Annotated in this window: 99 protein-coding genes, 3 tRNA genes, 1 other RNA gene and 1 riboswitch (2 of these 104 cut by a window edge); of the genes, 49 read left to right on the top strand and 54 right to left on the bottom strand. The window is 63.1% G+C overall.

All coding sequences use genetic code 11. The features are described 5' to 3' along the window. Positions 1-2,839: the 5' portion of a DNA polymerase III subunit gamma and tau gene (locus QRN42_RS10780; RefSeq protein ID WP_284979174.1), read on the bottom strand. The gene continues 161 nt to the left of window position 1, outside the view; 2,839 of the gene's 3,000 nt are visible here — the first part of the coding sequence; it begins with the start codon at positions 2,837-2,839; its stop codon lies beyond the left edge, outside the window. A 34-nt stretch (positions 2,840-2,873) separates the two neighbouring features. Then, positions 2,874-2,970, bottom strand: an RNA gene (ffs, locus tag QRN42_RS10775) — signal recognition particle sRNA small type. A gap of 349 nt (positions 2,971-3,319) precedes the next feature. Between ffs and QRN42_RS10770 the strand changes: the two genes are divergently transcribed. Beyond that, a tRNA-Ser gene (locus QRN42_RS10770) sits at positions 3,320-3,404 on the top strand. 127 nt (positions 3,405-3,531) lie between these two features. Here the strand turns inward: QRN42_RS10770 and QRN42_RS10765 are convergent. Both QRN42_RS10765 and QRN42_RS10760 read right to left on the bottom strand, forming a co-directional pair. Then, positions 3,532-3,972, bottom strand: a complete 441-nt coding sequence (locus tag QRN42_RS10765; protein WP_284979173.1) for a VOC family protein — start codon at positions 3,970-3,972, stop codon at positions 3,532-3,534. 28 nt (positions 3,973-4,000) lie between these two features. Continuing rightward, positions 4,001-4,915, bottom strand: coding sequence for a LysR substrate-binding domain-containing protein (locus QRN42_RS10760; RefSeq protein ID WP_284979446.1), 915 nt, complete (start codon positions 4,913-4,915; stop codon positions 4,001-4,003). A 123-nt stretch (positions 4,916-5,038) separates the two neighbouring features. Between QRN42_RS10760 and QRN42_RS10755 the strand changes: the two genes are divergently transcribed. Continuing rightward, positions 5,039-8,512, top strand: a complete 3,474-nt coding sequence (locus QRN42_RS10755; protein ID WP_284979172.1) for a bifunctional proline dehydrogenase/L-glutamate gamma-semialdehyde dehydrogenase — start codon at positions 5,039-5,041, stop codon at positions 8,510-8,512. A 92-nt stretch (positions 8,513-8,604) separates the two neighbouring features. Here QRN42_RS10755 and QRN42_RS10750 read toward each other — a convergent pair whose 3' ends face one another. Further along, positions 8,605-9,528, bottom strand: coding sequence for an oxygenase MpaB family protein (locus tag QRN42_RS10750; RefSeq protein ID WP_284979171.1), 924 nt, complete (start codon positions 9,526-9,528; stop codon positions 8,605-8,607). A 185-nt stretch (positions 9,529-9,713) separates the two neighbouring features. Here QRN42_RS10750 and QRN42_RS10745 point away from each other — a divergent pair, with 185 nt between their 5' ends. Beyond that, entirely contained in the window at positions 9,714-11,189 is a 1,476-nt protein-coding gene (locus QRN42_RS10745) for a M23 family metallopeptidase (RefSeq protein WP_284979170.1), read from the top strand. Between the two features lie 151 nt (positions 11,190-11,340). After that, a complete protein-coding gene (locus tag QRN42_RS10740; protein ID WP_284979169.1) occupies positions 11,341-12,270 on the top strand; it encodes a phosphodiesterase in 930 nt (309 codons plus the stop codon). Here QRN42_RS10740 and QRN42_RS10735 read toward each other — a convergent pair. Together QRN42_RS10735 and QRN42_RS10730 are read right to left on the bottom strand one after the other, a co-directional pair. Continuing rightward, positions 12,248-13,882: a stealth family protein gene (locus QRN42_RS10735; protein ID WP_284979168.1), complete on the bottom strand. Its 1,635-nt coding sequence runs from the start codon at positions 13,880-13,882 to the stop codon at positions 12,248-12,250. The genes QRN42_RS10740 and QRN42_RS10735 overlap by 23 nt on opposite strands. Positions 13,883-13,897: 15 nt before the next feature. Then, on the bottom strand, positions 13,898-14,818 hold the full coding sequence (locus tag QRN42_RS10730) for a Cof-type HAD-IIB family hydrolase (protein ID WP_284979167.1): 921 nt from the start codon (positions 14,816-14,818) through the stop codon (positions 13,898-13,900). Positions 14,819-14,953: 135 nt separating this feature from the next. On the opposite strand from QRN42_RS10730, the gene QRN42_RS10725 reads away from it, so the two are divergent. Both QRN42_RS10725 and QRN42_RS10720 read left to right on the top strand, forming a co-directional pair. Next, positions 14,954-15,253, top strand: coding sequence for a type II toxin-antitoxin system VapB family antitoxin (locus tag QRN42_RS10725; protein WP_144661451.1), 300 nt, complete (start codon positions 14,954-14,956; stop codon positions 15,251-15,253). After that, on the top strand, positions 15,246-15,914 hold the full coding sequence (locus tag QRN42_RS10720; protein ID WP_284979166.1) for a LytR C-terminal domain-containing protein: 669 nt from the start codon (positions 15,246-15,248) through the stop codon (positions 15,912-15,914). The genes QRN42_RS10725 and QRN42_RS10720 overlap by 8 nt, the downstream gene beginning before the upstream one ends. On the opposite strand, the gene QRN42_RS10715 is transcribed toward QRN42_RS10720, so the two are convergent. After that, positions 15,874-16,599 (bottom strand): TetR/AcrR family transcriptional regulator, encoded by a 726-nt coding sequence (locus tag QRN42_RS10715; protein WP_284979165.1) that lies wholly within the window; start codon positions 16,597-16,599, stop codon positions 15,874-15,876. The two genes, QRN42_RS10720 and QRN42_RS10715, sit on opposite strands and share 41 nt — an antisense overlap. A 125-nt stretch (positions 16,600-16,724) precedes the next feature. Between QRN42_RS10715 and QRN42_RS10710 the strand changes: the two genes are divergently transcribed. From QRN42_RS10710 to arfA, 5 genes are all read left to right on the top strand, one after another. After that, complete coding sequence (locus QRN42_RS10710) at positions 16,725-17,726, top strand: LacI family DNA-binding transcriptional regulator (RefSeq protein ID WP_284979164.1); 1,002 nt, start codon at positions 16,725-16,727, stop codon at positions 17,724-17,726. A 236-nt stretch (positions 17,727-17,962) separates the two neighbouring features. Continuing rightward, positions 17,963-19,297, top strand: a complete 1,335-nt coding sequence (locus tag QRN42_RS10705; RefSeq protein WP_284979163.1) for an extracellular solute-binding protein — start codon at positions 17,963-17,965, stop codon at positions 19,295-19,297. 34 nt (positions 19,298-19,331) lie between these two features. Next, complete coding sequence (locus QRN42_RS10700) at positions 19,332-20,234, top strand: carbohydrate ABC transporter permease (RefSeq protein WP_284979162.1); 903 nt, start codon at positions 19,332-19,334, stop codon at positions 20,232-20,234. Between the two features lie 2 nt (positions 20,235-20,236). Beyond that, entirely contained in the window at positions 20,237-21,142 is a 906-nt protein-coding gene (locus tag QRN42_RS10695; protein WP_284979161.1) for a carbohydrate ABC transporter permease, read from the top strand. A 54-nt stretch (positions 21,143-21,196) separates the two neighbouring features. Further along, complete coding sequence (gene arfA / locus QRN42_RS10690; protein WP_284979160.1) at positions 21,197-22,735, top strand: arabinosylfuranosidase ArfA; 1,539 nt, start codon at positions 21,197-21,199, stop codon at positions 22,733-22,735. Between the two features lie 84 nt (positions 22,736-22,819). On the opposite strand, the gene QRN42_RS10685 is transcribed toward arfA, so the two are convergent. Next, positions 22,820-23,518 (bottom strand): DsbA family oxidoreductase, encoded by a 699-nt coding sequence (locus QRN42_RS10685; RefSeq protein WP_284979159.1) that lies wholly within the window; start codon positions 23,516-23,518, stop codon positions 22,820-22,822. Positions 23,519-23,700: 182 nt separating this feature from the next. Here QRN42_RS10685 and QRN42_RS10680 point away from each other — a divergent pair, with 182 nt between their 5' ends. Continuing rightward, positions 23,701-25,863, top strand: a complete 2,163-nt coding sequence (locus tag QRN42_RS10680) for an amylo-alpha-1,6-glucosidase (RefSeq protein ID WP_284979158.1) — start codon at positions 23,701-23,703, stop codon at positions 25,861-25,863. Here the strand turns inward: QRN42_RS10680 and QRN42_RS10675 are convergent. Further along, positions 25,807-26,337 carry a GNAT family N-acetyltransferase gene (locus QRN42_RS10675; RefSeq protein ID WP_284979157.1) on the bottom strand — a complete coding sequence of 177 codons (531 nt, stop codon included), beginning with the start codon at positions 26,335-26,337 and terminating at the stop codon, positions 25,807-25,809. The two genes, QRN42_RS10680 and QRN42_RS10675, sit on opposite strands and share 57 nt — an antisense overlap. Positions 26,338-26,481: 144 nt before the next feature. On the opposite strand from QRN42_RS10675, the gene QRN42_RS10670 reads away from it, so the two are divergent. After that, complete coding sequence (locus tag QRN42_RS10670) at positions 26,482-27,639, top strand: hypothetical protein (protein ID WP_284979156.1); 1,158 nt, start codon at positions 26,482-26,484, stop codon at positions 27,637-27,639. A 38-nt stretch (positions 27,640-27,677) separates the two neighbouring features. Here the strand turns inward: QRN42_RS10670 and QRN42_RS10665 are convergent, their stop codons facing one another. From QRN42_RS10665 to QRN42_RS10630, 8 genes are read right to left on the bottom strand one after another with little or no spacing between them, the layout of a single operon-like run. After that, positions 27,678-28,646: a magnesium transporter CorA family protein gene (locus tag QRN42_RS10665; RefSeq protein WP_284979155.1), complete on the bottom strand. Its 969-nt coding sequence runs from the start codon at positions 28,644-28,646 to the stop codon at positions 27,678-27,680. A 53-nt stretch (positions 28,647-28,699) separates the two neighbouring features. Further along, positions 28,700-29,287, bottom strand: a complete 588-nt coding sequence (locus QRN42_RS10660) for a TMEM175 family protein (RefSeq protein WP_284979154.1) — start codon at positions 29,285-29,287, stop codon at positions 28,700-28,702. Continuing rightward, entirely contained in the window at positions 29,284-30,294 is a 1,011-nt protein-coding gene (locus tag QRN42_RS10655) for a Gfo/Idh/MocA family protein (protein WP_284979153.1), read from the bottom strand. The genes QRN42_RS10660 and QRN42_RS10655 overlap by 4 nt, the downstream gene beginning before the upstream one ends. Before the next feature lie 28 nt (positions 30,295-30,322). Then, a complete protein-coding gene (locus QRN42_RS10650) occupies positions 30,323-31,195 on the bottom strand; it encodes a TolB family protein (protein WP_284979152.1) in 873 nt (290 codons plus the stop codon). A 7-nt stretch (positions 31,196-31,202) separates the two neighbouring features. Continuing rightward, a complete protein-coding gene (locus QRN42_RS10645; protein ID WP_284979151.1) occupies positions 31,203-32,204 on the bottom strand; it encodes a sugar phosphate isomerase/epimerase family protein in 1,002 nt (333 codons plus the stop codon). 1 nt (position 32,205) lies between these two features. Next, a complete protein-coding gene (locus QRN42_RS10640; protein WP_284979150.1) occupies positions 32,206-33,432 on the bottom strand; it encodes a Gfo/Idh/MocA family protein in 1,227 nt (408 codons plus the stop codon). Between the two features lie 10 nt (positions 33,433-33,442). Beyond that, the gene (locus QRN42_RS10635; protein WP_284979149.1) at positions 33,443-34,564 is read right to left on the bottom strand and encodes a Gfo/Idh/MocA family protein; all 1,122 of its coding nucleotides are present in this window, start codon (positions 34,562-34,564) and stop codon (positions 33,443-33,445) included. Beyond that, positions 34,564-35,295 carry a sugar phosphate isomerase/epimerase family protein gene (locus QRN42_RS10630; RefSeq protein WP_284979148.1) on the bottom strand — a complete coding sequence of 244 codons (732 nt, stop codon included), beginning with the start codon at positions 35,293-35,295 and terminating at the stop codon, positions 34,564-34,566. Before QRN42_RS10630 ends, QRN42_RS10635 begins: the two co-directional genes overlap by 1 nt. 196 nt (positions 35,296-35,491) lie before the next feature. On the opposite strand from QRN42_RS10630, the gene QRN42_RS10625 reads away from it, so the two are divergent. From QRN42_RS10625 to QRN42_RS10605, 5 genes are all read left to right on the top strand, one after another. Then, complete coding sequence (locus QRN42_RS10625; protein WP_284979147.1) at positions 35,492-36,727, top strand: ROK family transcriptional regulator; 1,236 nt, start codon at positions 35,492-35,494, stop codon at positions 36,725-36,727. 205 nt (positions 36,728-36,932) lie between these two features. After that, positions 36,933-38,264, top strand: a complete 1,332-nt coding sequence (locus QRN42_RS10620) for an ABC transporter substrate-binding protein (protein ID WP_284979146.1) — start codon at positions 36,933-36,935, stop codon at positions 38,262-38,264. A gap of 73 nt (positions 38,265-38,337) precedes the next feature. After that, entirely contained in the window at positions 38,338-39,312 is a 975-nt protein-coding gene (locus tag QRN42_RS10615; RefSeq protein ID WP_284975697.1) for a carbohydrate ABC transporter permease, read from the top strand. After that, entirely contained in the window at positions 39,305-40,144 is an 840-nt protein-coding gene (locus QRN42_RS10610) for a carbohydrate ABC transporter permease (RefSeq protein WP_284975696.1), read from the top strand. The genes QRN42_RS10615 and QRN42_RS10610 overlap by 8 nt, the downstream gene beginning before the upstream one ends. A 132-nt stretch (positions 40,145-40,276) precedes the next feature. Next, entirely contained in the window at positions 40,277-41,473 is a 1,197-nt protein-coding gene (locus QRN42_RS10605; RefSeq protein WP_284979445.1) for an MFS transporter, read from the top strand. Between the two features lie 147 nt (positions 41,474-41,620). Here the strand turns inward: QRN42_RS10605 and QRN42_RS10600 are convergent, their stop codons facing one another. The 3 genes from QRN42_RS10600 to aceA all read right to left on the bottom strand — a co-directional run bounded on the left by QRN42_RS10600 (position 41,621) and on the right by aceA (position 46,103). Continuing rightward, entirely contained in the window at positions 41,621-42,934 is a 1,314-nt protein-coding gene (locus tag QRN42_RS10600; RefSeq protein WP_284979444.1) for an ATP-binding protein, read from the bottom strand. Between the two features lie 138 nt (positions 42,935-43,072). Further along, on the bottom strand, positions 43,073-44,734 hold the full coding sequence (aceB, locus tag QRN42_RS10595; RefSeq protein WP_284979145.1) for a malate synthase A: 1,662 nt from the start codon (positions 44,732-44,734) through the stop codon (positions 43,073-43,075). 22 nt (positions 44,735-44,756) lie between these two features. Beyond that, the gene (aceA, locus tag QRN42_RS10590) at positions 44,757-46,103 is read right to left on the bottom strand and encodes an isocitrate lyase (RefSeq protein ID WP_284979144.1); all 1,347 of its coding nucleotides are present in this window, start codon (positions 46,101-46,103) and stop codon (positions 44,757-44,759) included. Between the two features lie 154 nt (positions 46,104-46,257). On the opposite strand from aceA, the gene QRN42_RS10585 reads away from it, so the two are divergent. After that, positions 46,258-47,766 (top strand): XRE family transcriptional regulator, encoded by a 1,509-nt coding sequence (locus QRN42_RS10585; protein WP_284979143.1) that lies wholly within the window; start codon positions 46,258-46,260, stop codon positions 47,764-47,766. A 42-nt stretch (positions 47,767-47,808) separates the two neighbouring features. On the opposite strand, the gene QRN42_RS10580 is transcribed toward QRN42_RS10585, so the two are convergent. After that, positions 47,809-48,426 carry a TetR/AcrR family transcriptional regulator gene (locus QRN42_RS10580; protein ID WP_284979142.1) on the bottom strand — a complete coding sequence of 206 codons (618 nt, stop codon included), beginning with the start codon at positions 48,424-48,426 and terminating at the stop codon, positions 47,809-47,811. Positions 48,427-48,728: 302 nt separating this feature from the next. Here QRN42_RS10580 and QRN42_RS10575 point away from each other — a divergent pair, with 302 nt between their 5' ends. Continuing rightward, positions 48,729-49,658: a cytochrome b/b6 domain-containing protein gene (locus tag QRN42_RS10575; protein WP_284979141.1), complete on the top strand. Its 930-nt coding sequence runs from the start codon at positions 48,729-48,731 to the stop codon at positions 49,656-49,658. Positions 49,659-49,850: 192 nt separating this feature from the next. After that, the gene (locus QRN42_RS10570) at positions 49,851-50,561 is read left to right on the top strand and encodes a queuosine precursor transporter (protein WP_284975691.1); all 711 of its coding nucleotides are present in this window, start codon (positions 49,851-49,853) and stop codon (positions 50,559-50,561) included. Position 50,562: 1 nt separating this feature from the next. On the opposite strand, the gene tgt is transcribed toward QRN42_RS10570, so the two are convergent. The 5 genes from tgt to QRN42_RS10545 all read right to left on the bottom strand — a co-directional run bounded on the left by tgt (position 50,563) and on the right by QRN42_RS10545 (position 55,133). Further along, on the bottom strand, positions 50,563-51,792 hold the full coding sequence (tgt, locus tag QRN42_RS10565; protein ID WP_350224879.1) for a tRNA guanosine(34) transglycosylase Tgt: 1,230 nt from the start codon (positions 51,790-51,792) through the stop codon (positions 50,563-50,565). 237 nt (positions 51,793-52,029) lie between these two features. Then, the gene (locus QRN42_RS10560) at positions 52,030-52,740 is read right to left on the bottom strand and encodes an SRPBCC family protein (RefSeq protein ID WP_284979139.1); all 711 of its coding nucleotides are present in this window, start codon (positions 52,738-52,740) and stop codon (positions 52,030-52,032) included. Positions 52,741-52,817: 77 nt separating this feature from the next. Next, positions 52,818-53,762 carry a DUF6707 family protein gene (locus tag QRN42_RS10555; protein WP_284979138.1) on the bottom strand — a complete coding sequence of 315 codons (945 nt, stop codon included), beginning with the start codon at positions 53,760-53,762 and terminating at the stop codon, positions 52,818-52,820. Positions 53,763-53,835: 73 nt separating this feature from the next. Continuing rightward, a complete protein-coding gene (locus QRN42_RS10550) occupies positions 53,836-54,375 on the bottom strand; it encodes an NUDIX hydrolase family protein (RefSeq protein WP_284975688.1) in 540 nt (179 codons plus the stop codon). Positions 54,376-54,452: 77 nt separating this feature from the next. Beyond that, positions 54,453-55,133 (bottom strand): hypothetical protein, encoded by a 681-nt coding sequence (locus QRN42_RS10545; protein ID WP_350224874.1) that lies wholly within the window; start codon positions 55,131-55,133, stop codon positions 54,453-54,455. Between the two features lie 170 nt (positions 55,134-55,303). On the opposite strand from QRN42_RS10545, the gene QRN42_RS10540 reads away from it, so the two are divergent. Further along, positions 55,304-55,900, top strand: coding sequence for a YdeI/OmpD-associated family protein (locus QRN42_RS10540; RefSeq protein ID WP_284979136.1), 597 nt, complete (start codon positions 55,304-55,306; stop codon positions 55,898-55,900). Between the two features lie 33 nt (positions 55,901-55,933). Here QRN42_RS10540 and QRN42_RS10535 read toward each other — a convergent pair whose 3' ends face one another. Further along, the gene (locus QRN42_RS10535) at positions 55,934-57,109 is read right to left on the bottom strand and encodes a glycoside hydrolase family 76 protein (protein ID WP_284979135.1); all 1,176 of its coding nucleotides are present in this window, start codon (positions 57,107-57,109) and stop codon (positions 55,934-55,936) included. Positions 57,110-57,201: 92 nt separating this feature from the next. Here QRN42_RS10535 and QRN42_RS10530 point away from each other — a divergent pair, with 92 nt between their 5' ends. Continuing rightward, on the top strand, positions 57,202-58,014 hold the full coding sequence (locus tag QRN42_RS10530) for an SDR family NAD(P)-dependent oxidoreductase (protein WP_284979134.1): 813 nt from the start codon (positions 57,202-57,204) through the stop codon (positions 58,012-58,014). Further along, a complete protein-coding gene (locus tag QRN42_RS10525) occupies positions 58,014-59,282 on the top strand; it encodes an acyl-CoA dehydrogenase family protein (protein ID WP_284979440.1) in 1,269 nt (422 codons plus the stop codon). Before QRN42_RS10530 ends, QRN42_RS10525 begins: the two co-directional genes overlap by 1 nt. A gap of 18 nt (positions 59,283-59,300) precedes the next feature. On the opposite strand, the gene QRN42_RS10520 is transcribed toward QRN42_RS10525, so the two are convergent. The 3 genes from QRN42_RS10520 to QRN42_RS10510 all read right to left on the bottom strand — a co-directional run bounded on the left by QRN42_RS10520 (position 59,301) and on the right by QRN42_RS10510 (position 62,394). Next, positions 59,301-60,128 carry a DUF1684 domain-containing protein gene (locus tag QRN42_RS10520; RefSeq protein WP_284979132.1) on the bottom strand — a complete coding sequence of 276 codons (828 nt, stop codon included), beginning with the start codon at positions 60,126-60,128 and terminating at the stop codon, positions 59,301-59,303. 268 nt (positions 60,129-60,396) lie between these two features. Next, positions 60,397-61,683 carry an Ig-like domain-containing protein gene (locus QRN42_RS10515; protein ID WP_284979131.1) on the bottom strand — a complete coding sequence of 429 codons (1,287 nt, stop codon included), beginning with the start codon at positions 61,681-61,683 and terminating at the stop codon, positions 60,397-60,399. Between the two features lie 93 nt (positions 61,684-61,776). Next, positions 61,777-62,394 (bottom strand): hypothetical protein, encoded by a 618-nt coding sequence (locus QRN42_RS10510; RefSeq protein WP_284979130.1) that lies wholly within the window; start codon positions 62,392-62,394, stop codon positions 61,777-61,779. A 318-nt stretch (positions 62,395-62,712) separates the two neighbouring features. Here QRN42_RS10510 and QRN42_RS10505 point away from each other — a divergent pair, with 318 nt between their 5' ends. From QRN42_RS10505 to QRN42_RS10490, 4 genes are all read left to right on the top strand, one after another. Next, entirely contained in the window at positions 62,713-64,284 is a 1,572-nt protein-coding gene (locus QRN42_RS10505) for a sigma-70 family RNA polymerase sigma factor (protein ID WP_284979129.1), read from the top strand. A gap of 138 nt (positions 64,285-64,422) precedes the next feature. Next, a complete protein-coding gene (locus QRN42_RS10500) occupies positions 64,423-65,355 on the top strand; it encodes an ATP-grasp domain-containing protein (RefSeq protein WP_284979128.1) in 933 nt (310 codons plus the stop codon). A 136-nt stretch (positions 65,356-65,491) separates the two neighbouring features. Then, positions 65,492-68,290, top strand: a complete 2,799-nt coding sequence (ppc, locus tag QRN42_RS10495) for a phosphoenolpyruvate carboxylase (RefSeq protein ID WP_284979127.1) — start codon at positions 65,492-65,494, stop codon at positions 68,288-68,290. A 17-nt stretch (positions 68,291-68,307) separates the two neighbouring features. After that, a complete protein-coding gene (locus QRN42_RS10490; RefSeq protein WP_284975677.1) occupies positions 68,308-68,613 on the top strand; it encodes a hypothetical protein in 306 nt (101 codons plus the stop codon). A 26-nt stretch (positions 68,614-68,639) separates the two neighbouring features. On the opposite strand, the gene QRN42_RS10485 is transcribed toward QRN42_RS10490, so the two are convergent. Next, positions 68,640-69,272, bottom strand: a complete 633-nt coding sequence (locus tag QRN42_RS10485; RefSeq protein ID WP_284979126.1) for a DedA family protein — start codon at positions 69,270-69,272, stop codon at positions 68,640-68,642. 53 nt (positions 69,273-69,325) lie between these two features. On the opposite strand from QRN42_RS10485, the gene QRN42_RS10480 reads away from it, so the two are divergent. After that, the gene (locus QRN42_RS10480; RefSeq protein WP_284979125.1) at positions 69,326-69,868 is read left to right on the top strand and encodes an O-acetyl-ADP-ribose deacetylase; all 543 of its coding nucleotides are present in this window, start codon (positions 69,326-69,328) and stop codon (positions 69,866-69,868) included. Here the strand turns inward: QRN42_RS10480 and QRN42_RS10475 are convergent. Beyond that, complete coding sequence (locus QRN42_RS10475; protein ID WP_284979439.1) at positions 69,865-70,791, bottom strand: RluA family pseudouridine synthase; 927 nt, start codon at positions 70,789-70,791, stop codon at positions 69,865-69,867. The two genes, QRN42_RS10480 and QRN42_RS10475, sit on opposite strands and share 4 nt — an antisense overlap. 149 nt (positions 70,792-70,940) lie before the next feature. Between QRN42_RS10475 and QRN42_RS10470 the strand changes: the two genes are divergently transcribed. Both QRN42_RS10470 and QRN42_RS10465 read left to right on the top strand, forming a co-directional pair. Next, positions 70,941-71,543: an ArsR/SmtB family transcription factor gene (locus tag QRN42_RS10470; protein ID WP_284979124.1), complete on the top strand. Its 603-nt coding sequence runs from the start codon at positions 70,941-70,943 to the stop codon at positions 71,541-71,543. Positions 71,544-71,585: 42 nt separating this feature from the next. Further along, positions 71,586-72,278 (top strand): SRPBCC family protein, encoded by a 693-nt coding sequence (locus QRN42_RS10465; RefSeq protein ID WP_284979123.1) that lies wholly within the window; start codon positions 71,586-71,588, stop codon positions 72,276-72,278. 12 nt (positions 72,279-72,290) lie between these two features. Here the strand turns inward: QRN42_RS10465 and QRN42_RS10460 are convergent, their stop codons facing one another. After that, positions 72,291-72,866: a TetR-like C-terminal domain-containing protein gene (locus QRN42_RS10460; RefSeq protein WP_284979122.1), complete on the bottom strand. Its 576-nt coding sequence runs from the start codon at positions 72,864-72,866 to the stop codon at positions 72,291-72,293. Positions 72,867-72,947: 81 nt separating this feature from the next. On the opposite strand from QRN42_RS10460, the gene QRN42_RS10455 reads away from it, so the two are divergent. After that, on the top strand, positions 72,948-73,454 hold the full coding sequence (locus tag QRN42_RS10455) for a DUF4188 domain-containing protein (protein WP_284979121.1): 507 nt from the start codon (positions 72,948-72,950) through the stop codon (positions 73,452-73,454). A 17-nt stretch (positions 73,455-73,471) separates the two neighbouring features. Here the strand turns inward: QRN42_RS10455 and yczR are convergent, their stop codons facing one another. After that, positions 73,472-74,935, bottom strand: coding sequence for a MocR-like transcription factor YczR (gene yczR / locus QRN42_RS10450; protein ID WP_284979120.1), 1,464 nt, complete (start codon positions 74,933-74,935; stop codon positions 73,472-73,474). A 59-nt stretch (positions 74,936-74,994) separates the two neighbouring features. Here yczR and yczE point away from each other — a divergent pair, with 59 nt between their 5' ends. Continuing rightward, entirely contained in the window at positions 74,995-75,609 is a 615-nt protein-coding gene (yczE, locus tag QRN42_RS10445) for a membrane protein YczE (RefSeq protein WP_284979119.1), read from the top strand. Here the strand turns inward: yczE and QRN42_RS10440 are convergent. The 4 genes from QRN42_RS10440 to QRN42_RS10425 form a co-directional block, all read right to left on the bottom strand. Next, positions 75,606-76,436: a DNA-formamidopyrimidine glycosylase family protein gene (locus tag QRN42_RS10440; RefSeq protein WP_284979117.1), complete on the bottom strand. Its 831-nt coding sequence runs from the start codon at positions 76,434-76,436 to the stop codon at positions 75,606-75,608. The two genes, yczE and QRN42_RS10440, sit on opposite strands and share 4 nt — an antisense overlap. Beyond that, entirely contained in the window at positions 76,429-81,309 is a 4,881-nt protein-coding gene (locus tag QRN42_RS10435) for an ATP-dependent helicase (RefSeq protein WP_284979116.1), read from the bottom strand. The genes QRN42_RS10440 and QRN42_RS10435 overlap by 8 nt, the downstream gene beginning before the upstream one ends. A 57-nt stretch (positions 81,310-81,366) precedes the next feature. Further along, positions 81,367-81,846: a DUF4232 domain-containing protein gene (locus QRN42_RS10430; RefSeq protein WP_350224873.1), complete on the bottom strand. Its 480-nt coding sequence runs from the start codon at positions 81,844-81,846 to the stop codon at positions 81,367-81,369. 236 nt (positions 81,847-82,082) lie between these two features. Then, on the bottom strand, positions 82,083-83,237 hold the full coding sequence (locus QRN42_RS10425) for a cation:proton antiporter (RefSeq protein WP_284979114.1): 1,155 nt from the start codon (positions 83,235-83,237) through the stop codon (positions 82,083-82,085). Positions 83,238-83,347: 110 nt separating this feature from the next. Here QRN42_RS10425 and QRN42_RS10420 point away from each other — a divergent pair, with 110 nt between their 5' ends. The 3 genes from QRN42_RS10420 to QRN42_RS10410 all read left to right on the top strand — a co-directional run bounded on the left by QRN42_RS10420 (position 83,348) and on the right by QRN42_RS10410 (position 85,017). Beyond that, positions 83,348-84,127 carry a hypothetical protein gene (locus tag QRN42_RS10420; protein ID WP_284979113.1) on the top strand — a complete coding sequence of 260 codons (780 nt, stop codon included), beginning with the start codon at positions 83,348-83,350 and terminating at the stop codon, positions 84,125-84,127. 171 nt (positions 84,128-84,298) lie between these two features. Continuing rightward, on the top strand, positions 84,299-84,478 hold the full coding sequence (locus tag QRN42_RS10415) for a helix-turn-helix transcriptional regulator (RefSeq protein ID WP_350224872.1): 180 nt from the start codon (positions 84,299-84,301) through the stop codon (positions 84,476-84,478). 200 nt (positions 84,479-84,678) lie between these two features. Beyond that, positions 84,679-85,017, top strand: a complete 339-nt coding sequence (locus tag QRN42_RS10410; protein ID WP_284979111.1) for a hypothetical protein — start codon at positions 84,679-84,681, stop codon at positions 85,015-85,017. Positions 85,018-85,843: 826 nt separating this feature from the next. On the opposite strand, the gene QRN42_RS10405 is transcribed toward QRN42_RS10410, so the two are convergent. Beyond that, positions 85,844-85,933: transfer RNA gene (locus QRN42_RS10405), tRNA-Ser, on the bottom strand. A 107-nt stretch (positions 85,934-86,040) separates the two neighbouring features. Here QRN42_RS10405 and QRN42_RS10400 point away from each other — a divergent pair. The 4 genes from QRN42_RS10400 to QRN42_RS10385 are packed head-to-tail and all read left to right on the top strand — an operon-like array spanning position 86,041 to position 89,755. After that, positions 86,041-87,087 carry a zinc-dependent alcohol dehydrogenase gene (locus tag QRN42_RS10400; RefSeq protein WP_284979110.1) on the top strand — a complete coding sequence of 349 codons (1,047 nt, stop codon included), beginning with the start codon at positions 86,041-86,043 and terminating at the stop codon, positions 87,085-87,087. Between the two features lie 3 nt (positions 87,088-87,090). Beyond that, complete coding sequence (locus tag QRN42_RS10395) at positions 87,091-87,489, top strand: 6-pyruvoyl trahydropterin synthase family protein (protein WP_284979108.1); 399 nt, start codon at positions 87,091-87,093, stop codon at positions 87,487-87,489. Further along, complete coding sequence (locus QRN42_RS10390) at positions 87,490-88,494, top strand: glycosyltransferase family 4 protein (protein WP_284979107.1); 1,005 nt, start codon at positions 87,490-87,492, stop codon at positions 88,492-88,494. A 40-nt stretch (positions 88,495-88,534) separates the two neighbouring features. Beyond that, positions 88,535-89,755: a DNA glycosylase AlkZ-like family protein gene (locus QRN42_RS10385; protein WP_284979106.1), complete on the top strand. Its 1,221-nt coding sequence runs from the start codon at positions 88,535-88,537 to the stop codon at positions 89,753-89,755. Here the strand turns inward: QRN42_RS10385 and QRN42_RS10380 are convergent. After that, positions 89,702-90,250, bottom strand: a complete 549-nt coding sequence (locus QRN42_RS10380) for a nucleoside deaminase (protein ID WP_284979105.1) — start codon at positions 90,248-90,250, stop codon at positions 89,702-89,704. The two genes, QRN42_RS10385 and QRN42_RS10380, sit on opposite strands and share 54 nt — an antisense overlap. Positions 90,251-90,272: 22 nt before the next feature. Between QRN42_RS10380 and upp the strand changes: the two genes are divergently transcribed. The 3 genes from upp to QRN42_RS10365 are packed head-to-tail and all read left to right on the top strand — an operon-like array spanning position 90,273 to position 92,083. Then, positions 90,273-90,908 (top strand): uracil phosphoribosyltransferase, encoded by a 636-nt coding sequence (gene upp, locus QRN42_RS10375; RefSeq protein WP_284975656.1) that lies wholly within the window; start codon positions 90,273-90,275, stop codon positions 90,906-90,908. A 60-nt stretch (positions 90,909-90,968) separates the two neighbouring features. Then, positions 90,969-91,346 (top strand): glyoxalase superfamily protein, encoded by a 378-nt coding sequence (locus tag QRN42_RS10370; protein ID WP_284979104.1) that lies wholly within the window; start codon positions 90,969-90,971, stop codon positions 91,344-91,346. 41 nt (positions 91,347-91,387) lie between these two features. Continuing rightward, a complete protein-coding gene (locus tag QRN42_RS10365) occupies positions 91,388-92,083 on the top strand; it encodes an HAD-IA family hydrolase (protein ID WP_284979103.1) in 696 nt (231 codons plus the stop codon). Positions 92,084-92,100: 17 nt separating this feature from the next. Here QRN42_RS10365 and QRN42_RS10360 read toward each other — a convergent pair whose 3' ends face one another. The 6 genes from QRN42_RS10360 to QRN42_RS10335 form a co-directional block, all read right to left on the bottom strand. Next, complete coding sequence (locus QRN42_RS10360) at positions 92,101-94,110, bottom strand: ArnT family glycosyltransferase (protein WP_284979102.1); 2,010 nt, start codon at positions 94,108-94,110, stop codon at positions 92,101-92,103. A gap of 2 nt (positions 94,111-94,112) precedes the next feature. After that, positions 94,113-96,143, bottom strand: coding sequence for a glycosyltransferase family 39 protein (locus tag QRN42_RS10355; protein WP_284979101.1), 2,031 nt, complete (start codon positions 96,141-96,143; stop codon positions 94,113-94,115). After that, on the bottom strand, positions 96,140-97,468 hold the full coding sequence (locus tag QRN42_RS10350; protein ID WP_284979100.1) for a glycosyltransferase: 1,329 nt from the start codon (positions 97,466-97,468) through the stop codon (positions 96,140-96,142). The genes QRN42_RS10355 and QRN42_RS10350 overlap by 4 nt, the downstream gene beginning before the upstream one ends. Before the next feature lie 171 nt (positions 97,469-97,639). Next, positions 97,640-98,518 carry an aggregation-promoting factor C-terminal-like domain-containing protein gene (locus QRN42_RS10345; RefSeq protein ID WP_284979099.1) on the bottom strand — a complete coding sequence of 293 codons (879 nt, stop codon included), beginning with the start codon at positions 98,516-98,518 and terminating at the stop codon, positions 97,640-97,642. Between the two features lie 6 nt (positions 98,519-98,524). Then, positions 98,525-98,682: riboswitch (cyclic di-AMP (ydaO/yuaA leader) on the bottom strand. A gap of 99 nt (positions 98,683-98,781) precedes the next feature. Next, positions 98,782-100,308, bottom strand: coding sequence for a sensor histidine kinase (locus tag QRN42_RS10340; RefSeq protein WP_284979098.1), 1,527 nt, complete (start codon positions 100,306-100,308; stop codon positions 98,782-98,784). Between the two features lie 3 nt (positions 100,309-100,311). Next, positions 100,312-101,052: a response regulator transcription factor gene (locus QRN42_RS10335; RefSeq protein WP_284975648.1), complete on the bottom strand. Its 741-nt coding sequence runs from the start codon at positions 101,050-101,052 to the stop codon at positions 100,312-100,314. Positions 101,053-101,253: 201 nt separating this feature from the next. On the opposite strand from QRN42_RS10335, the gene QRN42_RS10330 reads away from it, so the two are divergent. From QRN42_RS10330 to QRN42_RS10320, 3 genes are all read left to right on the top strand, one after another. Then, on the top strand, positions 101,254-102,177 hold the full coding sequence (locus tag QRN42_RS10330; protein ID WP_284979097.1) for a hypothetical protein: 924 nt from the start codon (positions 101,254-101,256) through the stop codon (positions 102,175-102,177). 613 nt (positions 102,178-102,790) lie between these two features. After that, complete coding sequence (locus tag QRN42_RS10325) at positions 102,791-103,657, top strand: winged helix-turn-helix domain-containing protein (RefSeq protein ID WP_284979096.1); 867 nt, start codon at positions 102,791-102,793, stop codon at positions 103,655-103,657. Positions 103,658-103,738: 81 nt separating this feature from the next. Further along, positions 103,739-104,263, top strand: coding sequence for a SixA phosphatase family protein (locus tag QRN42_RS10320; RefSeq protein ID WP_284975645.1), 525 nt, complete (start codon positions 103,739-103,741; stop codon positions 104,261-104,263). Here QRN42_RS10320 and QRN42_RS10315 read toward each other — a convergent pair. Then, positions 104,260-105,147 carry a LysR family transcriptional regulator gene (locus QRN42_RS10315; protein ID WP_284979095.1) on the bottom strand — a complete coding sequence of 296 codons (888 nt, stop codon included), beginning with the start codon at positions 105,145-105,147 and terminating at the stop codon, positions 104,260-104,262. The genes QRN42_RS10320 and QRN42_RS10315 overlap by 4 nt on opposite strands. A 72-nt stretch (positions 105,148-105,219) precedes the next feature. Here QRN42_RS10315 and QRN42_RS10310 point away from each other — a divergent pair, with 72 nt between their 5' ends. After that, positions 105,220-106,131 carry an EamA family transporter gene (locus tag QRN42_RS10310; RefSeq protein ID WP_284979094.1) on the top strand — a complete coding sequence of 304 codons (912 nt, stop codon included), beginning with the start codon at positions 105,220-105,222 and terminating at the stop codon, positions 106,129-106,131. Positions 106,132-106,181: 50 nt separating this feature from the next. Here QRN42_RS10310 and QRN42_RS10305 read toward each other — a convergent pair whose 3' ends face one another. From QRN42_RS10305 to QRN42_RS10285, 5 genes are all read right to left on the bottom strand, one after another. Further along, a complete protein-coding gene (locus tag QRN42_RS10305) occupies positions 106,182-106,757 on the bottom strand; it encodes a hypothetical protein (RefSeq protein ID WP_284979093.1) in 576 nt (191 codons plus the stop codon). Positions 106,758-106,904: 147 nt separating this feature from the next. Further along, entirely contained in the window at positions 106,905-107,567 is a 663-nt protein-coding gene (locus QRN42_RS10300; protein ID WP_284979092.1) for a TetR/AcrR family transcriptional regulator, read from the bottom strand. Further along, positions 107,564-109,600, bottom strand: a complete 2,037-nt coding sequence (locus QRN42_RS10295; RefSeq protein ID WP_284979091.1) for a YhgE/Pip domain-containing protein — start codon at positions 109,598-109,600, stop codon at positions 107,564-107,566. The genes QRN42_RS10300 and QRN42_RS10295 overlap by 4 nt, the downstream gene beginning before the upstream one ends. Then, positions 109,597-110,328 carry an ABC transporter ATP-binding protein gene (locus QRN42_RS10290; protein ID WP_284979090.1) on the bottom strand — a complete coding sequence of 244 codons (732 nt, stop codon included), beginning with the start codon at positions 110,326-110,328 and terminating at the stop codon, positions 109,597-109,599. Before QRN42_RS10290 ends, QRN42_RS10295 begins: the two co-directional genes overlap by 4 nt. 91 nt (positions 110,329-110,419) lie before the next feature. Next, a complete protein-coding gene (locus tag QRN42_RS10285) occupies positions 110,420-111,877 on the bottom strand; it encodes a dihydrolipoyl dehydrogenase family protein (RefSeq protein ID WP_284979089.1) in 1,458 nt (485 codons plus the stop codon). A gap of 405 nt (positions 111,878-112,282) precedes the next feature. Between QRN42_RS10285 and QRN42_RS10280 the strand changes: the two genes are divergently transcribed. Then, the gene (locus tag QRN42_RS10280) at positions 112,283-113,011 is read left to right on the top strand and encodes a FadR/GntR family transcriptional regulator (protein ID WP_284979088.1); all 729 of its coding nucleotides are present in this window, start codon (positions 112,283-112,285) and stop codon (positions 113,009-113,011) included. 218 nt (positions 113,012-113,229) lie between these two features. Here the strand turns inward: QRN42_RS10280 and QRN42_RS10275 are convergent. Next, a tRNA-Arg gene (locus tag QRN42_RS10275) sits at positions 113,230-113,303 on the bottom strand. 283 nt (positions 113,304-113,586) lie between these two features. Here QRN42_RS10275 and QRN42_RS10270 point away from each other — a divergent pair. Next, positions 113,587-115,058, top strand: partial view of a phosphoenolpyruvate carboxykinase (GTP) gene (locus tag QRN42_RS10270; protein ID WP_284979087.1) — the 5' portion only. Its footprint extends 355 nt past the window's final position; 1,472 of the gene's 1,827 nt are visible here — the first part of the coding sequence; the start codon lies at positions 113,587-113,589; its stop codon lies off the right edge, out of view.

Below are 115,058 nucleotides of genomic sequence, written 5' to 3'. Positions count from 1 at the left end.
TCCGCACGGGAGCTTGAACCCTGCCAGCTTGCGCCTCAGGGCTGTTGGTCAGCCGTTGGTACAGGCTTTGGCGGCCTGAAGGAACGCTCGACGGCGGTCCCTCCTCCAGAGTTGCGACCGAACCCCGTACTTCCTCGGGCTGCCCAGCCAGGGACGGCCATTGTGCCGGTGCTGCGGCCGGTGCTGCGGCTGGTGCTTGGGCGGCGGCTGGCTCATAAGCGGCGGCGGCATCGCTGCTGCCGGGGTTTTCGGCTTCGCCGGGGTTCCCGTTTGAGGTGAGGTTCTCCGCCGACGCTCCGGCTCCTTCAGAGAGGCGGCTAGCTGCCTGTCCTACATTGGAATCCGTGCCAACCACCCACGTGCCCGGTGCCTGCTCAACTGCCCGCGACCAAGGATCCTCGGAAGTACCGGGTGCTGCCGAAGAGGTTGTACTGCTCGCGGCAATCTGAGGGTTGTCCCCGGGGATTGCAGCGGGCGCGGGGTATGTCTTTGGGGCGTCCGTGGCACCTCGGAAAGCACCCGCAGGCGGCGCCGCCTCCATTGGGGGCTCCCAATCTGCAGGAGGCTCCTCGTCCATGGGTGGGGCATCTTCGTCGCGGGGAGGGCCCCAATCGTCGTCAGGCTGCGAATAGTCGCCATCAGCGTGCCGGGCGGACTGTGCCGCCTTCGATGAGGCTTCCACCCCGGGCGGGATAGGAGCGTTCGCCGCCGGAACGGCCGTGGTCCCTCGAGGCGTGGACTCTTGAGGCGCGGCCTGTGCTGGCAAGGGAGTAACGTCACGAGGTGCAGGGTCGGTAGCTTGGGCCGGAACAGATGGTGCCGCGGGAGCGGTTGGTGCAGCCGGGGCAAGGCCCCACGCTGAGTCCACTGCCGAGACTGGCTGCGTGGCCGAGGGTATCGGCGCCGGTGCTTCGGGGCCCGCTGCCGTCGGCCGGCTAGTAGGCGCTTTTGGGTTTGGCTCAGAGCTCGCTGAGCTGTTGCCGCCGGCCACTGCCACAATTTGGCAGTCGATACCGATGGTTTTGTGGATCGCTTGGCGAAGATTCTCGGAATGGTCAGCGCGTCCGAAAGCGCCGGCCAAGCCACTCGTCGTGAAGGCCAAGGTCAAAACCTGGCCATCAAACTGGGCCACCTGGGCGTTCGGTTCCACCAATGCCCACGTGCTTCGTTTGATCTTGCTCAATGTCTGGAGGACGTCCGGCCACGCGCGACGCAGAACTTCGACGTCGCCACCAGCACTACCAGCCCCTGCAGTGCTTCGAGCTCCTTCAGCTCCGCTAGCCGCCGGGGCGGTTGCGGGCTGCGGGGCGGGTGCGGTGGTAGCCGTGGGAGTGCTTGCGGGTGCTGCTGGCTGCGGTTGCCGTGCCTCGGGCTCGGCCACGTGTTCGGGCGCGGTTGGGGCGGGCGACGGCTGGGAAGGTGCCGCCTGCACCGGCCGGCTCGGAGCCGGGCGGTCGTCCACGGGCCAATCGCTGGTGGACACCCGGGGTGCGGTGAGGGCGGGTTGTGCTTGTGCGGGTGACGGCTCGGCAGCTGGTTGCGGAGTGGATGCTGGTGCCGCAACGGGAGCCGGTGCCGAAGCTGTAGGCGCGCCTGCTTGTGCGCCAGTGGGCGAGCCAGCCACCGCGCCAGGCGCGGATGAAGCAACAGCAGGCGTACCGGCGTCGTCCGCGTAGTTCAGACGACGTTCCACGCGATCGATGCGGGCGGCGATACCGCGTTCCGTTTGCTCAGCACTCGGGAGCAGGATGCGGGCGCAGAGGAGTTCAAGGTGCAAACGCGGTGAGGTGGCGCCCGTCATTTCCGTGAGTGCTGTGTTGGTGACATCGGCGGCCCTCGAGAGCTCGGCCGCACCCAGGTTGGTAGCTTGGTTGCGCATGCGGGCGATCTGGTCCGCGGGCATCCCGCGGAGGATGGCTTGGGCGCTTTCAGGCATGGCTTGCACGATGATGAGGTCGCGGAAACGTTCCAGCAAGTCTTCGACGAATCGCCGGGGATCGTGTCCCGTTTGGATGACGCGATCCACCGCCTTGAATACCGTGGGTGCATCTGCCGCGGCTATGGCGTCGACGACGTCGTCCAGCAGGGAAGCGTCCGTGTATCCGAGAAGCGCGACGGCGAGCTCGTAGGCCAGCCCGTTTGGTCCCGCACCTGCCATGAGCTGATCGAGGACCGAAAGGGTGTCTCGGACTGAGCCACCGCCCGCGCGAATCACGAGGGACAGCACGCCGGGAGCGACGGGAACGTTCTCCTGCTGGCAGAGGACTTCCAAGTACTTCAAGAGCGGTTCGGGCGGCACCAGCCTGAAGGGATAGTGGTGGGTGCGGGAGCGGATGGTGCCGATGACCTTGTCCGGCTCCGTGGTGGCGAAAATGAACTTGATGTGTTCCGGCGGCTCTTCAACGATCTTCAGGAGGGCGTTGAAACCTGCCGACGTGACCATGTGGGCCTCGTCGATGATGAAGATCTTGTAGCGGTCCCGGATGGGGGCAAACGTTGCGCGCTCGCGGAGATCACGGGCGTCGTCCACGCCACCGTGACTCGCGGCGTCGATCTCGATAACGTCCAGTGAGCCGGAGCCGCCGCGGGCCAACTCGATGCAGCTGGGGCATTTTCCACAAGGCGTGTCTGTAGGTCCCTCGGCGCAGTTGAGGCACCGGGCCAGGATGCGGGCCGAGGTGGTCTTGCCACAGCCGCGGGGACCGGAAAACAGGTAGGCGTGGTTGACGCGGTTCTTCCGGAGCGCCGTCATCAGCGGTTCCGTGACGTGTTCCTGCCCGATAACGTCCGCGAAAGAGTCGGGTCGGTACCTTCGATACAGGGCAGTTGTAACAGTCACAGGGGAAACCTACCTATAGGGACTGACATTTAAATATAGTGACCCCTCATGCACCCGCCAGAGCCCATCTACCCTTGCTACCTTCCGGTCCTGGGGGAGTTCAACAGGATGACGCCACATGAGGGGCCGTCGACAAGCTTACCCGAACTTACTTCGGGGTTCGAATCGGGTCCGCGGACGTGTGGATAAGGCTCGACGACGGCTACAAACCGGTCTCGACCATTGCATATCGGGCAACCGCGGCGGACCATGTGTAGGTACGCCGATTGGGGCAATCTCAAGATTGTGAGGTGCGGGGCCTGGGGGCGAGGGGCCGGACCCAGCAGCTCAACGGCGCACCGCGAGAATGGGCGCGTTGGGGGCGCCCATTTTTCCGTTAAGCGGTGTTCCCGGAACAAGTACGACGGCGTCTCTCCTCAGGCGATTACACGATGTAAAAATTCTCAGGTACAGTAGTATCTGCTTTCGATTCGGAAGCAAGGAGAATTCGCCTAGCGGCCTATGGCGCACGCCTGGAACGCGTGTTGGGTTAACGCCCTCGGGGGTTCAAATCCCCCATTCTCCGCGTTTGTGATGAGTCGGGACATCCTTCACGGATGAGTCGATTCATCGGTTACACCCCGGTCTTCGGACCGGGGTGTTTTTCTTTGTCCGGATTCTCTGGGTTGGTAGCCGCGGGCTGCGTTCCGGAACTAACGTCGACGCTCGGCCAAGGACACGATGATCCCGTCCGGCCCTCGGACGTAAGCCATGCGCCATACGCCTTCGTATTCTCCGACGCCGCCAACCAGCCCGTAGCCGTCCCGCGAAAGCCGGGCGAGGGCGCCGTCGAGGTCGTCCACCTCGAAGGTGACGTTCCGCAATCCCGGTTCAGTCGACATCGCTTGGGGCGAGCCGGGGCCATGGGGCGGATAGGTGAAGCTGGACAGCTCGACGGCGGTCCCGCCGTCGGGCGTTCGCAGCGTGGCAATCTCACTCCGGGAGCCTGGAATTCCGATCACAGTGTCCACGAATTCGCCTTCCATGAACATCCGTCCCTCCACCTCCAGCCCCAGGGTGGTGAAAAAGGCCAGCGCGGCCTCAAGGTTGGTTACCGTGATTCCGACGTGATCGAACCGGCGAACAAATGACATGGCGACTCTCCTGTCCTCTCAGCGCAGCCTAACCGGCAGTATCCTCCTGCTGGGCCGCCGCGACGCGTTCGAGGACTTCGCGGCAGGCGAGGATGGCGGGGTGGACGCGGCCAGCGGTTCGGGTGGACGTAAAAACTGTGCGGTTGGGTAGACCCGGCAGGTCTATGAGTTTGACCGGGCGGGTTCGGCCGGTCCATACGAGATCCGGCATGAGGGCTACCGCATTTCCGGATTCGATGAGGCGGATCTGGGCTTGGAGGTCCGCGGTTTCGTAACGGACATCGGGTTCAAACCCTGCCGACCGGCAGGCCTGCTCAGCCCAATGGCGTGACGCTGCACCACGGGGTTCCATGACCCATGGCATGGTGGCCGTGTCCGCCAAGGAAGATACCGACTCGCCACCGAGGCCAACCGGGGGAGTGGCTAAGCGGATAGCGTCACTAGTGAGGATCGCCCGATCGAGGCCGCTGTGATGGGGTGCTGCGTGGCCGGGGTATTGCTCCGCTACCACCAGGTCAAAGTCGCGCGCCCAGGTTTCATACAGAGCGGTCTCGGGTTCACGCTGGGTCATCTCCACGCGCACCTCCGGGTACTCGTGACGCATGATACTGAGAAAGTCCGGCAGCAGTGCCAACGCGGCGGATTGGAAGACGGCCAAGCGAACCGTTCCTGTCACCATGGACAGTGATGCCGCCAGCTCGGTCTCGGCCCGTTCGAGGGTTTCCAGGAGCGCAGCTGTATGGGCCACGAGGATCTCGGCTTGCGGGGTCAGTTGTACACGCCTGCCGGCTTTGCGGAGCAATTCCACCCCGGCTTCCTTCTCCAGGAGTGTCAATTGCTGGGAGACCGACGAGGGGCTGTACTGCATCGCGTCGGCCACCTCGGCCAGCGTTCCGCGGATCTTCAATTCGTGCAGTAAACGCAGCCTGCGGACATCCAGCAACGCAGCCTCCAAAGGATCGGATTGGATAATGAATATTCGTCAGAAAAGATCGCTTTTCCTAATGGAATTGTAGATCCATACTGATGGAAACAAACAAACTTCTCCGCCCCAGAAGGAGCCTCCATGACCAGCACCCTCCCGGATGCCAGCACCCCGAGCACCGAGGATTCAGGCCAATTTGATGCCTTGGCCCAAGAAGCCATCGCGTTGGTTCGTCACTGGTTGACCGAAGCCAGCAAGATCCCTGTGGATGTGTCCGCCCAGCGCCTCGCAGGTGTCCTCAAGGATCCGAACGGCTTGGAGTTCACCGTTGGGTTCGTCGACGGCGTCATCCGCCCGGAGGATCTGTCCGTCGCCGGCCGCAAACTCGCCGAGCTTGCACCGAAGGTGCCCAAGTTCCTTCCTTGGTACATGCGCAGCGCTGTCCGCGTGGGCGGTGTCATGGCGCCGATCATGCCGCAGGTGGTTATCCCGATCGCCCGCCGCGTGCTCCGCGAAATGGTGGGCCACCTGATCGTTGACGCCACCGATGCCAAGCTTGGTCCCGCAATCGCGAAGATCCGGCAGGACGGCGTACACCTGAACGTGAACCTCCTCGGCGAAGCCGTCCTCGGTGAGCACGAGGCGCAGCGCCGCCTGGAAGGCACCCTGAAGTTGCTGGCCCGCGAGGACGTGGACTACGTGTCCATCAAGGAATCCTCCACCGTGGCTCCGCACTCCCCATGGGCTTTCGACGAAGCGGTCGATCACGTGGTGGAGAAGCTCACCCCGCTTTACCGCCTCTCAGCGTCCTTCCCCAAGCCCAAGTTCATCAACCTGGACATGGAGGAGTACAAGGACCTCAGCATGACCATCGCGGTGTTCAAGCGCATCCTGGATATGCCCGAGTTCAAGAACCTGGAAGCCGGGATCGTCCTCCAGGCCTACCTCCCGGACGCCCTCGGCGCCATGCAGGAATTGCAGGAGTGGGCCGCTGCACGCCGGGCCAAGGGTGGGGCTCCCATCAAGGTCCGCGTGGTCAAGGGCGCCAACCTTCCCATGGAACAGGTTGAAGCTTCCCTGCACGATTGGCCGCTGGCCACTTGGGGCTCCAAGCAGGACTCGGACACCAGCTACAAGAACGTCATCAACTACGCCCTCACCCCGGAGCGCATTGACGCGGTCCGCATCGGCGTCGCGGGCCACAACCTCTTCGACGTCGCGTTTGCCTGGCTTCTGGCCAAGCAGCGCGGGATTGCCGGGCAGGGACAGAAAGCGATCGAGTTCGAAATGCTCCTGGGCATGGCAACGGGCCAAGCCACCGCTGTCCGCAAGGATGTCGGCAGCCTCCTCCTCTACACGCCCGTGGTCCACCCGGGTGAGTTCGATGTCGCCATCGCCTACCTGATCCGTCGCCTCGAAGAGGGTGCCAGCCAGGAAAACTTCATGTCGGCCGTGTTTGAGCTCAGCGAAAACGAGGGCCTCTTTAAGCGCGAACAGGAGCGCTTCCTCGCTTCCTTGGCCAATATGAAGGACGAGGTCCCGGGCCCGAACCGCAAGCAGGACCGCCGCCTCCCGGCCGAGCCCGCCCCGCTCGAAGGCTTCCGCAACACCCCTGACACCGACCCGGCCCTCCCGGCGAACCGTGCCTGGGGCCGCGACATCCTGGCCCGCATCCCCGGTTCCACGGCCGGCAACAAGATCGTGGAATCCACCAAGGTTTCCGACGCCGCGGAGCTGGACCGCATCATCGCCACCGCCGTGGTCCACGGCAAGGCCTGGGGTGCCCGCCCCGCAGCCGAACGCGCAGCCATCCTGCACCGTGCCGGCGAAGTCCTCGAGTCCCGCCGCGCCGAACTCCTTGAGGTCATGGCTTCCGAAACCGGCAAGACCATCGACCAAGGCGACCCCGAGGTCAGTGAAGCGATCGACTTCGCGCACTACTACGCCGAGCGCGCCAAGGACCTGGAAACGGTCGACGGCGCCACGTTCGTCCCGGCGAACCTCACCGTGGTGACCCCGCCGTGGAACTTCCCGGTTGCGATTCCTGCGGGCTCCACGCTCGCAGCGTTGGCGTCAGGTTCCGCCGTCGTGATCAAGCCCGCAAAGCAGGCCCGCCGCTCCGGTTCGGTGATGGTCGACGCCCTCTGGGAAGCCGGTGTGCCCCGCGAAGTGTTGGCACTGGTTCAGCTTGAAGAGCGCGAGCTGGGCACCCACCTCGTTTCGCACCCGAGTGTGGACCGCGTCATCCTCACTGGTGGCTACGAAACTGCCGAGCTGTTCCGTTCGTTCCGCCAAGACCTGCCGCTGCTCGCGGAAACGTCGGGTAAGAACGCCATCATCGTCACCCCGAGTGCCGACCTGGACCTCGCTGCCAAGGACGTCGTGCACTCGGCGTTCGGACATGCTGGCCAGAAGTGCTCTGCCGCATCACTGGTGATCCTGGTGGGCTCGGTGGCAAAGAGCGCGCGCTTCCACAACCAGCTGATCGATGCTGCCCGATCCCTGACGGTCGGCTACCCGGATAACGCCACGTCCCAGATGGGGCCGATCATCGAACCGGCCAACGGCAAGCTCCTCAACGCCCTCACCACACTGGGCGACGGCGAAACGTGGGCCATCAAGCCCGAGCGCCTCGACGAGACCGGCCGTTTGTGGTCCCCGGGCATCCGTTCGGGTGTGAAGCGCGGTTCGTACTTCCACCTGACGGAGTTCTTTGGCCCCGTGCTCGGCGTCATGACCGCTGACACCCTTGAAGAAGCCATCGCCATCCAGAACGAGATCGAGTACGGCCTCACGGCAGGGCTTCACTCCCTGGATTCCGCTGAGATGGGTGTCTGGCTGGAGAACATCCAGGCCGGAAACCTTTACGTCAACCGCGGCATCACCGGTGCGATCGTCCAGCGCCAGCCCTTCGGTGGCTGGAAGAAGTCCGCGGTTGGGGCCGGAACCAAGGCCGGTGGCCCGAACTACCTCATCGGTTTGGGCTCCTGGCTTCCCGCAGAAGCCAAGCCCAAGCGCGGCACCGTCCTTCAAGGTGCGGCTGCCCGGCTGCTCGCTGCTGCTAAGTCCGCCGGCGTCTCCGCTGAGGAAATCCAGACCCTCCAGCAGGCCCTCTTCAGCGATGCCACAGCATGGGAAACCGAGTTCGGCACGGTCAAGGACGTGTCCGCGCTGACTGCAGAACGCAACGTCTTCCGCTATCGCTCACTGCCTGTCACCATCCGCCTCTCCGAAGGGGAGACACTCGCTGAACTGATCCGCGTAGTAGCAGCCGGTGCAGTGGCCGGTTCGGCGCTCAAGGTCAGCTCCGCCGTCGTACTTCCTGACGCTGTGGTATCCGTGTTCGCGGACCTGGGCGTCAGCGTTCGGATCGAGGACGACGCCGCGTGGCTGGCCCGTGCAGCGAACTTCGACGCCGGCCGCATCCGCCTCATCGGTGGCGACTTCGCCGCGCTGAGCGCAGCCATGGGTGGCCGTCCCGACGTCGCGGTTTACCACGGCGCTGTGACCCAAGCCGGCCGCATCGAGATGCTGCCGTTCCTCCGCGAGCAGGCTGTCTCCATCACGGCGCACCGGTTCGGCACCCCGAACCACTTGTCCGACCACCTGATCTAGGCAGTACGCCAGGAATGACGCCGAGGGGTTAGCTTTTGGGGCTTTGGAAACATCAAAGCCGCGAGAGCTAACCCCTCGTCAGTGCGGGGGTGTCACACCTGCGCGTAGCCAAGCCGCTGCAACCTGCGGCGGGCAGCGAGCTCACTTGGACCATGCGATCCCAGTGCCAAGCGAACCATTCCCAGCACGGCCCTCGCTGCGGTGATGACGGGCAGCGGGATGGGGCCAAGCCGGGCAGGGCCGATCCCCAGTATGGCGCGGTACTTTGGTTCCAAGCTTGCGACGGCGGCCGCGAACAGGATGCGGTATCCGGGCCTGAGGAGCGGGCTGAGCGGCGGCGTTCGTATGAAGGATACTGTCTCGGCGAGGCGTTCATCTGCACGCAGCACCCCGGAGGAATACCACCCCTCCAATTCCTCACGGACCTGTGCATAGGTGACGGGTGGGTCCTGCACTCCCATCAGTTGGCCCGCCACCGCCCACTCACGGACGTAGGCATCCGGGCCACCTGGGATGGCCTGCCCCCAGATGCGGTTGGCCGTAATAAACGAGTCGGCATAGGTGACGTGGACCCAGCGAAGGAGTTCGGGATCGTTGGCGGCGTAATCACGCCGGGCGCCCATGCCATCCACATAGGTGCCACGGACGCGCTCGTGGATCTTTCGTACGCGGAGAGTGGCTGCTTCCGCCGCGTCCTTGGAACCGTAGGTCACCGTGAAGATCCAGCGGATGGTGTTGGCCAGGCGGCCGAGGGGATCCTTTTGGAAGCCGGAGTGCTCGTAGACGCCGGCAAGTGCGCCAGGGTGCAGCGCCTGCATCAACAACACCCTGATGCCGGCAATGATGGTGGCCACTTGGCCGTGAACTGCCCAGACGGCTGAGCCGGGCAGGTAATAACCGGCGTCGTTCCCTTCCGCGAGGCGCGGCACCCACTCCGGTGGCGTGCCTGAGGTTCCCGTGAAGGTGCGCTGCAGTTCGTGCCTGTACTCAGTGAGGTAATTCCTCATGTAGTCCATTCGACCGCGCTTTGCCTGAGCTGTACAGACAAGCGCCGGAGAACCTCAGGACGTCTTGAGCAAAAACTGAGCGAACCTTTCCAGTACCTGCCATGGGGAGCCCTTTATTTCTGGTGTGATTGCGGCCACAATGGGGATTGCACGCCAGGCTGGGGTTTGGTGCCGCTGGCTTTGGGGAGTGTTTTGTGGGCAAGCATCATGATTCAAGCAAGGTCCTCCAGCTCGTGCGTATGGGCCGCTTCGGGCGAGTCGCGCTGGCGTGTTTCATTGCCGTCTCCGCGTTCTTCGCTTTCGGTTTCCAGCCACTGAACTCCGTGACGGTTGGTTCGGCCGATGGACCCTCGACGCAGGCCTTGGCAGGAGCTCTGGCCCTGGGGACCCTCGTGCCCCCGGACGCGCAGACCGCCGTGATCGATCCCAATCCTGACCCTCCGGCACAAATGCCTGGGACGCCGATGCTCTCCTTCGACCGTGCCGTGGTCCGCGCTGTGGGCAAGGACGGATCCGGTGCGCTGAATGTTGCTTCCGCCGGCTTGGCGAGGCCTCCGGCCGGAAGCCTGTACGCGCCCCTGGAGGTCCTGAATCCGAGTTCGCCCTACGGGTGGCGCATCAGTCCGATCACCGGCCTGCCCAATGATTTCCACTGGGGCCAAGATTATGCCGCAGCCTGCGGTACCCGGGTTTACGCCGCCGACGCCGGGGTGGTCCGAGCAGTAGGGTGGCACCCTTGGGGCGGCGGAAACCGTGTGGAAATTGATCATGGAAACGGCCTTGTCACCACGTACAACCACCTGCAGGGCATTGGCGTGACTCTGGGGCAGTCGATTCAGGTGGGCCAAGTCATCGCCGAGGTGGGAACGACGGGATGGTCCACCGGTTGCCACCTCCACTTCGAGACGATTGTCAACGGTCTCCACACCAACCCCAACGGCTGGATCTACCTGCCTACCCGCCAAGTGGATCAGCTGCAGAACATCACCATGGTGAGTTATGAACCAGGCGTAGGCACGGGAGTATCCACCGCACCGCAGTGGGCCGTCCCGATCGCCGACGCCAGCAACCGCGCGGTCATTGGCGGCGACCAGGAAGTGGCCGTGGCACCCCCAGTGGTCACTGCGCCAGCGGCTGGCCAGCCCGCCGTCGCGGCACCTAATCCATCCGTCGCTGCTCCGCCGTCAACTGTTCCGCCCGCATCCTCGGGATCGACCACACCCACCCAGGCCACCACGCCTGCCCCAGCTGTTACGCCGACGCCGACGGCGACTGCCACACCGACGCCGACGCCGACGCCGACTGCCACCCCGACGGCGACTGCCACACCGACGCCAGCTGCGACGCCAATCCAGACGCCGGCGTCGACTCCGACAGCTGTCGTCACCCCCACCCCCGCCCCCGTGCCCAAAGCTCCGGCTCCGGTCCCGTCCTCCAAGGCGCCGGCCGTGACACCTCCGCTGCTGACCCCGACAGTGCTGCCGCCCGCAGTGACCCCCACAGCCCCGCCGGTTCAAGCACCATCGCCCACCTCTCCCGTGGCGATCATCCCCGGCACGCTCACCGCGGTGGTCCTGCCGCCCGGTTATGTCTTGGTCGCACCGGGCCTCGTGCGACGCCCTGATGGCGTGATCGCGCAGCTTTCCTCACTGCTGGTCCCAACCCCCTAGACCCTGTTCCTACGCCGCGGACCCTGTTGCAAGAAAGCAATTTTCCAACATTCCGCCCCGAATTAGCTTGTTGTTGGCTTTCTGTCTGGTTGGATTAAGGCAACTGGATTGACACGGGAGACGCCGTCTCCCACCAAACGCTAAGGCAGCTATGGAGCTCATCGAGGCCGAACACCCCAAACCAGGTCATGTGCTTTTGCACTTGAGCGATCTTCACTTGGTGGGGGGACCGAACGAGCTTCATGGCTCGGTGGACAGCGCAGCCAGGCTTCAGGAGATCTGCGATCAGATCGTGGCCTCCCGTATCAGGCCCGAGGCCATCGTCTTTACCGGGGATTTGGCGGACAAGGGTGAAACCGAGGCGTACCTGCGCTTGCGCACCATGATCGAGCCTGTGTGCCGCTCATTGGGTGCCCGGGCCATCTGGGCCATGGGCAACCATGACAACAGGGCCAATTTCCGGGCAGCTTTCCACGACGCTTCCGAAGCCAGCCGGCCCCAGGATCCGGTGGACCGCAGCTACTTTGTGAACGGCCTACGCATCATCACTCTGGACACCACAGTTCCGGGCTACCACTACGGGCAGTTGTCCGAGTCGCAGCTGGACTGGCTGGCTTCGGAATTGGCCACACCAGCGCCGGACGGCACGATCCTGGCGATGCATCACCCGCCTGTGCCCTGCGTCCAGGATATGGCCGTTTTGGTGGAGCTTCGCGGCCAAGCCGACCTGGCCGCCGTCGTCCGGGGTACGGACGTCCGCGCCATCCTCGGCGGCCACCTGCATTACTCGACGACGGCGGACTTCGCCGGCATTCCGGTATCGGTCGCCTCTGCCACGTGCTACACGCAGGACCTGGGCGTGCGCGCAGGCGGCCAGCGCGGTCGCGACGGTGCCCAGTCCTACAACATGGTCCACGTTTACGAGCACACGATTGTGCACTCGGTGGTCCCGATGTCCGGCGGAGAGACAGTGGGCGAACCCTTGGACGCCGCTGAGGTGCAGCGGAGGCTCGCCGAAGCCGGTGTCCGGATTCCCAAGCACTCGCGCCGCGGAACCCTTATTTCTCCCAGGGTGCCTTGACGGGGAAGTACTTCTCCAGGAAGTCCGTCACCACTTCGGCACGCTCATCGGCCTCGACCTCAGGAAAGCTGCCGTCGTTGAGGCAGAAAAAGTCCATGTGACGCTTGGCCAGAAGCTTCGGCAGATAATGGAGTCCGGCCCACATGGTGGTATCCACATACCGGACTTTCGCAGCGGTCTGGGTGACCGCGCGGCCCGTCAGCAGGGCGTAGTAGTGGTAGAAGGAATTGGTCACTGAGATGTTGTCGGCCGCCCTGAAACGGCTGGCCGCGGTCTTGGTGAATTCCGCAGGGAACTCCTTCTCCATCTTGGCCACCACGCTGCGGCGTAGCGGTGCAGCGGTGTGCTCGAGGTGGCGGGTGGTGATCCGGCCGAACCTTTCCCACAGCAGTTTGCGGTTAACCCGCGCTGCGTTCTCGAAACCGCTGCGTTCGGCATCGTTCTCACCGAGGCCGATCCGGGTGTCGGCCTCGATGAACTTGGTGATGCCGCCCGGTGTGAAGAACATGTCCGGTCCCACCGGGCGGCCAAAGAACATGTCGTCGTTGGAGTAGAGGAAATGCTCTGACAATCCCTCAATGTGGTGCAGCTGGCATTCCACTGCTTGGGAATTGTGCGTGGGCAGCACCGACGGGTCGGCAAAGAATTCCTCGCTGCGGACGATCGTGACAGATGGGTGGTCCGCGAGCCATTTCGGCGCCGGGGAATCGGTGGCGATGAAGATCCGGCGGATCCACGGTGCGAACATGTGCACGGACCGGAGCGCGTATTTGAGCTCATCGATCTGCCGGAAGCGTGCCTCATGGTCGTCGCCTTCACCGAGGACCGCTCCGGCCTGCTGGGCGCGTCGTGCTGCAATGTAGGCCGGGTCGCTGCCGTCCACCCAGGAAAAGACGATGTCGATATCGAAGTCGATGTCGCTGGCGTGGTCGGCAAACATGTTCTCGATGGTGGGCCACGCCAGGCCGTGCCGTTGGACTGTGCCGCGCACCGCGTCCTGCCGGAGCATTGTGCGGCGGGTCAAGGAATTCTCCACGGGAAGCTCCAGATGGTCGCCCTCGAACCTCCACAACTCAAGCTGCACGCCCAAAGCCGGTCCGTACCAGAGGCCACCGCCCGGTTCCACCCTGGGCCGGTACAACCGGAAGATCCTCGCTTTGCGGTTTGCGGACAACTCACCGTCAGCAACCAGGACCGAGGCTTTCCGTTTGGCGTCAACGGTCATGGAATAAAACGGCTCGTCATGGAATGCCCGGACCAGTGCCTCCCGGACCTCTCGGCGGGCCTCCCAGTCCACGGCAATGACCGGACGTTCGTCGTTGCCCCTGACCAGGATGAAGTCGACGTCGGCTGCTTCCAAGGCTGCCCTGACCGCCAGAAGATCGGACACCATGGCCTGCTGCGGGGTCAGGTCGCTGATGACCATGGCGTACCGCCCGCGGTGGCGGACGACGTCGGACCTGTGCTTGAGGTGCGCGACGACGGCAGGGGAGACTGCCTCGGCAACGGCCTCCTCTTCCACGGTGGGGCTGCCATGGTAAATCGGATCAACTGGTGCTTGCGTGATGGCGTTTTTCTCCGGAATCTGTGGGGCGGGTAGCTTTGGGGGCATCTGCGGGGTGTCGGCCTAGATGGACAGCGCTTCACGCCAACCGCGAAGGAAGGCAGCGCCGGCGTCATCATGGATGACGTCCTCCGCGAGGCCCAGGTCAGTTGCCGTGAGGATGGGGTAGGGCTTCACCGGTACACCGTCGGCGGGTCTCACGTCCACATGCTTGACGTCATGGTCATTGTGGTGAAGCCAGTCTGCCATGGCGTAGTCCGTACGGGAATCACCTACCGTCCGCCACGAGAGGGGTGTGATGCCGTGTGCCGCCAAGAGCTCCACGGCCCTACTGGCTCCCAGGTCCTTGCCGAGCCGAACCGATTCAATGTCCGTGGAGATGATGGTGGGGTCCAGCCTGTAGTCCGCGGCGTCGTCGGATTCGGGAGCGTGGTGGTCCAGGATCGCGGCGTCGAGGCCGTGCCGGCCCATGAGGTCCAAGGCGTCGGAGTCGAAGAGCTTCTGCTCCGCCAGGTAATCCTCGTTGGCGACGTCCAGGCGCTGCTCCACCGAGACCATGGCACGCTTGGTCTCGTCGAAGAACATATGCGTCGAGTAGTCCTCGGCCACGAGCCTGCGAACGTCGTCTCCATACGCCGTCGGAACAGCCAGCCCGTTATCCACATGGATGGGGCCTGCCCCTTGGGCGGTGTAGCTGAACCACACCGCGCCTTTTTCGCAAACAGCGTGGATCACCGTGTCGGTGGGTATTCCGGCAGCGATCATGGGCCCCATGACCTGCTCACGGATGAACGTATCTGAGCGGCCGGTATTGAAGATAACGGGGATGCCCGCCGAGGCAAGCGCCACAAGATCGGTGATGATGTCCGGCTTGACGTCACGCGTCACGGGACTGGCGATGGGGCCGTCGACGTCGAGCAGCAACGCCAGCGGGGGCGTGGTGCGGGCAGCGGTCCGGCCAGTACCTTGGAACGGTTGGGTCATGTCCCTATTCTGTCAGTCCCAAGGCGGCAGATCCCAGCTATGACGCCCCACCACGATAATCACCTTTTGGCTACAACCTGTCCGTGCCCGGGGTCAAAAGTTCCGTTACGGCCTCTTCTTCCCTAGGCTTGCAGGGTGATCTTCAAAGCTGTGGGCGAGGGACGCCCGTACCCTGACCATGGATACACCGCGCCACGCGACTGGGCGGCCCTGCCTCCGCGGCCAGTCCGCCTCGATGACTTGGTGACCACTAAGAGGACCCTGGACTTGGAGGCCTTGTTGGCCGAAGATTCCACGTTCTTCGGTGACCTTTTCCCGCACGTCGTCCAGTACCAAGGCGTCATGTACCTCGAAGATGGCCTCCACAGGGCCGTGCGCACCGCGCTGCATCAACGCACTGCCATCCATGCCCGTGTGTTGGTGATCGATGGCTAGGCGTCCTCGGGACGTCACCCAGCTTCACGGGCACAGGGTTGTGTCCGGCCAGGAGCTCCGGGCAACTTTTGCCGAGGATGAGGAGGCGCGGCGCGGTAGTTTTGGCCGCCGGCTCCTGCACGGCATTGTCCTGGTCCTTTTGGTTGGCGTGATCTGCGCCGGAGCTGTAGGGGCTTGGGCCGTCATGAACGGAGTGATCAAGGTGCCCTCCGCGGTGGCCAGCAAAGCGCCCACCAGCCTGTGCCCCACCACCACCTTTGACTACGTCCCCAACGCAACGGTGAACCTGAATGTCTTCAACGCCACCACCCGGGGCGGATTGGCGAAGACCGTGGCCGATCTGTTTGTGGCCCGCGGCTACAAAGTGGGCGAAGTAAGTAACAGCAGCACCGCCTACACAGGTATTGGCGTGGTGGTCTCTGGCGTCAAGGGGCAGGCGGCAGCCTTCAACATCCAACGGAATCTTGCCGGCACCGATTATTTCCAGGACAACCGCGCTGACGGTTCCGTGGATGTAATCCTCACAGCCGGCTACGAGCGTTTGGTGGAGCCTCAACTCGTGGACCAGAGTCCCGGCAAACTGCAATGCCCGCGGGAGGACCTGCGGATCGCGGACAACGCTAAATGGCCGGTGGTCCCGACACTCCCGGCGGGACACTAGCGCCCGCGGAACAAAGAAGCCGCGCTTCGTCCAGGCGTACGGCATGTCCGGCTGCATCGAACCGTGCGCCGGCCCCCAATTGGATGAAGCGCACCGTCTGGGCGGTATATGTCTCGAGCGGTGTTGGGGATTCGATGGCTGCGTTTGATTCCTCCGCCGGCCGATTGCGGCGGGCGGCACTGGCCGACAATGTCCCGTGAATGAGCCGGGCCAGTTGGGCAATATCAATGTCCGGGAGATAGCCCTGCTGCACACCATCACGGAGGATGTCCTGGAGGAGGACGTTGAGATCTCCCACATGGTTCGCGAGCTTGGCGAACGAGCCAGGGGACAGGACGGCGGCCATCGCGGGCCCGGGCGGCAGGTGGCGGCGGCTGAGGTCCTCCACTTGGGCACGAACGTACAGGGCAAGTCTGTCTACGGGGTTATCGAGCGCCTCAAGCGATTCCCTGAGATCCACGATGAACCGCTCCGTCTCATCCAAGGCGTACGCAATGAGCAACTGCTCCATGTCGGCGTAGTAGTTGTAGACGGCGGTACGCCCCACCTCGGCGTGGCGGGCGACGTCGGTCATGGTCAAGCCGGGCAGTCCATGGGTGAAGAGAAGTTCGCCGAAAGCCTTCAAGATGCGGCGTTGGGTCGCGGCGCGTTGGGCTGCATTGGTGGCGGCCGTGATCCTAGGCATGTAGACACTTTACCGTTATCTGTCACTAAGAGTCGTCATGTTCCTGCTGCCGCTTTCCGGGCGCGGACCTGCCCGAATTCGCGTACCATCAGGGGAATCGGACAATAACTTCACGAGGGGAACTGTTGCGGGCAACGGTTAAGGATGTGGCCCTGCGGGCAGGGGTGTCACCAAAAACGGTCTCGAACGTGATGAATGGAATCGTGCCGGTCAGTGGCCCAACGCGTCAGCGGGTTGAGCAGGCCATGCAGGAGCTCGATTACGTGCCCAACCTCTCTGCCCGCGGCCTTCGCAATGGCAGGTCGGGAGTCATAGCGTTGGCCCTTCCGGATCTCGCTACCCCGTTCTCCGCCGAGATCGCCCACCACATTGTTGAGGTTGCGCACCAGCAAGGCTGGAGTGTCCAGATAGAGGAAACCGGCTCGGACCCGCACCGCGAGGAGGAGCTGCTGACCCGGGCCCGCTCCAACCTCATCGATGGGCTCATACTGAACCCGGTTGTCCTTGATGAGAGCGCAGTGCGGGTGGGCGTGGCGTTGCCGCCGGTGGTCTTGCTGGGGGAAGTGACGCAGCAATTGGCTGACAGGGTGTTCGTGGACAGTTTTGCCGCGGCCAGGGACATGACCTTGGCCCTTGCCAAGCCGGGGCGGCGGCGCATTGCGGTCCTGGGTGTGAACCGCGGGCGGAACTCAGCCACCGCCGTCCAGCGAAGGGCCGGTTACGAGGCCGCGCTTGAATCCTTGGGGATATCTCAGGACGAGTCGCTGACGATTTCGTGCGAGAGTTGGCATCCTTGGGCTGCTGCCGAGGCCTTGAGCCAATACCTGGAGGGTCATCCGGTTCCCGAAGCGCTCTTCTGCTTCACGGACTCCATGGCGATCGGCGCCCTGAGTGTTCTGTGGAAGCGTGGTGTGCGCGTTCCGGAAGACATTGCGGTTGCCGGCTTCGATGACATTGCCGATGGCCGCTACGCGGTCCCTTCGCTGACCACGGTCTCCTTCGATAAGCGGAGGATCGCAACGGAAGCCCTACGGCTGCTCACGGAGCGCATGGCGGACAGGAGCCATGCCCAACGCGTAGTCACGGTGGACTTCTCCATTGTGGAGAGGGAAAGCAGCCGGGCCTGAGGCCAGCCAACTCGCTAAATTCATCATGTTTGCGCTAACAATTTCTCTTGCCCTGCCGATTACATCGATGTAATGTGAGTGCTGCGTCACCCGTCGGGCCACCTTCCTCCGAACGCAGGCGCACCGGAACCGGACTATGCACTGAGATTTCGCAATGAGCTTTCGCAGTGAATTTCGCACTGAGTTCACGCAAGGAAGCTGGACCTTTTCAGCGGACCCATCCAAAGGAGTGACGGGTGAAGCAGTATGAATCCCTTGCCGGGAAACAGTTGTCGCGGAGACAGTTATTGACAGGATCAGCAGCCCTCGGAGGGCTGGCACTCGCCGGTAGCCTGACCGGTTGCGGTGGACCAGCCCAAGCTTCGGCGGTCCAAAACATCGATTTTTGGCATCTGCTCTCCGGCGGAGACGGCATCAAGATGCAAGGCATGATCGACAAAGCCAACCAAGCTAACCCTGGCTTCAAGGTCCATCCCACTGTGCTTGCATGGGGGCCGCCGTATTACACGAAGCTGGCTATGGCTTCGGCAGGCGGGCGGCCACCCGAGGTGGCTATCATGCACGCCAGCCGGGTCCCCGGGTACGCGCCGGGTGGGCTGATCGAGCCATGGGACCTAGGCCTTCTTGAAGAACACGGTGTCACAAGCGCAGATTTCGCGCCGCGGATATGGGAGAAGAGCCAGCAAAACGGCAAGGTCTTCTCCCTTGCCCTTGATTCGCATCCGTTCGTGATGTTTTACAACACCGACATCGCCGGAAAAGCAGGGCTTCTTGGCAGTAACGGCCAGCTCCAGGCGGTCAACTCGCCCCAGGAGTTCGTCGCCATGGCCAAGGAGATGCAGAAAGTGACCAAGGCGCACGGCTTGTCCTTTGGATACCTGGCGCTTGGATCCCAAATGTGGCGGTTGTTCTACACCCTCTACAAGCAACATGGAGCGGACATCGAATTGACGCCCGGCCAGCCCATGAAGGTTGACCGGGATGCGGCGGTTGAGTCCTTGGAGTTCATGGCATTGCTCCTGGATGACACCATTGCCGCCAGCAGCGGTGACATCAATACCGCCATCGCCGAGTTCGCGCGGGGGGACTCGGGCATGCTGTTCAGCGGAGTCTGGGAAATCCCCACCATGAAGAAGGCCGGCTTGCCCTTTGACGCGGCTACCATTCCCACTCTCTACGGAACTCCGGCTTCCTACGCGGACTCCCATTCGTTTGTGCTGCCACGCCAGCTCACGGTCAATGACGAGAAGCGTCGGGACGTCTACAAGTTCGTCACCGATGTCCTCAAGGGTTCCCTGTCCTGGGCGGAAGCAGGGCACATTCCTGCCTTCCAGCCCGTGGTCAAGACCCCCGAATACCGGAAACTGACCCCGCAAATCCATTACGCCAACGCAGCGGACATCATCGCCTATGATCCCGAGTCCTGGTTCAGTGGCTCCGGCTCGGACTGGCAGACGTACTTCGGGGAGAACATCCAGAACGTGCTGTTGGGGCGGGACAAGGCCTCCGTGGGCTGGGATGCCTTCGAACGCAGGACCAATACCCTTCTTTCCCGTCCCAACCCGGTCTGACCGGCTCACATACCGAGCGACAAAGGAGTCCTTCATGAGTTCAACTACCCTGTCCCGCCGGAGATCCGTGAGCAGGACGCAAAGCAACATCAGTGGTTGGGGTTTCGCCGCCCCGTTCCTGCTCTTCTTCCTGGTTTTTCTGGTCTGGCCCATTCTTTACGGCTTCTACATGAGCCTCACCGGCAAGTCGTTGACCGGAGCCAACAACGGGCTTATCGGCTTTTCGAACTACACCGAAGCGTTCGGCGACGCCGACATGTGGCATTCGCTGGGCAACACGCTCTACTTCACCGTGATCAGCACAGTTCCGCTGGTCCTCGTGGCGCTGGTGATGGCCGCGCTGCTCAACATCGGGCTTCCGGCCCAGTGGCTGTGGCGCCTGTCCTACTTTGCGCCGTACCTCTTGGCATCCACGGTGGTGTCCCTGTTTTTTACATGGATGTACAACCCCCAACTCGGGCTCTTCAATGACATGCTCTCCAAGGTCGGTCTACCCAAAGTTGCGTGGCTCAACGATCCCAACGTGGCCATGTGGGCAATCGTCATCGCCACCCTTTGGTGGACTGTGGGTTTCAATTTCCTGCTCTATCTGGCGGCCATGCAGAACATTCCGGCCCAGCATTATGAAGCGGCTTCCTTGGACGGCGCGGGTGCTTGGCGACAGCTCTTTTCCATCACGTTGCCCCAGCTGGCACCCACTACGGTCATGATCGTGCTCCTCCAGATCCTGGCATCGCTCAAGATCTTTGATCAGGTCTACCAAATGACGGCGGGCGGTCCCGCGGGATCAACCCGGCCCGTAGTGCAGTACATCTTTGAGACCGGCTTCACCGGTTACCGGCTGGGTTACTCCGCAGCCATTTCCTACATCTTCTTCGGACTGATCCTGGTGGTCTCCATCATGCAGTTCGTCATCACCCGCCGCAGGAGTGCGTAATCATGGCCACACCTACACTCACCCGCACGGCCGCCGGCTCCGCGCAGAGCCTTGGCAACCACAAGCTCCGTCCCGTCCGCAAGAAACCCACCATCGGCCGGATAGCCGCCGTCGCCCTGGCCGCAGTGATCGCCGTCCTGTGGCTGATCCCTTTCGCCTGGGCCACCGTCACCGCGTTCAAGAGCGAGACGGATGCGGCGGCTTCAAAGATCAGCTGGGTTCCGCCGTCGGGCTTTACCTTCGACGCGTTCGCCAAAGTTTTCCAGGACGGCAACATTCCTCTCTGGACCTGGAACTCGCTCTATACCTCGGCGGCCATCACGGCGATAACGCTGGTGATCTCGGCGCTGGTTGCCTACGCGCTGTCAAGGATCGACTTCAAAGGTAAGAGGGTGCTGATGACGGTCATCATTGCCTCCATCATCGTCCCGCCGCCCGTGCTGATCATCCCGCTCTTCTACCAGATGTTGTCGCTGAACCTGATCGATACATCCTGGGCCATCATCCTGCCGCAGGTCATCCACCCGGCCATGGTGTTCGTGCTGAAGAGGTTCTTCGACCAGATCCCGCGCGAACTCGAGGAAGCTGCAGTCATGGACGGTGCAAGCCGCTTGCGGATCTTCACCCAGATCATCCTGCCGTTATCCCGGCCCATCCTGGCCGCCGTCGCAATCTTTGTTTTCATCGGCGCGTGGAACAACTTCCTGTGGCCGTTCATCGCGACCAACGACAGCAACCTGCTCACGCTCCCCGTTGGCCTGCAAACCATCAAGAGCGCCTACGGCATCCAGTACGCGCAAAACATGGCGTCCGCGTTATTGGCGGCGCTGCCCCTGATCGTGGTCTTCCTGTTCTTTCAACGCCAGATCATCAAAGGCATTGCGACGACGGGACTCGCCGGAACCTGACCGGCACCACACGCTTACCACCAGTTTCAGAACACAACCAAGGAGATACTGCACATGTCACGCGCACGGATCACCCTCGATCGCGACTTCACGATCGGCGAAGTACCCCGCCGCCTTTTCGGCTCCTTCGTGGAGCACATGGGCCGCTGTGTCTATACCGGCATTTACGAACCCGGACATCCTGAAGCCGATGAGAACGGCTTCCGCCAAGATGTCCTCAAGCTCGTCAAGGAACTGGGGGCCACCGTTATCCGGTACCCCGGCGGTAATTTTGTTTCCGGTTACAACTGGGAAGACGGCATCGGACCGCGCGAGAACAGGCCGCGGCGGCTGGATGGTGCCTGGCACACCGTGGAGACCAACGCCTTCGGTTTGCACGAGTTCGTGGACTGGTCCAAACAAGCCGGCACCGAAATCATGGAGGCCATCAACCTGGGCACCAGGGGAGTGGAGGCCGCCCGTGAAATCGTGGAGTATGCCAACCATCCCGGCGGGAGCTATTGGTCAGACCTTCGCGCAAAGAACGGCCACAAGGACCCCTTCGGCATCAAGCTATGGTGCTTGGGCAATGAAATGGACGGGCCATGGCAGATCGGCCACAAGACCGCTGAGGAATACGGCCGCCTCGCCCAGGAAGCCGCCAAGGCCATGCGGTTCGTGGACCCGGACATCGAGCTGGTGGCTTGCGGCAGCTCCAATTCACGGATGCCCACCTTTGGCGCTTGGGAGCAGACCGTGCTCACGCAAGCATATGAAGAGGTCGATTACGTTTCCCTCCACGCGTACTACTTCGAGGAAGAAGGCGACGTCGGCAGTTTCCTCGCGTCCGCCGTCGACACCGATTACTTCATCGAGTCCGTCGTCGCAACGGCAGACGCGGTGCGCGCGAAGGGAAAGCACAAGAAGCACATCAACCTGTCCTTCGATGAGTGGAACGTCTGGTACCAGCGCGGTTTGGACACCGAGGACCAGCCGCACAACGTGATCAAGGCCGGATGGCGCGAGCACCCCCGGATCATCGAGGACAAGTACAACGTCACGGACGCCGTCGTGGTGGGAACGTTGCTCAACTCGCTGCTCCGCCATGGGGACCGGGTCAAGATCGCCAACCAGGCGCAGCTGGTCAACGTGATCGCGCCCATCCTGTCCGAGGAAAACGGGCCGGCGTGGAAGCAGACCATTTTCCACCCCTTCGCACGGATGGCAGAGCTCGCCAAAGGCCAGATCCTGCGGCTCTCCGTGGACTCGGACAAGTACTCCAACACCCGCTTCGGTGACACGGACCTGGTGGACGTCAGCGCGACGTGGAACGAGGAAACGGGGCGGGTGGCTTTGTTCTTCGCCAACCGCGGGTTGGAAGAAGCCGCCGACGTCGAGGTGGCGCTTCGCGGTTTCGACGCCCAGCAGGTGGTACGCGCCGAGGTCCTCGAGATTCCCGATGGCGGCGACCGCTTCACGACCAACGCCCAGGACCAGCCGGGCCGGGTGGGCCTGACGGCACTGGAAGGCGTGAAGGCGCACGGTTCAGAGCTGCGCCTGACGCTGCCCGCCCTGTCCTGGGCCGTCGTCGAGCTTCATGTGGTGAAAGGCTAGCCTCGCACCCAACCAGGGGACAGCAAACGTCGCAATGAACGCTTGCTGTCCCCTAGTTGGGTAAAGCACGACGGCGTGGGCTACTTAGATGCTGCAGCCGTCAGGGCCGCAGGCCTCGCCGTCCGAAGCGCCCACCGGGATCAACGGGTTGGCTTCCTGCCACGCCTGGTTCAAGGCTTGGGCGAAGAGTTCAGCGGGCTGGGCGCCGGAAATGCCGTACTTGCGGTCGATCACGAAGAACGGGACGCCCGTGACGCCGATGGCCCGGGCCTCATTGATGTCCTCGTTGACGGCGTCGGTGAACTTGTCCGTGGTGAACAGTTCCGCAACCTCGTCGGCGGGCAGTTCCAAAACCGCACCAAGCGCAGTGAGGTACTCCTCGCTGCCGATGTCCTTGCCGTGCTCGAAGTGGTCACTGAGCAGGCGTTCCTTGGCAGCGTCCTGGCGGCCATGGGAGGCAGCGAGATGGATGAGGCGGTGGGCCGTGAAGCTGTTGGCAACCACAACAGTGTCAAAACGGTAGTCCAAGCCCTCACCCTTGGCGGTCTCCGTGACGTGGCCAAACATCTGCTTGACTTGCTCAGGGGCCATGCCTTTGCGCTTGCTCAGATAGTCCAGCTCGGTGCCGTCGTAATGCTCCGGGACTGATGGGTCCAGTTGGTAGCTCCTCCACTGAACTTCCACGGAATCGCGGTGCGGGAACCGGGCCAATGCGGTCTCAAAGCGACGCTTGCCGATGTAGCACCACGGGCACGCGACGTCTGACCAGATCTCAATCTTCATGGCAGCTACAACCCGTCCAGCCGGTACAGCATTCCCAGGGTGGGTGTTATTTTCCTCACCGGCACGGCAAAGTGGAAGGGCGCAACCCGTTGGAATCAGACCAGGATCAGACCAGGACCAGACCAGGACCAGATTTGGACCAGACCATGGGCCCGCCCCACTGCGAAGGAGACCCACCCGCCATGACAGCTTGGAACGAAGACCCGGTGGCCCAGGCCTCCGTGCCCGGTGCCGTAACCGTCGTCGAGGGTACTTCCTTCTGTATCTCGGGGCCTTCCGGTGACATCCACGGAGGCGGTGCGCAAGGTGCCTACTATCAGGACACGCGGGTCGTGTCGCGCTGGGTCCTGACCGTGAACGGCGCGCCCCGTGAACCATTAAACGGGCGAAACCAGGCTGCCTACCACGCGGAGTTTATCGGGCGGGGCCGGTCAGCCGATGGGAAATTCGATACCCCCTTGGTGGTTCAGCATGAACGGCATGTGGGGCCAGGACTTCGAGACGACATCGTCATCAGGAACTACTCGGCGCAGCCTGCCACCTGCCGCATCGACCTAGCGCTCGACGCCGATCTGGAGGACCTCTTCGACATCAAGGGCGGGAACACGGGCAAATCCGAACCGCCGAGGCGCAGCATTGGCCATGAGGTACTGAGTTTCACCTCTGAAGATGCCGACGGGCAACGGCGCGGAGTGACCTTCAAAGCGGCGGGCAGCACCCCAACCGATGAGGGCCTCACGTTCCACGTCAGCATCCCGGCCCGCGGTACCTGGACCACCAGCGTCATCGCAACACCCCTTACCAACGGCGAAACCCCGGAGGAGCCGTTTTCCGCAACAGCACCGCCGGATGGCAGCGTGGGAGTCCGCAGACATCGCGCCTGGGAAGAGCATGTGCCGCGGATATCCGTGACGGATGCCAATGTTCAACAGACTTTGGTCCACAGCCAACAGGATCTCGGCTCACTCCGTATCTTCGACCCCCACCACATCGGCCGCGTGGCCGTCGCAGCCGGGGCGCCCTGGTTCATGGCGCTGTTTGGACGCGATTCCCTCTTGGCGTCCTACATGTCCCTCATGGTGGACCCCGGGCTGGCGGCGGGAACACTCCAAACCCTGGCCGGACTCCAAGGCAGCAAGGTCGATACTGACTCCGAAGAAGAACCCGGCCGAATTCCCCATGAGGTCCGCCTTGGCACCACCGCTGGGCAGTCGCTCGGCGGGACCGCATACTACGGAACAGCCGATGCCACCCCGCTCTTCGTGGTCCTGTTACGCGAGCTGAGCCGGTGGGGAGCGGATCCGGAGGTCGTTAATTCGTTGCTGCCCCATGCGGACCGCGCCATTGAGTGGATGGAGAAGTACGGGGATCGCGACGGCGACGGGTTCATCGAGTACCAACGGCCAAACGAACACGGCTTGGTCAACCAAGGGTGGAAAGACTCCCCGGACGGGATCAACTTCGCTGACGGCCGGATGGCTGAGGCCCCCATTGACCTGGCGGAAGTACAGGCCTACGCCTACGCGGCTTACGTGGCACGCTCATTGCTCGCGAGGGAAGCGGGGGACGCCGCCGTCGAGCGCCGCTGTGCCGAGCGGGCAGCGGCACTGAAGCAAGCCTTCAACGAAAAGTTCTGGCTGTCGGAAAAGGGCTATTTCGCGCTCGCACTGGACAAGAACAAGCAGCCCGTGGATTCCTGTACTTCCAACATGGGGCACTGCCTGTGGGCCGGGATCGTCGATGAGGACAAGGCTTCCCTTGTTGCCGAGCGGCTGATGTCCGCCGAAATGTTCACTGGCTGGGGGATCCGCACCCTCGCCTCGGACATGGGCGCTTATAACCCCGTCAGCTACCACAATGGCTCGGTATGGCCGCACGATACTGCGCTCGCGGCCACCGGCCTGATGCGCTACGGCTTCGTGAAGGAGGCCGGCCAGCTGGCGCTCGGATTGTTCGACGCCGCCAAGCACTTCGGCGGTCAGCTTCCCGAGCTGTTTTGCGGCTTTGGCCGTGACGACTTCTCGGAGCCCGTTCCGTACCCGACGGCGTGTTCCCCACAGGCATGGTCAGCGGCCACGCCGATCCAGCTGGCCCGGGTCCTGCTTCGACTGGACCCGGATTTCACCCGAAACGTCCTCCACCTGGCTCCGATCCTGCCCGAGGAAGTTGGCGAGTTCCAAGCTGATAACGTGCTGCTCGGATCGTCCCGAATCAGCGTCCGGGCGTCGGGTGTGAACGGCACCGTCGCAGGGCTTCCGAATGGCCTGGATCTGCGCACGGAACCTTGGCTAGAGCTCGTGCTCCATGACGAAGTCGTGCTCCACGGTATTTCCGAGCCTGAATGACTTGGTCCCTACCTTCCGGAAGCCGCTCTTCTCGTAAAACCGGATGGCCTTGGCGTTCTCGCTGTTCACTCCGAGCCACACCACGGAGGCGCCCTTGTCTGCAGCATTAGCCAAGGACGCCCGCATGAGCCGTGCCGCAGCCCCTTTACCGTGATGGTCGGGGTGGACGTAGCATTTGCTCAGTTCCGTAGCGGGGTGTGCCGTGAGGACCGACGCGACGTCGTGGTCGCTGGTCCGTTTGGCTACGAGCATGGTGTAACCCCGGAAGTCTCCGGCGTCGTCGAGTACCAGGACGGTGATGTTCGCGTCGGCGAGGTACTCCTTGAAGTTGCCTTCGCTGAGGTTCCCCTCGACGTGGGCCTCGATGTCCTCCGGCGACGCACCGGGCGGGCACGCCAGCGGAAAGGTGATGGCTGCCAACTCAGCCAGCTTCCCGGCGTCGTGCGCCGTTGCGGTGCGGACGGTTTCAGCCATGTGGTTCCCCCTTGGAGTGTTTCTGCGGGCAATGCGCCTCACCGCATCCTAAGGGAAGTGGCTGTGCGCTGACCCCTATGTTGCTGTGAGGTCTAGCATGCTTGTAGGCAGCAACGCTTATCACGCACGGGTTAGGAATCTTGGGTGGCCGTAGTAGTTGGGTGGATCAGCTTCCCGGTTGGGTTGCTCCTGTTGATTTGGACGTGGACAAGCGTGATCGGCGCTTTGATCGTGCCCCGTCAGCACAAACACAAACTCTCGGCCGCAGCGGCCGTTATCGCCGAGGCAATTTTTTCTGTTGCCCGCAGGCCCATCAAAACGTACAGGAAGCTGGACAGGCTTCTGGCATGGCAAGCGCCGATGCAGTTGTTCATCAGGCTGGGCATGTGGATGATGTTGTTGTATCTTTCCTTCGCGCTGATGCTACTGCCGTTTGTCCAGACCGATCCGTACCGGGCCTTCAGCGAGGCCGGTTCGGCATTGTTTACCCTCGGCTACGCAGCGCCGGACCAACTGGGCAACACAGCATTGGTGTACTCCGGGGCTTTTACCGGTTTGGTGGTCATCGCACTCCAGGTCGGCTACCTCCCCACCCTTTACTCGGCATTCAACCGCCGTGAATCTGAAGTCTCCCTTTTGCTATCACGCGCTGGTTCTCCGGCATGGGGGCCGGAGTTGCTGATCCGGACCAGGTTCGGGCTTTCAACCGTGGACAGCACAGCGGAACTGGGCACGCTCTACGGGACGTGGGAGCGATGGGCCGCGGATGTCGCTGAGTCCCACACCACGTACCTGACCCTTTGCATGCTCCGTTCGCCGCTGCCCGAGTCGAACTGGTTGACCGCCTTGCTCAGTGTCATGGACAGCGCTGCCCTCCAACTCTCCTTGAGCCCGGGTACCGCACCAACACTGCGGGCACGATTGATGCTGCGCATGGGCTTTTCGTGCCTGAACCAGATCGCCGGAGCCCTGTCCATCCCTGTAGTGGAGGACGTGAACCCGGACGACGATACCGAGCTGACGTTCGAGGAGTTCAGCGACGCGGTTCAGATGCTCCGCGACGTCGGCTACCCAGTGGAACACAGTACGGAACGGGCCTGGCCACATTTTCGTGGGTGGCGGTTGAACTATGAATCCGTCGCCTACCGGCTCGCCTATGCCATCGACGCTCCGCCGGCCCTCTGGAGCGGGCCCCGAAGGCTGGCGACCGCCCAGATACCGCCGAAGCGCCCCGCCAACCGGATAGCCAGCGATGCCCGGCCGGAGGATCCTCAGCGGGACCTTCGCGGCCCCATCACCTGACCTTCACCATCGTCGGGCTGCTCGCCTGCGTCACTTGGTCAGATCCATTCCTTGCGCTTGAAGGTCATGTAGAGCGCGGCCGAAGCAAGAACAATGAGGGTCAGTGACAGCCCCAGGCCAAGGGGGGACTGGAAGCCAAGGAACGGGACGTTTTGCCCGAAGAAACCGGTGACGGCGGTGGGGACGGCGATGATTGCGGCCCAGCTGGTGACCTTTTTCATGACAAGGTTCATCTTGTTGCCCTGAATGCTGATGTGGGTCTCAAGGATTGTGGTCACCAGGTCCCGCAGGGACTCTGTCCACTCCGAGACCCTGAGGACGTGGTCGTAGACGTCTTGGAAGAAGGGCTGCATCTCGGGCTCAAGGACGTCCAAGTCCCGCCGGAGGATGGTGTTCAGTACTTCACGCATTGGCAGGACTGCGCGCCGGAGCTGCACCAAGGACTTGCGAAGTTCGAATGAGCGGCGCTGCAGGTCATGATCGGCCGCGTGGTCGTCAAAGAGGACTTCCTCCAGCGAATCAATCCGGGAATCCAACTCCTGCACTGTTTCGAAATGACCGTCAACAATGAGGTCCAGAAGGCCCCACAGCAGGAATGCGGTTCCATGCACGGCCAGATCGGGTTCGGCGTCCCAGTGTGCCGTGAGTACTCCGGGGTCCATGTCCGGACCATGCACCGTCACCAGGGCACGCTTGCTGATGAACGCCTTGATCTCCGAGACCTTGAGTTTGCTGGATTGAGTATCCAGTTCAGCGTGATACGTAGCGAGGAAAAGGTGTCCCGGGTAGCGGTCGAGCTTGGAACGCTGGTGCTCGTGGACGGCGTCTTCCACCGCGAGGCGGTGCAGTCCGAGCGCCTTTTCAATGGCTTCCAGATCCTCGGCCGACGGCGAGGTGTAGTCAACCCAGACGGTGGCTCCCTCTTCCTGGATCAGGTCGTCCAGTTCCTCGATCCGGAGATCTTCGCGCTCAATACGTCCATCGCGGTACAGCCTCGTGCGCATCATGGTCCTCATGGTAGGCCACCAACCATGGGCTTGTGTCCGCGAGGGCGCGAGTGTCAGCCTTGGTGTAACTGCGTGACGAAGTGTTCTAAGCGCCTGTCCGGCACAAGCCAGATCAACGCCACCACAGTGTAGACCGCGACTCCGAGCAGTGGGTGCAGGAAAGTGAGCGCGATGCCGGACAAATAGATGAACGGGGACGCTTTGCCTTTCCAGTCCTTACCGACTGCTTGGGCCAGTGCGCCGTCCCGGCCCTGCTGCCGGATGAGCGACTGCTGCAGGACGTAGAACGCAATGGCCGCGCAGAGAAGGTTGAGCCCGTACACCAGAACCGGTACCTGTAAGAAGCCGGACTCGTCCATCCACCGGGTGGTGAACGGGAACAGGGATATCCAGAACAACAAGTGCAGGTTGGCCCACAAAATCCTGCCGTTGACGCGGTCAGCCAGTTGGATCAGGTGGTGATGGTTGTTCCAGTAGATTCCGACGTAACCGAAGCTCAGCAGGTAGCTGAGGAACGTGGGGAGGACCCCCAAGAGGCCGTGCCAGGTCGGTTCATCCGGCACCCGGAGTTCCAGGACCATGATGGTGATGACGATGGCCAAGACACCATCACTGAAGGCTTCAAGGCGGTTCTTGTTCACGCAACAACTTCCGTGTCGGCCGCGTAAGCCAGGCCGATTTGACGGCGGATTTCGTCCATCGCGGCCATGATCCCGACCGTTTCTTCCGGGGGCAGCATGGAACCGGCCGTTTCTCCGGCCCGGACCAGCCGTTCCAACTCCGCGGCCTGGTACTGCATGCCCCGGCCGGTGACCGGCTGGTCGTAGCGTTCCAGCACCTCCCCGTCCCCGGAGAAAACCGTAAAGGGAACGGGCATGTACCACGTGTGCTCGATGTCGATATAGCCTTCGGTGCCCACCACCATGGCGCGGTTGGCGCTGGCTGCGTCGAGATCGCAATCCACGATCGCTTGGGCACCGTTGGCGTAGTTGAAGACCGCCGCAGTTTGACGGTCGACGCCGGTGGCCGTCATGGAGGCACTGGCATCGATGGTTTCCGGGGCGCCGAGGATGTCGAAGGCAAAGGAAATCGGATAGACGCCCAGGTCCAGCAGCGCACCTCCGCCCAAGGCAGGATTGTTCAACCTGTGCAGTGGGTCCTTGGGCAGGCGCTGGTTGTGGCTGGCGACCACTTTCCGGATCTCCCCGATGGTGCCTTCGCGGATGATTTCGCGGATGCGGATCATGTGGGGGAGGAACCGCGTCCACATTGCTTCCAGGGCCACCAGGCCCTTGGACTCAGCGAGGTCAGTGATCTCGCGGGCCTCCCGGGCATTCATGGTGAAGGACTTTTCCACCAAGACATGCTTTCCGGCGTTGAGGGCCAAAAGCGCGTTGTCGCGATGGAAGGGGTGCGGAGTGGCCACGTAGATGACATCCACTTCGGGGTCCGCCGCCAGGTCCTCGTAGCTCTGGTGCGCGGTGGCAATACGGAACCTGTCGGCGAACGCCCTGCTGGATTCCAAAGAGCGCGAGCCCACAGCCTGCACGGTGAAACCGTTCTCCACGAGATCCCGCGTTTGTGCCCCTGCAATGAAACCGGTGCCAAGGATTCCCCAACGGATGGGAGTCTCGGATGGAATTCTCACGTGTTATTCCTCTGTTGGGCCGGCAGCTTCATTCAGCCAGCGGGTATGCCACGAACGCGAAGCGCTCCGAATCCGGCGACCAGCTGTTGACGTTGAGGGTACCTTGGCCGCCGAAAAGTGGCCATTCGTGCAGCGGAGTCTTCCAGTCACCTGTTGAAACAAGTACGACGTCGACACGCAAGTCCGCGGGATGGCCCTTGGTTCCGCTGGGGAACCGGATGTAAGAAGCGTAGTGCCCATCAGGGGAGAGGTGCGGGAACCAGTCCACAGTGGTGCTTTCAAGGAGACGTTCGAAGCCCGTTCCATCGGTCCGGAGCCGGGCCAACTGGGCATGGCCGGCCGCCGTCGAGAAGGACTCGGTGTTCAAGTAGAGCCATTGTCCGTCTGGTGAGTATTCGGGACCGTCGCAGTGGCCGGTGCCGACGTCTACCATGGTGGCGGGGCCGCCGTCGGAGTTCATGGTCATGAGCCGCCCGGGCTTCGTGAAGTCTCCCGCCTCGATCCCCACATAGGCAAGCGCCTTGCCGTCGGGACTGACACCGTGGAGGAAGTGGAAGGAGCCGTCGTCGCCTGTGATGCGCGTGGCGGCCCCTCCCTGCAGGGAAGCCCTGTAGATGTGACCATCGTTGGCGGAGAGGAAGATGCGTTCGCCGGCCGGTGCCAGGACGTGGTCGTTGTTGAGGTCCTGGACGCCCGTCAGCGGAACTTCTGCGGGTTCACCACCTGAAACGTCCAGCGTCCACAACTTCCCGCCCCCGTTGAGGACAAGTGCTGCACCGTCGAGGGTCCAGTTCGGGGCTTCGAGGAGAAGCTCGTCGGTGCTGTACACGAGATGGGACTCTCCGGTCACCGACGCGATCCACACCTCGCAGCGCTGACTTGCTTGAAGGGTGCGGATCACGTTGGTGTTAGTCCTTGGTGTTGAAGGCGGCGTCGAAGCTGGTTTGTGAGGCGGGGAAGTCGAATTTTTTGAGGGCGGCGAGGGCTTCGGGTGCTCCGTGGAGGCGGTCCATGCCGGCGTCTTCCCATTCGATGCTGATGGGCCCGTTGTAGCCGATCGCGGTGAGGGCGCGGAAGGAGGATTCCCAGGGGACGTCGCCGCGTCCGGCGGAGACGAAGTCCCAGCCGCGGCGGGGGTCGCCCCAGGGCAGGTGGGAGCCCAGGACGGTGTTGCGGCCGGTGGGGCGGAGCTTGGTGTCTTTGCAGTCCACGTGGTAGATCCGGTCTTTGAAGTCCCAGATGAAGGAGACGGGGTCGATGCCTTGCCACATCATGTGGGAGGGGTCCCAGTTCAGGCCGAACGCTTCCCGGTGGCCGATCGCTTCGAGGGTCCGGACGGTGGTCCAGTAGTCGTAGGCGATCTCGCTGGGGTGGACTTCGTGGGCGAAGCGGACCCCGTTTTCGTCGAAGACGTCCAGGATGGGGTTCCAGCGGTCGGCGAAGTCCTGGTAGCCGGCGTCGATGACTTTTTCGGGGACGGGCGGGAACATGGCGACGTACTGCCAGATCGCGGAGCCGGTGAATCCGACCACGGTATCCACGCCCAGGGCGCGGGCGAGCCGGGCGGTGTGTTTCATTTCTTCGGCGGCGCGTTGGCGGACGCCTTCGGGTTCCCCGTCGCCCCACACGCGGGACCCGACGATCGCTTCGTGGCGGAAGTCGATCGGGTCATCGCAGACGGCTTGGCCTTTGAGGTGGTTGGAGATGGCCCAGACCTTCAGGTTGTACTTTTCCAGGATCGCGAGTTTGGATTCGACGTAGCCGGGTTCGTCCCAGCGCCAGGCGTCCAGGTGGTCTCCGGAGACGGCGATCTCCAGGCCGTCATAGCCCCAGCCCGAGGCCAGGCGTGCGACTTCCTCGAAGGGCAGATCGGCCCACTGACCGGTAAACAAGGTATACGGGCGGGACATGTCAGACTCCTTCGGCGGTGCTGCTGCTGGACAGTTGGATCAGTGAACTTTTGGCTGCGGCGGATTCTTCGATGGCGGCCAGGATGTGTTGGACGTTCAGGCCTTCTTCGAACGACGGCGACGGCGTTTCCCCGGAAGCGATGGCGGTCAGGAAGTCCCGGATTTGGTGGGTGAACGTGTGTTCCCAGCCGATGATGTGGCCTTGGGGCCACCAGGCTTGGAGGTAGGGGTGGTCGGGTTCGTTGACGAGGATCCGGCGGAAACCCTGTTCCCGGACAGGGAGGGTGGCGTCCAGGAACCCGAGTTCGTTCAGGTTCTCGAGGTCAAAGAGGATGGTGCCTTTCTCGCCGTAGATTTCCAGGGCGAGGGAGTTTTTCCGGCCCGTGGCCACCCGGGAGACTTCCACCGAGGCGATCGCTCCGGAGGCCAGGGTCAGCGTGGCCCAGGCGGCGTCGTCGACCGTGACATCTTCCAACCCGCCGGCAGGGCTGTCCGGGCCGGGGCGCCGGTCCACGAAAGTGTGGAGCCGGCCGGTGACCTCCGTGACGGCGTCCCCGAGGAGGAAAAGCACTTGGTCGATGGCGTGGGAGGCGATGTCCCCGAGAGCTCCCGAGCCGGCGGTTTCTTTGCGCAGCCGCCAGGTCATGGGGGCTTCGGTGTCGGTGAGCCAGTCCTGCAGGTACGCTGCCCGGACGTGCCGGACGGTGCCGAGGCGGCCTTCAGCGATCAGTTCGCGTGCCAGCGCCAGGGCCGGGACGCGGCGGTAATTGAAGCCGATCATGGACTGCACGCCTTTGGTCCGGGCTTTGGCCGCGGCCGCGGTCATGAGTTCGGCTTCGGCCAGGGTATTGGCCAAGGGTTTTTCCACCAGGACGTGCTTGCCGGCTGCCAGTGCCGCGACGGCGATCTCGGCATGCATCCAGCCCGGGGCGCAGATATCGATGATATGGATATCGTCCCGTTCGATGACCGAGCGCCAGTCCGTGGCGGACTCGGCCCAACCATACCTGGCCGCGGCTTCCGCCACGGCCGTGGCGTCCCGGCCCACGAGCACTTTCTGCTCGAAGGCCGGGACATCAAAGAAGCTGGCCACGTTCCGCCACGCATTCGAATGAGCCTTCCCCATAAAGGCGTATCCAATGGCAGCCACACCCAACGGGCCGGAAACCTGGCTGTTAGCGGGGCGGGACGCCGGAGGTTCGGACGGGGCGGCTTCGTGATCCAGCATCAGGTGCGTCCTAGAGGGTAGCGGCGGTCGGGTCCCAGTCAGCGGGCAGCGGAGGAGCTGCGACCGCAGTACTGGCCAAATCGATGAAGGTTCCGGTCTCGATGGATTCGGCGATCGAAACCATGGCATCGAGTACGTGGTAGGCCAGCTGTCCCTGGGCCCGGTGCGGAACACCGGCTCGGATAGCGCGGGCCATTTCCAAGACGCCGGTACCACGGGAGGACGTCGATCCGACGGCGGAAATGACCTCCGGCTCCGACGCGCCACGGCGGGTCAGCAGGATATCGCCGTCGAACATGTTCGGATCCGGGAAGGCGATGGTGGCTTCGGTCCCGTTCACCTCGACAAAACCAGTCCGCTGCAGGTTCGAGTCAAAGCTGAAGATGCTCTGGGAGGACTCGCCTCCCTCAAACTGGGCAATCGCGCTCACGTGGCTGGGCACCGTGACGTCGAATTCCTCGCCGGCCTTGGGCCCGGAACCAATAACCCGCTTCTGCCGGGAGACGGACCCGAGGGCCGCCACCTTGGCGATGGGACCAAAAGTCTGGATGAGCGTGGTCAGGTAGTAAGGGCCGATGTCGAACAATGGTCCGGCGCCCTCTTGGAACAAGAACGCAGGATTCGGGTGCCAGGATTCCGGCCCGGGGGACTGCATCAGCGTCAACGCGGTCAGCGGGACGCCGATCCCGCCTTCGGCGATGATGCGCTGTGCGGTCTGCAGGCCGGCGCCCAGGAACGTGTCAGGCGCACAACCGAGGCGGACGCCTGCCGCATCAGCGGCTTTGAGCAGCGCGAGGCCGCTTTCACGGTCCAGCGAGAACGGCTTTTCGCTCCAAACGTGCTTCCCGGCATTGGCGGCAGCGGTAGCAACCTCCACGTGGGCTGCCGGGGTGGTCAAGTTGACCACGATTTCGACGTCGGGATGCGTCAGGGCTGCCTCGACGCCGCCGGAGGCAGCGATGCCGAACTCGGCGGCGCGGGCTGCGGCAGCGTCCTCGAACATGTCTGCCACGACGTGGACTTTCACGTCAGGGAAGCTGGTGAGGTTGGTGAGGTATTCCTTGCTGATCACGCCGGCGCCGATGATGCCGATGCCGACGGGACCCGTGCGCGGGGTAGTTGTCTTTTCCATTACTTGCCTGCCTTCAGGTACGCCAATGAATCGCTGACGGCGTCGAAAATGTCTCCGTTAAAATCATCCAGCTCCACGACGCCGGCCTCGAGGTTCTTTGCGGCCTCGATAACGTCCCAGATGGGCATCTGGCCGGAGCCCACGGCAACCTGGTCTTTGTCCACCTTGGTGAGCGGTCCGTCCTTGATGTGGATAAAGCGGACCCTGTCCCCGAGCCGTTCCAGCAAGGCAACAGGCTCTTCTCCGCCGACGGCGGCCCAGTAGGTGTCAACTTCGAGCACCACCCGGGGATCAAGGTTCTCAGCGAGAACCTCGAGTGCGGACCGGCCGTTGATCCGGTTTTCGAGCTCGAACTCGTGGTTGTGGTAGCCGACAGCGATGCCGTATTCGGCACCCTTGGCCGCAGCTGCATTCAGTGCCTTGGCCGTTTCTTTGATATCCGCCTCTGTGGTCCACTGGGCGGCGTCGACGTGCGGATCGATGACCGTTCCGATGCCGAGCTTCTGCGCGGCCTGGAAGATTTCGTCCTGGTTGGCGCGGAGCAGTGGCGCATGTCCCGACGGTGCAGTGAGCCCGTTCTTGCTCAATGCGGTGGCCAATGCGTCGGCGTTGGCCACGAAGTTGTAGGGTTCCACCGCGGTGAAGCCCAGCTCGGCCACTCGCTTAACGGTGCCTTCCAGATCTTCTTCCAAGGGGCCGCGGACGGTGTAAAGCTGTAGGGAGTAAGTCACAGGTTCTCCTGGCATAGATGCTTTCGGCCCAAGGCCGATCCCGGCAGTTGCTGGCTCTTGCGCAGCGATTCGTTATTGCGGACCGCCGCATCAGTAAAGCTAGAACAGCTTTTGCCGACAGTCAAGCAAAAGTTAGGGCTACTTTGGCGCAATGGTGATTGTGACAGGAATAAGCCCCCCGTGCTTTTATTGATCCATGTCCAATCCGCCGGTCACTGAGCTGCAGTCCGCCCGTATTCCCGCGTCTGCCGCTTCTGTCGCGTCGGCGCCCGGACAGTCCCGGACGGGAGAACTTTTCCAACTACTGCGTGACGGCCGTGCACGCACGCGCGCTGAGCTCGCGGAAATGACCGGACTGGCAAGGTCGACTGTCGCAGCCCGTGTTGACGCCTTAACGTCGCTGGGCCTCATAGCGCCGGCCGGTGAGGCGTTCTCCTCAGGCGGCCGACCGCCGTCGCGCTTTGCTTTCCAGCCCTCCGCACGTGTGGTGATCGCCGTCGACGTCGGAGCCACGCACATCCTGGTTGCCGCGACCGATCTCAGCGGCCGTGTCCTGGCTGAGTCACGGGTGGAAATGGAGGTGTCGGCCGGACCGGAAGCGGTGCTTGACCTCGTCGTCGGGCTCTGCCGCACGCTGCTGGCCCAGACGGGCCGGGACGCGCGCGAGCTGGCCGGGATTGGAATCGGCTTGCCGGGCCCGGTGGAACATTCCAGCGGGAAGCCTGCCAACCCTCCGATCATGCCCGGCTGGGACGGCTTCGACGTGCCCCACTACATCCAGCGCAGTTTCGATACCCACGTTGTGGTGGACAACGACGTAAACATCATGGCATTGGGGGAGCGGGCTTTCTTTTGGCCCGAGGTGGACAGCCTCCTCTTCATCAAAGTTGCCACGGGTATTGGCGCGGGCATCATCGGCGGCGGCCTGCTGCAACGAGGTGCTGACGGTACCGCGGGCGACATCGGCCATGTGCGGGTGCCCCGCGGGGACGGTGTCCTCTGCCGATGCGGCAACTACGGTTGCCTGGAAGCGCTGGCCTCCGGACCTGCCGTGGCCGCCGCGCTCACCGCTGAGGGAGTGCCGGCTGCAACCGGTGAAGACGTCCTCGAGCTTGCCCGCCGGGGCAACCTCAAAGCCATCCAAGCTGTGCGCCAAGCGGGCCGCGACGTGGGAGACGTACTCGCAACCTGCGTCAGCTTGCTCAACCCCTCGGTGATTGTTATCGGCGGCGGCTTGGCTGCCGGCGGAGAGTACCTCCTGGCTGGCGTGCGCGAGGTGGTCTACCAGCGTTCCTTGCCGCTCGCCACTGCCCGGCTTCGGATCGTCCAGTCGATGGCGGCGGACGAGGCCGGCGTGCTCGGCGCCAGCCGGATGGTTGTCGACGACGTCCTGTCGCCAGCGAGCATCGAAGCCCTCCTGGAAAAGGCCTAGCCTCTCGGGCGTTGCCCTTGTCCGGCGTCCGCCTTAGCACTTGCGTGCCCATTTCCCGTCGCGCTCTCACTGCACCAAAAATTCTTTGCCATCTGATTCAAAAACTTTTGATTGACTAACGACATAAGTTCAATTAGCTTTGTGGAAAGTCCGGAGGCCGGACTCTCGATGCGCATCTGCGAATCTCAGACAAGGAAGTCATGAAGTGAAATTTCGTACCCTTGCTGCTACTGCTGCCATTGCGGCGCTAGCACTTACGACAGCCGCCTGTGGCGGTAACAACAACTCTTCTTCCCCTTCTTCCGCGGGATCCTCCGACTCTTCAGGATCGGGCGGAACGCTCACATACTGGGCCAGTAACCAGGGCACCAGCTTGGACAATGACAAGCAGGTCCTGACTCCCCAACTGGAGAAGTTCACCCAGCAGACCGGTATCAAGGTCAACCTGGAAGTCATCGGCTGGAATGACCTCCAGACCCGCATCCAGACGGCCGTCACCTCAGGCCAGGCGCCCGACGTCGTGAACATCGGTAACACGTGGGCGGCTTCGCTGCAGTCCACCGGGGCCTTCATGCCCTTCGACGATGCGGCGTTCAAAGCCATTGGTGGCAAGGACAAGTTCGTCAAGACCGCCATGGATACGGGCGGAGTGGCCGGCCAGGATCCGACCTCGGTTCCCGTTTACGGTCTGGCCTACGGCCTCTACTACAACAAGGCGATGTTCTCCGCTGCTGGTTTGACCCCGCCGAACAACTGGGAAGACCTCGTTACGGATGCCCAGAAGCTGACCACCGGCGGCAAGTACGGCTTTGCGCTGGCCGCGGGCAGCTACACGGAAAATGCACACTTCGCCTTCATCAACGCGGCCCAGAACGGTGCGGACCTCTTCGACAAGGACGGCAAGCCGACCTTCTCCTCCGATGGAGTAGTCAACGGGATCCAGCGCTTCCTGGACCTGATGCAGAAGGACAAGGTCGTCAACGTCGCCAACGCGCAGTATGACAACGGGACCAAGGCAGTCAACGACTTTGCCACCGGCAAGGTAGCCATGATCCTGAACCAGAACAATGCCGATAACTCCATCGTCGCCAACGGCATGACCAGCGACAAGTACGGCGTCGTTCCGTTCCCGGCACCTTCGGATGCCAAGTCCCAGGTTGCCAGCCACGTTGCAGGCATCAACTTGTCCATCTTCAAGAACACCAAGAACAAGGACGCTGCACTGAAGTTCGTCAACTTCATGACCAGCGCCGAGACCCAGACGGCACTCGACAAGCCGTTCTCGGCCCTGCCCGTACTCAATGGAGCCACGCCCAACTTCACGGACAACGCCGCTGAAGCGAAGACGTTCGCGGACATTTACTCCACCAAGTCCAAGCCGCTTCCGTTGGTACCGGCAGAGGACCAGTTCGAGAGCACCGTTGGCAAGGCGATGAACCAGATGTTCGCCAAGATTGCCTCCGGTGGAACCGTCAGCACCGATGACATCCGCACCGCCATGAAGACGGCGGAGCAGCAGGTCGCAGCCGCCGGCTAGCGCCAACTCGGGTGGTGCCGGCAACCCCGGCACCACCCGCCCGGCCCGCCCGCCCTACAGAAAGGTCAGTTCCGTGGCTGCTGCAACGGCACCCCCTAGCACTACCGAGGCCCCTCCGAAGTCCGAGCTTAAACAGCGCCGCCCACGCCCATCGGGCTGGTGGTTGCCCTACGCCCTGCTGGCGCCTGCCATCGTTTTCGAAGTGGTCATCCACATCATTCCCATGGTCACGGGAATCTGGATGAGCTTCCTCAAATTGACCAAGGCTTTCATTTCGAATTGGGGCAATGCGCCCGTCATCGGCACCAAGAACTATGAAGTTGCCCTGGACTTCAACGGAGCGGTCGGATCGGCTTTGCTTCAGTCCTTCCTGGTTACGTGCGCCTTCACTCTCTTGGTGGTCGGGATCTCCTGGGCGCTGGGCATGGCGGCTGCCGTGGCCCTCCAAGGGAAATTCCGCGGCCAAGGCTTCTTCCGGACACTCTTCCTGGTTCCCTATGCGTTGCCGATGTACGCCGGCATCATCGCCTGGAAGTTCATGCTGCAGAAGGACACCGGCGCGGTCAATCACTTCCTTTATGACAACCTCCACTTGGGCGGGGACAAGCCGTTCTGGCTGATCGGCGATAACTCCTTTGTCTCCATCGTGGTGGTAGCCATTTGGCGGCTTTGGCCCTTCGCCTTCCTGATGCTGATGGCAGGGCTTCAGTCCATCCCCACTGACGTCTATGAGGCGTCCGCCGTTGACGGGGCCAAGCCCTTCCGGCAGTGGCGGTCCATCACGCTCCCCATGGTTCGGCCCGTGAACATGGTGCTCCTGCTGGTGATGTTCCTGTGGACATTCAATGATTTCAACACGCCGTTCGTCCTGTTCGGCAATGCCCAACCACCTGCCGGGGACCTGATCTCCTTCCACATCTACAACGCGTCGTTCCTCACGTGGAACTTCGGCTCGGGTGCGGCCATGTCCGTGATGCTGCTCTTGTTCCTGCTGCTGGTCAGTGGAATCTACTTGCTTGTTTTGAACCGGAGGTCCCAGCGTGCGTGAAACCAGTGGAATTAAAGTATTCCGAGTTATCGTCATCGCGCTTCTGACGATTTTCACGGTGGTACCTGTCTACGTCATGATCACCTCGGCGCTGAAGCCCCTGTCGGACGTTCAGGGCGCCTTCACCTGGTGGCCGACGTCGGTAACCATCGCCCCGTTCATTGACATGTGGCAGACGGTGCCGCTGGCGTCGTATTTCGGCAACAGTGTCATCGTGGCCGGAGCCGCGACCATCCTGAGCCTGATTATCGCCGTTTTCGCCGCCTACGCGATTTCCCGCTATCGGTTCCTCGGGCGAAACATCTTTTCTACCGCAGTGCTGTCCACCCAGATGTTCCCGGGTGTGCTCTTCCTGCTGCCGCTGTTCCTGATATTCGTGAACATCAACTCATCGGTGGGGATCCAACTTGTGGGTACCCGTGCCGGCTTGGTCATCACCTACTTGACGTTCTCCTTGCCGTTCTCCATCTGGATGCTCGCGGGATACCTGGACGGTATTCCCCGGGATCTGGACGAGGCCGCCAAGGTGGACGGCTGCGGTCCGATGGGCGCCCTGTGGCGGGTGGTGCTTCCGGCGGCGCGTCCGGGACTGGTGGCTGTTGCTATCTACAGTTTCATGACCTCTTGGGGCGAAGTTCTCTTTGCATCCGTCATGACAACGGATGCCAACCGGACCTTGGCCGTCGGTTTGCAGCTCTACTCCACGCAGACCAACGTCTATTGGAACCAGATCATGGCAGCGTCGCTGGTGGTCAGTGTCCCGGTCGTCGTCGGCTTCCTGTTGCTGCAGCGAAACTTCGTCGCGGGCCTCACGGCCGGCGCTGTGAAGTAAAGGACGACCACGCGGGCATACCAACGGGAGGAGTTTCAGAGTTTCTGTCACACTGCGTCCGCACTGGAGGCCTGTGATAGCAATGGAACTGATGAAATCGTACTTATGTCCGCTGACCGAACCGCAACTCCCATGAGCGCCAAGGTGCACGCGAAGGCGCCGAGCGCCTGGGTCCTGCTGGTCTCGATTGCACTCATCGCACTCAACATGCGCGGCCCTTTTGTGTCCGTGGCTCCCGTCGTGGGTCTCCTGCGGCGGGATCTCGGTCTTTCCCCGGTTGAACTCGGTTTGTTGACCGGGATTCCGGTTCTCTGCTTCTCCCTCGCTTCACCCCTGGCGTCGATGGCCGGGCGCCGCCTTGGTGCTGAGTTCGCGGTGATGCTGACCCTGATTGGCGTGCTGGCCGGCGTCGTACTCCGCTCCGTTGCCGGTGGTGCCATGGTGATGGCCGGCACCGTGGTGATCGGTGTGGCGATCACCATCGGGAACATCGCCGTCCCCCTCATCATTCGTCGCGACTTCGCGCCGCGGCGGCAGGCGGGCGCCATGGGCATCTACACGGCGGCGCTCAACATCGGCTCCTTCCTCACGTCCGTGGCCACCGCGCCTCTCGCGGATCTCGTTGGCTGGCGGTTGGCCCTGGCGGCGAGTGCCCTGCTGGCCCTGGCGGCGATCGTATTTTGGATCCCCGCTGTTGGTGCACGCAGGGCGTTTGTTCCGGTTGCGGTTCCCGCGGTGGAACGTGCCGGCGATTCCCAGGTTGCGGGCGTCCGCTGGCTGACCGCCGGACTGACACTGGGTTTTGCCGGGCAGGCTTTTTCCTACTACGGCGTCACGGCTTGGCTGCCCAGCTTCCTTTCCGACGAGCTCGCTATGGGCACCGCCCAAGCTGGTGCGGGCTCGTCCCTCTTCCAGATCTTCGCCATCGTGGGAGGCCTCGGGGTGCCGCTCCTGGCCCGGTTCGCCAGTACGACGACGGTGGCGGTCACCCTGAGTGCGCTGTGGCTGACCGTACCGGTAGGCCTGTTGTTGGCGCCGGGATGGTGGTGGCTGTGGTCTTCCCTTGGCGGCGTTGCCCAAGGCGGCGGTATCACCGTCATCTTCATCGCCATCATCAAGTTTGCCCGGGACCAGGCCTCCGCGGGGAAGATGTCTGCCGTGGTGCAGGGCGTTGGTTACTGCTTCGCCGCGTTGGCACCCACCGTTGTGGGGTACGTCCACAGCGTCTCCGGGGGTTGGACGGTGCCCCTCTTGGTTATCCTCTTCTCGGTCATCGCGTTTTGTGTGTGCACTACGCTGTCCGTGCGCTGGGCGGCCGGCCAGCGGTAGGCGCGCGGCTGCCCAGCGCCTTAACCCCGTGCGGAAGTTTTGAGCGACCCTCCACCGTCAACTACCAGCTGATCACCGAACTCATCCTAGGGATCTGCGGTAGCGACTGACGGGTTCATGGCTTCTCCTGTTCTGCTGGCGGGTGGGCTAAGTCCTGCCGAGCACGTCGATGTCTTCGAGGAACTCCTGGTATACCTCGTCGCTGACGGTGGTGCGGGTGTCGGCGATCGCGTCAAGGTAGTCCTGGGTAACCGGCCCCTTCCGCCGATCGGAGGCAGCCGCACCGGACGAGCCCGGGCCAGCACCGTCGTCGTATACGGCTTTTTCCAAAGCCCGCTGGGAGGCGCTGCGCGCAGCGAACTCGATATCCGCCGGCGAGAACCCCTCCGTCCGGGCCACAAGCCGCCCAATATCAACAGCATCCACCACCGTCGAGGGAATGAAGCGCCGCCACATAGCTTCGCGGGCGTGGACGTCGGGAAGGCCGATGGGGATGACGTAGTCGAAACGGCCGTGGCGGAGGAACGCGGTGTCCAAGGCCCGGATGAAGTTGGTGGCGCAGACCAGCAGGCGGCCGGGTTGTTCGCGGAACGCGGGGATGATTTTCAGCAGTTCGTTGGTGACGCCCTGTAGCGGAGAGGGCGGGTCTCCGGCGCGTTGTGATGCGATCTCTTCGACCTCGTCGATGAACACCACGGCGTGTTCCAGCTCCGCGATTTCCAGGAACGTCTCGCGGAGTGCACCGGCCAAGCCCTTCGGATCAGCCGCCAGACGTGAGGGAAAGACTTCCACGAAAGGCCATTCCAGCCGGGAAGCGATGGCCTTCGCGAACGTGGTTTTGCCCGTGCCGGGCGGACCGAAGAGCACCACGGCGCGCGGTGGAACCACACCGTACTCGTCGGCGAGCTCGGACTCGGCCAGCGGTAACACCAGTCGGCGTTCCAAGAGGTCTTTTTCGCGTCTCATGCCGGCCACGTTTTCCCAGAGGTCCCGCGCGAGGATCCGGCCGCCGAGCAGGCTCAGCGGCTCGAGTTCCTGGCGCTGCACAGGGATGGTCCGCTCGAAGTAGCGCAAGTTCTTCTTCACCACGAAACCGCGGCCAATGAACGCTTCCACGCGGGTTTCGGTTTCGGGCATAAGCGCGGAGAGTTTGTTCAGGCCGTGCGGTGCCATTCGGTTCTCGACGGCGGACAGCAGCGATGTTCCTATGCCCCGTCCCCGGAACTCCGTCAGCGTCGCGAGGAAAACCACCCAGCCTTGATCATGCGCGGCACGCCCGACGGCGGCACCCACCACCTGGTCGCCCTGCACCGCCACCACGGCATGGTCTTTTTCGCAGGACGCAAGGACCTCCGACAACGCGTAGACCGGCTCCACGCCAGCAGCCTTGAGCGACTCCCAGAGATGCAGGATGCCGTCCAAGTCCGATGAGTGAAAGTCCCTGATGCGCCAGCTTGTCACGGTCATGCCTCCTTAGTTAGCGAACGAAAAGCTGGGCTGCCTCCCCGACGGTCGGGGTCACTTGTTGCGATGAGTGCTGGCAGCCCAGCTTCCGGGCTCGGTGTTGTTCCGGGGTGGTTGCCCGGTCTGTGTCGCCGGTTAGGCGGCGACGAGTTCCTCTTTGGTTGCTTCCTCGCGTGCTTCGCTCAGGTAGCGGGCGTAGGCGGGGATGGTGAGGAAGGTGGGGAATTCTTCGGCGAGGGTGACTTCTTCGAAGATGGCGCGTGCATCCGCGAAGCGGTCATCATCGAAGCGTTCCAGGCGGGCGAATTCTTCATCGAGCATCTCCTCGACCCATTCACGGGTGATGATGTCGCCATGGTCCGTGATGGCGTGCGAGTGGATCCATTGCCAGAGTTGGGAGCGGGAGATCTCGGCGGTGGCGGCGTCTTCCATGAGGTTGTGGATGGCGACGGCGCCGTTGCCGCGGAGCCAGGACTCGATGTAGCGGATGCCTACCTCGATGTTGATCCTGATCCCGGCCTCGGTGATGGTGCCTCGGGTGCTGGCAATGTCGATCAAGGCACGGTCATCGGGGGTGACGTCCTCGCGGGAGCGGTCCAGCTGGTTGGGCTTGTCTCCCAGGACTGAGTCGAACACTTCCCGGCACACGGGCACCAGGTCCGGGTGGGCTACCCACGAGCCGTCGAAGCCGTCGTTGGCTTCACGGGTCTTGTCGGCACGCACTTTCTCGAACGACGCCGTGTTGGCGGCTTCGTCCTTGCGGTTGGGGACAGCTGCTGCCATGCCGCCGATGGCCATGGCTCCGCGGCGGTGGCAGGCCCGGACCAGTTGTTCGGTGTAGGCGCGCATGAACGGCTGGGTCATGGTGACTTGGCCACGGTCCGGGAGCACGAAACGCGGTCCCCGGGTACGGAAGTTCTTGATCAGGGAGAAGATGTAGTCCCACCGGCCGGCGTTCAAGCCCGCGGCGTGGTCGCGGAGTTCATACAGGATTTCTTCCATTTCGAACGCCGCGGTGATGGTTTCAATCAACACGGTGGCGCGGATGGTGCCCTGCGGGATGCCGAGGAGATCCTGGGCCAGGACGAAGATGTCATTCCATAGCCGTGCTTCGAGGTGGTTTTCGATCTTGGGCAGGTAGAAGTACGGGCCCTTGCCTTGGGCGAGCAGCCGCCGTGCGTTGTGGAAGAAGAACAGCCCGAAGTCCACCACTCCGCCGGCGATTGGTTTGCCGTCGATCAGCATGTGCTTCTCGGGCAGGTGCCAGCCGCGGGGGCGGACCACGATGGTGGGCAGGTCCTCGGCGGGGCGGAGCTTGTATTCCTTAGTGCGTCCGTCGGCGGTGGAGGTGAAGTCGATCCTGCGCTCCAAAGCATCCGTCAGGTTCAACTGGCCTTGGATCACGTTGCGCCACGTCGGGGTGGAGGAATCTTCCATATCCGCGAGCCACACTTTGGCGCCGGAGTTCAATGCGTTGATGGTCATCTTCTTGTCCACCGGGCCCGTGATTTCCACGCGGCGGTCCTCCAGGCCCGGGGCCGGAGGAGCGACGCGCCAGGTCGGGTCGTTGCGGATGCCCTCGGTTTCCGGCAGGAAGCGAGGGTCCTGGCCAGAGGAAATCTGGTTGCGGCGGGTGTGCCGGGCCTGCATCAGCTCCTGACGCCGATCCGCCGTCGCCCGGTGGAGTTGGCCAATGAACTCGAGCGCATCCGGAGTGAGGACCTCGTTCTGCCGGCAGATAGGCTGCGCGGTCAGGGTGATGCCATTGATGGTGAAGTTGTCAGTGAAGCTGTTCACGGCGCTTTCCTTTCGGGAGTGGCTAGTGGAATTGGCCCTCTTCGGTCGATCCGACCAAGGCGAGGGTGGACGCGTTCGGGTTGAGCGCGGTGGCGATGTCGTCGAAGTATCCGGTGCCGACTTCGCGCTGGTGTTTGGTAGCGGTGTAGCCGCGGGACTCGGAGGCGAATTCCTTTTCCTGGAGCTCGACGTAGGCGCTCATGCCTTCACGGGCGTAACCGTGGGCGAGATCGAACATCGAGTAGTTCAGGGCGTGGAAACCAGCCAAAGTGATGAATTGGAACGTGAAGCCCATGGCGCCGAGCTCGCGCTGGAACTTCGCGATCGTGGCGTCGTCCAGGTGCTTGCGCCAGTTGAACGACGGCGAGCAGTTGTAGGAGAGCATCTGGTCAGGGAACTCGGCCTTGACGGATTCGGCGAACTTGCGGGCAAGTTCCAGGTCCGGGGTACCGGTTTCCATCCAGATCAGGTCCGAGTACGGGGCGTAGGCCTTGGCGCGGGCGATGCACGGTTCGATCCCGTTGCGGACCTTGTAGAACCCCTCAGGAGTGCGGACGGGCTGGCCCGCTTCGCGGAGGATGAATTCCTGGTCGCGTTCGTCAACGTCCGAGGTGATCAGGGTCGCCGCTTCAGCGTCGGTGCGGGCGATGATAACGGTAGGGGTATCGGCGACGTCGGCTGCCAAGCGTGCCGCGTTCAGGGTGCGGATGTGTTGCTGGGTGGGAATCAGTACCTTCCCGCCAAGGTGGCCGCACTTCTTCTCCGATGCGAGTTGGTCTTCCCAGTGAACGCCCGAGGCACCCGCGGTGATCATGGACTTCATGAGCTCGTAAGCGTTCAGGGGGCCGCCGAACCCGGCTTCGGCGTCGGCCACGATCGGCACCAGCCAATCCTCCACGCTCTGGACTCCCTCGGCGTACTCGATCTGGTCCGCGCGGAGCAGGGCGTTGTTGATCCGGCGGACAACCTGGGGGACCGAGTTGGCCGGGTACAGGGACTGGTCCGGGTACGTCTGGCCTGAAAGGTTCGCGTCGGCGGCGACCTGCCAACCCGAGAGGTAGATAGCGCGGAGCCCGGCCTTGACCTGCTGCACGGCCTGGTTGCCGGTCAGGGCGCCGAGGGCGTTGGTGTAACCACCGGTGGATGCTTCCTCGGTGAGCTGCTGCCACAGCTTCTCCGAACCGCGGCGGGCCAACGTGTGCTCCTCGGAAACCCGCCCACGGAGGCGGACGACGTCGGACGCCGAGTAATCGCGGGTGGTGCCTTCCCACCGCGGATTTGCGGACCATTCAAGTTCCAGCGCTGCGGCCTGCTCGCTTGCGGTCTCCTGAGCGGACGTCTGGTCTGCTGGTTCAAACGATGCGGTCATTGCATGTCTCCTAATATCCAAGCGGGGCTTCCCGGGCCGGCCGCCGCTGCGTCTTTGCAGCTTCGGCCGGCTTTCCCGGGTTTGTGTTTCTTTTTCGTAAGGCCTACTTTTCAGCACTTCCACAAGCCTTTCTAGGGGAAAGCTATGGAAAGAAATGCACTTCTTCGCGTATTCTCAAGAAATGTCGCCTGGGAGCTGGAATCGTGACGTCGCGTCGCCGTCGTTGTCCCCGTCGTCCCCTGAGTTGGACGTCATCAGCCTTGGCCGCCGCGTGCGCCATTTGCGGAAGCAAGCCGGGCTGACCCTTGATGACTTGAGTGCCGCCGTCGGGACCGCTCCGAGCCAGTTGAGCCTGATTGAGAATGGAAAGCGGGAGCCCAAATTGGGCCTGCTGCAGCAGCTCGCGGCGTCACTGAATGTGGGCATTGACCAGTTGCTCGGGGCTGAACCGCCCAGCCGCCGCGCTGCCCTGGAAATCGAGCTCGAACGGTACCAACGTGGGCCGCTGTACGAGTCACTGAACCTGCCGAAAATCCGCATCAGTTCGCGGCTTCCGCTCGATGTGCTGGAGTCCCAGGTGGGGCTGCTCCAGGAGCTCGAACGAAAGCTTAATGAGCAGGTGGCGACGCCGGAAGAAGCCCGCCGTGCGAATGGCGAGTTGCGTGCCATGATGCGCGAGCGCGGTAACTATTTTCCCGAGTATGAAGCCGAAGCACAGAAGGTCCTTAAAGGGGTCGGCTACACCTCGGGCCCGCTCAGCCAGCACGTCATCGCGGACATCGCTGAGAACCTCGGGTTTTCGCTGCATCACGTCAGTGATCTGCCGCATTCCACGCGGTCCGTGACGGATTTGAAGAACCGCAGAATTTATCTCACGCAGAACCAGCGGCAGGACCACGACCCTCGGTCAGTGCTTCTCCAAGCGCTGGGTCATTACGTCCTGGGCCATGAGACACCGCGGAATTACGGTGATTTCCTGGCGCAGCGGGTGGCCACCAACTACTTCGCTGCTGCATTGTTGTTGCCGGAGCAGGCCGCTGTCGAGTTCCTGCAGAAGGCCAAGGCCGCGAAGGAAATCGCCGTTGAGGACATCCGGGATGCGTTCGCGGTGTCTTACGAGACGGCGGCGCACCGCTTCACCAACTTGGCCACCAAGCATCTGGGTATCACCACGCACTTCCAGAAGACCCACCAGTCGGGCATCATCTACAAGGCTTACGAGAACGACGGCGTGACCTTCCCCCAGGATCACACGGGGGCCATCGAGGGCCAGCCATCGTGCAAGGCCTGGACCTCTCGTGCAGTGTTCGACGTACCGGATAAGTTCAGCGCTTACAGCCAGTACACCGACACCCCTTCCGGCACTTACTGGTGCACGGCCCGCACCGAGCGATCTGTCGCAGGTGAGTTCTCCTTGAGCATCGGAGTGCCGTATCAGCACGTGAAATGGTTCCGGGGGCGGGAAACCACGGCGCGGGCAACCTCTACCTGCCCGGATCCCAACTGCTGCAAACGTCCGCCGGAATCCCTCGCAAACGAGTGGGCCGGTAATGCGTGGCCTTCCGCGAGGGCACATTCGCACTTGTTGGCAGCCATGCCTCCGGGTGCCTTTCCCGGCGTGGATGAGACCGAGGTGTACTCGTTCCTGGCCGCTCACGCTTAAATGCGCGACGCCGGAGGGTTGCCCAGCTAGGACGGTTGCCAGCTAGCGAAGCAGCCGCTCCACCAGCACGGCTGCGGCCTCGACAACCTCGTCTGCTGCCCTTTTGGACGAGCTAAACGCCACCTCGCGGCCTCCAACAGTCACGATGTCCGTGATGACGGCGACCGTGAGCCGGCCCAAAGTGTCGTTGTTGGCGCCGAGGAGCACCGAGTTTTGCCGTACCCATTCCCGTCCGCGTTCGCGGCGCAGCACCTCGAATCCCGGGGGAGTGTCGCCTTCGATGAAGACCCGTTCAAGTGCACGGTGCTTCCAGGTGTAGTCGAAGTAGCTCCGGCTCCCCACGTTGAACAACGCGAGGGGATCGGCCTCCCCGGCCCGGCGCTCCTTGGCTACCGCGGCAGCGACAATCCTCTCGTGCTCGTTTTGGTAGTCATCCCAGAGTGCCAGGAAAAGCTCGGTCTTCCCCCCGAAATGGTGGTAAAGGCTGCCCACGCTGGACCCGGCGCGGGCCACGATATCCGAGATGCTGGCGTCCGTGAAACCGTGCTCGACGAACACTTGGCGGGCCGCCTCCAAAAGGTTCCTGCGGGTGGCCGCCGTCCGGGTCCATTGCCAGGACGCCACGCTGGTGGCTACCTCCGATGTTTTGCGGACCATCATCGCGACTCCTCACAGGGCAGCGGACAAGCCGAAATCTTTGACCGGTTACTTCCTGGAATCCTACCTTCCAAGAATTCCACATAGCCAACCCCAAACCTTGACGCATGCTGAAGCGGCAGGAAATAATTCTGGAAGTCGGTTCTAGAAAGACATGTTCCGGCTTATCCCCGAATGCTGCGATTTTTGACGTCGAACGCCCCGAAACCCCGGTGGACGTTTTCCCCGTCGGGCTGCAACTGGTTGAATCTCTACGAGAGCGCCAACTGGTCGCACGCCAACAAGCCAGAGAGGAACGCGGCCTGATGTCCGTTTCAAGCAAGTCGTCCGGGATCACGTCGAACAGGTGGTTCAAACCCGTCGTCGTTACGGTAGGGGCCCTCGTGGTAGCGCTGATCCTGGTGTTGGTTGCCCAATGGCTCAGGACCCTTCAACCGGTCCAGCAGTTCCTCCGGGACTACCCGGGGCACTCCGCCATTCCTGAAGGAACACCCACGGGCTTCCCGGCGTGGCTCGGCTGGCAACACTTCCTCAACATGTTCTTCATTGTCCTGATCATCCGTTCGGGGTGGCAGGTCCGAACCACTACGCGCCCTCCGGCGTACTGGACCAGGAACAACAAAGGGCTGATCAAGACCAAGAATCCGCCTACCAAGATCAGTTTGGACCTGTGGTTCCACCTGACTTTGGACGCCCTCTGGATGCTGAACGGCCTCATCTTCATCGTGTTGCTCTTCGCCACAGGCCAGTGGTTGAGGATCGTTCCCACCAACTGGGACGTCTTCCCGAACGCGCTCTCGGCCGGGCTGCAGTATGCCTCGTTGAACTGGCCGCTGGAGAATGGCTGGAACAACTACAACAGCCTGCAGCTGCTGACCTATTTCCTTACCGTCTTCATTGCCGCGCCGCTGGCCATCATCACCGGTATCCGGATGTCCGGGGCCTGGCCCAAGAAGGCAGCGGTCAACAAGGTCTACCCCATTGAAGTGGCGCGAAGGATCCACTTCCCGGTGATGATCTACTTTGTGGCTTTCGTGATCGTTCACGTGACCTTGGTACTGGCCACCGGAGCGCTGAACAACCTGAACCATATGTACGCCTCAAGCAACGACGACAACTGGTGGGGTTTCGGCATCTTTGCCGCGTCCATCGTCGTTACCGCCGCTGCTTGGTTCCTGGCCAGCCCGTTGTTCCTCCGGCCCGTGGCGTCCCTGATGGGTAAGGTCTCCCGCTAGGACGCACCACCCAGCCGCAGCGCACCCGTCAATGCTTTCTCTACGGAGTTGGTTTGGGGGTGCTGGTTTGGAGGTGCCGGGGTGGGAGAATGAAAGTCGATGCCGGGCGTGATGCCCCACCGACCAGTGCTAATACAGCGGGGCTTCCTCCTCACCAGGGCGCCTGCGCAAACCACTATGAACGGATGACCCATGACCACGCCTTCCGGCTCCAGTACCCTGAGCAAGCCAGCGCCGCGCTTCGCCTCGATCGGATCGCCCAACTTTGGCATCCTTCTGGCCATCATGGCTGTAGTGCTGATCCTGTCCAACATCGGGGCTTCCAAGGGCGTTGTCATCGGCCCGATCATCACCGACGGTGGGTTCTTCCTCTTTCCCTTGGCCTACATCCTCGGTGACGTCATGAGCGAGGTCTATGGTTTCAGGGCCAACCGCAAGGCCATCTTCACCACGTTCACCCTCTCGGTGTTCGCCTCGCTCTGCTACTGGGTCATCATCGCGCTCCCCGGCTTCAACGACGATTTCGGAACCGCCAAGCAAGCAGCCATCGAGGGCGCTTTGGGCCCGGTTCCCCAGATTGTCCTTGCCTCGCTCCTTGCATTCCTCACGGGTCAGACCATCAACTCATGGATACTCGTGAAGATGAAGGCGCGGTCGGGTGAAAAATCCCTGTGGGCCCGCCTCATGGGCTCCTCCGGCGTGGGCGAATTCGTGGACACACTGATCTTTTGCAGCATCGCGGCCTCGGTCATCGGCATCACAGACGTCGGTTCGTTCGTCAATTACGTCCTTGCAGGCTTCCTGTACAAGACCGGCGTGCAGTACCTGTTGGTTCCGGTGACTGTCCTGGTGGTGCGTTGGATCAAGAAGCGGGAGCCGAGCTACGGCTTGGTTGCGGCGTAGCCTACGAGTAGTACCTACCAAGGGTCTCCGCCTTGAACTCGAAGAAGTCCCCTGACTCGATGGCAAGCCGGGCATCATCGACGATTTTCACCACGAAACGTTCATTGTGGATTGAGATGAGGGTGGCAGAGAGCATCTCCTTGGCCTTGTACAGGTGGTGGATGTAGGCGCGGGAGTAGTTGGCGCAGGCGTAGCAGTCACAGCTGTCCTGCAGCGGCCCAAAGTCTTTCTTGTAACGCGCCCCGGACAGGTTGAAGCGGCCAGAGGGTGTGTAGAACGCGGAATTCCGGGCAACACGAGTGGGGGAGACGCAATCGAAAGTGTCTGCTCCGTTTTCGATGGCCGTGAAGATATCGTCCGGCTCGGAAATTCCCAGCAGGTGCCGGGGCTTGTCCTCGGGAAGTTCCTCGTTACACCACCGGACGATCGTGCCGAGGTTTTCCTTCTCCAACGCCCCGCCGATTCCGTACCCGTCAAAAGGCATGCTGCCCAGGTCCTGGCACGCTTTGCGCCGAAGGTCCTCGTACTGGGCGCCCTGAATGACGCCGAATAACGCCTGATACGGTTTGCCGACCCGCCCGGACGTCAGCCGCTCATGCTCGGCCAGGCACCGAAGAGCCCACAGCCGTGTCCGTTCAAGGGACTCTTCCTGGTAACCCCGCGAGTTCTGCAACGTGGTGAGCTCATCGAACGCGAACATGATATCGGCGCCGATTTGATGCTGGACCTGCATGGAGATCTCCGGTGAGAAGCGGTGCAGGTCCCCGTTCAAGTGCGACTTGAACCAGACGCCGTCGTCGTCGATGTGCGCCAAGCGTTCCTTGCCCGGGGCCACCGCGTCATCCGGGCCTGAGTTGTCCACGTTCTTCATGTCGATGACCTTCTTGAACCCCGAGCCCAAGCTCATCACCTGGAATCCGCCCGAGTCCGTAAAGGTGGGACCGGACCAGTTCATGAAAGCACCCAAACCACCCGCGGCGTCGAGAATCTCCGGTCCAGGCTGAAGGTACAGGTGGTACGCGTTGGCGAGCACTGCCTGCGCGCCCAGTTGTGCGATGGACTCCGGGAGGACGGCCTTGACCGTCGCTTTAGTCCCGACGGCGATGAACGCGGGGGTCTGGATGGTTCCGTGCGGCGTGGTGATGGTCCCGGTCCTGCCCAGGAAGGCGCCGCCGTTGGCGTCCACCAGGGCGTCCGACGGCGAACACGTTTCGGCAAGGCGCTGACCCACGGAGAAGGAGAACCCGGATTGCCGGCCAGGCAGAAGTGACTGCTCGAGCGGGCCCGTTGCGGCTGCTCGGGAGGATACGACTGATGGGCTGGGCTGGGCGGAGGCCGCAGCGGACACACCTGGAGCGGGAACGGAACTTGGCACGCTTCCCAGTCTGCCAGCTTTACGCACCGAACCCGGCAATAGCCAGCCTGCATCGGCCCGCAGCGAACAGGCTTAGGGCGGCGCTTCCCAAACTCAGGAGCTGTACTTCTCCGCCTTCCAGTTGTCCCACGATGACCGGATGTCCGCCAACGCGTGGGCACCAAGATCGTACGTTGAGGCAATCACCATTGACCCGCCGTCGGGCCTCTTATCCGGAATGGGCAGTTGTTCGGCGACGATGAGCAGCCCGTCGCCGTGCTCCGCGTAGCTATGTACGGTGACCCCGACTTGATGCCGACTCTTGAACCAAACACGGCCGGACAGGGACTCACCGGTGGGTAGTGTGAGCGAGTATTCGTCACCAATAGGCGGCAGATCGCCAAGGCCCAGTTGTTCGATTGCCGGACCGCCGCTGCCCGGGACCGAAAGGAAGTGCGTACGCCGGTGGCCGTGCGGATGACGTTCCACAGCGAACCGCAGTTGCTGCAGGAAGGTCAGCCAGCCCTGGGTGATGTCCTCATCCCATTCCGCCCACTCCGAATTGTGGTCCAGGGCAGCCCTGGTCACCGACACTTCGGTGCCCCCGGAGACAGGATGCAGTTCGAAAACATCCCCGCCATTGACGGTCAGGCTGGTGTGATCCGGCCCCTCCACAACGTCGGGGGAGAAATAGATGTGCTTGATTTCATCGGCGAGATCATCGGCTTCCCAGCCGTGCCATTGAGCCACCAATGACGGTTCGCGCAACATAGCCCAAACCTGCCGCGCGTCAGCATTAACCACAACGCTCAGATTGTTCGTCATGGCCCCGAATCTACCGCCGTTCGGGCGCGCGGAACAGGTCTTGACAGCACGCGAGGTACTCGGCATAGGACGGTGCCTCAGGCGCGGACGGCTTCCAACTCATTACCGATGCGCCGACTCAACTCTCCCTCATCGATCGTCTTGGAACCGCCATGGGCGCGCAGGAACAGCAGCGACTCGAGCCTTAGGAAACGCCACTCGCGCTCGGCCTCCGAATTGCCGCTGTCGATGGCGCGGGAAATCTCTTTGTCGTACAGATTTGGTTCGTTCAGACCCCGCTGCCGGACGCGGGCGTTGATGAGGGCCTTGAACGGGTCCTCTTCCTGGGACTCCGGAGCACGCAGCAGCTTTTCGTAGACCGATGCCCGATCGCCCTGGCCGGCCTCCCGGCAGATGAAGCTCGATAAAGCGAGGGCGCGTTCGATCGAGGCCCAGCGGTCCAGGTTCCCGTCGAAGGGCAGCACGTTCAACAGGTCCGCTACAGCCAACGCATGGTCCGGGTCCCGGTGCACGATGCAGAGGTCGAACGCCAGATCGCTGAGGTCCCGCAGGCAGCTGCCGGATTTGGTGTTGATGCCCTTCGCGAGCCGCTCGGCCAGGACTTGCACGCCGCTCTTGCCTTGATGCCCCGCAGCAGCAGCGCGAACCACAGCTTCCGGTGTTCCGTCCGGTTGCGGGATGAGGGCCATTTCTTCGGCGGTAGGCCCGGTGTGCGCGGGCGGTGCTTCCGGGCGGGGAGGCACCACGACGGCGGCTGCTGCGGGAGTGCCCGTCTCCGGTCCGGCGGAGGTGCTGGAGTCCGGGTCACCTACCGGCACATTGGAGCCGACCGCGATCCGCACCGTTCCGCCGTCGACTGTTGTGACAAGCACCAGAGCGGGCACCCCGTAATCGTCATTCTGCACCTCCACGCCGCGGATTTCCTCGGCGGGACCGTCTCCGGGCGGGAAGACGAAATCTCCGGGCTGCAGGTCCCCAGCCTGCTTTTCTTTGTATTGCTGTGAGGCTGGGCTGTGAGTCATCGGATGTCCTTTGGTTCTCTTGGGGTCCGCCGTCCAGTCTACAAAGACCAGCCGAGTTCAGGGGCGGGACCCGCTAGATGGCGACGCCCGAGAATGCCAGGGCTTGCCGTACCAGGTTTCCGCGGCCACCTTCGAATTCCTGCTGAACATCGTCGCTTAGCACCTCCTGCGGGGTCATCCACGTCAGTTCCAGGGCGTCTTGGCGGGGCTCGCATTCGCCCGTGACGGGAATGACGTACACCAACGAGACGGCGTGTTGGCGGTCATCGGTGAAGCCCGTCTGGGAAGGCGCGGGGAAGTACTCTGCCACTGTGAACGGGACAGGGCTGATGGGCAATTGGGGGAAAGCCAAGGGCCCGAGGTCCTTCTCCATGTGCCTGAGGAGGGCTCCGCGGATGGTCTCGCGGTACAGCACGCGGCCGGAAACGAGGTACCGCACCATGTTTCCATCGGCGTCCCCTTGCAGGAGGGTGCCGACTTCATTGACGTAGCCGAGCGGATCCAGCCTGACCGGAACGGCCTCCACATAAACCATGGGGAGGCGGCCGCGGGCTTCGAAGAGGTCTTCATCGGAAAGCCAGCCTGGATACGGGTCAGGTGTACGAACGCTCATGGTTAAGTTCTACCGCATGCGCACCCGAAGTTCGGTGGTGGCCGCACGGCGCCACCCCGGTTACGCTCTCGGCGACATTAGCCGGGCGTTACCTCCGGCGCCCGTTCCACCACGATTGACGCGGGTGCTGAGCCACCGGCGGCGTCCGGGTTGGCCACGTACAAAACGTCGTCGCTGATTCGCGCCTCAACACCAGCTTCAGTGAGCCTGCGCAGCAGTGGTTCCGGATCGGCGTCGTACTCGAAGGCGAGGTCGCCCGAGGTCGCTTCAGTGCCGTGCAGCACCCGGAGGATACCGCCATTCTTGGTGGTGAAGGTCGCTGATGCGTCGTCCGAGTCGCGGGGACGGGCACCGATGTTGCGCAGCTCTTGGGCGGACCCGTCGACGTCGGGACTCACCCAGACGGCAACCACGGTGAGTGCCTGATCGGCTTCGCCCGATGTTGCCCAGGTGCCATCGGCAGCGCGTTCGGCCTGCTCCGCCAGGAACGTGAAGCCATCCTTGGCGGAGATCCGTACCGCCGCGCCATGGGACGCCTCCGTCAGCTCGGCCCGGGTTCCGTCTTCGCGGGTTCGGCGCGCGAACTCGTCGAGGCCGCCGACCTCCACACCAAAGACAGTGGTGCCGTCCTCTGGCGAGCCGGGTTCCGCGGCATGCAGCGCCAAGCGGCCGGACCCGGCGTCGAACTCGTGCCACTCAGGGTGGTTCCCGACGCTCACTAAACCCAAGGCAGAGAGGAGTTCGGTCCAGGGCTTCATGCGGGAGGTGAAATGGATTGGCCGGGCTCGCAGCATTGGTCCTCCTGGTGATGGGTGCGCTGTTTCCGGACTGCGCGTTTCCAGACTATGCCGTGGCGGCTGATCCCAGTAGGCGCGGTCCACAGCGAGGCACTTTTCACATCAGCGGCGGCTCACTGCAGAATGGTCCCATGCCCGTTGAGCTTGAAGAACTTCTGGTCAAAGACGCCGCCGAATGGCGCGCTTGGCTCTCCGCGAACGCGGCCACGAGTCCTGGAGTGTGGCTTGTTTTGCACAAGAAGGGCGGGAACGTCACGGACTTGGACTACGACGCGGCGCTGGACGAGGCACTGTGCTTCGGTTGGATCGATGGCCAAGTGAAGGGCCGGGATGCCGAGAGCTTCGTCCAGCGAATGACCCCCCGTGGACCGAGGAGTATCTGGTCGGCGCGAAATGTCGGGCACATTGCGCGGCTCGAATCCGAGGGCAAAATGACCGAGGCAGGCCGGGCCGCCGTCGAGGCCGCGAAAGCCAACGGCCGTTGGGAGGCTGCCTACTCGGGGTCTGCCGACTTGGTGGTTCCGGAGGATCTCGCAGCTGCCATTGCTGCTGTTCCTGAAGCGCAAGCGATGTTCGATGTCCTGACGTCCCAGAACCGGTTCGCACTGGTCCACCGCACCAACTTGGTTAAGAGGCCGGAGACGCGAGCGCGGAAGATTGCCGGGTTCGTCGAGATGCTCGCCCGCCACGAAGCCCCGTATCCGCAGAAGAAGCGTCCGGCCCCCTGACCTGGCCCTGCCGCCCTCTATATGGGCCGGGGCTCACAAGGTTGCCGCGGCTTCGAACGCCATCCAGGCTTGCAGCTGGGTGGAAAGTTCGACGGCGACGCCGTCCGGATACGTCTGCTGTGCCGGGCGCAGGGGATCGGGGGAGAAGACCAGCGACGGGACATGCTTATGGCCTTGTGGGCGGTCCGCGGCGTCATTGCGGCCATCCCAGAACGCCTCGGCCGTATCGTGGACCAGAGTCCGGGCGATGCTACGGGTAGCTGCTCCAAGCCTTTCGTCGCGGGCAGCCAATGCCAGATAGCGCAGCAGGATTCCGGTGAAAAGTCCTCCATCGCCGCTGCCTTCGCCGCGGATCACGTGTGAGCCCGGGACGGTCAATTCCCGATTAACCGCCTCAACCAGGTGGCGTGCCCGGTGGAGATTGTGCTCGCCACCGAGTTCCAACAAGGCGCCCAGGACAGGTCCTTGGTTATAGGTGTAGATCCGGTCCTCCAGTGTGGTTTGGCCCTTTTTAAGGTGCAGCCCGTCCTGATAGAGGCCGAGTTGCGGATCCATGAGGTTGGCGTTCAGCCAATCCACCAAGGACTGGGCCTTGGGCCGGTGGGCCGTTCGGGCGAAATACAGGGCTACCGGTGCGGTTGCCGGGGTGTTCTTGAAGTCACGTTTGGTGCTCCAGAATGTTCCCCCGCCGAGGTCATCCGTTGAGGCCGACTCGAGCTGGGGCGTCAAGGAACGCCGGACGGTTTCGTAACGCTTTTGGCCCGGTTTCCCTGCATCCTTGGCAAGTTTTTCAAGCCTTAGTGCAGAAAGGGCCAGCCACGCCATGTCGTCATAGTAGGAATTGACGAACCGGAAAAAGTTGCGCATACGGATGGTGCCAACCAGCTGTGACGCCAGGCTGCCCGCACTGGGGCGGGAACCGCCGTCGAACCTCACTCCGGTGGCGAGTTCGCGGCGCCCGGCATCCACCAAGCAGTCCACGTAATGCGCCTGCCACCAGTAATGCCACGGACCCACGAGTCCCCACAGGCGATTTGACGGAAGCGCCACCGAGCCGATGTGGGTGCCTGGCAGGAACAGCAGCCGGTGTCCAAAGCTCCTCGTGACGGCACGCGCGGCGTCGTCAGCACGGGATGCCCAGTCCGATGCCAACCCGGTGGGGCCGACGTTCGACGCCGGGACGTGGTCTGGCTGCTCGTGTTCAGACATGGAACCAGCCTAGCGGCAGGTCACCGGGTGCGCGTCAGCCGGATTTCAGTTAACATGCATTAACAGATTTGGGTCTGCATCAAGGAGGATGAATGGACATCAAGGGCGCTGTCGCGTTGATTACCGGAGGGGCATCCGGCTTGGGAGCCGCAACAGCCAAGCGATTGTTCGACGCCGGTGCCTCCGTGGTGCTGGTGGACCTGCCGCAGTCGGGCGGTCAAGCATACGCCGAGGAGCTCAACGGCGGGGCGGGCGCCGGCGAGCCGAGCGGCACCGGGCCCAAGGCAGTCTTCGCACCCGCGGATGTCACCAACGAAGCCCAAGTGCAGGCAGCCGTCGACGCCGCGACCTCCTTGGGGCCGCTACGCATCGTGGTCAACTGTGCAGGCATTGCCACTCCCGGAAAAGTCCTGGGACGCGACGGGGTCCTGCCGTTGGAAACGTTCAACAAAGTCATCCAGATCAACCTCGTGGGGACATTCAACGTCATCCGCCTCGCAGCCGCGGCCATGGTGGAGACCGAACCCGTTTCCACCGAGTTGGGTGGTCCCGAACGCGGGGTCATCGTCAACACTGCCTCTGTTGCGGCGTTCGAAGGGCAAATCGGCCAGCCTGCCTATGCTGCCTCGAAGGGAGCCGTGGCGGCTATGACCCTCCCTCTGGCGCGGGAGTTTGCGAGGTCGCTGATCCGGGTTGCCACGATCGCACCTGGCATCTTTGAGACGCCGATGATGGCCGGCCTGCCACAAGCCGCGCAAGACTCCTTGGGCGAGCAGGTCCCACACCCGGCGCGCCTGGGCCGTGCCGCCGAATACGCCAACCTGGCCGCTCACATCGTGGAGAACGCCATGCTTAACGGCGAGACCATCCGGCTCGACGGCGCCATCCGGATGGGACTGAAATGATGGGTCTTCAGAAGGCTCCTGCAGCTTCGCCAGGTTCCTTCGGATCAGCCCCGTCCTTGGCCGACCTGCCCACGGCGGACTTCTTCGACTTCGAATCTCTGCTCAGCGTCCAAGAGCAACGCAAACTCAACGAACTCCGCGCCTTCCTGGCCACCGAGATCGCCCCATACGCGGGCCAGTGGTGGAACAAAGCCGAGTTCCCGGATCACATACTTCCCAAACTGGCCGCACTGCGCCTCAGTGCTCCGGCCCAGCGGGGATACACGCACCTCTTCGCAGGCCTCGTGATCGCCGAAATGACGCGGGTGGATACCTCCATTGCCACCTTCTTCATGGTCCACCACGATCTCTTCGTCGAATCGCTGTACGACTTCGGCAGTGACGCACAGCAAGACCGCTACCTTGACGACGCCTCGAACCTGCGCACCACGGGCGCCTTCGCACTGACCGAACCGGACCATGGTTCTGACGTGGCTGGGGGCATGCAGACCACCGCCCGCCGTGTTGAGCGCGCAGAGTCCGACGGCGGGGACTACTGGGTGCTTAACGGCGCCAAACGCTGGATCGGCAATGGGACGTTTTGCAACTACATGCTGGTGTGGGCCAAGGACGAGGCTGATTCATCGATCCGGGCCTTCATCGTGGACGCTTCGCTGCCGGGGATCACACGCAGCCGCATTGAGAACAAGATTGCCCTCCGCACCGTCCAGAACGCCGACATTGTTTTCCGCGATGTCGAGGTTGCAGAAGCAGACCGTTTCGCCGGAATCAGCAGTTTTGCCGATACCAACCATCTCCTCCGGGGCTCTCGGATCATGGTGGCCTGGCAGGCCGTGGGCCAACAATTGGCCGCCTTCGACGTTGCCCGGCGATACGCCGTCGAACGTATGCAGTTCGGCAAGCCGCTCGCGAAGTTCCAGCTCATCCAGCAGCACCTGGTGGACATGCTGGGAAACGCCGTGGCCAGCATGGGGATGATGGTGCGGATCGCACAACTCCAAGAGGATATTTACACCGATGCCCAAGGCACACGGCATGGAGGGGCCGCGATGGCGCAGGTAGCGCTGGCCAAAGCCTATTGCAGTGCCCGTATGCGCGAAACGGTCGCCCTGGGGAGGGGTGTGTTGGGTGGCAACGGGATAGTCACCGACTACGGGATCGCAAAGATCTTTGCCGATGCCGAGGCCATATACACCTACGAGGGCTCCTACGAGATCAACTCGCTCATCGTGGGCCGCGCGGTGACAGGGGTCTCGGCCATCGTCTAGCCGCGAAGTGGGCGGGGCCTACTCCGCCGGGATTTTTTCGCCCGCTTCGACCCTCACATCGATGGAATTCCCCCGGACAGGCATCGGGCAGGTCCCGTAGGGCGTGAAGGCGCTGGGATAGTTGATGGAGCGGTTGAAGTCGATGACCACCGACCCGTCAGGCCGCGGGCGGGGGATGGACACCTTTCGCCACTCGTCCGTAGTGTCGCCGTTGGTCTCATCGTGGAAGGTGACCGTCAGGGCGCCCAACTTCTCCTCTTCAGCGTGCAGCCGAATATCGTGGTCGATGCCCGGTGCACGGAACACGACTTCTCCTACGGAACGGTGGATGCCGTCAACCAAGGGGTTGGCGGTGCCAATGGGGACATCCAGCGGCTCTGCGTAGGCCTCGAAGCGACCTCCGATGACCCAGCCCGGGTTGTAGTCGTACGTGGGCACGGCAGAGAACCCGGTCAGGACCGGAGAGCCGTTGTCCCGGGTGCGAATAGCGTACTTGTCCGCACGCATGGCAAGTTCAACAACTACTTGCTTACCGTCCGCGCCTCCGTACTGGACCCAGAGGAGCGATTCTTCGTCCTTCAGGGTTGCACTCGCGGTCCCCTCGACGGCATCGCCGTTCTCTACGAACGTGAGGCCGTCCCCTGCGCTCGCGGTGAGGAATGCGGTTGTGCCGTCAGTGGACCATAGCCCAGGGACAAGGTCGAGCGTGGTGGGCTCATCCGGCAGCCACTGGAAGGACGTGAGCGTCAGCCATCCGTGGCCCGCAGCGAGGGCTGCGTTTCGGCCCGCACGGAATCGCTGCCAACGTGCAATTTGGGCATCGATGGTTGTGCTGGGCGAGCTCATTGTTCTCCTTGGGCCAAGTCAGGTAGTGCGCAGCGGTTGCAGTTTGATCAACCATTTGCCCGCTTCCTGCATTCCCACCAGCCTAGCGTTGCTCCCCTGCGGGGCAGGAGGTAGTGCCAGAGATGTTGTGGGTGGTGACGGCTCGCGCTGACCCCCAACCCATGTCAGCGCGAGCCGTGATTAAGGGACTAAGAGTGCGCCGGACATGTGCAAGCATGTTCCGGCGCACTCTTCAGTCATGTCGGGGAATTCCTTGTTCAACGGGCTCCTAGTGCGAGCGCCGCCGGGCCCGGCGCGCACCTGCATATGCCAGGAGCGATCCGACGGCGAGGAGGCCTGCCGCGACGAGGAGAACACCGGGTCCCTGAGCGCCTGTACTGGCCAATTGCCCCGATACGGTGGGAGCCGGCGCCTGCGCGGACGGCTGCTTGGTGGTCACTGCAACTGCCGCCATGGTGCTGGGAGCAGGCGTTGCGGTGCTCGGCGTTGGGGTTGGGGTGGACGTGCTTGGGGTTGAAGTGGGCGTCGCCGTGCTCGGAGCTGGCGTCGGGGTGGCGGTGCTCGGCGTTGGCGTTGGGGTGGGTGCCGCGGTGCCGTCTCCGCTGCCCCCTGCGTTGGTCCGGCGCGTTTGGGCGCCCACGATGCTTTCCCGTCCCTGAATGCTTACCGTGCCGTTGTTTTGGTACACATCCAGCGAAGCATCAGTGACGGGCGTTACGACGAAAAGCTCAACGTGCTCGCCCTTCGGGAGGCCTTTCCAAGAAACCGTGACTTTTTGTGGGGAACAATCAACCGTGGCTGGATACTGGGCGTCGTCGTAGGGTTCGCTCACTTTGCCGTCTGCGTTCAGGTTCTTGCCCACGCGCGGTGTAACGCGGCTGCAGTCGATAGCCATTCCTGCAGCAGGGGTATCAGTAATGACGACGTCGTTGGTACGGGAAGTCATGGCAGGCATGTAGAAGATGGATTCCAATTCGGTCTGCGCTGGATCTGACCACCACATGGCTTTACCGACTGACGTCGGGCCCGCTGGATCGCAGTTGACTGTGCACGGGCCATTAACCGCAACGGGAACACGCACCACCGTGGATCCCACGGAGAAATTCAATTGGGTTGAACCACCAGCTCCCGGTTGCACCGCGTACTGGGTGGTGAAGTTGCACGCTCCACCGACGTTCAAGGGATGAGTGGCGACGAAGTCCGTCAGAGTGAAGACCACCAGGCCCTGGGGATTCGCCACGGCGGTGGCAACGGTTTGCCCGGTTTTGTTGTTGAGGTCAAAGGTGGAACTTCCGAACCATCGAAGTTCGGCAGGAAGTTGCAGGCTGAAAGTATCGCCGGGCTTCGAATTATCGGGGACCGACCACTCACAGGTCAGGTCTACCTGGTCCCATTGCTGGGTCACTGCGGAGGTGGTGCTGATACTGATGCGGGCGCCCGGAATGTCGGCGGCATTCGCCGGCGTCGCTAACAGGCCGATCCCCAAAACCGTCATTGCGGCAGCCAAGAGTGCTGCCACCACAGAGGCGGCCTTGAGATGGAAGTGGTTCATCATGGTGATGGTGGTCCTTAGAATCCGTGCGAAGTGTTCCGTCGAAAGATGAGTGGTTGCTGGCCGGGGTTCGTGACGGGCCCTCGTCCCCCTCCGTCATGACGTCTCCGGGATGTGGCATGGGGTAGTGGGTTCCTCGGCGGCAGGGACAAGCGGGTGGAAATTCACTCGAACGGGACTGAAAGCCCCCTCTGCCAGGATTTCGATCGCCATCTTGCACTCCATCACCCGGGCAAGGTTGCTTTCATTTAGGGGCAACAGCACGTGCACCGCGCAGTTCATGTACATAGCCAGCGCACCGGTCCTTCGGAGCTGGTAGAGGACGGTTTCTCCCAGCCGGGCCAAGTGGGTCCACGAATGACCCGCCCCGGCCCGGGACTTTGGTAGCGAGATGATCGTGAGGACATGCGGGCAGCACGAATCCGGCCCGAACACTGTCAACTCGTGCACCCGCCGCTGGAAGTGCGCTTGTGTGGCCAGCCCGGTATAGACGTCGGTGCACGAGATGGGTAGGGCCGCTTGGGTTTCCTCCGTCCAGCCTTCAACCAACGATTGGAGTGCATCAGCGTCCAGGTTTCGGTCCACTGCGGCGAAGAGTGCCCGGAAGTCCGACATCGTTTCGCCGATGCTGACGCCATTCCTGGCCCGGGCGGCCCCCAGCGACCTGGCGATTGGTTCCGGTACCGAGGACCGTGAAGCCAAGTACGTGGCCACGACCCGGACTTCCGGGAGAAACCAGTCCGCCTGAAACCGCCAACCCTGCCGATAACTTGTTGCCTGCCACCTCTGCATGAGCAGTTGACGCGCAAAAGTACGTTCGGCGAATGATCTTGTCCGGAACGATGTCATATGCGACTAGTGCCGCTGGAGGTCGTTTCATGACGATGCGGCAAGCGGAAGCGCGATACCGACCCTTGACCGGATTGCGGGCAAGCTTTGATCAAGACTCTTTAGAAATTCGCGTCATGACTGAGGGCCCGTGGCCACTAAAAAAACATGGGTGCGATATTTCATGGTGGAGGGCTGTCCTAGATGGCGCAGTCGACGGGTACAGGCGGCAACGTACACGGCAGCCTGGACAGTGATGGGCACCTCATTGAGCTGGTTCGCAGCGGAGACATGTCAGCGTTCGACGACCTCTACGAACGCCACCTCTCCATCGCATCCGCCGTTGCGCGACGCAACGTGGATAACCCCAGCGACGCCGAGGACGTGGTGGCTGAGGCATTTCAGTCCGTCCTGCAGAGCCTCATGGCCGGGAAAGGCCCGGACAACTTCTTCCGTGCCTACCTGCTGTCCACCGTGACCCGGCTCTCGCATCACCGGAACCGCAAAGCGGGGAAGACTTTGCCGAGTGGAGACGATTCCCTTTTGGACCGTGCGTCGGCAGAACCGGATGTGGCAATCAAAGCCTTCGAATCCCAAACTGTCGCCAAGGCATTTCGTTCACTCCCGGAACGGTGGCAGGCCGTTCTTTGGTACCTCGACGTTGAGCGGATGAAGCCCGCTGCGGTGGCACCAATACTTGGCTTGAGCCCTAACGCCGTGTCCGCGTTGGCGCTACGGGCCCGTGAGGGCCTCAGGAGGGAGTACCTTCAGGCCCACATTGCGGAAGAGAAGAATGCTGGTTGTGCCGAATATGCCGGCAAACTGGGCAGCTTCATTCGGGGTGGGCTTTCCACAGCCGCGGAACGCAAGGTGCGGGCGCACCTGAACGGTTGCTCGAAATGTACCGCCGCCTTGGGCGAACTCAAGGACGTCCAGAGCACCATGCGGGCTGTACTTCTCCCGATGATCACTGGCATTCCAGCTGCGGCATGGGCCGGGAAGGGCGCAGGACTGGGCATCATCGGCGGCTTGGCGCCGATCAAGGCCGCAGTGGCAGTCCCGACGATTGCTCAACCAGCAGTAATGGCAGTAGTTGCTGCTGCGGGCTTAGGGCTTGCCCTCGGTGCGGTCGGTTTGGTGGACCTCTTGACGCCGGATTACATGGAGCAGCGGGCGGCCCAAGCCAGTACGTCCCAGCAATTACAGAGCGTCAAACCCTCAGCTTCAGCCCCACCACCCAACCCGCAGACTCCTTCAGCCACAGTTCCCCCGGCCAAGGTTCCCACCGCGGCGGCTCCGCCCGTCGTCGTCCCGGCCGTCCCTCCCGCAGCGCCGCCCCCCGCCGTCGTGAGGCCCACCTCTACGCCGATTCCGACGCCGATCCCCTCACCGAGTTCCACTCGGCCGTCACCGCCCCGGGTCGATGTGCCCGCGCCGGTTGACGCCTCGGTCAAGGACATAAGTGCCGGCCCACGGGCTGTCACCATGGGAGTCACTTTCACCGTTGGGGGATCACAAGCTTTGGGACCGGGCAAGGTGGTCTTCTCGGTGGGAAGGGCGGAGTCGATCCCCATGAAGCTCGTCGATGCCCCGGAAGGTTGGTCCTGCTCAGTGCAGGCCTCGAACGTGGTTACTTGCACTACTCCATCCATCCAGCGAAGGGAACTGCACTTTCAGGTGACCGCAGTGAGCCAACGGCGAAGTCAAGGCGGTGTCCTGACGTATTCGCTCAGTGGCCAGGGACTCGCCCCCGGTGACTTTGTGCATAAGTACTGACCTCAAATTCCTTGCCCCTGCCGCGTCACGAAATCACGGTTCGAAGCACTGATGTCGTGCTGGCCTTGACTGAGGAGGCAGCACGTAGGCGAATAAGGGACGTATGACAACGGCGGCAAAGTAATGGTTCGGGTTCTGGTGACTGGCGTCGGAAGACCTGCAGGCAACTCCTTGGCCCGCCAATTGATGGATCGTGGCCATTGGGTACTCGGCGTCGATGCGCACCCGGTGGAGGCTTCCGTCGCCCACGCAGTGTCAGTCGTATCGCAGCCACATGTCCCCGGCTACCTCTGGGAACTACGCGGGCTCGCCGCGATCCATGACATCGAGGTAGTTGTTCCCACTGCCCGTGATGAGCTCCTGGTGGTGTCCGCGGCCAAGAATCATTTCGCCCCTGGTGTGGACGTGCTCATCGCCGATCCGGCACCTCTTCGGGTAGTGCATGACAAGTATCTGGCCATGCAGCGACTGGTGGCTGCCGGCATCCCCGTGGTGGGGTTCGGATTGCCGGGAGAATTCGGGTCGATCAATGAGGCGATGGTCCAGCTCGGCGGGACGCTGGTGGTGAGGCCAAGGGTTTCCAAGGGTGGACTGGGTGCACGGGTCCTGAAAAGGAGAAGCACCGTCGGGCACATTGCCTTGAACGGGTCAGCCTTGAACGGGTCAGCCCTGAACTGGTCAGCCTTAGATGATTCCTGGATGGTGCAAAGATTTACTCCCGGCCCTGCCTACCTCCCTACGGTCCTGCGCCACGCCCTCAGCGGAGGTGTCGCCGACGTCGTGGTTGTCTTGGAGAAGACCGGGCAGGTTGGCAGTAGGGGAATCCGGAGAGCCTACCGCGATTCCATCCGTCGTGTGGACCTGCCGGATGTGGCCCGGCTGGCGGGCGCGGCAGCCGCGGCATCGCAGTTGTCTGGACCGGTCGGTCTCGCGATCCGGCGCAGGCCGGATGGAAGCCCGGTGGTGCTGGGGATTGAGGCCGGGTTTGGTGCGCATAGTGCTTGGGTGCCGGAGCTGGTCGACGGAGTCATGCGGCCGTATGCGACAGAAGGGTCCCGGATGACTCGTTGATGCCCTGGCGCCGGAATGTGAGACGCGTTGCGGCGGACGGGTTTTTTGAGGGTAATATCCCCTAGGAAACAAGTAACCCGGCTCACAGTATCCAGCGCAGTGTACGAGTCAAACCAGATCCCGAAGGTAAGTATCTATGGTTCACACTGCCCATCAAGACACCGATCTCGCTGCCGAACTTCGCGCCGACGTTCGCCGGCTCTCCACCCTTCTGGGTGAGTCACTGGTCCGGCAGCATGGCCCCGGGCTCCTTGCCCTGGTGGAACAGGTTCGCTTGCTGACCAAGGAATCCAAGGAAGCCGCACGGGGCGGTGCCGATGCCACCGGTCCCTGGAGCGCGCACGACGTCGTAGCCCAGGTCCGCGAACTCCTCGCCTCCCTGCCGCTTGACCAAGCGACCGACTTGGTCCGTGCTTTTGCGTTCTACTTCCACCTCAGCAACGCTGCCGAACAGGTTCACCGTGTTCGCGGCCTCCGGACCCGCCAGGAAAAGGATGGTTGGCTGGCAAAGGCAGTCTCGGAGATCGCCAACAAAGCCGGATCCGATGTCCTGCAGGATGTCATCAACGAACTCGATGTTCGCCCGATTTTTACGGCACATCCCACCGAGGCTTCACGACGATCGGTGCTGGACAAGATCCGGAAGCTCTCGGACGTCCTCGCTGAACCGACCGCGGAGGGGACTTCCCTACGACGGCGCCAGGACCGCCAGCTCGCAGAGATCATCGACCAGATGTGGCAAACAGATGAGCTCCGCCAAGTGCGCCCCACTCCCGTGGATGAAGCCCGCAACGCGATCTACTACTTGAACAACATCCTGACCGATGCCATGCCGGAGATGCTCACTGACCTGGCGGAACTCCTGGCCGAGCACGGTGTGGCGCTGCCTGCCGGTGCCGCGCCGCTACGGTTCGGGTCATGGATCGGCGGCGACAGAGACGGGAATCCGAACGTTACGGCAGCCGTCACCCGGGAAATCCTGCAACTGCACAACCAGAACGCCGTGCGGATCAGCATTGCCCTGATCGATGAACTCATCTTGGTGCTCTCCAACTCCACTGCTCTCTTCGGGGCGGACCAAGCCCTCCTGGATTCCATCGCAGTGGATGTGAAGAACCTGCCCGGCCTGGATAAGCGGGTTCTTGAACTCAACGCCCAAGAGCCCTACCGGCTCAAGCTGACGTGCATCAAGGCCAAGATGATGAACACGGGCCGCCGCGTCGCGGCGTCCACCCATCACGAACCCGGACGCGATTACGCCACCACGTCGGAGCTCTTGGCCGAGTTCGCGTTGCTTGAGGACTCGCTGCGTAACCATTCCGCCGGACTGGTTGCCGATGGCGCATTGGCAAGGGTTCGCCGCGCATTGGCAGCTTTTGGTTTGCATCTGGCCACCCTCGATATCCGCGAACATGCCGACTACCATCACGACGCCGTCGGACAACTGGTCGATCGGCTAGGCGGCGAGAAGCCCTATGGTTCCCTGTCCCGGGCGGAGCGTTTTGAGTTCCTGGGCGCAGAGTTGGCTTCGCGGCGCCCGTTGTCGGGCCACCCGATCATGCTCCAGGGCACCGCAGACGGAACTTACGACGTGTTCCGCAGCATCCGCCATGCCCTGCACACCTACGGGCCCGACGTCGTGGAAACGTACATCATTTCCATGACCCGTGGCGCCGACGACGTCTTGGCAGCAGCCGTGCTGGCCCGTGAAGCGGGGTTGATCGACCTCTTTGGAGCAACGCCCTACGCGAAAATCGGCTTCGCGCCCCTGCTGGAAACCGTTGAAGAGCTGCGTGCTTCCGCCGAGATCGTGGACCAGCTGCTCTCCGATCCGTCCTACCGGGAATTGGTCCGTCTCCGCGGCGATATCCAGGAAGTCATGCTCGGGTATTCCGACTCCAATAAGGAATCCGGCGTGATGACCAGCCAGTGGGAAATCCACAAAACCCAGCGCAAGCTGCGGGACATCGCGGCAAAACACGGGGTGCGGGTCCGTCTCTTCCACGGCCGCGGTGGCTCAGTGGGACGCGGCGGGGGACCCACCTACGATGCCATCATGGCCCAGCCGAACGGCGTTCTTGAAGGGGAAATCAAGTTCACGGAGCAAGGCGAGGTTATCTCCGATAAGTACTCCCTCCCGGAGCTTGCCCGGGAAAACCTTGAGCTCTCCTTGGCCGCAGTCATGCAGGGTTCGGCGCTGCACCGGACCCCGCGAACCTCCGACGATGAGCGGGAGCGTTACGGCAGCGTCATGGAAATCATTTCCGACGCCGCGTTCGCCCGGTACCGCTCCTTGATAGACGATCCCGAGTTGCCCGCCTACTTCCTTGCCTCGACGCCTGTGGAACAACTGGGGTCGCTGAACATCGGCTCACGGCCTTCCAAGCGCCCTGACTCCGGCGCCGGATTGGGTGGCCTCCGCGCTATTCCTTGGGTCTTCGGCTGGACCCAGTCCCGCCAGATCGTCCCTGGCTGGTTCGGTGTGGGCTCGGGCCTGAAGGCGGCGCGGGAAGCAGGGAACACGGAACAGCTGATGGAAATGACGGAGCGCTGGCACTTCTTCCGTTCGGTGATCTCCAACGTGGAGATGACGCTGGCCAAGACAGACATGGAGATCGCGGGCCACTACGTTTCTTCCTTGGTTCCTGAGGAGCTGCACCGCCTTTTCCACCTGATCCGGGACGAGTACGAGCTCACCGTGGCCGAGATCGAACGGCTCACCGGTGAGGCCGAACTGCTGGACGCCCAGCCCATGCTGAAAAGGTCGCTCGAGATCCGTGACCAGTACCTGGATCCGATCAGCTACCTGCAGGTGGAGCTCCTCCGCCGGGTCCGTGAAGAGTCGGTGTCCGGCAACGAGATAGACGAGCGGCTTCAACGGGCCATGCTCATCACCGTCAACGGCGTGGCCGCCGGCCTGCGAAACACCGGGTAGCCGGTTAGGGTGGTGGGATGCCGTCGTTCCAGACCAAGTTGAAGATCACGGGCCTCAAGCCAGGGAACGCGCCCGAGTCCGTGATGGCAGCAGCGGTGGAAGCCTTGGAAACCCGCCACCATGTGGAGGCCAACCAACTCGATATCGTTGGGGGAGTGCCGCAGCTCACCCTCCGTTTCATGGTCGATGCGCGGGATTACAGTGGCGAGAACGACGACGCCCGGACATCGGCCGCGATGATGCGCGACGCCGTCGAACGCGTTGCGCTGACCGGGAACCTCTACGTCTTGCGCCGCAACCGTGGTCGCTGGGCCCCTGTCTAGCCTCCGGCAGGGGCTGGCGCCGGGCGTTACTCGGGGCTGGGGGCCTCGCCGTCGAACCCTTCTTCCACGGGGGAACGGCTGCCTCGGCGTCGTGTCGCGATGAGTCCCACCACCACACCGATGAGCAAGCCGGCCGCGGCTCCAATCATCGAGCTTGCCCAGAACGGCAGCTTGGTCGCTGAACCGGTGAAGTAGCCCAGACCTACCTGCCACACAGACCAGAACACGGCGCCGAGCCCGGCACAAAGGCTGAACCCGCGGACGGATACGTTTGCGATGCCGGAGGCGGCCGACGTCGCCAGCCGTCCCGCCGGGATGAAGCGCCCACCGATAATCGCGCCATACGTTGAGGATCTGCCGGCCTTTGCGATGGCCCGGTGGACTCCGATATGCAGACGGCGGCCCCACGCCCATCTGTCCAGGACGTGGCTGATGCGTCGCTTGAACAGCATGAAAACGGCCATATCCCCGAGCCAGGAAGCGATCGCGGCCAGGAGGAGCAAGAGCCACACGTTGACATGGTTGTCGGCCGCCAAAGCTCCGCCGGTGATGACCATCATTTCTGAGGGGATTGGCGGGAAAATGGCGTCGGCCATCACCATGGGTACGATCCACAGGTAAATTGCGGATCCCCACGTATCCGGGGCGGTGATGTCCATGCGCACAAGGTACCGCACTTGCCGCCCGGACGCTGCGGCGAAAGACTGACGGCATGCGAATCGAACTCCTGCAGGGCGATATCACCAAGCGCGATGTCGATGTGATCGTCAATGCTGCCAACTCCTCCTTACTCGGTGGAGGGGGAGTGGACGGTGCCATCCACAGCGCAGCCGGACCGGAACTGCTGGCAGCCTGCCGCGAGTTGCGCAGAACGGAACTGCCCGCGGGCCTGCCGGTGGGCTCGGCCGTCGCGACGCCGGCGTTCAGGCTTCCGGCCCGCTGGGTGGTGCACACCGTGGGGCCCAACCGTCATGCCGGCCAAACCGATCCGGCCGTGTTGGCGTCCTGTTTCGTGGAGAGCTTGAGGGCCGCGTCCGGGCTCGGCGCCCGATCCATCGCGTTCCCCGCAATTAGTGCGGGGATCTATGGCTGGGACGCCGAACAGGTCGCCAGGATAGCGTTCGACGCCGTCACGTCCTTCGGGTCGCCCTCAGCGGCTGCCATGTCAGGCAGTCAGCTCGATGTTGTGGAGTTCGTGCTCTTTTCGGAGAGGACCGCGGCGGCCTTCCGCGCAGTGTTCGAGGCCGGCGCCTAGCGTGCTTCGCTGAGCTCCAACTGGCTGCGGTATTCCACGGGGTGGTTGCTGATGGGGTCCACAAAGGAGATACCGCGTGCCAACAATTGAAGGGGTTTGCTGTAGTCGTCCGGCGCCTTGTCCAGCAGGTCAGGGTAGAACGCATCGTTGACGATTCCCAGCCCGAGCGAGGCCATGTGCACCCGTAATTGGTGGGTCTTTCCGGTGTGGGGCTCAAGGCGGTAGAGCGCGCGCTGGTGCGTTCCGGCGTCGAACGTCCTTGTCTGTTCGATGCGGGTTTCCGCGTTCGGTTCGCCGTCGATGACTTCAGCGAGCAGGTAGCTGCGCGACTTGGTCATCCGGTTGCGGACCACAGCAGGGAACTCGACGGCGGGATATCCTGCGGCGGGCGCGGCGGCGGACACACACTCGTATTCCTTCCGGACCTGCCGCTTTTCAAACAGCACCTGGTATTTGCCCCGCGTCTCAGGGTTGGTGGAGAGCAGCAGGAGGCCGGCGGTCATGCGGTCCAGGCGGTGCATGGGAATTAGGTCGGGAAGGCCGAGTTGGTTCCGGAGCCTTACCAGCGCCGATTCCTGGATGTACGTTCCGCCGGGGGTGGTGGGGAGGAAATGCGGTTTGTCCACCACGAGGATGTGTTCGTCCTGGTGGAGGATGGAGATTTCCACCGGGAGCCGGGTTTCTTGGGGCAATGTCCGGTAGTACCAGATGAAGGTGTGGTCCTCGAGCTTGGTGCTCCGGTCCAGCCGTATGCCGCCCTCGCCCACGATCTCGCCGGCGTCGAACCGGTCCTCAATGCCTTGGGGGTCGATGTGGCCCCAGCGATGCATCATGTAGTCCATCGCAGTGTCCCACGGACCCTCGGCAGGCAGGCGCAGGCGGGTAGCGTTCACGCCGTCGCGCACAGGAAGGGGGGATTGCATCACCGGTCAATTCTATCGGCCCCGCGTTGTGGGGCCCGCTCTCCATGGATTGGGCTCGACTGAGCGGGTAGAGCGGGCCTGGCAAGGGCATGAAACCGAACATAAAAAACTTCTTGACAATAAAAATTGTCGGTTGGCATACTGGAAGCATGTTGGACATCGAAGTGATCGAGGATCCCGCGGCGGCGGAAGCCTCGTTGGACCCGATCCGTACGCGCATCCTTCAAGAGCTCACCGAGCCTGCGTCGGCCACTCAGTTGGCTGCCCGGATCGGACTTCCGCGCCAGAAGGTGAACTATCACCTCAAGGCCCTGGAGGGGCACGGGCTGGTGGAGCTGGTGGAGGAGCGCAGGAAGGGCAACGTTACCGAACGGGTGTTGCGCGCTACGGCGGCTTCCTACCTGATCTCGCCGGCTGCGTTGGCGTCGGTAGCCCCTAATCCGGCCCGCTTTGCGGACAGGTTCTCCGCATTCTGGCTCCTGGCCCTGGCTGCGCGCACGGTGCAGGAGATGGGCAAGCTCATCGCCGGTGCCGCCGCTGCCAAGAAGAAACTGGCCAGCTTCGCGATCGACGGCGAGATCACTTTTCGCTCGGCCGCCGAACGCGCGGCCTTCGCTGAAGAACTCGGGGTTGCGGTGACGGCTCTCGTGGATAAGTACCACGACGGCGGTGCTGACGCACTGGCCAGCGGCGCGCGCAAGCACCGGCTCGTCGTCGTACTTCACCCAACACTCAAATCGACCATGCGCTGAACAAGTTCCTCAGCGAACACGCAATAGAAAAGGACCACAGCAATGACTGAGGATAGGAAATTCGAAATCGTCGCCGACACCGTACTGCCGGGCACCCCGGAGCGCGTGTGGCAGGCGGTCACCCAGGACACCGCCGCGTGGATGTTCCCCACGGATCAGTGGCCGGCCGTGAAGACCGTGGAGGAGTACCCCAGTCATCTGGTGACGCGTATGGAGGGTCCTGACGGTTGGTTCAACCAGTTGGAACACGTCCTTGAACCGCTGGATGGCGGCCGCGCACAGCTGCACTACGTCCATAGCGGGATCTTCGCCGATAACTGGGACGAACAATATGACGGCGCCAGCAAGCACACCGCGTTCTACCTCCACACGCTGGGTCAATATCTGCAGCACTTTGATGGCAAAGCGGTGGTCTTTACGGACATCCAAGGACCCGCTGCGTCGCAGGTTCCCGATGGATTTCTCCAGTTGAAGAACGCGCTGCGCGTGGACGGGCTGAGCGAAGGGGCTTCTTTTGATGTGGAGCTCGACGGCGTCGGGCGGTTGAGCGGCGAGGTGGACTATTCCAACGAGAACTTCCTCGGGCTGCGAACTGCCGATGCCCTGTACCGGTTCTTCGGGAGGAACGCATTCGGCGCTCCCGTGGGGATGACCGTCCACGACTTCTCGGGGTCCGGCGACGCCGAGCTCACCGCGAAGACGTGGGGCGCCTTCCTGGAAAAGGTGTACGCGTAAGGGGTATCTGGGCTATGGCGTCCAAGCTCGAGCCATGGCCTCGAGGGCTGCCTCGTATATTGCGTCCCAGTCGGTATCCGGGTGGTTCATCTGGGCCAGCTCAAGGCTGACCAGCCCGTGGACTTGCCCCCAGATCGCCATCGCCACCATTTCCGGGCTCTCGGTGCGCAGCCTCCCCGCCGTTTGCGCGGCGGTTACCGCGTCCACGAGGGGGAGGATGGCATCCCCGGCGACTTCCGGCGTCGGGCTGCACCCCACGTAGGCGGTCAACGCGCCGCCGAACATGAGCCTGTAAAGGGCCGGATGCGCCAACGCCCACGTGCGGTACGCCAGTCCTAGTCCCCGGAGCCCATCGCCGGCCGCGCGTCGTTGTGACTCGCCGAAGGAGCGGAAACCGTCGTCGACGGCGGCCGTCAGCAGCTGCGATTTCCCCCCGAACAAGGAGTAGATCGCCGTAGTAGAGGTTTCCGCGGCGGCTGCCACGTCGCGGAGGGTCACTCGAGCGGGTCCTTCACGGTCCACGAGTTCCGCCGTGACCGCCAATAACTGTTCCCGCACGCGCTGGTCATGAACGATGGGTCTTGCCATGAGACAAAGTATTTCATAACATCGTTCCGTAACATCGTTACATAACAGAGTTACGTAACTTCCCCGAGCGAAGGATGCGGCATGGCGCAGGAGATCTTCCCAGGACGTTTCACGGCGGACATCGGGCGCGAGTTCGTGACCGTTTTCCTTATCGGCATGCGGGCAAACAGGTGGTGGAAAGCGCGCCGCATTACAAGAGTGGCCTCATCCATGACCGTGATGATGCGCCATCTTGCCACTCACCCGGGCTCGGGATTGTTGGGTAGCGAACAGTGGTTCGGGAGGACCACCATCCTGCTGAGCTACTGGGAAAGTCCTGAGCATCTGAGGCGATTCGCGGCAGATAAGGACTCACCGCATCTTGGCCCTTGGCGCACGTTCATGAAGCAGGTTGCCGGCAGCGGAGACGTGGGCGTATGGCACGAGACGTACCAGGTGCCGGCGTCGGGGATTGAAGTTGTGTACAACGGCATGCCACTGTTCGGTCTGGCGAAAGCCACGTCCCATGTCCCCGTGGGGCCTGGAAGCAACACCGCGAAGCAACGCATGGGCTCCACAGCCAAGACCGTGCCGGTCCCGGGCGCCTAAGCGACGGCGGCTCGCGCTTAAGCGACGGCGACGGCGGGTGGCTGCCCCGTCGCGAGGTCGCGGCGGAGGTGGGGCGCGGCGTCGAGCTTGTCCTGAGCGGCTCGGATCGCAAGAATCGCGGCCTCCACCTTTGCCGGCGGAAGGGTGAATGGAACGCGGAGGTATTGCTCGAAAGCGCCTCCCACCCCAAATCGCGGACCGGCGGCCAACCGCACGCCAAAGTCCGGGGCCAGCACGGTGAGCGCCGTGCTGGACGGCGTCGGCAACCGGCACCAGACGGTGAGCCCACCGCGCGGCCGTTCCGGCTTCCAGCTGGGCAAATGTTCGCCCAACAAGCCCAGCAAGTACTCCCGGTTTTCCCTCAGTGCCGATAGGCGCTCATTCAGGGGCTCGTCAAACGACCTGACCAGGCGGGCAGCGGCCAGCTGCTCCACAACGGATCCGCCCAGATCCATGATGGCCCTGACCGAAACGAACCGCGTGATCAGCTCTTCCTCTGCACGGATCCACCCGGTCCTCAGGCCGGCCCAGTGGGACTTGCTCAGTGAACCAATGGACACCACACCGGGCCCGAAAGAGGCCATCGGGGCTGTGCGGACGTCGTCGAGATTCAGGGCGCGCAGTGTCTCGTCGACCACAAGCACCGTACCCGCAGCAGCGGCGGCGCGCACCAAAACCCGGCGTTGCAGGTCCGACATGACCCGCCCAGTGGGGTTATGGAAATCGGGGACGAGGTAGGCCATCGCCGGGCGTTGTTGCCTCATGGTGGTCGTCATGGCGTCCATATCCCAGCCCGGCGAAGTCCTGGAAGTGGTCCCCGGAAGTCCGACGGGCAGCGGTTTACAGCCTGCTGCGCGGATGGCATCCAGGGCGTTGGGATACGTGGGGTGTTCCACGAGCACTTTGTCCTGTTTGCCGGCGAGGGTCCGCAGCACGATGTTCAATGCATGCTGCGCTCCCGAGGTCACAAGGATTTGCTCCTCGCTGGTGGGCACGCCCTCGGCGCAGTACTTCTCCGCGATCGCCTTCCTCAGGGCCACGACCCCCACGGCGTCGTATCCGAAGCCGGGAAGCAGTGCCGGTAGGTCGGTCAGGGCATCGGCGAACGCCCGATGGACCACTTCGCCCGCCGCGGGGAGCGAGGCGTAGGCAAAGTCCGTAAGCCCCTCCGGTATGGCCAGGCCTGGCGCGCTGACCGGTGACGTCCGGTGGGGGATGCACGTCCGGCCCCGACTGCCTTGGCCAGCGGTGAGAAAGCCCTGCTCGCGAAGGGCGGCATACGCCGCGGTGACAGTGGTGCGGCTGAGGTCAAGCGCTTGGGCAAGAGCCCGCTCGCTGGGCAGCGCAACGTCCAACGGGATGCGCCCGTCCATCACCAGCAAGCGGACGACGTCGGCGAGCTCGCGGTAGGCGGGAAGGGCGCCGGAGTTCCATGGCCCCAAGAGGCGAACGAGCGCGGTGGGATTCAAGGAGCCAACCATAAGACCAGTATTCCAAACTGGCTATGGAATACAAGGCCAGTTTTTACGATGATGGTTCAATGACACGACGACTTACGCAACTCCTGATAGGCCTCGCCATGTATGGCATCTCCTTGGCGATGTTTATCCGCGCCGGGCTGGGCCTTGATCCCTGGGACGTGTTCCACCAGGGCATTTCCCAAAAGACCGGCTTCAGCATCGGCGTCGTCGTTATCGCGGTCAGCTTCGTTGTCCTCCTGCTGTGGATTCCTTTGCGGCAGATGCCCGGCATCGGGACCATTGCAAACGCCGTCCTTGTAGGCGTATTCGCGGACCTTGGCCTGTGGGCCATTCCTGTGTTTTCGCACCTCGGCGGCCAGATCGCCATGCTCGCCGGAGCAGTGATCCTCAACGGAATCGCGTCAGCCTGCTACATCGGGGCACGTTTGGGCCCGGGAGCGCGTGATGGATTAATGACCGGCCTGGTCCGGCGAACCGGGTGGTCCGTCCGGTTGGTGCGAACAGGAATTGAAGTGGCGGTCCTTGCTATTGGGTGGCTGCTGGGCGGCTCTGTGGGTGTAGGGACCGTGGTCTACGCGCTGGCAATCGGCCCGATTGTGCAATTGCTGCTGCCGAGGTTCATGGTGCCGGAGGTGGCCCGCGTGCCGGCTGAGGTCACGTCCGCTGCGGCTTAGGGAACCGGCTGGCAGCGGGGGCAGAAGTAGATGTCCCGCTCCTCCGTCCCGTCAGGAGCGGCGAGAAGTGCGCGCTTGACCATGGTGCCGCAGCGCCTGCAGGGCTGGCGTTCCCGGCCATACACCCAGTAGCCGGGCCGCATCGCCCGCGGCCCAAGCGTGGTCCGTCGGCCAGGACCAAGGTTTTCGCCGAGGAGCCGCTTGGCATCGTTGACGATTTTGGCCAGATCCGGGACCGACCCCACAGGCAAGGTGGGATGGACACCGGAAAGGAAGCAGGCCTCACAACGGTAGATGTTGCCGATCCCTGCCAGCTTGCGTTGGTCCAACAGAGCGAACCCCACCGGGACGTCCGGTTCGGCCTGGAGCCTGCGCAAGGCTTCTGCCTCGTCCCAATCCGGGCCGAGCAAGTCCGGCCCTAGGTGGCCGACGATCTTGTCCTCATCAGCGGTCGGAACCACTTCCAGGATGCCTAAGGAAAAGCCGACGGCATCTGCTGAGACGGTCCGGAGAACACAACGAGCGGTGTGGCCGGGCTTGGTCCACCGGCCCCCCGGGGGATAAATCATCCAGTTCCCCTCCATTTTGAGGTGCGAATGGATGGTCAAGGCGCGGGGCTTCCTGCTGGCACCGGCTTCTTCGTCGGCAGGCCCAGTGAGCCGCATGAGGAGGTGCTTTCCCCGTGGAACCACCTCTGTCATGGTCCAGCCCGACAGATTGAGCGTGGCGAAACGGGGCACGCGGAAGTCCGAGGCGGTGATTTTTTGCCCTGCCAGTACCTGGTTCAGCCGGTCAGCGGCCCGCCAGATGGAATCGCCTTCAGGCACGGATCCGGAGTCCCTTCGGAGTTGAGTATGCGCCAGCTGACGTCAGCGCCGCCGCAATGGGGGTGTCCAAGAGGTCGTGGCCGTTGACCTTCTCCATGAATAGCTTGTCCACCGCGCCGCGGCGGACCACCCCGACGAGCGCCTCGGCGGCGACTCCCAACGCGACGTCGTCGTTACTGAAAGTGAGCAGTGTCTTGCCGCCGCGTTCCACATAGAGGACCAGTGCGCCGTCGACCATCACCACCAGCGCCCCGGCCTTCCTGCCCGGACGATGGCCGGAACCCGCGTCCACCGATACAGCCGGCCACGGGAGCGCAGCCCCGTAGGGGTTGGCGGGATCAGTAGCGGCCAGGGCCAACGCGAGCGGTTCGGCGTTGGCAACACGGGCGTCCTCAGTGAAGGACCGCAGCCGGTCAACTGTGGCGGGAACAGCGAACTGTGCCGCCCCGAGGTGTTCGATGAAGTAGCCGCGGCGGCAGCGGCCGGCCTCTTCAAGCCGGGCCAGTACTTTGTACATGAGGCCGAAGCCGCCGATGATGTTCTCTGCCATGACGGAACCGCGGGTCACCACTCCGTAGCGGTCCAGCAGCAACTCGGCGGTGCCGCGTGCGTGGATGGTGGGGTCGAGCTCGGGTGCTGGTAGCGCCGCCCAGCGTCCCACGGCCGACGGCGGCACGGCCCCAGCGCCCGTGGCGGAGCCGAACCGTCCTCCCGTGAGGCCGGGTGATCCGAGAAGTCCAGTGCCATGGGAGCGGCCCAGCCTGCTCATGCGCGGTGCCCGCGCCCGGGGAGCCTTGGCCACTTGCCGGTGGGCGGTTTTACCACCGGAAATCATGGCACGGACCGGCGCGAACGTATCGCCCGTGACCCGCCCGGCCCAGACCAGATCCCACAGCGCGGTGACCACGGCCTCGTCGCTGAGCACGGCGTCCATGCCGCCTGCCACGTCTGTCAATTGCCTGAAGAAGTAGCCGCCCCCAGCGCTGAAGTGATCCAACAGCCGTTGTTGGGCGTCGCCGGGCTCAAAGTCGGGTGCAGGGTTGAGTGTCAGTTCGGCAGAATCGGCGACGTGGAGGCTGATCCACCCATCGTTGCCGGGCAAGGAGCCGGCTCCGGACCACAGAAGTTCGCCGGCGGCCATCAGCTCATCGAGCATGGCAGGTTTGTAGTCGGCGACACGGCTGGCGAGCACCAAGGGTTCCCACGCTGACGCCGGAACCGGCACGCCGGATAGCTGGTCCACAGCGGTGATAATGCCGTCCAGCCCGCGCAACGCCTGGCCCCGGGACGTGCCCGGCGCCGTGACGTTTTGCCACGCGGGCAGGAAACGACCATAGGCTGCTGTGTCCACCGGTTCCACTTCAGCCCGGAGAGCGGCCAGGGAGCGACGCCGCAGTTTCCGCAGGACCTCGGCGTCGCACCATTCACTGGATGGCGGAGCGTCAACGCTCATGACCTCCACGTCAACGGCATCGGTGGCCGCCGGTTCCGCGACGGCGTGCGGCCGGAATTCGCCTTCCACCACGCGGCCGTCACCGGCTAGGCGCTTCAGCGCGGTGTTGACCACGGCGACCCCAAGCCCAAGCCGGGAGGCCGCTTCTGCGGCAGTGAAGGGTCCGTGGGTGCGGGCGTACCGTGAAACAAGGTCACCCAAAGGATCATGGACGGGCTCTATGAAGGCGAGTGGAACGCCCATGGGAAGCGGGACTCCAAGGGCATCGCGGAGCCGCGCAGCATCTTCAACAGCCGCGAAGCGCACGACGCCGCCAATGGTCACTTTGAGCGCCCGGTTGGCTTTCTGTAGCGCCGCCAAGTGGGCGCCGGCGTCGGGCGTCCCGGCGTCGGGCGTTTCCTCAAGCCGCTCCGCGACCTCGGCGACAGTCAGGGGACCCAGCAAGCGCAACAGGTCCGCGACTCCTTCCATTCCGCGGCCCTTGCGGTCCGGGGCAAGCCGTTGCAACTCCCGCTCGGTGGAATCGATGACGGCGGCGTCGAGGAGTTCCCGGAGCTCCACGCGGCCCAAGAGTTCGTTGAGGAGGGTCGAGTCCAGGGCGAGGGCGGCTGCCCGGCGTTCTGCGAGCGGGGAGTCGCCTTCGTAAAGGAACTGCGCAACGTAGCCGAACAGCAGGGACTTCGCGAAAGGGGAGGGCTGTTGCGTTGTAGTTTCGACGATCCGCAACTCACGCCGCTCCACGGATGCCGCGATGTCCTTGAGGGCAGGCAGATCGTAAACATCCTGCAGGCATTCGCGAACGGTCTCGAGCACGATGGGGAACGAGGGATACTTACGGGCGACATCCAGCAGTTGCGCTGAACGTTGGCGCTGCTGCCACAATGGCTGGCGTTTGGCCGGGTTCTGCCGTGGCAGCAATAACGCCCGGGCAGCACACTCCCTGAACCTGGACGCAAAGAGGGCGCTGCCGCCTACTTCGGCTGTGACGATCTGCTCAAGTTCATCCGGTTCAAAGAGGAACAGCTCGGCACCGGGCGGCTCGTCCTCCATCATGGGGACGCGCAGGACGATGCCATCATCGGCAGCCATGGCCGATCCGTCCAAACCGTAACGCTGTTGGAGCCGCTGGCCGACAGCCAGGGCCCAAGGCGCGTGGACCGGCATGCCGAACGGGCTGTGGAGGACCACCCGCCAGTCGCCGAGTTCGTCATGGAACCGTTCAACCACCAAGGTTCGGTCACTGGGCACAACCTCCGTGGCTTCCTTTTGCTCCCTGAGGTACTGGAGCAGGTTGCTGGCGGCGAAAGCGTCCAATCCGCTGGCTTGGCAGCGTTCCATGGCTGGCGCGTCGTCGGCAGCGGAGAGTTCCCGGATGAAGGCACCCAGGGCGCGGCCCAGATCCACGGGACGGCCCAGTGAGTCGCCCTTCCAAAAAGGAAGCTTGCCGGGCTGGCCGAAAGCAGGGGAGACCAAGACCCGATCATGGGTGATGTCCTCGATCTTCCAACTGGTGGCTCCGAGGGCGAAGACATCGCCCACGCGCGACTCGTAGACCATTTCTTCATCGAGCTCGCCGACGCGGCGACCGCCTTTTGCCGCTCTCGCGGAAGCGGTGGGTTCGCCGCCCGCCGCTGCTCCGGGAGAGGCGGAACCCTCCACCTCAGTGCCGATGATGTAGACGCCGAACAGGCCGCGGTCCGGGATGGTGCCGCCGGACGTAACGGCAAGGCGCTGGGCCCCCGGCCGGCCTTCGATGGTCCCGGCATGCCTGTCCCAGATAATGCGTGGCCGTAGCTCAGCGAATTCGTCGGAAGGGTAACGCCCTGCCAAAAGGTCCAGCGTGGCCTCGAACGCGGAGCGCGGCAGGCTGGCGAACGGAGCCGACCGCCGTACGGTGCTGAACCACTCCTCGACGTCGATACTTCCCAAAGCTGTGGCGGCCACCGTTTGCTGGGCGAGGATGTCCAAAGGATTAGTGGGGATGCTGAGCCGTTCGATCTGGCCACTGAGCATCCGTTCCACCGTAACGCTGGTGTGCAGGAGGTCCGCGCGGTGCTTGGGGAACAAGACGCCCTCGGAGATTTCACCCACCTGGTGTCCGGCGCGCCCCACCCGCTGGAGTCCGCTGGCCACGGAAGGCGGTGACTCGACTTGGATCACCAGGTCCACGGCGCCCATGTCGATACCGAGTTCCAGCGACGATGTGGCAACAACGCAGCGCAGCCTGCCGGATTTGAGGTCGTCCTCGATCATGGCCCGTTGGTCTTTGGACACGGAGCCGTGGTGGGCCCGAGCCAGGACGGGATCGGCACCCGTGGTGCTCCCGGCCTGCGCCATCATGTGCGCCGGGGTGGCCGTGGACGCCGGAACTCCAGGGTTCTCCTCCGGGGCCGCCCATGCACCTCCACCTACTGCCATCAATTGGCGTTCGGCATAGATCTCGTTCAGCCTGGCGGTGAGGCGCTCTGATAGCCGGCGGGAGTTGGCGAACACGATGGTGGACTGTTTGGACAGGACCAGATCCACAATCTGTTCCTCCACATGGGGCCAAATGGAGGCTTGCGGCTGCAACCCTGAAGCCGGGCCCGAATCGAACGCCCCGGCAGCACCCTGCAGGTCGGACATGTCCTCCACAGGGACCGTGACCGTGAGGTTCCAGTTCTTCTTGGACGGAGGGGCCACGATTTCCACGGGCGCTTGTCCGGCAAGGAACTGGGCCACAAGCTCGCGTGGTTGGACGGTTGCGGACAGCCCAATACGCTGGGCAGGCTTTGGCAGCAGTGCATCCAGGCGTTCAAGGGAAACGGCCAAGTGCGCACCGCGTTTGGTGCCCGCGACGGCGTGGACCTCATCGATGATGATGGTGTCCACTTCACTGAGGGTCTCCCGCGCCCGGGAGGTCAGCATGAGGAACAAGGATTCGGGGGTGGTGATGAGGATGTCCGGAGGGGAAGTCAGCAGCGTTCGGCGGTCAGCCGCCGTCGTATCCCCTGAACGGACGCCGACTGTCACCAGAGGTGCGGGCAAGCCCAGGCGTTTGGCGGTTTGGGTAATGCCGATCAAAGGTGCGCGGAGGTTGCGTTCAACGTCGACGCCGAGGGCCTTCAGAGGCGAGATGTAGAGGACGCGGGTCTTGGTTTTTGGACGCTTGGCGCGGCCCTTGCCGTTGGCTGGAACAGTTTCAAGCCTTGGGAGCGTGTCCGAGGGGGTGGAGTGCAGCCTGTCCAACGCCCAGAGGAAGGCAGCGAGCGTCTTGCCCGATCCTGTTGGCGCCACCACCAAGGCGTGGGAGCCGGACGAGATGGCGTTCCATGCGCCGTCCTGAGCTGGGGTGGGCGCTGAAAAAGCGCCGAGGAACCACTCTCTGGTTGCCTGGCTGAAACGGCTCATGGCGCCCGCCTGCGCCTGCTGCTCGTGCATTCCTCCATCATGCCCCACGGCCCCGACAGAATAAGACGGGACCGTGGGATGGAGAGATTAGACGGCTTGGAACGCCGTGATTGTCAGGAGCTTGATTCCGGCATTGCTACATGCGCCATGGGGCTCGGCCACAAACAACGAGGCTGTGTCGTTGGGCGGGTAGATGCGGAACCCCGCTGCAGCGACCTTGGTGCAGTCACCGTAGTTCCCGGCCTGGGTATAACGGATTTGGGCCCACGCCGACTTGCCCGGAGCGAGGTTGACGGTGGTGACCGGGGTGGTGGTCTCGCGTGTTGCAGCTTCCCCGATCGGTGCCCCGTTCGCATCGGCCGTCAAGGAGACGCCCGCGAACCCTTCGATGGTGCACGCGGTGGTTCCGGTGTTGGTCACGATCAGCTTTTCGTAAACGCTGCCGGCCGCGCCCCCTCCAGTGGGATCGGTGGACGCACTGAGGGATGCCGCCTTGCAGCTCGTAGCCCCGCCGGCTGCCGGTACGGTCGGCACCGAGGTCGCGGTGGTGGATGGAGACTCTGCCATCGGGGTGTTTTCCGGGGCGGTCGCGGGCGGTGTCGACATCGAGGCCGATGGCGTTGCGGAGTTCGGGGAGCTGGGCGGGGCACTGCTCGTCCCGGATGGGCTGGGGCTTGCCCCGCACGCCGCAATAAGCAGCAGCGAGGCGGCCGCCGTCGTCGTAAGAAGGCCGGTTTTAATGCGCTGAGTCCACATGCGCACTAGCCTTGCGGCGGCCGTGACGGGAGTCAATTGAGCCACGGTCAAGAACTCGGATTGGCGGCCGGATCGTGATGTTTGGCGCGGGCTGCCCGCGCGCCTGCCACGGCGCTTGCCGCGATGGTGATGAGTGCGCCCAGGATCAGTGCCGACCCTTCGCCGGGTTCGAGGAGTTTCAGCTGGGAACCAATGGTTGCCGCGGCCACGGGGACGCCCAATTGGGAGGCAGAGAGAACCGCCAAAGCCCCTGGCTGGCCCAGGAAACGCATGGCCCCGTGGATCAGGAGAGTCCCGACGCCCAAAGACACGCCCAAGGCAATCATCTGCGGATGGCTCCCCAACTCGCTCAGGTCCAGCGACGCCCCGAGCCACACAAAGAAGACCGGGCCGAGGAATCCGTCGCTGACAGCGAACAACTGGTGGGCCAGGCGCCGCGGTTCTCCAACAGCGGCCACCGCCAGCCCGAAAGCAAAACCCGCCAACATGATCGACACGTGCGTGAACGCGGCCAGTGCCGCCAGGGCGAACAGCAACGTCAGCTGGATCCTCAGTTCCAGGGCAAATTTGCGGTCCTCCGAGACGTCGTGCAGCTTACTGCGCGTTCCGTCCCGTTCCAGCTTTCGCAGGGCCAGGAACAGCGCCGCTGCGCACAATGCGACGGCGGCACCTCCCAATGCGGCCCGGCCCGCATGCGGCGGGTCGACGGCGAGGGGAAGGGCCACGATGCACGCGATGTCAGCGATGGCTACCTGCGCCGTCATGGCCAACACTTTTGGTCCCGAAAGCCGAAGCGAATCGATGATCGGCAGGACCAGTGCTGCCGAGGACGAGGAAAGGAGAACTATATACAACGGAGCATGGGCAGAGCCAAAAGCGTAGGCGATGCCAACGCCCAGGCCCACGGCCAGAAGGGCCGTTGCCGATGCCTTGGCCAGACCGCTTCCCAGTGCTGCCCGAATTTTCCTGTCGCGCATGGGCACGTGGGTTCCGGCAACGAACATGATGAGCGCAAAGCCAACATCGGCCAACAAAGTGAACGTGGGATCACCTGAGTCCACCAGCCTGAAACCCGAGCGTCCGATGACGAGCCCCGCAAGGAGTTCGCCCAGAACCACGGGCAAGTGCCACTTGCGCGGCAACGCCATGAGCGGACCCAGGAGGGCCACCGCCGAGATCAGGGAAAGCTGCAAGAACGTCACGAGTGCTCACTTCCACGGTTGGCGGGCTCGAGATTAATGTACTCGCGTTCGCGGAACATTTTTCTCCCCAAAGTCCGTCACAAAATGGACGCCATTGGTACTGAACCGACATGGGGGATAACAAGGGTCCTGCATTTTCCGACGACGGCGACGACCTGCGCCACGTAGGTGACTGGCAACGATGCAGCTATCAAGCTGGATGGAGGTTTCCGGCCGACTGGTTCGTGCCGGAGGTCACCGACCTCGTCCACTTCGGGGGCGACGCCGACCTCGCGCGCTATCACGAGGCGCTGAGACGCTTAGGTGCGGCCCGGGCTTATGGCGGAGTGGGGATCAGGGAGACCCTTCGGGACCTCAGCGCCTACTTCGTTGCGATGGGTATGCCTGTGGACTTCGAGGCGGTGCTCGACCTGGCAGAGGCGTGGGCGGAAGAGCATGAACTGGTCACTCCGTTGAGTTGCACCGACGTTTCAACAGGGCTGTGCACCATAGAACACTTGAAGAAGCTGGTGCATGACCTTTCGCACAGTTCCACGGAGAGGCAATCGAGCCTCAGGATTGCGACGCTGCACCTGGAATGGGCGCCTTGCCATCACACCATGACCATGCCTTTGCTGGCGGAGATCGGGGCGATTGTCGGCGTCGAATTCATGGATGTTGAGGCTGCCGCTGCTGTTCACAGGCAACACCTTTACATCCTTATGCCACGTTCGGAGCAGGGCTATGCTGCGCTCCTCCACGTCTACGGGCGCCTGGAGTACCTGCGGGGAGGGGCGCCCGGGCTCACGAGGATCACCCTTACCCCGCTGCCGGTGGCGAACGCTGTTTACGGTCATCCGTCCGGCGCTGCATCCTTGCGGTGGTGCAACTGCCAACGGCCCTTCGACTGATGCGTACGGCGGGTGCTTGGACTCGCCGGTCGCGGTGGAGGCCCGGGGCTTAGTAAACCGGAAGTATTTTGCCGATTTCCCACTGGGCGCCGCCCATAGCTTGGCAAAGTCATGATTTCGGCAACATATTTCAGAAACGGTCTATGCATGGATGACGTCAAGGCTATTGGTATGAGCATCAGGCATGCCCGGCGGGCTGCCGGTATCACGCAGGGCACTCTCGCCGATCTGATCGGCACGTCCGCACACACTATCCACGCCATCGAAACCGGAACAGGGAACCCGTCACTCCTGACGGTTGTCGCGGCTGCCAATGCTGTTGGCCTGCGCCTAGGGACGATTGATGGCTGACGATCTGGCACAGCTGAAGTTAGTCCGAAGCGTGCAGCGTGAGGCTTCGGTGATCGCTGGACATCCAGATTGTGCGCATATCTTCTTTGCTCTTGGCGTATTGAGCCTTTGCCTTTCAGTAACGAAGTGGAGGGAATCTAAGGGTCGCCGGTATCGGCTGTAATCTGTGCGTACTTGGGTGGTCTCGATGAGGGGGAAATGTGCAGTTCAAACGTTCTGCTGGTTTGTTCGTGACAGGTGTTTGGCTTTTTATTGCCGGCACAGTTGTTAGTTGGTTTGGCGTGATGACTGGTATCTCGTCAGCGAATTCTTATTTCAGTAGTGGCCCGGCTGCTGGTTCGGTGTTTGCGATGCTGCTTGGTGGTGGTGCTGGGCTGGCTGGTTTTTTATGTTTTGCCGTGGCAGCGCACCGGGCGTTGTTCAAGATTGATGCCCTCTACGTCCCGGTAAAGATGGATGGCGTGTACGTTCCTGCGCCGCAGCAGCACGTGCCCAATCCGGCGCCGTATCCGCCGCACTACCCGCCCATGCAGAGGTAGCTTTTCGAAGAGAAGAAGCACGGTCGCTCTTAGGTAAACTGCCGACTTGAGTACAAGAATTGAAAAAGCAGGTAAGGGTCGGGCGCTGCTATGTTCGGTTCACGGAATTTTTTGCAATGAGAATGACCTGACCCTTATTAGGGATCCAGGCCAAGCACGAAAATGCTCGTGGCGCCTCACTTGCTCGCCTTGCAAGGGGGATTTTTTTCCTGATGACGCCCCATAGTTGGCGAAGCAACCTGCCCGGCTGAGGGTCCTCGGCTGACTTTTCAGGCAGTATGTGCGCTTACCCAAGGGGACGCGGGTCAACACGTTTCAGTTGATCCTTCTGGCAACGTTGTTGAAGTCCGGGTTTAGCCTCCGGTAGGGGTGGTACTTGTAAGGGCTCAAAGCTGAGGCGTGCAACTCGGCGGTTTGGGGGACCTTCAACGCCAAAGAGGCTGACCTTCCCTGCTATGCGGTGAAGATCCTTGATGACCCGATCCTCCCGTCCCGCGAGACTCCGTGCCTCCGTGCCACCGAGCCTTCCGATGATGTGAACTTTGTGCTTAGGGCAAGGACCGCACCGAGCTACTGGAAGTAGCTGCACCGCCGCTGAACGGTACTCTGTCTGATTTTGGGTACAAGAAAAACCCGCCATGAGCGGGCGGCGTGTTCGATTACGTCTAACTGGCAGGGGCACCCGTCCGTCGTCTTATCGCGTCGATGGGCTCTAGATCATGCCGTCTCTCGCGAATTGTGCCCAAAATCTGCCCACCAGCCGGATTCGGGCAAAGCAAAAGGCCCCACTTCCCTTGTAATCAAAGGGAAGCAGGGGCCTTTCAATTGGCGGTGACGGTGGGATTTGAACCCACGTTGGCTTTTACACCAAACAACATTTCGAGTGTTGCACCTTCGGCCGCTCGGACACGTCACCAACTGAAATAGGGTACCGGAGTTAGGTCGTGTTCCCCAAAACGCCCTCGTCGGTCCAACAGCGTCAACTTCCGTCTGAAGCGCCCCAGCGATAGATTCATAAGTATCATGACGATCTCCCAGCAGCACGACGAACAGCCCCCAGCCCCCCAAGGCAAGCACCACATCCGCCTGCCCGGCGAAGCCCAGGCCTACTGGGTGACAGAGTCCGGGGCCGGCGAGCTGCGCGGTGAGTCCATGCCCATTCCCGGCCCGGGAGAGGCTCTTATCAGGACCCTGTATTCGGGCGTTAGCCGCGGCACGGAGCGGGTGGTCCACGAAGGACGCGTCCCGGAGCGCGTGGCAGAACGGATGCAAGCTCCGCACCAGGAGGGCGACTTCCCGGGCCCGGTGAAATACGGCTACCTGAATGTCGGCGTAGTGGAGCAAGGCCCGCAGGAGTGGATCGGCAAGACAGTTTTCAGCCTCCACCCGCACCAGGATTTCTACGTCATCCCCGCCAACCAGCTCACCGCGGTTCCCGAGGACGTTCCTGCCCGCCGTGCCGTCCTGACCGGCATCGTGGAAGTTGCCATCAATGCCCTCTGGGAAGCCGGGCCGAAGCTGGGAGACCGAGTCGCCGTCGTCGGAGGTGGCTTGGTGGGCGGCGTCTTGGCGACGCTCCTGCGGAAGTATCCACTCGAACGGCTCCAGTTGGTGGAGGCCGATCCCGGCAAGGCACAACTCGCGGAAAAGCTCGGCATTGAGTTTGCAAGCACCGAGGACGCCAAGGCGGACTGCGACATCGTTTTCCATTGTTCGGCGTCCAACGAGGGCCTCAAACTGAGCTTGCAGCTTGCCGGCGATGATTCGGACGTGATCGAGCTTTCCTGGTTCGCGGACAAGGAAGTCACGCTGCCCCTCGGCGAAGACTTCCACGCCCGCCGGCTGAACATCCGCTCCAGCCAGGTTGGTGCGGTCGCGCTGCCGAGAAGGCATCGGAGGACCAACGCCCAACGGCTGCAACTGGCGGCAAGCCAACTCAAGGACCCGGTCTTCGACACGTTCCTGACCAGCGAATGCCAATTCCAGAACCTGCCCACCACACTCGTTAAGTTGTTCGAACAGCCCGGCGGCTTTTGCCATGTGGTTGCGTATCCAAACCCGGAGGATTAGTACATGTTTAGCCTGACCGTCCGACGTCATTTCATGATCGCCCACAGCCTGCCTCGCGAGGCTTTCGGCCCGGCGCAGGGCCTGCACGGGGCCACTTTCGTCGCCGAAGTCACCTTCCGCCGTCGGGATCTCAACGACGACGCAATTGTCCTGGACATCGGCGCTGCGAGCGGCTTCCTTGAGGAAGTACTCGGGGACCTGAACTACAAAAACCTTGATGAACACCCTGCCTTCAAGGGGAAACTTTCCACCACCGAGGCACTCGCCAAGCACATCGCAGACGCCATGGCTGCCCGCATCCAAGACACGGCAGACGGCCCGGCCCTCACCGGCATCGACGTGGTACTCCGCGAAAACCCCGACGCGTGGGCGGGTTACTCGCTGGAGCTCCAAGGCCAGTAGGTGGGCATTCGCCTGATCGTCCCGGGAAACGTGCGGCACGGCTCCGGCGGGAACAAGTACAACGCCAAGCTCGCCGAGCACCTCGCCGTCTTGGGGGCGGACGTGCAAACCGTGACGGCCGACGGCGATTGGCCGGTGGGCAGCGTCGCGGATCGGCGTCGGTTGGCAGACTTGCTCGACGACGGCGGAGCCACAGTCATTGCCGATGGCTTGGCGGCCAGCGGCGCGCCGGAGGAGATCGCCCGCGCAGTTAAAGCCGGAACCAACGTGTGGATCCTCTCGCACATGGCGTTGGCAGACCACCCCGAACTCGAAGCGAAGGCGCTTGCCGCCGCCACTGGCATCATTTGCCCCAGCGATCATGCCGCCGCTGAGCTACGGGTCAAGCACGGCCCGCTTCACATAGTGGTGGCCAAACCGGGTGCCGACAGCGCCGATATCTCGGCCGGATCTGAACCCCCGCACATCCTCGCCGTCGCGGCGTTGCTGCCCAACAAGAGCCAATCGGGCATCGTTCAAGCGCTGGGCGAACTCCAAGACCTACCCTGGACCGCGGCCTTGGTCGGCTCACTGGATGCGGACCCGGCCTACGCGGCAGAGGTGGCGGCCGCCGTCGAGCATTACGGACTGCAGGACCGCGTGACCATCACCGGCGAGCTGAGCGGCGGACCGTTGGAAGAGCAATGGCACCGAGCGAACCTCAGCCTTTTGATCTCGAAGTCGGAGGCCTACGGCATGGTGGTCACCGAGTCCTTGGCGCACGGAGTTCCGGTCCTGGTCCGTCAAGGGACCGGTGCGGTCGAAGCGCTCGGCACCACGGGGGCGGGTGCTGCTCTCGATCTCAGCGGGGAACAGGCCCTCGCCACTGCCATCAGGTCTTGGCTAACGGATGCATCCCTCCAACAAAACTGGCGAGACGCAGCGCGCACCGCCCGGGAGGAACTCCAGGGCTGGGACGCAACTGCCGCCGTCGTCGCCAAAGCTGTCATGGCGCTCGTTAAGTGACGCAAGCTGCAGAAGCTGACCCAAGGTGCACAATAGGGCCATGACCACCAGCATTCCAGCCGCAGAAACCCTCACCCCGGAGCGCCTCCGCGCGTGGGCCTGGCACAAACAAGGCCTGGACGGTTCATTGGAAGGCAAGAGCTCCGAGGACGTCCTGGAGCGAGCCGGCTGGGCCCGATCCGTGGGCGGCGCCAACCCTTACTTGACGCTCTACGCTCGGGCGGGCACTAGCCGCGAGCAGGTGGACCGGGATGTACAAGCACTCAAGATCCACGAACTCCCCACCGCCCGCGGATGCACCTACGTCCTGCCCCACCACGACTTTGCATGGGGCCTGCAGCTTGGCACGGACGCCGCAAACGCCACTTTCAAAGTCTTGGCCAGGCTCGGCGTGGACCGCGGCGAGATCACCCTCCTTGAGGACCAAGTGGAGCATGCGCTCAAAGAGTCCGGTGAGCCCATGGACCCCAAACAACTACGGGATGTGCTGGGGGACTCGGTCCGCAACCTCGGCGAGGAGGGCAAGAAGAAGGGCGCCTCCACCACGCTGCCCACCGCCCTCGGGCTGCTCCAGGCCGACGGCCGCATCCGCCGCGTTCCCGTCAACGGCCGCCTCGACCAGCAACGGTATGCCTACACCTCATGGGGCCTGCCGCCGAGCCACCTCGACGACGACGACGCTCGCCGCCTGCTGATGAAGTGCTACCTGGGCTGGACCGGGGGCGCGACGCTGAAACAGAGCCAGTGGTTCACGGCCTTCACTGTCGCCCAGAGCAAAGCCGCGCTGACCGCCGTCGGCGCGGTGGAAGTGCCAACCGCGAACGGTGACGTGCTATGGATGCTGGCGGACGACGTAGAACAGCTGGCCGCTTTCGAACAGCCCGAAGAAGAACAGATCCAACTGCTGGCGGGAACAGATTCGCTGGTGCTCCTACGGAGGAACTCGGCGGACATGTTCGCTGATGAGGACAAGGGCAAGAGCGTGCTCGGTTCCACGCTCGCGCTCCAAGCCGACCTCCCGGACCATCCCATCTTCGACCGCGGCCGGATCATTGGGCTCTGGCAATACGATCCCGGTGCCGAACGGATCGCAGCTTGGACGTTCGCTGCTGCTACGGCCGCGGTGAAGGAACGGATCGGCGAGGTGGAGCAGTGGATCGGGCAGCAACTCGGTGACTTCCGGTCCTTCAGCCTGGACGCGCCGGCTTCACGCCAGCGGCGGATTGACGCGTTGGACGCCACTGCCAAGCAGTCGATGTGAAGCAAAGAACTCCCGGAGCAGGGCAGAACATTCTTCCTCGCGGACCCCGGCATAAACTTCCACCCAGTGATTGAGGCGGCGCTCGCGGAGGATGTCGAACACTGACCCCACAGCCCCGGCTTTCTCGTCCCATGCCCCAAACACCACGCGCGGGATGCGGGCCAGGATAATGGCCCCGGCGCACATCGCGCACGGCTCAAGGGTGACCACAAGGGTGCACTCTTCAAGCCGCCAGCCGTCGCCGTGCCCGCCGGCGTCGAGCGCGCGCTGCTGCAACACCGCAGCTGCTTGCCGGATCGCGACCACCTCGGCATGGGCCGTCGGGTCGCCGTGCGCCTCGCGTTCGTTGCGCCCCGAACCCAGCACGACGCCGTCAGGCCCCAACACCACTGCGCCAATGGGCACGTCCTCCGTGGTCAACGCCAAGCGGGCTTGGTCCAGGGCGAGGCCCATCCACGCCAGGTGGTCTGCGTGATACGGCTCGGTGGGGCTCATAGCTCAATGATAGTTTTGGGGGATGCGCACATTCGTCGTGGACCACCCGCTGGTCGCCCACAAGCTCACCGTACTGCGGGATAAGAACACCCCTTCACCGGTCTTCCGGCAGCTCACCGAAGAACTCGTCACCCTCCTGGCCTACGAAGCCACGCGAGAGGTCAAGACTCAGCCGGTCGAGATCGAGACACCTGTCACCAAGACCATCGGCACCGCGTTCACCAAACCTACTCCGCTGGTGGTGCCCATCCTTCGCGCCGGTTTGGGCATGCTCGAAGGCATGACCAAACTGGTCCCCACCGCTGAGGTTGGCTTCCTGGGGATGGCCCGGGACGAAGAAACGCTGGACATCATCACCTATGCCGAGCGCCTGCCGGAGGACCTCACGGGCCGGCAGATCTTCGTGCTGGATCCCATGCTTGCCACCGGCGGCACGCTGCGCGAGGCCATCAAGTTCCTTTTCAAGCGCGGTGCCTCGGACGTCACCTGCATCTGCCTGTTGGCCGCTCCGGAGGGCTTGGCCAAGCTGGAAGAAGAGCTGGCAGATGCCAACGTGAACATTGTCCTGGCTTCCATTGACGAAAAGCTCAACGAGAAGTCGTACATCGTTCCGGGCTTGGGCGACGCCGGCGATCGCCTCTACGGCGTGGCAGGCTAGCTTCCGGGTTTCGACGCCGCTCCTCTACCCGTCCAAGGGCCACGCAGCTAGCCTGAGCCCATGGACTGGAAACTTGAACTGGTGTTTGTCCCTGTGTCCGACGTCGACCGTGCCAAGGACTTCTACGTCAACAAAGTCGGTTTCAACGCTGATTACGATGCCCGTCCCTCGGACAGTATCCGCTTCGTGCAGCTCACCCCGCCGGGCTCGGCATGTTCCATCTGCATCGGCGAGGGACTCAATGATGCCCCGCCGGGGACCGCGCCCTCGCTACAAATGGTGGTCAGCGACATCAACGAGGCACATCAACAGCTCAAAGCCAACGGCGTGGACGTGAGCGATATCGACATCCAGGAGTGGGGCCATTTTGTCTACTTCGCCGATCCGGACGGCAACAAGTGGGCCGTCCAGTACCTGCCCCAGCGGCCCAATGGCTAGGGCGTGACCACGGCCGGCTTGACGTGCGGCAGGATGGAAGCATGAGCCTTCCTGCCGCAAACGCCGTACCTGCCGGGTCGCCGCAACTGACCGTCCGTGCCGTCCTCTTCGACATGGACGGCACGCTGGTTGATTCAACTGCCATCGTGGAGCAGGTTTGGTCCGAGTTCGCTGACCGCTACGGTTTGGACTTCGAGGACATCTTGCGAACGTCCCATGGCGTCCAAGCGGGGGATACCGTGCGCCGTTACGCACCTGCCGGGGCAGACATCGCCGCGTTGACTGCCGAGCTTGGGGAGATGGAGCGGAGTCGAATTGATGGGGTTGTGGCGCTGCCTGGCGCCGCTGCACTGCTTTCGGCGCTTCCACCGGAAGCAGTCGCCCTGGTCACGTCGGCGGACCTTGTGCTGGCCGAGATCCGCATGAGGGCAGCCGGGCTGGCCATGCCCGCTACGGCCGTTACGTCGGAGGCGGTTACTCGAGGTAAACCGCACCCCGAAGGGTACCTGAAAGCCGCAGCGTTGCTGGGAGTGGGGCCGGCCGACGTCGTGGTTTTCGAGGATGCCCCCGCAGGTATCGCTGCCGCGCGTGCCGCCGGAATGCGGACGGTGGTGGTGGGCGGGGCCGGCGTCGAGCTCGAAGAAGGGATGTGGCGCATCCCGGACTATCGGGCAGTGACGGTCACCGCCCAAACCCACGACGACGGCGGCCACCTGCTCAGCCTCGCGCTAGGCTGAGCAGCCCTCAGCCGTCCTCAGCCGTGGAGGCTGTACACCGTGGTGTTGCCGATCGTTTGGGCTTCATAGTTTGCCGCCACCCAGGCAGCGATCTGTGTCGCGGTATCGGATCCGCTATCACCGCGCATCATCTGGCTGGCGATGAAGTAGTGGATCTTTCCATCCGTCACATCTTGCTGGAATTGGGCGAGCGTGGGAGACGGATCAGTGCCGTTGAAGCCGCCCACGGCCATCACCGGCAGTCCCGTGGCCAGTTGGTAGCCGGCCGCATTATTGGAACCCACGACGGCGGCGGCCCACGTATAGCTGCCGGCGTCGGTTTGGAGGGCAGCCACCACGTCGGACGATGGCGCCGCCGTGTCGAGCAGGCCGCCCATGCCTCCGCCAGGGCCACCAGCTGGACCCGCTCCGGTCCCGCCAAGCGCTGCGTTGGGCCGTGTGATCCCTCGCGGGGGCCGATTACCGCCGAACCCCGGACCGAATCCAGCAGTGACTGCAGGACCGGCGCTCACGATCGCGCCGGTATGCGGAACCGAGGCTGTGGCTACAGAATAGGCCAGTGGCCCGGTGAGGGACGCTGCGATGGCGAGCCCCGCCGTCGTGCGGGTCACCAGCACCGAACTCCAGCCGCCCGGGACGAGCAAGGCCGCCCCGGCGGCGATTGATCCAAGCAGAATGATCCAGCGCAGCCAGGGCAGGAAAGTCGGGGCGCTGGCCAAGACGGAGTTTGCCGTCAGCCCGGCGGCCACGACGGCCAGGGCCAGAACCGCTGCGGTGGACACCTGGGATCGGCGCTGCCAGAGGAGGACACCACCCAAACCGGTCAGCCCGGCGATTCCAGGCGCCAGCGCCACCGCGTAATAAGGGTGGATGATTCCCGCCATGAAACTAAAGACCAATCCCGTCACCAGCAACCAAGAACCCCACACCAGCACCGAAGCGTGGACGACATCCGTGCGGGGCGCCCTGCGACCGAGCCAAAGGAGGGCCCCGCCGAGGATCAGGGCCGACGGAATCAGCCAAGCGATCTGACCGCCGAACTCTGCCCCGAACATGCGGAACAGCCCTGGTTGGCCCCAACCGTTACCGCCCCCGACGCTGCCGGTCTCGTCGCCGTTCAGGCGGCCGAATCCGTTGTAACCGAAGGTCAAATCCATGATCGAGTTGTCCTGCGACCCGCCTATGTAGGGCCGTAGCTGGGCCGGTACAAGCTCGACGGCGGCAAGCCACCAACCAGCCGATACCGCCATGGCACCGGCCGCGGCAAGCAGGTGCATCACACGTTTGCCCACTTTGGGTTGGGCTGCGATGAGGTAAGCGAACGCAAAGCCAGGGACAACCAAGAGGACTTGCAGTTGTTTCGTCAGGAATCCCATTCCCAAGAAGACACCTGCCAGCACGAGCCAGCGCATCCGCTGCTCCTGGATAGCCCTCAGTACGCCGTATGCGGCTGCGGTCATGAGGAGCACCAGCAAGGCATCGGGATTGTTGAAGCGGAACATGAGCGTGGCTACCGGAGTCAGCGCCAGGACCGCAGCAGCCAACAGGCCGGCGCGGTGGGCCATACGATCATTGCCCGTGGCTGGCAAAGCGGCCCTTCGGACTGCCAAATAGAGGATCCACGCTGTGGCGACCCCCATGAGCGCTTGAGGTACCAGGATGCTCCACGAGTTGAGCCCGAACAGCCGAACGGACAGCCCGGTCACCCAGAGCGCAGCGGGTGGCTTGTCTACCGTGATGGAGTTTGCAGCATCGGATGAGCCAAAGAACCAGGCCGTCCAGTTCTGGGCACCGGCTTGGGCAGCGGCCGAGTAGAAGGCATTTGCCCAGCCCGAGGCTCCCAATCCCCATAAGTAGAGAAGTGCGGTGCCCACCAGCATCGAGGCCAACTCCAGCCGCTGCCGCCGGGATCCTTGACGGAACGTGCGGAAGCCGCGTCTGGTACCGTTCGTGTCGCGGATGCGGTCCCGGTCGCGGTTGCCTGGATTAGTGGAGTGGTCGGTTCCCTGGGCGGTGGATGCTGTCACAGTTAGCCCACCAACTTGTAAACGGTGGAGTTGCCAACAGTTTGGGCGGTGTAGTTCGCGGCTACCCAAGTCGCTACCTCGGAGTTGCCGCCACGGCCGCCAAAGCCCCCACCACCACCGGCGCCACCGCCGGAGATGAAGTAACTGATTTGGCCTTTATTCACCATGTCCTGGAATTCGGCCAATGTTGGGTAGGGGTCGCCGCCATTCCAACCACCCAGTGCGATCACGCTGGTGTCCGATGCCAGTTCCAAGCTCGCTGCTTGGCTCGCTCCTGAAACGATCGCCGACCATTTGGTGTTGGTGGACTTCAAGAGTGTTGCCAGATCCGCGTTGGCGGTGCCTTCGCCACCCGGGCCGGCCTGGCCGCCGGGGAACGCGGCGGCGTCGCCCAAACCATCCCGGGCGATGCCACCAAATCCGGCGCGGCCACCGAAGGCGCCGTTTTGGGCACCGGAGGGTCCGGACATCGGGATTGAGCCCGTGTGTGGTGTTGCGGCGGTAGCAAGAGTCCAGGCGGTAGTGCCCAGGCCGCCCGCCAGGAGCGAGATGATGACGACGGCGGCGGTCGGAGCCCGTTGCGCCCAGCGGTTGGTTCCACCGCGTAGCCGCATCGTATCCACCCGGAGCAGGAGCCCCGCGGCAGCCAGTACGCCCAGCACCACCACGGCAACCCTCAGCCATGGCAGCCAGGAAGCGTCGCGACCCAGCAGCACTGCGGACCACAGGGCGCTGCCCAACACAACAACGGACAGCGTTATCCGGGCGGCCCAGAAGGAGCGTCCACGCCAGAGTTCAACGCTCCCTATGCCGATCAGTGCGGCGATGGCTGGAGCCAGGGCCACTGCATAGTACGGATGGATGATGCCCGTCATGAAGCTGAAAATCCCTGCAGTGACCAGCAACCAGCCGCCCCACATCAACAGCGCAGCCCTGCTTCGTGATGTCCTGTGCTCGCGGCGGGTGAACCAAAACCCAGCCGCCAGCAAGATCAGGGCAGCAGGCAGGAGCCAGGAGACTTCGCCGCCAAAGCTCGTGCCGAACATGCGGCCTATGCCGGCAACTCCACCGAAACCAGTGTTCCCCCCGCCGCCAGCGCCCGCCCCGAAACCACCGCCCCCGGGGCCGCCGCCTGCCGCACCGCCGCCTGCGCCGCCGTCGCCCGAGCCGGTGATCCTGCCCAGGCCGTTGTAGCCAAATGTGAGCTCCAGGAAGCTATTGGTTTCGGAGCCCGCCATATACGGCCGAGCGGAAGCTGGAGTCAGTTGGAAGATTGCGATGTAAGTCCCTGCGACCACCACGATGCCGCCCGCTGCGCCGAGTAAGTGGAGGATTCTGTTCCGCAGGGTGGTAGGAGCGGCCCACACGTACGCCAGAGCAAGGCCCGGAACGATCAAGAAGCCCTGCAGCATCTTGCTCAGAAATGCCAGGCCGATGACGGCGCCCGCGGCCGCGAGCCACTTCCAGCCGGCCTTTTCGATCGCTCGGGTGGTCAGGTAGGCCGCCAGAACCAAGCAAAGGGTGAGCATGGCGTCGGGATTGTTGAACCGGAACATCAGTGCTGCAACCGGTGTCAGAGCCAAGGCGGCTCCTGCGATCAGCCCTGCTGCCGGCCCGGTCACGCGTTTGACGGCCAGATAAAGGAAGCCGACGGCGGCAACTCCCATGAGTGCCTGCGGCACCAACATGCTTGCGGGGGAAAAGCCAAAGACGCGACCCACCAGTGCCGGGATCCACAACGACGCCGGCGGCTTGTCCACGGTAATGGCATTGCCGGCGTCGAGCGAACCGAAAAGCAACGCAGTCCAGCTTTTGGTACCGGCTTGTACGGCTGCGGCGTAGAACGAGTTGCCGTAACCGCTGGCGGCGAGGTTCCACAGGTACAGGAACGCGGTCGCTACGAGCAGGCCTGCGGCGGACGGCCGGACCCAACGGGGCTGACCGCCAAAGGCGATACGCTCCCACCGGGTGTGGTCGCCGCCGGCTTTAGCGGGAGTGGCTTGGACTTGCGGCGAAATCAGGGCGGTGCTCATGATGCGGACTCCTCGGCGACTGATTCGGTGGTTGGCTTACGGAAGACCCAGAGGCGGAACAGCAGGAACCGTGCGGCCGTCGCGAGGAGGTTGGCAGCCACGACGGTGCCCACCTCCACCCAGGCGGTCGGCGTCGTGGTTCCGTGCACTAAGGCAAGCGCTCCGGAGGTGAGGGCCAGCCCGATGCCAAAGACAATCAGGCCTTCAAAGTGATGCCGGGCAGGGTTGCCGCCTTGGATGCCGAAGGTGAAGCGCCGGTTGGCGGCCGTGTTGGCGATCGCTGTGATCAGGAGCGCCAGGAAGTTGGCGAGCTGCGGGTCCATGAAACCTCGGCAAAAGAGGAAAATTGCCAAGTACGCCACAGTGGAAGCGGCGCCGATCGCGCCAAACCGGACCAGTTGGCCGAAGAGGCTGCTTTTTGGCGTCAGCTCGGCAGTTCGCGAGGAAGCGGGGAGCGGGCCGCGGGCCAATGCTGCGCGGAGTTCGGGGACCGGGATTCGCCCGGTCACCAGGTCACGCGTGAGGCGCGCCATCCCTTGAAGGTCGGCTAAAGCGGTACGTACGACGTCGACACTCGAGTTGGGGTCGTCCGTCCAGTCAACCGGGACTTCATGGACCCGGAGGCCGCAACGCTCGGCTACTACCAGCAATTCGGTGTCGAAGAACCACGCGTTATCCAAGGTGTGCGGGAGCAGCCGATGGGCAACGTCTGCGCGGATGGCTTTGAAGCCACATTGCGCATCGGAGAAGCGGGCCCCCATCAAGGTGTGCAGCAGCATGTTGTAGCTGCGGGAGACGAATTCCCTTTTGGGACCGCGGACCACCCGGGAGTTGCGGGCAAGGCGGGTGCCGATGGCGAGGTCTGAATGACCCGAAATGAGGGGCGCAAGGAGCGGGGCAAGGGCGGCCAGGTCGGTGGAGAGGTCGACGTCCATGTAGGCCAAGACCGGCGAGGGCGAAGCCAGCCATACTTGCCGCAGCGCGTTTCCACGGCCTTTTTCCTCGAATCGCATCACCGCGATTTCCGGGATTTCCCGGCCAAGTCTTTCCGCGATCCGGAGGGTGTTGTCCGTGCTTGCGTTATCGGCCACGGTGATGCGGAAGCTGTGGGGGAACGTGTCCGCAAGGTGCGCGTGCAGCCTGCGGAGGCAGGCTTCAACGTCGCTTTCCTCGTTGTGGACCGGGATTGTCACGTCAAGGACCGGAACGGCGGTGTGGGTATCAACCGGAGAGCGCCGCGCTTGCGCAAGCGGTACAGCGGAGGATGCCGGGTCCCATTGACGTGGGCTTGGTGGTGCGCCTGTTGCCGGATCTGTGAGCGTCATGTATCCAGCGTGGGGCAGCCTCGTATGAGTGCTTTAGGCGGAAGCTGTGATGTGACTGTGAAACCGGAATTGCCGCACCGTCCCCAGTGCCTACTGCAGCGGATGCTGTAGTGGACATGCAGGGACAGTGCGGCAATCAGGGCCAGTGCGGCGATGGTTAGCCGTGGTGGTTTAGTACCAGTTATTGGCCAAGTGGAACGCGAGGGCAGCCGAGGGGGAGCCGTAGCGTTGCTTGATGTAGTCCAGCCCCCACTTGATTTGGGTCTGGTAGTTGGTCTGCCAGTCAGCGCCGGCAGTAGCCATCTTGGAAGCGGGAAGGGACTGGACAATGCCGTAGGCACCGCTGGAAGCGTTGGTCGCGGTGGTCCGCCATCCTGATTCCCTTTCCCACAGGGCGTCCAAGGCGGTCATTTCGCCCTGGCTCCAGCCGTAGCTGGAGAGAATGCTTGCTGCATAGGCCTTGGCGCCGGCAGGATCGTCTACAGCCACGGGGGTGGCGGCAGCCTGCGCGGCAGCAGCGGTCTTGGCGGCGGCAGCGTCAGCCGCCTGCTTGGCGGCAGCATCGGCAGCAGCTTTTTGTGCGGCAGCGGCTTGGTCCGCAGCGGCCTTGTCAGCTGCTGCTTTCGCTGCTGCTGCTTGGTCGGCAGCAGCTTTGTCCGCTGCTGCCTTATCTGCCGCAGCCTTGTCAGCTGCTGCCTTGTCTGCAGCGGCCTTGTCGGCAGCGGCCTTGTCTGCAGCGGCCTGCCTGGCGGCGTCGGCCTTTGCTACAGCTTGTGCCACAGCGTCCTTAGCCTTGCTGTCAGACTGTGCGGACGACTGGGTCTCCGCTGCCTTGCTCATTTCAGGAAGAGTGAACGCTGCATTCGCGGCCTGGCCCAGCGATGCAACACCCAGCCCTGCGGCGATAACGCCGGCCACTACCGACATGCGGTAGCCGCTTTTACCCCGGCGGGCAGCGTTCTTTAGGACGGACTGCGACTTGGTCAGGGGTGTGCTGTGTTCGTCACGGTGGCGCGCGGAAGGGCGCGCCTGATCGTTAAATTCAGACATGGTTTGATTGCCTCTCAGCGCCTGCGGAGTTAGCTGTCGGGTTCGGATGAGGTCATCCGGCCGCGCATCACGCTGCGGCTTCACCCCAAGGGCCGGCACTAGGCCTGGCCCGGAGACTCTGGGTCCCCCGTCTCTGCCTCAAAGAAGAACGGACTCCGGGAAGTGGCAGAGCTCGGCGCATCCCGGAAGTGGGCCAGTTGGAGCGACCCACCCTTTCGACGGTACAGGACCCTTCGCCCAAAGTCACATTTAGGTAACAGAGATCACGATTGCGGAGAGTCGGCTTGCTCGTTTCGTTGCGTCAGTCCGGTGTTCATTGACGGAAGACGCAAGGCGAACTCCGTCCGTCCCGGACGGGATGTCACTTCCACGTTCCCCCCATGTGCTCGGACTATGGACTCGACGATGGACAGACCCAGCCCCGAGGTACCTTCGGACCCCGACCTGGCAGCGTCTGCACGGGCAAACCTCGAGAAGATGCGGCGTTGAAAGTCCTCGGGTATGCCAGGGCCGTTGTCCGTCACGGAGACCACGGCGCTGCCGTCTGCCGAAAGCGATACACCGGTCACCACGGTAGTGCCCTGATCGGTATGTTTGCGGGCGTTCGAGAGCAAATTGGCCATCACCTGATGCAGTTGCGTCGCATCTCCCCGGACGGAGATCGGTTCATCGGGAAGCCGCAGTTGCCAGTGATGGTCCGGTGCCATGACTTTCTCGTCATTGACGGTCTCAATGACCAACTGCGTGAGGTCCACATCGGTGACATGCAGGGGTTGTCCCTCATCCAAGCGGGCCAGCAGCAGCAGGTCCTCTACCAGCGTGGTCATGCGCTCCGACTGGCTTTGGACGCGGGCCAACGATTTGCGGCCGTCATCGGTGAAAGTTTCCGTCATCCGCAGCAGCTCTGTGTAGCCACGGATGGCAGTGAGCGGCGTGCGCAGTTCGTGGGAAGCGTCCGCGACGAATTGGCGGACCTTGGTTTCGCTTTGCTGTCGGGCTTCCAAGGCGTTCGCTACGTTGTCCAGCATCTGATTCAGGGCATAGCCGACGCTGCCCACTTCCGTCCCTGGATGCGCGGCCGAAGGCGGCACCCGTACGCCCAGTGCCACCTCACCGGCGTCGAGCGGCAGACGGGATACTTTGGTGGCGACGTCGGCCAGTTGCTCGAGCGGACGCATCGTCCGTCGAATGACCACGGTGCCTGCGAGGCCAATCAAGACAAGGCCACCCAACGACACAAGGACCATGGTCCATACCAGCGAAGCCTCTGTGCTTTGTTTGTCAGCCAGCGGCAGGCCTGTCACGATCACGTCTCCGTAGGGGGTTTCGACGGCGACCAGGCGGTAGTCGCCGTTGGAGAGCGAACGGTCCACGGGCAGGTTCCCGCGGGGGAGTGACAAAAGTACTTGCTGATCCGCGGAGGACAACGCCACCCGGTTGCCGCCGGCATCGATGAGCCCGGAGCTGCTGACCGTGGTTCCGCTGATGCGGGCGTTGAGCGTTCCTGCGCCTTGGCCACGCGCTTCCAGCGGGTCAGGCCTTCCGGACGAGGGAAAGTTCGACGGCGCCCTTCCGAAGTCGTTCGCGCGGCCCGAGGCTTGTGCCAGCTGCATGTCGAGCTGCTTATTGAAAACCAAGTCCATGGACGCGTAGCTCACCAGCCCCACGGCACCGCAAATGGCGACCAAAAGGACCATGGCTACGAGGACCAAGCGGGTGCGCAAATGCCAGGTCGATGGATTGAGCCAGCTACGGTGCGGGGTCTTGGCTACTCCTGAGAGTGTGGTCAATTCTTAGTCCGCGGGCTTGATGACGTACCCCGCGCCACGCACGGTGTGAATCATTGGAGGATGGTTTGCTTCGATTTTCTTGCGCAGGTAGGAGATGTACAGTTCCACGATGTTGGCTTGGCCACCGAAATCGTAGTCCCACACCCTGTCCAGGATTTGGGCTTTGCTGACCACCCTTTTGGGATTTTCCATGAGGTAACGCAACAGGTCGAACTGCGTTGCGGTGAGGGGAATGTCCTCGCCGCCACGGGTGACCTCGCGGGTGTCAACGTTCAGCCGCAGGTCTCCCACCACCAGTTCCGCCGTGTCCATCGCCGCGACCCCCGAACGCTGGATCAGTCGGTGAAGTCGAAGGAGAACTTCTTCCATGCTGAAAGGCTTTGTCACGTAATCGTCCCCGCCGGCAGCTAGGCCCACGATGCGGTCCTGAACCGCATCCTTGGCCGTCAGGAACAACGCCGGCACCTCAGGGGCAAAGGCACGGATGCGGCCGAGGGCCTCGACGCCGTCGAATCCGGGAAGCATGACATCCAACACCAGTACATCCGGACGAAATTCCTTGGCGGTTTTCACAGCGTCCGGACCGTCCACGGCGACGGCCACTGACCAGCCGGCCATCCGAAGCCCCATGCTCATAAGTTCGGCCAAACTGGGCTCGTCATCCACTACCAAGGCGCGGATGGGGGAACCGTCCGGATGGGACAACTGGGGGAGGTTATTGGTCATGGAGTGCGGTGTGGCCATGGGACTACTCTCCAGTCTGCGGGTTTGCCCGCGCTTTGCCCGCCCTGTGAGGACGCTGTGAACTCAAGACTAGCGAGGTGGGAACCCCGAAGCACTCTTATCCACAGGTCACAGGGAAGCCTTCAGTGCCACACAGGATCCGCACAGCCAAACGTCCGATGCTGGGCGTAGTTCCTGATCACACGCTAGATGGAGAGCACCATGAACGAGCAGAACCAGCCACCGGTTAACCCGGGCCCGGCAAACCAGCCACCGGTTAACCCGGGCCCGGCAAACCCGGCGCCGGGTGGGTCGTCCAACGCAGGCTCGGGATGGGCGTGGTCATCCCCGGAAGAGGGCCACAACACCCCTTACAGCCCCCCGTCCGCGGGGTGGGGTGCGCCGCCGTCGGCTGGGGGGAGCGCGCCGCAAGACACCACGCAACAGGTCCCACAGCAGACCAACGCGCCGTCCGCAGGGTGGGGTGCGCCGCCGTCGGGCCCCCAACGCTACGGTTCCCAGCGCCCGGGTTTCGGTAAGGACGCAAAGCCGTGGACTCCCCGGCGAATCCTTGTGGTTGCCGGCGTGGCAGTGGTGGTCGCTGCCGGAACGGCGGCAGGGATCTACACCCTCGGCGGGGGAGCGGGAACGGCGGACGCGGCAAACGTGGCACAGAACCAGAACGGGAATTCGGGACTCAACGGTCAGCCAGGAGGAGGCCAAGTCCCGGGCGGACCTGGCCAAGCCGGGGGAGGATCGGGGTTGCGCGGGGGCAACGGCGCGGGCCTGGGAGGCGGGCTCGCGGCGTCCATCCATTCGGAGTACGTGATCCTCAACGGATCCACCTATGTGACCATGGCCGACCAGCTTGGCGACGTCACCGACGTCTCTGCCACCTCCGTGACGGTCAAAAGCGCGGACGGCTATACCAAGGCCTACGTCCTCAACTCGAGCACCACTGTGGGTGCGGCCACGCGGCAACGTGGCGGCACCACCAGCACCCTGACACTGGCTGACGTCAAAGTAGGTTCCACCCTCCGGGTGACAGCCACCAAAAACGGAGACACCTACACGGCCACGGCCCTGAGGCTGACCACCGCCACAACATCCGGGCAAGGCACGACGTCGGGCCAAGGAACCTCCTAGGGGGTGAGGTTGGCGTCGTGCCGGCGGAGGTCGGCGCGACCTCGAGCAGCGGAGTAGCGAGGACTTTGGTCGGGCGAACGTAGCCCAAGTGACCCTCACTCGTGCAAAAATGCGCTCCGGCCGCCCATGTTGATTAGGCAGCATCTGTTTCAGATCGTGAGATTCAGTGTTGAACCGTAGCAGTCAAATGGATGTCTGCACAGGCCCGGGAGATTCGAATTATGTTCGAAAAAGGAGTTTGAATCGGGCGACTTGACGAATGTAAGGATGCTCATCTTCGGTCTGGCTGAATGGTGATTTAGAGCACACTAGACCTCCGAGTCTCAAAATGTGGACGTTTTCACGCTTTGTTACTTGCGTGTTGCCATTGTTACGTTGCACACTTCCAATGTGAACAAGAACTCAACAGCACCTGCAGCCGCAGCAATCTGGCCCAGCGCACCCGCTGGCGACGAGACCCGCTGTTGTCGAATGCAAGCCTAACTTTCCACCCCAAAAAGTTTCAGGCATTCGCCCCCCAGCCCAGCGATGGGCGCCATCCCCAGAATCAGTGCGGGGACAAACCAGCATTCGAAGCCGCGATGACGGCTATTCACTTTGAGGTAAGCACTCCATGTCAGTTGCATCTGGATACGTCCACATCTCCGTCCGTAACGCCAACAAGGCTGCATCGAACGCAGGGCTTCGCCCCGGTTTTGGTAACCGCCCGGCCTACGCTCCCGCCCCGCAGGGCTCCGGTCAGCAGGCCCCCGGTTACGTTCCGCAGGGCTACAACCCCAACTCGTATGGACAACTGCGCGCCGTCCCGGCAAGTGAGCCCGCTCCCATGACGGCGCCCACTCCAGTGATCGCTCAGTCTGACAGGCTGCGCCCGGTTGCCAACGACACCGTGGCCCGTGGCTTTGTCCTCTACATGGGTATTGACGAGGAGACTGCCGCTGCAGCGGGGACGTCCATTGCCAAGCTCGCCCAGGAAATTCGGGCCTACGCGCAGTCCCTCGTGTCGGGAGCCGAAAGCTACGCAGCCGTCGCGGTTGCCCCGGCCGGCGCGCCAGGGTCCGCACTCGACGTCGTCCGTTCCACGTTCGGTGACCCAACCGTGGCCACCCGGCAGCGCTCGGAGGCATCCCGCCCGGCCCCGCAGCAGGAGGCCCGCCCGTCCGGCGTGCTGATCGACCTTGCCCGCCGCGAAGTGCACTTGGACGGCGAATCGCTGAATCTGACCTTCAAGGAATTCGAACTCCTTAACTACCTCGTCGAAAACGGGACCCGCACCGTGGGCCGCGATGAACTGCTTGAAGGCCTGTGGCGCAACGCCGAAGAGGTGCCGAACGAGCGCACCATCGACGTTCACATTCGCCGGCTCCGCTCCAAGTTGGGACGTTTGGCAAACACTGTGCGCACCGTCCGCGGCCAGGGTTACCGGTTCTACGAGCACCCCGAAGTCATTGTCTGGGCTGCTCCGGAATACTCCATCTAGCTTTCACTGCGATAGCGCCCGTCCCCAGAAGGGGCGGGCGCTTCTGCGTTGCTTGTGCCTTCGCGGTTATAGGGTTGGAGGATGAGCGACCACCACATCAAGCGCTTGGTGATCATGCGCCATGCGAAGGCGGACTGGCCCACAGGGGTGCCCGACCATGACCGTCCTTTGGAGGAGCGCGGCCACCGGGAAGCGCCCCTGGCCGGGAAGTGGTTGCTCAAGCACGGCGTTGTCCCGGACTTCATTCTCTGCTCTTCGGCGCTCAGAACCCGGCAAACGTGCACGTGGGTGTGCAGCGAACTGGGCGATAAGGCTCCGACGCCGAAACTCGAGGATGGCCTGTACTCAGCCTCCGCGAACCGTATGTTGGCGGTACTCAACCACGTTCCGGAGACGGTGACCACCCTGATGGTGATTTCGCACATGCCCGGCGTGCAGGACTTGGCCATGCACCTGGCGTCCCGGGAATCAGATCACGACGCCTACATGGATGCTGCTTCCCATTACCCCACGAGCGCGCTGACGGTCATGGAAACCGAGAAGCCTTGGGCGGAACTGGACGGGCAGGACGCTCGCCTGACGCATTTCAAAGTGCCACGTCCCTAGCCCCGCAGCAGCTCAATGGCCAGCCGGATATTCGGGCTCTGTGCCATCGTCTTCCTGTACACGATGCCTACGGAACGTTGTTGGACTGGGTTGATCACTGGAACAGCGACGACGTTGGACGGCAGGGCCGGGCGGCCAAGCCGCGGAACGAGCGCCACGGCCACACCCTGTTCCACCATGGCGATATGGGTGGAAAAGTCGGGATCGTAGATTCGAATGTCAGGCACACGGCCAAGCCCAGCGAAAATCAGAAGTAGCGCTTCGTTGCAGATGGCACCGGCGGGGGTGCTGATCCAGGTTTCGTTCAGCAGGTCTCCAGGCTCGACGGCGGTTCGGCCGGCGAGTGCGTGCGCGGTGTTCACGATGACATCGGCCTGGTCTACGCAGAGGTCCTCGTGGACCAGGTTCTCCGGAATCACCAGGGGTACGGAATTCCAGTTGTGCACTACGGCAAGCTCTGCTTCGCCAGAGGCTACCCGTTGGACGGCCTCGCGGGGATCTTCGGCAAGCACGGTGACTTCCAAGTCCGGATGTGATTCTGCGATACGTCCGAGCACGGGCCCCACCAGACCCCGGCATGCAGTCGAGAAGGCGACGAGCCGCAGAAGGCCTGCGGGCTTGGCTGGATCTGCGAGCAGCGTTGCCTGCAATTCCTCCAGTTCCCCCATGATGCGACGGCCATATCCGGCCAACGCAACACCCTTCTCCGTGAGCAGGACGCCGCGGCCGTTCCGTTCCAAAACGGCAACTCCGGCTTGCTTCTCCAGCTTCTTGATTTGCTGCGACACTGCCGAGGGGCTGTAGCCCATCACCTCCGAGGCGGCCACCACGGAGCCGTGCTGCTCCACGGCCACAAGGGCGCGCAGCGCCATGATATCGATCATGAAGCAAATCTACATTGTTCGATGCTGAATTCAATGCTGGTGCTTCATCGCCTAACGCGTCAGAGTGGACTCGTGACCATTCGCCACTCTTTCCTCGCTGTTCTAGTCGCCGTCCTCTGGGGCGCTAACTTCGTCGCCATCGACCTTGGCCTGCACCCGCAGGGCCATGAGGTACCGCCCCTGTTGTTCGTTGCCCTGCGCTTCTTGTTGGTCGTCTTCCCGTTCATCTTTTTCGTCAGGAAGCCCGACGTGGGCTGGAAGGCGATTGCCGGCGTCGGACTTTTCATGAGCGCCGGACAATTTGGCCTGTTGTATCTGGGAATGGCTTTGGGCATGCCGGCCGGGCTCGCGTCCTTGGTGCTTCAGGCGCAGGTGCTTTTCACGGTTCTCCTTGCCGCGCGTGTCCTCGACGAACGGCCAAGCCGCAAGCAACTGACCGGCGTGGTTCTCGGCATTGCGGGGCTGGGCGTGGTGGCGCTGGGGCGGAGCGCGGTGGCTCCCGTGGTGCCGCTGATGATCGTGTTGGCTGCCGCATTGTCCTGGGCTGTGGGTAATGTGATCGCGCGCCGCACCAAGGCAGCTTCCGGGCTGGGCCTGGTGGTCTGGTCCGGTGCCGTAGTGCCGCTTCCGTTGGCTGGGCTGTCGCTGATGGTTGATGGGCCGGACACGGTATGGGCAACTGTGTCCGATCTGCAGCCTGCGACTATTCTCAGCGCCGTCTACACGGCCGTTTTCGCCTCGTTGGTGGGTTATGGGATTTGGAATCGTCTTCTGACGCTCTACCCGAGCTCCGACGTCGTGCCTTTCACGTTGCTGGTTCCGGTGGTGGGGATGACTGCCGCGTGGCTGGTCCTCAACGAAGTTCCCTCGCTGCCTGAAATCGCCGGCGGCCTGATTTTGCTTCTAGGCGTAGCCACCGCGGTTCTGGGTGGCACCCGAAACCGGCCCGCCGCCCCCGTTGTGAGGCCCGCTTTGCACCCTTAGAAGCCCGCGAAGCCTGCAGAGCGGGCCCCGCAAGTGCGTGCGGAGGCTGGTTAGCGTTTGGAGGCTGTCTTACGTGGGGTTGCGGGCCGATTGGTGGGCCTGGACGACGTCGGGGACTTGGACGACGTCGTTGACTTGCCCGACGTCGGCGACTTGCCCGACGTCGAGCGTGCGGCGGGCTTGCGGGCAGCGGGCGTTCGCTTGGCCGCAGGGACGGCCCTTTTGGGGGCAGCGGCGGCGCGCGAACCGAACGATGGCAGCACGGCCCCAAGAAACATCAGAGCCAGGGTTCCGCAGCCTGCCAGGGCCGCCAAGTAGAAGTAGATGTCGGAGTCCGTGCTGCTCACGGCGCTCCCCATCGCGTCCCCGTCCTGCCTGAAGGCCAGCCCCCATATGCGCAGGAATGCAATGCTGAAACCGATGAACAAGCTGGTTCCGGCCGCGCCGAGAAAAACGATGACGTACCGCCGCCGGTTGAAGACCTGCACCATCGAGGCCAGGTAGCAGACCGCAACGGCGGCCAAGAAGAGGTATAGGAGCACTTCTTCGAGCAGAGTGGCGGCCAGCGCCAGGAGACCAAGTGACACGAACGCGGCCACTACCGCAAGCTTTCCGCTGTTCCCCATGTGACGCATGAGGTTAATCATCTACGACGGCGGCACCGCGCCACGCCGTCGTAGATTGCAGTTGGATACCGTTGCGGGGCCCGCTCTGCAGGCTAGGAGTGCCCGATACCCCGCAGAGCGGGCCTCGCAACGTGAGTGTAAGGCGGGCTACTTGATCACGTACCCGTGCATGATGGTCATGACCGCCGCGACGCATTGCTCGCGGGACCTCTCGGGGTTGTAGGTCTGGCGGTCCAGGCCCACCACGAAGATGGCTCCGAAAATCGCCGCTTCCAGGCTGCCCCGGGCGATGCTCGTGTCCACTTGATATCCCGCAGCCACACGCTCCACTGCCGCGCCAATAACTGCCAACAACTCAGCCCGTAGCTCTGTGAACACGGAGCTCCACTCGCCGGGCATACGCCAGTTCTCGCTCACCCAAAGCCGGGCGAAGGACGGATACTTGTCCATGAAGACCATGGCTTGGTCCACCATGTTCGTCATCGATTCCAAGGGGTCATTCGTCTGGCCTTCAATGGCTTGGAGTCGCGCGAGCATAATGTCCACCCCGTGGCGCAGCAGCTGCGCGATCAGGTCAGATTTGCTGCCGAAGTTGTAGTAGACGGTGCCTTTGGATACGCCAGCGGCTGCGGCGATTTCGTCCACGGTAACGCCGGCCGCGCCGCGCTCCCCAATAAGCTCCATGGAGGCCTCGAACAAGCGCTGCTTGGTGGCATTGGTTCGTTCCGGCCGGAGCTTCTTGCTCCCGGAAGCGGAACCGGCGGTTGAATCCGACGTCGAATCCGTAGCGACCGGCTCGGTGGTGCTCATACTGCGATCTCCGGTTTCAGGGTCTTGAGGGTCCACACCTTATGTTTGCGGACTGCGAGCGTTGACAACGCCGCTCCCAGCAAAGTGTAACCAACCAAGCCCAGTACGGTGGGCCAGATCATGCTGAGATCCCCGCCGTAGATCAGGTGTCTCATGCCGGTCACCACGTAGCCCATAGGCAAGACCTCATGCACCACGTGGAGCGGCATCGGTGTGGTCTGCCAAGGGAAGGTGCCTCCGGAGGACACAAGCTGGAGGACCAACAGGACCAGGACCACGAACTTCCCGGGGGTCCCCATGAGCGCCACGATGCCTTGGATGATAGCGCTGAAGGCCATCACTGCAGCCAGCATGAAGAGCCACATCCCGATCGGATGCGAGGGCTTCAAGCCGAGGCCGAGGTCCACCACCAGAGTGAGGATGCTTGCCTGGACGACTGACACTACGAAGAACGGCAGCCAGCCTCCGACGGCGACTTTCCAGGACGCCGCGTTCGAGGCAAGTGCCCGTTGGGTGATGGGGCGCATGGCTTGGACCAACATGAAGACGCCGATCCAGAGTGCCAACGTCATGAAGAAGGGAGCAAGCCCGGCACCATAGGAGCCAGCCTTGGCCTGCGAAACGTTATCCACTGCTACGGGATCGGCAATGACCTTGGAGACGCTGCTCTTCTGCGCATCGTTGGGATTCGGGACTTGGCCGGCGCCCTTGGCGAGTTCCGAGGCCAAGGTGTGGGCGCCGTCGGACGCTGTGGAAGCGCCGGAAGCCAGCTGTGCAGCGCCGGTATCGAGCTGGTGGGCGCCGTCGTCGAGCTTGGCGGCGCCGTCCAGTGCTGTCTGCTGGCCGGCAGCGAGGGTGGCCGCTCCGCTGCTCACTTGGCCGGCCCCGGCAGCGGCTTGCGAGATGGCATCGGTCAGGGCCGGCGTCGCAGCGGCGAGCTGGGCGGCTCCGGCGCTGACGGCAGCTGAGCCGTCCGAGAGTTGCTGGATCTTGGCAGCGTCACCGGAAAGCTTCGCCTTTGCGTCCGTGACCGGGGTGGAGGCGGCGGCAGCATCGAAGTCTGCCATCACCTTGTCGGCCTGAGCTTGGGTCAACACGCCGGAGGCGACGAGCTGCGCGTTGGACTGGACCAGCCGCTCGCGCAGGCCCTTGTCGGCAGCGTCAAGTTGCGCCGCAACGTCTTGGACCTTGGTGTTCAACTCGGCGTTTCCGGCGGCAACCTGGGCTGCTCCAGCTGCGAGCTGTTGGGACTGTGCGGGGAGGGCAGCGGTTTTGCTTTTGAGCTGGTTGAGCCCGGAGCTCAACTGGCCAGCACCGCTGTTGAGCTGGTTGGCGCCGTCACGGAGCCGGGTCTGGCCGGCCACCAACTGATCGGCTCCGGTGACAAGCTGGCTGGTGCCGTTGTGCAGCGTCGCCGCTCCATCGCTGAGTTGCCCGACGCCGGTGGCCAAGTCGGATGCCCCGTCCGCGGCCTTGACGATGGAGGAATGGATGGTGCCAAACCCCGTGAGGAGCTGGTTGGCTGTTTCCTCACCCACTTCCTTGGCCACGGTTGAGTGGACGGCCGTGGTCAGCTTGTCCACGATGGTGCTCAACAGGTAGTTGTTGGCATCGTTGGTGGTCACGTGGAGCATGGCCTGGTTGGCGGCGTCGAAACTACCGGGGGAGACGAGGTTGGCCGAGAAATCCTTGGGAATGCGCAGGGCGAAGGCATATTCGCCGGTACGGACACCGGCGTCGGCATCGGCGGCGCTGGAGACCTGCTTCCAATTGAACACGTGGCCCTCAACCAGGCTGTCCGCTACCTTCTTGCCCGCCTGAAGTTGGGTTCCGTTCGCTGACGTGGCACCGGAATCTTCGACGACCAGCGCGGCATCAATGTGGTCCAGGTTGCCGTAAGGGTCCCAGTTGGCGTAGAGGTACACGACGCCGTACAACAACGGCACCATGGTCAGCGCAAGGATCGTCAGCTTGGGCAAAAGCCCGCCGGTCATACGCTTGAGTTCGGAGCGGGCCAGCCGCAGAACAGTCACCTTTCAATCCTTTGGAGTTCTTGGGATTCACGTTCATTTGCACGTTCGTTTGCCGGTTCAGCTTCAGGTATCTCGCCGGGCTCAAGTTCCGGCTCGGGAGCGTGGATCACCGAGTTGCCGATCACCGCGGCTGCACCGGCCCAGCTCTCGGGCAAGGAGGCGACGACGGCGACGACGGCGAGTGGCCGCCCGGCGTCGGCCGCCAAAGCCTCAAGCCGGGGCAACCAGGTGGCGGGGTTGGCGCTGTGCCGGTCGGGGGAGTCCACCACCAAGAGGTCCGTGGCGGGATCTGCCAGTGCGAGGGCAGTGAGTAGCTCCAGCCGACGCGCGGGCGGAACTTGTTCGATCCAGAGCCCTGCGATGTCTTCGAAGCTGTGGACCTTCAACCACGGCTTGCTCAACAGCGCGCCCCGGTAGCGGCGGGGTATCAGGGAGAGATCTTCGGTCACGAGGTCCCGCACGCTGAGGTGTTGCTCAGGCTCATTCACGCCAGGAGAGTCCACCAGTGCGCTTGCAAGCCGGATCTTCTTGGTTGCGGTCTTGTTATCCCAGCTCAGCGCCCCGTTGCTGGGCTTCATGCGGCCGCTCAGGGCCAGTGCCAGCGCGGTCCGCTGGTCCTGCCCCTCGCCGGAGATGAGGAGGAGTTCGCCACGATGGACTTGGAGGGAGGTAGCTGGAAGGAGGTCTCCCCGGCGGCCGGTGATCTGGAGTTGCTGTACGGACAGCACAATGAAGCCTTTCGCAGAAATGGTGTCTGCTGAAAGTCTAACTGAACTGACTGGTCAGTTCAAATAGGGTGATGCGCTCGAGACAGGGTGCCTAGAGGCCGTACTTTTCCAACAAGCGGAGCCAGACCTCGCTGATAGTGGGATAGGAAGGAACCGCGTGCCAGAGGCGGTCCAAGGGCACTTCGCCAACGATCGCGATCGTGGCGGAGTGCAGCAACTCGGCGACGCCCGGGCCCACGAAAGTTGCCCCAATGATCACTTTGCGGTCCTCATCCACCACCATCTGGGCCCAGCCCTTGTAATCGGGGGAGTACAGCTGCGCCCCGGAGACATCAATGGGGAGTTCCACGCCGGTGACGTTCCTGCCCTGCAACAGCGCCTGTTCCAGGCTGAGACCCACCGAGGCCACCTCCGGGTCGGTGAAGACAACGCTGGGGACCGCATGTTCATTGGCCGTGTGGGCCCAGGGACTCCACGGTTGCGGTGCTCCGTGGAGCTTGCCGTTGGCCCTGGCGACGATTGCATCACCCGTGGCGCGGGCCTCGTACTTTCCTTGGTGGGTCAGGAGGACCTTGCCGGCGGCATCTCCGGCCGCGTAGAGCCAGAGCCCGCTGGTGCCGTCGCTGGCAGGGCCATCCACCAGCCCGCTCGGATCAGTAGTCAGCCGGAGGGGCTTGCCGTCAGGGGCCTCAATGCCAACGTTTTCCAGGCCAAGATTGGCCAGCGCGGGGTGGCGTCCGGATGCGACCAGGAGTTGGTCCGCTGTGAGGTTCTTGCCGTTGAGGGTCACGGTGATGGAACCGTCGTCGTTGTTCTCGACTTTCGCGACGTCGGTGTGAAGGCGGACGTCGATGCCGTCGGCCCGAAGCCCGGCCAACACCAGGCTGGCGGCCTCCTCCGGGTAGCTGCTCAGTAGCCGACCCCGGGCCACCACGGCCACCTCGGATCCGAGTCGAGCGAAGGCCTGGCCCAGTTCGACGCCGGCGACCCCACCGCCGAGGACCACCAATCGCTTCGGAACTTCCTTGGCTGCCGTCGCTCCGCGCGTGGTCCAGAAGGGCACGTCGCTGAGGCCATCGATGTCTGGAATGGAGGGGGTGGAACCGGTGGCCACCACCACGGCATGGTGTGCTTTGAGCGCATAGCTGTTGCCGTCGAGCCCATCCACGAGGACCTCGCGTGGGCCGGTGATGCGGGCCCGGCCGCGAATGAGTTCGATGCCTGCGCTGTCCAACCACTCCGCTTGGCTGCTGTCCTGCCAGTTGTTGGTGAACCAATCCCGGTGCTGCAGCGCGGAGTGGGCGTCGGTTGTTCCGGTGACAGCTTCAGCTGCGCCGGGAATTCCCTGGGCTGCGTGGAGCACGCTGCCCGGCCTCAGGAGTGCCTTCGAAGGTATGCATGCCCAGTAGGAACACTCGCCGCCCACCAGTTCGTTCTCTATGATCACGGCAGACAGGCCGCCTCGAACCACCCGGTCCGCAACGTTTTCTCCTACGGCGCCGGCGCCGATCACAATGACGTCAAATTCGCGGGAGTTCTCGGCAGTCATGTGGAAAGCCTACCGCCGCTTCCCCCTGCGTTGCGGGGCCCGCTTTGCCGGGTTTGAGCGTGTTTAGGGGTGCAGAGCGGGCCCCGCAACGCAGGGCTACTCGTGCATCGCTACGTTCTGCTGGATCATCAGCAGGTCAAGCTGTGCAGAACGCCGTCGAGACAGCCCTTCCGCATGGAGGCGGTTTGAATGATCCAGCAGAACGGAGGCTGTGCGGGCAGGCGAAATCTCGACGGATTTGGCCACATGACCTATGAAGGAGGTGGGACATCCGATATTGTATGTCGCGAGTCACTGATTCTGCGGCGGGTAATAAGCTCGCCTCAACATTAACGCTGCACCGTCCGGAATTGGAGCATCCGAACCCTCCGAACTCCCGGTTGGTGCATTTGCAAGGAGAGCGCCATGACAACTTCCGGTGTAGTCCCGCAAGCGCGGTTCAGCGCACAGACCAGGCTGCGAGCCTTGCAGTCGGACATTATGGAACTGATCCTGGAGCGTGAGCTCGAGGCGGGCGATCCCTTGCCGACAGAGAATGAGCTATCCGTGGCACTCGGCGTCGGCCGCAACACGCTACGTGAATCCCTCAAAGTCCTGCAGGCGCTCGGCGTCATCGAGATCCGCCACGGTTTCGGCATGTTCGTGGCGCCCACTAACTTCGACGCGCTCGCAGACGGACTCACGTTCCGGGGAAGACTATCGCTTCGTCACCAGGGGCTCGAAGCGTTGCAGCTGGTTGACGTGCGTCAAGCACTTGAGTCGGGACTTATCGGCTCGTCCATCGATGTCATGACCAAAGAACAGCTGGCCAGCATTGAAGAGTCGGTCAAGCAGATGGAGGAGCTGGCGGGTGCCGGGGAAAACTTCGTCATGGCCGACGCCGAGTTCCATCGCAGACTATTCGAACCCCTCAACAATGAACTCCTCATCAACCTGATGGGCGTGTTCTGGAAGGTGTACCGAAAGATCCATCTGGAGATCGGGCCCGGCAATGAGGACCTGATCAAGACCGCCGCGAACCATCGCAGCATTTACGCGGCAGTGGCGGCGGGCAATAAAGTCCTGGCCGCCGAGCTGCTTAACCGGCATTTTGACGGTATTCGGCGCCGTATCGAAGAGGCCGTGCGCGACTAGTTGGGGACGGTTAATTGGGGCGCGAGTGGGGGCAGGTCTCCCTCCCGCGCCCTACTGAGTAGCCGCAGAGCAGGCCCGGGGTGCCCACGCGCGCTGCTGCTCATTGCCTTAGGTAGGCTTGCGCATTGCCTCTGGCGGGCTTGCGCGGCCCGGGAGAAATTGTCCTGCTGGAGAAACAAAAAGACCCGCATCGGCTAACCGATGCGGGTCTTGATTTGTGCGCCCAAAGGGATTCGAACCCCTGACCTTCTGTTCCGTAGACAGACGCTCTATCCAGCTGAGCTATGGGCGCATTTTCGTGTTTCGCGGCAGTCTGTTTCTCAGACCCCCTCGAACCTCAATAAACTTTACAGAAGTTCATGTGAAGTTCCAAATCCAACTGGTGTTACCTAGCCGACTAGACCGGTCTACGTGACCTTAGTCACTTAAATGTCGCGTTTCTGCGTCCGCTCCCTTGATTTCTAGAGGTTTTTGCTTTTTGCGTAGGTGGACGTCATATGTCTGACAACGGATTGGTCTGGTCCGCGGCCCCTATCGTTTAGGACACACCACTGAACCCGAGGAAGGGAACCGCAATGGGCGATCTGGCGCGACTGCCGCTGCTTGAGAAGGCACCTACTACGCATGCTGGCCTTCTGGCTTGGGTAGAGGAAGTTGCCGAACTGACCCAGCCCGAGCGAATCCACTGGGTTGACGGTAGTGAAGCAGAAAACAAGAAACTAACGGACGAACTCGTCGAAGCCGGGACCCTGCAGAGGTTGAACCCGGAAACGTTCCCCAACTCCTTCGCGGCGTTCTCTGACCCGGCCGATGTTGCCCGCGTAGAGGAGCAGACCTTCATCTGCTCCGAAAACAAGCGCGACGCCGGCTTCACCAACAACTGGATGGCTCCGGCCGAGATGAAGCAGAAGCTGCGCGGATTGTTCGCGGGCTCCATGCGCGGCCGCACCATGTACGTCATCCCCTTCGTCATGGGTCACCTTGATGCAGAGGATCCCAAGTTTGGCGTCGAGATCACTGACTCCGCCTACGTGGTTGCCTCAATGCGCATCATGGCCCGCATCGGCACCGACGTCCTGGACCGCATTACGCAGACCGATGCATTCTTCGTTCCGGCTCTGCACTCCCTCGGCGCTCCGCTGGAAGACGGTCAGGCCGACGTCGCATGGCCCTGCAACCCGGATAAGTGGATTGTGCACTTCCCCGAAGAACGCTCCATCTGGTCCTTCGGTTCGGGCTACGGTGGCAACGCATTGCTCGGCAAGAAATGCTTTGCGCTGCGCATTGCTTCTGTCATGGCCCGCGATGAAGGCTGGTTGGCTGAGCACATGCTCATCCTCAAGCTGACGTCCCCTGAGCAGAAGACCTACTACGTCTCCGCTGCTTTCCCGTCGGCCTGCGGAAAAACCAACCTTGCGCTGTTGGACCCCACCATTAAGGGTTGGAAGGTGGAAACCCTCGGTGATGACATCACGTGGATGCGCTTCGGCAAAGAAGGTGAGCTCCGCGCCGTCAACCCTGAAGCAGGACTGTTCGGGGTTGCTCCCGGCACCGGCTGGGGCACCAACCCGAACGCCATGCGCGCCATCGCCAAGGGCAACAGCATCTTCACCAACGTGGCCCTCACCGATGACGGCGGTGTCTGGTGGGAGGGTATGACGGAGGAAACTCCAGCGCACCTGACCGACTGGCAGGGCAACTCCTGGACTCCGGACTCGGATACACCTGCGGCGCACCCCAACTCGCGCTTCTGCACGCCGATCGACCAGATCGACATGCTCGCTGAGGAGTACTTCAGCCCGGATGGTGTGGAACTTTCCGCAATCCTCTTCGGTGGCCGCCGCAAGACCACCATCCCGCTGGTGACCGAAGCCCGCGATTGGTCAAATGGCATCTTCATGGGCTCCACGCTGTCCTCGGAAACCACCGCTGCGGCTGCCGGCGCCGTCGGGGTTGTACGCCGCGACCCAATGGCGATGCTTCCCTTCATCGGTTACGACGCGGGTGACTACCTGAACCACTGGGTGAACCTTTCCGCCAAGGCCAA

The sequence above is a fragment of the Arthrobacter sp. fls2-241-R2A-200 genome, assembly GCF_030209745.1.
Taxonomy (GTDB): Bacteria; Actinomycetota; Actinomycetes; order Actinomycetales; family Micrococcaceae; genus Arthrobacter.
This window is presented reverse-complemented; position numbering and strand designations above follow the sequence as displayed.

What these genes read in the sequence shown, in the direction of transcription:
- QRN42_RS10580 (WP_284979142.1), bottom strand. Translation starts at nt 48,426, where the DNA reads ATGATGGTCCGCAAAACATCGGAGGTAGCCACCAGCGTGGCGTCCTGG.
- QRN42_RS10285 (WP_284979089.1), bottom strand. Translation starts at nt 111,877, where the DNA reads ATGACTGCCGAGAACTCCCGCGAATTTGACGTCATTGTGATCGGCGCC.
- QRN42_RS10280 (WP_284979088.1), top strand. Translation starts at nt 112,283, where the DNA reads ATGACAACTTCCGGTGTAGTCCCGCAAGCGCGGTTCAGCGCACAGACC.
- QRN42_RS10675 (WP_284979157.1), bottom strand. Translation starts at nt 26,337, where the DNA reads ATGGCTGAAACCGTCCGCACCGCAACGGCGCACGACGCCGGGAAGCTG.
- QRN42_RS10385 (WP_284979106.1), top strand. Translation starts at nt 88,535, where the DNA reads ATGACCACCAGCATTCCAGCCGCAGAAACCCTCACCCCGGAGCGCCTC.
- QRN42_RS10455 (WP_284979121.1), top strand. Translation starts at nt 72,948, where the DNA reads ATGGCGCAGGAGATCTTCCCAGGACGTTTCACGGCGGACATCGGGCGC.
- QRN42_RS10570 (WP_284975691.1), top strand. Translation starts at nt 49,851, where the DNA reads ATGACCACGCCTTCCGGCTCCAGTACCCTGAGCAAGCCAGCGCCGCGC.
- aceA (WP_284979144.1), bottom strand. Translation starts at nt 46,103, where the DNA reads ATGACCGCATCGTTTGAACCAGCAGACCAGACGTCCGCTCAGGAGACC.
- QRN42_RS10685 (WP_284979159.1), bottom strand. Translation starts at nt 23,518, where the DNA reads ATGAAGATTGAGATCTGGTCAGACGTCGCGTGCCCGTGGTGCTACATC.
- QRN42_RS10395 (WP_284979108.1), top strand. Translation starts at nt 87,091, where the DNA reads ATGTTTAGCCTGACCGTCCGACGTCATTTCATGATCGCCCACAGCCTG.
- QRN42_RS10545 (WP_350224874.1), bottom strand. Translation starts at nt 55,133, where the DNA reads ATGAAGCCCTGGACCGAACTCCTCTCTGCCTTGGGTTTAGTGAGCGTC.
- upp (WP_284975656.1), top strand. Translation starts at nt 90,273, where the DNA reads ATGCGCACATTCGTCGTGGACCACCCGCTGGTCGCCCACAAGCTCACC.
- QRN42_RS10665 (WP_284979155.1), bottom strand. Translation starts at nt 28,646, where the DNA reads ATGATGCGCACGAGGCTGTACCGCGATGGACGTATTGAGCGCGAAGAT.
- QRN42_RS10585 (WP_284979143.1), top strand. Translation starts at nt 46,258, where the DNA reads ATGCACTTCTTCGCGTATTCTCAAGAAATGTCGCCTGGGAGCTGGAAT.
- yczE (WP_284979119.1), top strand. Translation starts at nt 74,995, where the DNA reads ATGACACGACGACTTACGCAACTCCTGATAGGCCTCGCCATGTATGGC.
- QRN42_RS10370 (WP_284979104.1), top strand. Translation starts at nt 90,969, where the DNA reads ATGGACTGGAAACTTGAACTGGTGTTTGTCCCTGTGTCCGACGTCGAC.
- QRN42_RS10550 (WP_284975688.1), bottom strand. Translation starts at nt 54,375, where the DNA reads ATGAGCGTTCGTACACCTGACCCGTATCCAGGCTGGCTTTCCGATGAA.
- arfA (WP_284979160.1), top strand. Translation starts at nt 21,197, where the DNA reads ATGTCACGCGCACGGATCACCCTCGATCGCGACTTCACGATCGGCGAA.
- QRN42_RS10530 (WP_284979134.1), top strand. Translation starts at nt 57,202, where the DNA reads ATGGACATCAAGGGCGCTGTCGCGTTGATTACCGGAGGGGCATCCGGC.
- QRN42_RS10465 (WP_284979123.1), top strand. Translation starts at nt 71,586, where the DNA reads ATGACTGAGGATAGGAAATTCGAAATCGTCGCCGACACCGTACTGCCG.
- QRN42_RS10605 (WP_284979445.1), top strand. Translation starts at nt 40,277, where the DNA reads ATGAGCGCCAAGGTGCACGCGAAGGCGCCGAGCGCCTGGGTCCTGCTG.
- ppc (WP_284979127.1), top strand. Translation starts at nt 65,492, where the DNA reads ATGGTTCACACTGCCCATCAAGACACCGATCTCGCTGCCGAACTTCGC.
- QRN42_RS10640 (WP_284979150.1), bottom strand. Translation starts at nt 33,432, where the DNA reads ATGCTGGATCACGAAGCCGCCCCGTCCGAACCTCCGGCGTCCCGCCCC.
- QRN42_RS10415 (WP_350224872.1), top strand. Translation starts at nt 84,299, where the DNA reads ATGAGCATCAGGCATGCCCGGCGGGCTGCCGGTATCACGCAGGGCACT.
- QRN42_RS10720 (WP_284979166.1), top strand. Translation starts at nt 15,246, where the DNA reads ATGGCTAGGCGTCCTCGGGACGTCACCCAGCTTCACGGGCACAGGGTT.
- QRN42_RS10735 (WP_284979168.1), bottom strand. Translation starts at nt 13,882, where the DNA reads ATGCCCCCAAAGCTACCCGCCCCACAGATTCCGGAGAAAAACGCCATC.
- QRN42_RS10540 (WP_284979136.1), top strand. Translation starts at nt 55,304, where the DNA reads ATGCCCGTTGAGCTTGAAGAACTTCTGGTCAAAGACGCCGCCGAATGG.
- QRN42_RS10680 (WP_284979158.1), top strand. Translation starts at nt 23,701, where the DNA reads ATGACAGCTTGGAACGAAGACCCGGTGGCCCAGGCCTCCGTGCCCGGT.
- QRN42_RS10505 (WP_284979129.1), top strand. Translation starts at nt 62,713, where the DNA reads ATGGCGCAGTCGACGGGTACAGGCGGCAACGTACACGGCAGCCTGGAC.
- QRN42_RS10635 (WP_284979149.1), bottom strand. Translation starts at nt 34,564, where the DNA reads ATGGAAAAGACAACTACCCCGCGCACGGGTCCCGTCGGCATCGGCATC.
- QRN42_RS10560 (WP_284979139.1), bottom strand. Translation starts at nt 52,740, where the DNA reads ATGACGAACAATCTGAGCGTTGTGGTTAATGCTGACGCGCGGCAGGTT.
- QRN42_RS10325 (WP_284979096.1), top strand. Translation starts at nt 102,791, where the DNA reads ATGTCAGTTGCATCTGGATACGTCCACATCTCCGTCCGTAACGCCAAC.
- QRN42_RS10730 (WP_284979167.1), bottom strand. Translation starts at nt 14,818, where the DNA reads ATGACCCAACCGTTCCAAGGTACTGGCCGGACCGCTGCCCGCACCACG.
- QRN42_RS10715 (WP_284979165.1), bottom strand. Translation starts at nt 16,599, where the DNA reads ATGCCTAGGATCACGGCCGCCACCAATGCAGCCCAACGCGCCGCGACC.
- QRN42_RS10525 (WP_284979440.1), top strand. Translation starts at nt 58,014, where the DNA reads ATGGGTCTTCAGAAGGCTCCTGCAGCTTCGCCAGGTTCCTTCGGATCA.
- QRN42_RS10520 (WP_284979132.1), bottom strand. Translation starts at nt 60,128, where the DNA reads ATGAGCTCGCCCAGCACAACCATCGATGCCCAAATTGCACGTTGGCAG.
- QRN42_RS10320 (WP_284975645.1), top strand. Translation starts at nt 103,739, where the DNA reads ATGAGCGACCACCACATCAAGCGCTTGGTGATCATGCGCCATGCGAAG.
- QRN42_RS10535 (WP_284979135.1), bottom strand. Translation starts at nt 57,109, where the DNA reads ATGTCTGAACACGAGCAGCCAGACCACGTCCCGGCGTCGAACGTCGGC.
- QRN42_RS10555 (WP_284979138.1), bottom strand. Translation starts at nt 53,762, where the DNA reads ATGACTCACAGCCCAGCCTCACAGCAATACAAAGAAAAGCAGGCTGGG.
- QRN42_RS10470 (WP_284979124.1), top strand. Translation starts at nt 70,941, where the DNA reads ATGTTGGACATCGAAGTGATCGAGGATCCCGCGGCGGCGGAAGCCTCG.
- QRN42_RS10400 (WP_284979110.1), top strand. Translation starts at nt 86,041, where the DNA reads ATGACGATCTCCCAGCAGCACGACGAACAGCCCCCAGCCCCCCAAGGC.
- QRN42_RS10750 (WP_284979171.1), bottom strand. Translation starts at nt 9,528, where the DNA reads ATGGACTACATGAGGAATTACCTCACTGAGTACAGGCACGAACTGCAG.
- QRN42_RS10300 (WP_284979092.1), bottom strand. Translation starts at nt 107,567, where the DNA reads ATGAGCACCACCGAGCCGGTCGCTACGGATTCGACGTCGGATTCAACC.
- QRN42_RS10460 (WP_284979122.1), bottom strand. Translation starts at nt 72,866, where the DNA reads ATGGCAAGACCCATCGTTCATGACCAGCGCGTGCGGGAACAGTTATTG.
- QRN42_RS10485 (WP_284979126.1), bottom strand. Translation starts at nt 69,272, where the DNA reads ATGGACATCACCGCCCCGGATACGTGGGGATCCGCAATTTACCTGTGG.
- QRN42_RS10435 (WP_284979116.1), bottom strand. Translation starts at nt 81,309, where the DNA reads ATGCACGAGCAGCAGGCGCAGGCGGGCGCCATGAGCCGTTTCAGCCAG.
- QRN42_RS10490 (WP_284975677.1), top strand. Translation starts at nt 68,308, where the DNA reads ATGCCGTCGTTCCAGACCAAGTTGAAGATCACGGGCCTCAAGCCAGGG.
- QRN42_RS10645 (WP_284979151.1), bottom strand. Translation starts at nt 32,204, where the DNA reads ATGTCCCGCCCGTATACCTTGTTTACCGGTCAGTGGGCCGATCTGCCC.
- QRN42_RS10755 (WP_284979172.1), top strand. Translation starts at nt 5,039, where the DNA reads ATGACCAGCACCCTCCCGGATGCCAGCACCCCGAGCACCGAGGATTCA.
- QRN42_RS10740 (WP_284979169.1), top strand. Translation starts at nt 11,341, where the DNA reads ATGGAGCTCATCGAGGCCGAACACCCCAAACCAGGTCATGTGCTTTTG.
- QRN42_RS10345 (WP_284979099.1), bottom strand. Translation starts at nt 98,518, where the DNA reads ATGTCTGAATTTAACGATCAGGCGCGCCCTTCCGCGCGCCACCGTGAC.
- yczR (WP_284979120.1), bottom strand. Translation starts at nt 74,935, where the DNA reads ATGGTTGGCTCCTTGAATCCCACCGCGCTCGTTCGCCTCTTGGGGCCA.
- QRN42_RS10765 (WP_284979173.1), bottom strand. Translation starts at nt 3,972, where the DNA reads ATGTCATTTGTTCGCCGGTTCGATCACGTCGGAATCACGGTAACCAAC.
- QRN42_RS10575 (WP_284979141.1), top strand. Translation starts at nt 48,729, where the DNA reads ATGTCCGTTTCAAGCAAGTCGTCCGGGATCACGTCGAACAGGTGGTTC.
- QRN42_RS10350 (WP_284979100.1), bottom strand. Translation starts at nt 97,468, where the DNA reads ATGACGCTCACAGATCCGGCAACAGGCGCACCACCAAGCCCACGTCAA.
- QRN42_RS10355 (WP_284979101.1), bottom strand. Translation starts at nt 96,143, where the DNA reads ATGAGCACCGCCCTGATTTCGCCGCAAGTCCAAGCCACTCCCGCTAAA.
- QRN42_RS10430 (WP_350224873.1), bottom strand. Translation starts at nt 81,846, where the DNA reads ATGGCAGAGTCTCCATCCACCACCGCGACCTCGGTGCCGACCGTACCG.
- QRN42_RS10380 (WP_284979105.1), bottom strand. Translation starts at nt 90,250, where the DNA reads ATGAGCCCCACCGAGCCGTATCACGCAGACCACCTGGCGTGGATGGGC.
- QRN42_RS10480 (WP_284979125.1), top strand. Translation starts at nt 69,326, where the DNA reads ATGCGAATCGAACTCCTGCAGGGCGATATCACCAAGCGCGATGTCGAT.
- QRN42_RS10625 (WP_284979147.1), top strand. Translation starts at nt 35,492, where the DNA reads ATGTCCAATCCGCCGGTCACTGAGCTGCAGTCCGCCCGTATTCCCGCG.
- QRN42_RS10475 (WP_284979439.1), bottom strand. Translation starts at nt 70,791, where the DNA reads ATGCAATCCCCCCTTCCTGTGCGCGACGGCGTGAACGCTACCCGCCTG.
- QRN42_RS10700 (WP_284979162.1), top strand. Translation starts at nt 19,332, where the DNA reads ATGAGTTCAACTACCCTGTCCCGCCGGAGATCCGTGAGCAGGACGCAA.
- QRN42_RS10305 (WP_284979093.1), bottom strand. Translation starts at nt 106,757, where the DNA reads ATGGGGAACAGCGGAAAGCTTGCGGTAGTGGCCGCGTTCGTGTCACTT.
- QRN42_RS10420 (WP_284979113.1), top strand. Translation starts at nt 83,348, where the DNA reads ATGGGGGATAACAAGGGTCCTGCATTTTCCGACGACGGCGACGACCTG.
- QRN42_RS10365 (WP_284979103.1), top strand. Translation starts at nt 91,388, where the DNA reads ATGAGCCTTCCTGCCGCAAACGCCGTACCTGCCGGGTCGCCGCAACTG.
- QRN42_RS10315 (WP_284979095.1), bottom strand. Translation starts at nt 105,147, where the DNA reads ATGATCGATATCATGGCGCTGCGCGCCCTTGTGGCCGTGGAGCAGCAC.
- QRN42_RS10335 (WP_284975648.1), bottom strand. Translation starts at nt 101,052, where the DNA reads ATGGCCACACCGCACTCCATGACCAATAACCTCCCCCAGTTGTCCCAT.
- QRN42_RS10330 (WP_284979097.1), top strand. Translation starts at nt 101,254, where the DNA reads ATGAACGAGCAGAACCAGCCACCGGTTAACCCGGGCCCGGCAAACCAG.
- QRN42_RS10515 (WP_284979131.1), bottom strand. Translation starts at nt 61,683, where the DNA reads ATGATGAACCACTTCCATCTCAAGGCCGCCTCTGTGGTGGCAGCACTC.
- QRN42_RS10695 (WP_284979161.1), top strand. Translation starts at nt 20,237, where the DNA reads ATGGCCACACCTACACTCACCCGCACGGCCGCCGGCTCCGCGCAGAGC.